Genomic DNA, 90,847 nt, shown 5'->3' on the forward strand with positions numbered 1-90,847 from the left:
CCTGTTTAAAATAATTATTTAAAGCATTACAAAAGATGTGGGTAATGCATAGGCAGCTTGCTGCGGGGAGCGCTTTATTGGTTTAAAAAATCGCGTAAATGAGTCTGGAACGCATGAAGTGTCGGAAGGGATATTATTCCGGATCTACCTATTGTATAAGGCTGACTTTTGAATTCTGAATCATGCAAGTATGCATCAATTTTATCTTTTGCTTGGTCGTTTATTTTATTGGGGTGTGCCTTTTTAGCAGCTTTATAAAGTTTTTCATTTACATCAACGTCTGCCGCAAACAGATTAATGGTAACCAATATGTTGAGATAGGTTAAATTTGCTATTTTCATAAAATAATCCTTTTAAATAGAGGTTTTAAGCTTCTTTGTGTATTATAGCACACAATGTGTTTAAATTATAAATTGTATTTGTCTGCTTGGGTCAATCAAGTTAAGAAACTTTGATATAAGAAAAATATCATTGCACTCATGTGATGAATGTATTATATCTAAAAATATATCAAAAGAAATGTTATTACTTTTAAAAGGAGAAGTGCATATGAAAAGGTATGTGATTGAGCTGCTGGGGACTTTTTTTGTTGTTTTGGCGGTGAGTTTCACCGAAAATCCTCTTGCTATTGGTTTGATGTATTTGGCGATGCTTTATGTAGGTGCACGTATTTCGGGTGCACATTATAATCCGGCAATTACACAATCGATGTGGTTGCGCGGTAAATTTTCAACACATCATATTGCGCCATATTTTGTTGCTCAATTATTGGGTGCGATTGCGGCAATTGCATTGGAATATCATTTGTCAGGTTCATTATTTATACCTGATGTTTCACCGGAAGATAATTTGTGGCTTATTTGTATGCTTGAAGTGCTCTTCACTTTTGTGTTGTGTTATGTTTATTTGGTAACGCGTACTGTACATGCATTCAAAAACAGTCAACTGTATGGCCTGATTTTAGGTTTTACTTTAGTCGGTTTAGCATCAATGGGTGGCCTGTTTAATCCGGCAATTGGTGCAGCTGCATTATTATTGAACAGTATCTTGGGTGGTACAGCGATTCACTTAGGTCACAATTTGCTTGTGTATGTTGTATGTCCATTGGTTGGATCAGCATTGGCAGGATTTGCATTTGATTATTTGGAAGCACCTGCATCCGGGCAATTTGCATCAATTGATTCTGCTGAATAATCCCTTTTAACTTAGTTTTTTTTAGCCTGGAGTAATCCGGGCTTTTTTATTTTATCACTTGATTTGTATTGGCACTTTGAAATAAAAAGGTGTATTCTGAATTAAATATGATATTATATATATAAAATGGAACTAAAGCTATGAAACCTATTGTTTTTTGCATTTTTAAAATATTTCTTTACCATTTTTTTATTTCAATTTTCTATTTTAACAATGTTTTTGAGTTTTAATGAAAGCCAATTCTGTTCTTTTGCGTGAAATCAATCAAGCTCGTGAAGATCTTGAAGCTTTAGAAATAATAAAAGATGCACTGAAGGAAATAAGATAAAAAATAAATTATTGTTTTATTGTACTGCGGTTCTGAGTGGTTAAAGAGGTGTCTTATGACGCGAAAGTTTTTTTTATTTTTGTGTTTTAGTTTGTATATAAATGCAGCAGATGTTTCTGTTAAATCGATTAAAGATATTGCGAGTTTAAAAGAGATGGCATTAATTACATTGGTAAAACCACTTTCAACTGATGAATTGAAGTTTTTCTTTCAGAACAATGTGACGGTCAGACATGTTGCAGATGATTTGTGGCGCGAAAGGCTTAAGGGAAGCGACAAGAGGAAAGAGGTATACGGTTTGATTCAAGATGATGCGCATCTTATGGCGATTTTCATAGCTTCAAATCATTTAGAGCCGACGGTATCTATGCTTACTCAAGTATTACGTGAAAAAAAATATAAGAGTGCAGAGTTACTATTGTCTCAAAATTTAGACCTGTTCCAGGAAGATATCTATGGTGATCGACCATGTAATTATATGAGTCCCGAGTTATTGTTATATCAAAATATAGATTTATTCCAAGAAGATGCCTTCGGTAATCGTCCGTTTTATTATCTGAGTTTTTCGCAAAAATTGTATTATCTTAATCGGTATTTGTTCTCTTTTTTTTGATTTTACTCTGTGCCAAAATAACGATCTCCAAAATCTCCCAGTCCGGGAATAATAAATTTTTTATCATTTAAATGACTGTCAGTTGATGTTGTGATAATCGTAATGTTTGCAAAACTATTTTTTATCTTGTTGATTCCTTCAGGTGCGCTGACCATACTTATATATAATAACGTATCTAGGTTAGCATTCTTTTTTTGTAACATTGTTAAAGTTTCAAATCCGGTTCCTCCGGTTGCAATCATAGGGTCAACAATAATAATTTGATCATCTTTGCTTAGCTTGGGTATGTTTTCATAATACCAATGTGCTTGTGCCGTTTTTTCATCACGTTGCAATCCAACAACACCAATAAACGCATCAGGAAAAAAGTCTAAAAATGGTTCAACCATCGTAATGCCGGAGCGCAAAATCGGCACAAGCACTATGCGTTGTGTAATTGCTAAACCGGTAGTTTTGGCCAATGTTGTTTCGATATCTACTGTTTTCATCTTAATATGATCGAGTGTTTTAAGTGCCAGCAGTTGTGTGAGTTTATATGCAGTTGTTCTGAATGTTTTTCGATTAGTATCTTTATTGCGCAAAATAGATAACAGATAGTTTTGTGCTTGGTTCATTTTGGGTCCCTTTTTTTAAAATTATTGACTCTGTTTGTTTCATCATACCTACACTATTAATAAAAAATAAATAATGGATGAGCATGATACGATTTAAAGATAGAAAACAGGCGGGTCAATTGTTGGCGGATGTATTGCAAAAATATGCGCATAATAAACATGCCATAGTTATTGGGTTGCCACGTGGTGGTGTTGTACCGGCATATGAGATTGCAAAAAGATTAAGATTACCAGTTGATGTTATTGTGCCACGAAAAATTGGTGCACCATTACAACCTGAGTTGGCAGTTGGTGCAGTGACCGAAGATGGGGCGGTATTGTTCAATGAATCGGTAATGCATAAATTTGGACTAAAACCAAATGATGTAAGTGACGTTATACAAAAAGAGCAAAACGAAGCGCAACGGCGTATTGCGTTGTTTCGTAAAAATAAACCACCACTGAATTTAGAAGATAAAATAGTTATTATAGTTGATGATGGTGTTGCAACCGGTGCTACAATGCGTGCTGCGATTGTATCTGCAAAACAGCGTGGTGCAAAAGAAATTGTTTTAGCGTTGCCGGTTGCGCCGATCGATTTTAGAAAAATGGTGCAAGATGAAGTTGATGAAATGGTGATTCTGCAAGAACCGGATTTTTTTCCAGCGGTTGGTTATTTTTATGATAATTTTGCACAAGTTGAAGATGATGAAGTTGTAAAGTTATTAAGTTAGAATCAAATTAAGAGAGCTCAAAATAAAGCTCTCTTAAATATTAATCCGTATTTTCCGATCATAGTGAGTGATTTCACTATGTGAAATCGTATCGAACTATGTTTTACGTTTAACAACTTCTTGTGTAAGTGATACTAATTCATGCGCATATTGTTTAACTGCAAATTCAGATAGTCCCATTAACTCTTCTATTTGTGATGCATTATAAGTGAAGTTTAATGTTTCGCAATAACCACCATCAGCACAGCTATCAGGGTCAAATGTTTGAGAATAATCTTCGTTTTTAATGCGTGGAAAGTATACAACTATTGGACAGGTTGCATTATGTTCATCTTTAAATATGCTCATTATTTGTTTATCTGCAGTTTCAAAATTAATAGGTGGGAACTTTAGTTTTTTTGCTTGCATATATTCTTGCACCCAACGTAATGTTTTGCATCCGGTAATTTCGCCTGATGCATCACAAACAAAAATAATATCAACTTTACGTTCTTCACGTAATAACGGTGGCAGTGGTAGATTAAAATGTATTCCTGCATCAATTAATGTTAATATTTTATCTTTATTAAGTGGGCGTGTAGCTGTTTTGTAGGTGAAGTTTGGCAATGATGATGGCGCCAAGCGTACATCATCTAGTGGCGACTCGATAAGATCATCAATAAGATGGTTGGTAACTTTTTGAATCATAGTTGGCATTTGATCAGTAAATGAAGCAATATCTTCTGAAGTGTGACGAATAACATCTTCAATATCGAGGGCAAATGCAGAACCAAAAATACCCATTAAATATCCCAGTGATTGTTCTGCAGCATAGTTTACGGAGCGTCCATATTTAAATTTGCGTCCATATGCCCATGTTGGAACATATGCTTTTAAATAACTGCTACCGATTTCAAAAGGAGTGAATTCAAGCCATTCATAAGGCTCAATATTTGGTGTGACTGCAGTATAAATTGGTAGTGGAATGCTACCGTCTGAAACGTGTGCATGTGATTCACTCATAGTGACATTTAATCGATTATTACCAGAATCAGTAAGCAATGTGTTTGCTAATGTTGGGCCCATAATATCAATGGTGGATATAAATTGGCCGTGAGCAGCTTTTGAAATTAAATGTTGTCCAAGTGAATGCAGTAGTTTTGGATGTTTTACCGCTTCAAGCCCGCAACTAAGTTTTGATGGTAATGATGTAATATACTTATCAAGTGATTGTTTCGATGCAATCCAAGGAGCCATTGCCCATGTGGATCCTGAAAGTCCTGACATATAGGTAACACAATCGAGTAACCCAATATCTTGTAATCCTTTGAGGAATCCGAAAGCTAATAACATTGCGCGATAACCTCCACCGCTACAACATACTGCAATACGCGGAATCTGATTGTGTGCAATATTTGTGTTCAATAATTTTGAGATGCTATTTTTTACACGAATGAGTCGCTGTTTGGTGAACTGTTTTTCTGCTTTGCATAGTTCATCATTATCTGTAAAGCGAACTATTGCATCTTCGTTTTGATATTGATGTTCCAGGATCCATTCGCTTAATATGGTGTTGGGAATACTAGTAATTGTATGCTTTATGCTGCTTATTTTTGGTTTAATTGTATTGTATAAATCTTTGAGCATTCCTCTTTGATAGTGTCTATATAGATTTTCATTATGAGCAAATGCATGAGCTGTTATGCTTATGCATGACAATAGGAATAAGGTTTTTTTCATTTTGTTCCTTTTTAGGAATTCGGTAAAATATTCTATAAAGAGATGTTTTTCTTTTTATCATCCCCGGCTTGATCGGGGATCCAGGCAAGAATGTTTTTTGATGAAAGTTGTGTGTTCGAGTTGTAAATCAAAATATGCCGATTTGACTGTATTCATTTGTTTATGCATGTTTTTTTGGTCTGGATCCCCGCCTGCGCGGGGATGACAAAGTTGATAAAGCTGTATGATATATCATGAAAAGGTTGAAACATATTATAGAAGATATCATGCATCTTTCATTTTGTTTTTTAACGTATCAATATTAACAATAGTTGTTGGGTTAACATTATGAGCCAATGCGCACCAATAACTTATCCAGTCACCTAAATGTACGAGGTAAAACAAACGCTCGCACCAGCTATTGCCAATCCCTTCAAGTTCAAGTTGCATATATGGCATATTGCCAATGACATCTTTAGTTATTTTTTGACGTGCACGATTGCGTGGGTGCATGTTTTTATCATTCAACCAAATAATTACTGAGCGTTTAAGAAGATCTGGATTTTCTTGCCAAGCGACAATTTCATTGTGATCAAGTTCAGGTAGCACATGTGTGCTTGCAAGCATCTTACTGTTTTCAGCAAATTGGGCTTTCCAGCGCTGTGCAATGCAACCGGTACTGTTTGCTTCACCATAAATGATAGGGGTACATTTTTTAAACAGTTGTGCATAAGCATATGTAGGATTACTTTGGTCTTGCACACTAAAAAATTCTCGGGACATTTTGAGTAGTTTTACTGTTTCTTGCAGATCTTTTTCAATGTCAGTTTCTATGATGCCGATTTTTTTCAGTATATATAATAATGGTACGGTTAAATATCCCAGTCCTGCTCGGGGTTGCATGCCGTTTGGAATTTGAACGAAATCTAGTCTATTTTTTCTTAATTTTTCTTGTAAGGTACCTCCGGTAGTGATGCCAATAATTGATGCGTTTTTTTCTTGTGCGGCATCAAAACAACTGAGAGTTTCTTCCGTATTACCTGAATAACTTAAGCAAATAACTAATGTGTTTTCATTGACCCAATTGGGTAGATCATAATCATTGTGCACCGTGATTGCTATAGGGCTTTGTTTTTGTACTAATGTTTTTGCCATGTGGCCGGCCATACCGGAACCACCCATGCCTGCAAAGATAATATGATCAATATGTTCATATGTATGTCTAAGTTTTATTCTTTTGCTTATGCGGATTGCTTTTTCCATCTGTTCGGAGAAGGTATAAATTGCATTGAACATATTTTGGTCGTCAATGTTTGGTGTGGGACTTTTTACTCGAGGTTTTACCGCTTGTAGATTCATGATAAACAACCCTGTCAATAAGATATATCTTTTCATTGTATTTCTCCTTATTTGTTAGATACTTTTATTTTAAATTTTCCTTCCAGTTCAGTTACCATATCTTTAAATCCGCAAAATAATTCCGTCGAACTTTAATTAAAGAAAGAGTGATTTTCATTTTCGAGTTCCTTTTTTTTGTAACGTATGTTCTTTGCATACAGTTTGTAGTCATACTATGGATTTGATTTTGCTGCAATGAAAAAGATGTGTGTTTTGATTGTAAAAATATTGTTTTTATTCATAATAAAATAGCTTGTTTTAGATTTATTATTTATAGGATTTACCATGAAAAAAATATTATTTTTGTTTATTATGTTGTTATTCACAGGAAATGTGATTTTTAGCATGTCTGAGGAACTAGTTCAAGTCTTAGAGATGAGTTTAGGTTTACATGATAAAAATAAAAATGAAAATATGATTTTACAAGGTCATCTTGCTCTTGAGATACTAGAAAAAGAAACATTAGCCAGTAGTTTGCGAAGGAGAGGTTTCGTGGAGGTAGCTTTAGGGTGTTCTTTAGCTGCTGGAGCAGTATTATGCAATCAGAATGGGTATCATTTCGAAGCTGCGGGGCTAAGTCTTGTAGGATCAACTCTTTTCTTAATAAGTTTATATGATAATGCACAAAGTATGAGATATAGTTTCAGAGTTTCTAAATGTCTTAATGAGTTGGAAGCTTCTATAATGGATGAGATAGTGCCGTCAAAATAAGAAAATAGTTTTTTTGACTTTTATATTTCATGTAACGTGCGATTCATAGCCACATCAATAACATTGATACATTGCTGTTTTTAGCGTATTCTGATAACTAAATTATGCTTATGAAGAATAAATGATACCTAAATTGTTGTTTGTTTTTCATAATTGTTAAAAAGAAGAAAAAATAAAAAACAGATAGGTGTACAATGAAAATTTCTATCGCGTGGGTTTTTGATCATTTAAATGCTGATTATAAAACGGTTGATATTGATCAATTAGTAAAACTGTTTAATCAAAAAGTTGCGGAAATTGAAGGTTATTACACCGTTGAGATTCCTTTAGATAAACTCTTTATTGCACGTGTTGCAGATGTTGCTGCCGAACATGTGCAGTTGCATATCACCCAAACAAATGAAACTATCCAATTGCCAAAGCGTGAACATTTAAAAGTCGGTCAACATTACCTCATAAAAAAAGATGACAAAAAAACATGTTGGGCGATGGCGCATGATTTTGGTGGACAGAAAGATCAAATCTTACCTGAAATTTTTTGCAATGAGCAACAAGCAAGAGGTGATTGGCAGCAATCGATTGAAGCAAAAGATTATATCATTGAAGTTGATAATAAATCGATCACCCATCGTCCTGACATGTGGGGATATCGTGGCATTGCACGCGAATTTGCACTGTTGCTTGATCTGAAACTGAAGCCACTTGACCGGATGATAACTCCTTTGGATATAACTGAATATACACATGAATCGATTGCATCTGATAGTATGCCATTTTCGGTACGCATTGTGCATCCGAAATATATTAAACGTTTTGCTATCAGCTATTTTACCAACATTGAAAATCGTCCTTCATTGCCTTGGATGATCAGCCGTTTGTGTAAAGTGGAAAACAGACCAATTAATACATTAGTTGATATGACCAACTATGTCATGCTCGATATGGGCCAGCCAACTCACGCATTTGATGCACAAAAAATAACAACTCAACATTTTGAACCTCGTTTGGCACATGAAAAAGAAACATTAACGTTGTTGGATGATGACACTATCCAATTGACCAAAGAGGATATCGTCATCACTGATGGTCAGCAACCGATTGCATTGGCCGGTGTCATGGGTGGTAAAGATAGTGAAATCACCATGCGAACTACATCGATGGTTTTGGAGTCAGCAAACTTTGATGCAACTACCATTCGTGAATCAGCTGCACGACACAAAAAAAGAACTGAAGCCTCTGCTCGTTTTGAAAAGACATTAGATCCAAATCAAAATATTGTTGCGATTGAACGATTTGTGAAATTGCTTCAACATGCAAATATACCGTTTGAAGTTGGTGGTGTAGTGAGCGTTGGGCCAAAAACAGAAGCGCTTACTTTGAACATTTCACATGAGTATATTGAGCAACGTTTGGGTACTGAAATTGCATCGGAAAAAGTTGTTGCGATTTTAGATGCATTGGGATGTAAAGTATCTGTTGATAATAATAAACAGATATCTTATCGGGTAACAATACCAACAAGTCGTTGTACAAAAGATATTCAGATAAAAGAGGATATCTTAGAAGAGATCGCGCGTGTTTATGGTTACACAAATATTCCGTTTGTATTGCCATACAAACAAACAAAACCTTCCGATTTAGATGCTTTGTATCGCATGCGTCGCATAAAGCGTTTACTTGCATTTGGTTATGACATGCGAGAAGTATATAATTATAGTTTTTATGATGAAGATTTTTTACGTGAACTTAACTGGAAGCCTACAGATTATATTTCGGTGCAAAGCCCGGTTTCAGAAAATTGGCAACATTTGGTGACTTCATTAATTCCGGGTTTATTGAAAAATGTGTGGCAGAATCATGCTGATCATGAACAATTAAATTTTTTTGAGTCCGGACGTGTATGGCAAAAAATTGATGCAAAAATTATTGAACGTCCGGAATTGGCCGGCATTTTTTATAATCAGAAAAAAATATTTTCATTTTATGATGTTAAAGCTGTGGTGCAACATATAGCGGAAATGATTCATATGCCGCTTACTTATAAAAAAGTTGATAAGCCGGTTGACCCTTGGTTTGCGCCATATCAAACTGCGCATTTAATGTGTGAAGATACTGTTGTCGGGACAGTTGGTGTTATTGATGTTGGATGTACTCATACGTTGTTTGCAGGACATGCAGCAGCATTTGTATTTGATCAATCATTTTTAGGAAATTTCAAACCATCACTTATTAAGTTTAAACCGTTGGCAAAATATCCGGCAGTTGAACGTGACATTAGTATGATGGTACCACTCAAAGTTACAGTTGCAGAAGTTACGCAAGCGATTAAAACATCAAATGATGCAATTGATACGGTTCAATTGGTAGATATGTTCCAAAAAGATGATTGGAAAGATAAGAAATCATTAACGTTTAGTTTTGCAATGCAACATGCCGATAAAACATTAACAACAAAAGAGGCTGATGCATTATATGAACAGGTAATACAATCGGTCAAAAATATTGGAGCGGAAATTCGATGAAACAATCTTCGATAAAACAAGTGTCGGTAAAGCAAGCTTCGTTAAAGCAATCTTCGGTGAAACAAGCTCCTGTGAAACAACTTTCAATAAAAAAAGTGTTAGCATATTTTTTATGGTTTACATCAATTTTTGTTATTGATCGTTTAGCGAAATTTTATGCATTGCGCACCTTTGTCGTTCCGCATGATATTTGTGAACTGTTGCAGTTTAAATTAGTATTCAACCGTGGTATTTCATGGGGCATGTTTCATTCAGAAAATGCATTTTTTTTCACCTTCCTAACATTATTGATTGTGAGTATCATTTGTGTATTGATTGTTTTTACCTATAAGTGTTTACAAGAACAAAAAGCGATATTTGCTCAACTGGCAGTCTTGGCCGGTGCTATTTCAAATGTTATTGATCGTATTGTATATGGTGGTGTTATTGATTTTATTCATGTGCATATTGGCAGTTGGTCTTGGCCAATTTTTAATATTGCAGATGTTGCAATTGTGTTGGGTATCGGTTGGATTTTATGGGAGCATTATAACGAATCATGAATTTAAATTTATTCTTAAGAAATTTGGCAACACAAGGTGCCGTTGGTTATGGCGAAGCGCCGGGTACTATTGCAACATTAATGACGATTCCAATTGTGTGGGTTTTAGGAAGCATGCAATTGAGTGTACAGGTATATGCCATTACATCGCTTGTGATATTTATTGTTGGTTGGTTGTTAGCGCAACATGCATTACCCTATTTTGTTGAATCTGATCCATCACAAATTGTGATTGATGAGATGGTCAGCTTTATTGCACTATTTTGTGGTTTACCGATAACTGTACAAACTATATTTATCGGCTTTGTTGTTTTTCGACTACTTGATATTTATAAGCCATTTGGTATTGCATATCTAGAAAAAATTCCCGGTGTTGCCGGAGTTATGCTCGATGATGCAGCGGCTGCATTGTTGACCTACTTATCTTTGCAGATATTACTATATTTTACTCTTGTATAATAAGATATGATGTTTAATTTTTCACTTTCAACATGTTTTTCTTATACTAAAAATTGCATAACGCAGGGACTGCAAATTATTGCACCGCCGTTTTGTTGCTATTGTAAAGTTACATTAAACAAAAGAAATGCACTGTGTGATGCATGTCTACAAGACATAAAGCCGCTAGTGTCAACAACATTAGAGATTACCAAAAAATATCAGATGCGCGTTTTTTGCGTAGGTGCTTATCAAGAACCATTAAAAGGTTTTATTTTGGCAAAAGGGCGATCAGATAATCTTGCATGTTATTACATGGCACAGTTGATTTATCATCATTCGTTATTCAAACATCTTGAAATTGATTATATCATTCCTATTCCATTGCATTGGCGTCGCTATGCAAAGCGAGGTTATAATCAATCTGCGGAAATTGCTAAATATTTGAGCAAATGGTCGGGTGCTCCAATAATGCATGTGCTCAAGCGGCACAAAGCAACGCCATTTCAATCGCAATGCAGTAAGGAGGAACGGTTTGAAAATGTGCAAGATGTGTTCAATATAACTTTAAATGATGAACAAAAAGTAGCGTTAAAGAACAAACGTTTATTGTTGGTTGACGATGTTATGACAACCGGTGCAACATTAATTTCCGCAGGTAAATTATTGCGTATATTGCAACCGGCTGAAATTAATGCTGTTGTGTTGGCGCGCACTCATGTATAAGTAACGCGAGTTTGATTTAAGCAAGTTTATTCATACCTGCGCAGGCAAGAACGACTAAAAAGAGTTGATGAATTAAGATTATTTTTTTCGCCTAGATTGTCTATTGGTTTTCTTTTGCTTGGCTGATTGAAGATCATATTTTTGAAAGACACTCTGTAAAGAGCTTGCAGGTGAAGGTTGTGTCTTTTGTTCCGGAGTTGGGGAGGCTGGTTGTGTTTCACCTTTTTTTTTTTTGGATTCATCTGTTTGTGAATTGGTTTCTTGTGAAGTAGGAGTCGATTGTAAAGGGCTCGTTAAAGCATCGGCAGCGCTTTGCCCTGTAGCTTCCGGTGTACTTTGTGATTCATTGTTAGTATTTCGTTTTATTTGTACAAGTTCAAAAATTCGGGTGATCGCTTTTGCTTCAGCAATATGCTCTAGTAATCTGCGTTGATTGGTATTAGTTGAAGCATTTTTTATATAGGCATACACATTGTGTGCCACCTCATCGCTATGGCTCTCTTCTATAGTTTTTAAAATGTGATCCTTATGTTCGAGCAATAAATCTTGTTGTTCATTGTTTAAACTAGAAACAAAAAGATATATAAATTTATCGATAGGTTTTTCTTTTTTTTCATGAGCTTTAATGAATTTTATTGGTAGCATCTCTTTTTGAGGTTGTTTTTTGCTTAATATAATGTCGCCGATGAGTGCGGCATGAAGTCCACTTATGTTTTTCCAATGGTTTTCATATATGCGACAAACATCAATTGAAGGATCTGGTTGTAATAAAGTGCAGAGGACAGTCGTTAATGCACAATGGCGTGCCCATACTTGTTCATATACATGTTGAAACTCAGGTTGTTGAAATAAAGCGGCAATTTCATTTCTTTTAGATTTTGCGCCTAGCGTTTTTCCTGTTCTTGCTGCAAGGCAGAGGCGTGCAATGTAGTTTTGATAAATGGCTTTTGATTTTTTAACTTCTTGTTCGGGTGTTAGATATTTTAAACATTCTGTATAGGTAGGAATATTTTTTCCTACCCAACGATTAACTTTTTCCCATGTACAGTCGATGACAATTTTTGGTTGTGTTTCATCTATAATTTCTTCAAGCTCTTTAGAGCTTATTTTATATTCTTCCTGTTTTTCGGGTTTTTCTTCTTTCGATTCATTTTTTTCAAGCTTTTCTTTTTTAAATTCCTTAAAACTTTTCAAGCTCCACTCAAGATAACCAAATTGAGATGAATCAAGTTTAAAAAGCATCGGCTTTTTCGTTTCATTTTGTCTGAAGTGTTCTTCTTCCAAATATGCTTGTGCAGTCAGAGCAAGCAAAGGAGAGAGTGTTGCAATGTTAATTCTGCATAGCTCTTCTGCAAAACGAGGTTTATTCTCCCAAAAATTATGCTGTATATGTTTCCAATCGTAATAAGCTCGTTTACGACATTTTTCTAGTGATTGTCGAAAATCAGAAGATGCAAGTAAGCGTTTAAAAGCTGGATCATCATGTTCTAAGCTTAATGCTAATTCTGTTTGAGTTGTAACTTGATGATATAATTGAGGTGTTCCTCGGGTTTCATCTAAACAGTACAATTCTCCTCGTTGTCCGACAGAGTTCTTCAAACCATTCCACAGACGCCCTGCATAATAGCCAACTGAGCTCAATGCTCCCGGTGAATCTTCGGTGGCTGCACAATGAATCAAGTTATGAGAACAACAAGCTATAAGCGTTACGCTCAATATAATTTTTTTCAAAATAATTTCCTTGCGTTGTTATTTATTTATAACTGAAGCTGATCATAGTGTATGCAACGTTTTAATTGAAATCAACAGCTTTGGTTTTTTGTATGAATCAAAGATTGTAAAATCGGGATTCTTTGGTAGTCTTAACAGGTATAAATTAAAATGAAATTGATCAAAGTATAAAGTTCTTACAAAAATAAAGGGAATACTTTATGGATATAACTTTTAAGAAGCATTTTTGCCTGAGTTTGCTTTTGGCACCATTGGTTTTTTTATCCGGATGTTTGCCGGGTGATGACAAAACTACAGCAGCCGGTTCAAATTCAACAGCAGCAAAGTCACTCGATGATGGTTCAGAAGTGTTATTGACGATTGATGGTCGTCCAGTGATTACACTTAACAGTTTAAATGCGGAATTTGATCGTTTGTTAGAAGAGAGTCCACAATTGGCACAGGTACTGCCATTTATGCCGGATGCAAAAAGTAACTTCTTGCAAGGAATGGTTAATCAAGAGGTTGTAGATTATTATATTTCAAACAAAGGTCTTGATCGTACACCGGAATATGTCCAAGAGTTTGAAAAAACAATGGATCAAGTCAAAAAAATGCTCAACACAAAATATTTTGGTGAAAAGCATCCGGTTAAAGTTTCTGAAGCTGAAGTACGTGCATTCTATGAAGAAAACAAAAACAAACTTCCTGATTTAATGATTTCACAAGGTGGTGTAAAAGCTGAAGGTGTATCATTTAACAAAGAAGATGATGCAAAAGCATTTCTAGCAAAAGCAAAAGAGGGTAAAGCTGATTTTGAAAAAGTTGCGAAAGATGCCGGATTTGCTGATAACTATCGTGATTTCAAAATGGTAAATAATCAAAGCTTGGCAATTGATCCTGCATTGCGCTCTAAATTGGTGAGCTTAAATCGTTTCCCAACAAATGAGTTGGTAAAAGTTGGTGACATGTGGTGGGTGGTTAAAGCGCATAGCAAAGAAGAGCCTAAGTATCGTCCACTTGATGATCAACTCAAACCAAGCCTAGAAGAATATCTTAAGAAACAAAAACAGATGGAACTGTTTGAAAAAGTAATTGACGGTTACAAAAAAGAGTTTAACGTAATTGTTAATGATGAACCGTTGAAACCAAAAGCAGGTGAAAAAGCTGACAATCCATTAGCGCAAATGATGGCTGCTCAAGAAGAGACAGTTGCTGCTAATGAAACACCGGAAAGATCTGCAGTAAAAGAGTTGGCAGATGTTCAACCTGCAACACAAACGGTATAAATATAATTAAAAGATAAGTTATTTATGGATCCTTCTATAGGCTCACGACTGCGCTAAAGCTTCGACGCGCGCGCAGGATGAGTTTTTTGAAGGATCCTTTTTTTTTGAGTGCGATAATTTTAAAAAATGCGGTATACTCCTCTGCAAAGAAGAGTAAGAGACGGGATAAATGCATTTGAATTTTAATTTAAAAGACATGATGTGAAATTAATTCGCTTTATTTTGTCATCCCTGAAGGGGATCCAGCGGTGACCGGCATAATCTTGAAAAAAGACTAGATCAATAATATGTTCAAAAATTAAATTGGCATTATTAGAATGATTTATAAAAAAAATATAGATTTATTTTGGCCAAACCTTTATTGATATTACGCCGGTCACCGCTGGATCCCCTTCAGGGATGACAAAACGAGTGATTATTTCATTTATATTGAATATTATTATACAAGTAAATTTAGATGCGTTTGCTCCGAAATAAGAGGTTTTAAGTTTTTTTTCAATTAAATTTAGATTATAATTGATGGTGTTTATTTTTTAATGTTGTTATTTTGGCCTAGATCCTTTTCGCCTGTCCGCCATAGCCTTGGCGTCGACTGGGAGGATGACAAGAAGTGCCTTGGAGTTTTTAGTTATGAAAAATTTATGTATAGTTTTATTGCAAGGACTGTTCTTTTGTTTATCAGTTCATGCTCGCTATAAAGTTGATGGCATAAAATCGGTGGTTTATGGTGAAACAGAAACGCAAATAATTACTGAATCTGAAGTTGCACGTCCCGGTTTGGATGGGCAGCCAAAAACATTTGATGAGTTGATATTTGAATATTTAGTTTTTTTAGATGCAAAGCGTATTGGTGCGGTGCCTGATGGTGCTGCAATGGAAAAACATTGGGAAGAGGTAAAAAAACAGAATAAACTATCAGAAGATGATATGATGAAATTAGCTTCTCAAGCGGGTTATACATTGCAAGAGGCCAAAGCACAATTGGGTAAGATGTCGGCAATCAGTCAAATGTTTGATTTCAAAGTTCGATCAAGTTTATTTGTTCCAAAGCAAGAAGTTGAATGTTATTACAATGCACATCCGGAAGTTGAGCCGGCTGAATATGAAATTGTTCGTGCATTAGTGCCTTATTCGGATTTGGAACCAAAAAATGAAATGAAAAAACGTCTTTCTCATTTTGCAAAAACCGGAAAAGGTAATGTGCGTCTTGTATGGTCAGAGCCATTTGTGTTGATGCATGATGAAATCGCATCTGATAAACAGTATATTTATACTATGAAAATTGGGCAAACCTCTCAACCATCTGAAACCCTACAGGGCTTTGAGATGTTTAAGTTAGTGAGCAAAAAACCGGAACGTTTAGTGCCATTATCTGAACGTTATAATAAAATTGAAAATGAGCTTAAAAGTCCCAAATTTCAAGAGCTAATGGAAGCATATAAAAAAGAGTTGTATGACAAAGCAACTATTGTTATGTATTAGGCAGGAGATATAATGGTAAAAAAGAAAAAAAAATATATCGAGCCACAATTTATTAATGATAAAAGTGGTAAACCGGTAAAAGTTTATTTAACTTTAGAAGATTATAATGCTTTATTGAATAAGTTTGAAAAATTAACAAAAGTTGTTTATGGAAGTAAATCTAAAAAAATTAATTAATATTTTGCTGACTTTCAATTTCATCTTGAATTGCCAACGTTTTTTCAATCAATTCACGCTTACGTTCAACCAGTTCAGGTTTCGCTGAAAAATAACGATCAAGTAGGGTGGCAATATCCATATCAACTTTCATTGCTCCGCGTCGTTCGCGCACAACAACTTGGCGAATAGGAATAATACCTACCACAAACATAGCTTCAGTGCATAAAGCTTGAATCTCTTTTAGGTCGACATTATCTTTTTTATTTTCAGGAATATGATATAAGATTTTTACGATTGCATCTTTTAGATCATGTTTTTTAATTGCATCGAGCATTTGTTCTGTTTGTGGTTTGTCCGATGTAAGTTTGACTTCAATTTGAATGAATGGTCGTTGTGGCGTTTTAATGAATTCATGTGTTGTTTTGTTTTTTTCATGTATAGTTACGACACAAAATCCTTTATCTTCTTTCCTTTCACCAAAATCTATGCGTTCAGGCGATCCGGCATAGACAACTGAAGGGTATCCATTTTTATTCAGATCTTGGTAACGATGTAGATGACCAAGGCCAACATAATCAAACGGTTCAATTGCAAGCTGTGAAGGCAGCAATACCGGGTCAGTGCCATAAATTGCTCGTTTTTCCGATCCTGAAAAAATACCGGAACTGACCGTTAAATGTCCGGTAAATACTGCAGGAATTGTAGGATCCAACTGTTGAGCAAAATTGTTAATCAATTTGCCGACAGCTTTTGAAATATATTCAGTTAGCTCGATTGCAGATTTGAGTGCATGTTTTTTTGAAACAGAAATTGTGTTACGTGTTGGCCAAGGAATGCCTACAATTTGTACCGGTCCACTTTTTGTTTGTAATACAAATGATTTCGGTTTTGCGATTACATGAAAATGAGTTGTGGGAAATTGACCAAAAATATCAAGACTGTTTGCTTTGCCAAAGCTTAAAGGGTTGTCATGATTTCCTATAACCATAACTAAGGGAATATTTGCTTTGTGTAAGCGCAAGAAACAGCGAGTAAGTAATCGTTGCTGTGTGGGACTTGGATGGGCAGTTTTATATGCGTCACCTGCAAAAAGAAAAAAATCTACCTCTTTTTCGATTGCCACATCAATGCAAAAATTTAATGCACGTTCAAAATCAAGCAGACGGGTATGGATGCCCGTCTTGCTGTCAATTTTACCGTAGTTTTCCATGCCAAAATGGATGTCAGCTATATGAATAAATCGTATCATAAATCGTTTTCAATCGGATCATTAGAAGTTCGCACTGCACCCATAAATTCTGTTCTTTCTTTTTTAGTATCTGTTGTCTTGCAATATGTAGGTTCAGTCTGTTTTTTTTTAAACAATTTTTTTGTGTAACCTATTTTGTTCATTTGGGTTCCACGTTCAATAGCCAGTGTATCACAGGGAATATCTTTTGTAATGGTTGAACCTGCAGCAGTAAAACTATTTTGTTCGATGGTAACAGGTGCTACAATGGTGTTGTTGCTACCAATGAATACATTATCTTTGATAACGGTTTTGTTTTTATTTTTTCCATCAAAATTACAAGTAATAGTGCCGGCACCTATGTTTACTGATGTTCCAATTTCAGTATCACCAATGTAGCTTAAATGTTTTGCTTTTGAATGTGAGCCAATAGTGCTACGTTTTATTTCAACAAAATTGCCAATGATTGCAGAGTCTTCAATTATTGTTTCTTCTTGAATATGTGCAAATGGACCAACTTGACAGTTGTTTCCTACAGTTGCATTTTTTACAATAGTAAACGGCATTATTTCTGTATTATCGCCAACAACGGTCCCTTCAAGGGATGAATATTCATGAATCTTGCAGTTGTTGCCAATTTTACTGCCGTATAAAATATGAACGCCGCATCCTATATAAGTTCCAGCACCAATTTCAACATCTAAGTCTATGTGCACATTATGTGCAACTGAGAAACGTACACCATTTTCCATCCAATGTTTAATAATATTTGAGCGTTGAATCTGTTCAGCTGCCCATAATTCATGTTGATTGTTTACGCCGCGAATATGATCAAACGGTGCGATGGTTGTCGAAACGGTATAGTTGTTTTCACTTGCAATCGCTACCAAGTCGGTAATATGATATTCTGAGCTAACAGCATTTTGTTTTAAGGAAGTACTATGTTCTTCTAAAAAATCTCTTTTAATTAAATAAATGCCTGCATTAATACAGCAATGTTCTGATGTATCTTCATTAAATTCTTTTGCTTCAACAATTTTAATAGCGGAATCAGTTTTGACTACACGCCCATAACTTGTTGTTGGATCTGCATTATGAGCCATGACAAAGCTGATAGCTGCATGAGATTCGATATGTTTTGTATATAATGATTGGATGATTTCAGAAGTTATTAAGGGCATATCTCCATTTAAAACCAATATGTGTTCTTTATTCCATTGTTCTTTTGTGCAAAGGAGAGCATGCCCTGTTCCTTTGCTTTTTGCATCTTGAGTAACAAAGTCTGCTTGTTGTTTATATGTTTTTAATGTTGAGGCTATTAATTCTTTTTGATGCCCAACAACAACTGTTGTTGGAATGTTTAAGGATTTTAATAGCTTTGTGCTAAATACGATCATTGGTTGCCCGCAAATCTCTTCAATTAATTTACTACGTCCGGTTTTTAATCGAGTTGATTTGCCGGCAGCCAATACGATGGCTTGTATATTTTGTTTCATTTTACCGTCCCTTTTTTTTTGGGTTTAGAGGTGCTTGGTGAAAATACGACAAAAGAGTAGCAATTAATGCTTTATAAGTCTAATCAATGTCTACCTAAATGTTACACAAGAATTTTTTTTTATTTAGGTTATACTAAACAAGCTGATTGTCTGTTGGTTTTGCTTTGCAAAACAAGAAAATTGGGTATTATTAAATGAATTAAAATAATAGAGAGATGGCAGAGTGGTCGAATGCGGTCGCCTCGAAAGCGATTATTTCATGCAAATGGAATCGAGGGTTCGAATCCCTCTCTCTCTAAAAAAATGAGTAAGTCGCTAGGAAGTCTAAATATGTCACGTACAACGAAGTTTTTTGTAATTAGTTTTTTGTTTGTTATCGGTAACACGCACGCAACAATTTTTGATAATCGTTTTATTCCATTTTTACAACGACCATATATTGTAGTGCCGGGAAGGTCATCGCATAGTTCGTTTGATGTTTTTTTTGCAACAGCGAGTAAAGCATTTGGAAAATTTGATCGTGAAATCGGTATTCCGGAATTGACTGGGGAATATAATCAACAGTCTGTTGCCCGTTCATTTGTGGCACTTGGTTGCCCTAATCCATTGCCATCAGAATTTCAACGAAAAAAAATTATATGGAATTCAGAAGGAAAGTTAGAAGCTCAAGGATTCGAGTTTTCCTTGCGCAAAAAACTTTTTAAAGAGTATTACCTAGGTTTCTATGGATACTTTATGCGTGTTGATACTACATCAGAATTTTTCTTAAATTTAAACGAATCAGATTTGTCACTTTCATTGCCGCGCGGTGATCGACTATTGTTAGATCGTGTACGGCGTGGCATGAATGTAATGGCGTCTTTGAGAACAGGAGACCATGCATCACAAACCGGGTTTGGTGATTTAGATGTGTATTTTATGTGGCAACGTAACTGGGATTATAAGCTTAAGTTTCGCAGTATTTGGGCGCAAGCAAGTGTTGGAGCACTTTTGCCTGCAGGCCAATCAAAACAAATTGATGAACCCACATCGATACCATTTGGTGGAGATGGATTTTGGGGGGCATATCTTGAAGGACAAGCTGAATTTGAACTAAAAGAAGATTGGAAAGCCGGTGCATTTATGCGAATAAGCAAACGTTTTTCACGCACAAAGCTTGAACGTGTACCATTGAATTGCGAACCGTTTCAATTTAGTCCATTTATTAGTGAAGTCGATGTGAATCCGGGTCCAACATTTGTAGCAATGGGTTGGGCAAATTTTGAGAATATTCACAAAGGTTTGGGCATGCGCGTATTACTTACCATTCGTCGTCACTGGCAAGATTCATGGAACTTACAATGTTGCCCTCCAATGTGTGATATTGATCAATGTTCAATTGAAGAAGAGACAAGTTGGGGTTCTGATTATATTACCTTGAATGTTTTTTATGATTTTGGTAAGACAAAAGTGTGCCGTAGCTTTGAGCCAATTGTCTTTTTTGCATGGGATGTTCCTTCTAATCTGCTTGAAACGGTAAGAGCACTGAAAACCAATAAAATTGTGTTGGGTGTTGAATTTAGTTTTTAATAAAGGGTGAGTAATGAAGGATGGCATGGACAAATTGAAGAAATTTTTTCCTGCAACAAAACTGTTTCAGATTTTTTCAAATGATTTAGCAATTGATTTAGGTACTGCAAATACGGTGGTTTATGTACGCAATAAAGGTATTGTATTAGATGAACCTTCGGTTGTTGCGGTCAAATCAGATTCATATCAAGTATTGGCTGCAGGAAAAGCAGCAAAAGAGATGCTTGGCAAAACTCCTGAGAGCATTGTAGCAAGTCGTCCGTTGCGTGATGGCGTAATTGCTGATTTTAAGTTAGCTGAAAGTATGTTGCGTTATTTCATTCGTGCCGTACACAATGATCGCCGCACATTGGTACGACCACGAATGATTATTGGTGTGCCATCAGGTATTACACAAGTTGAACGACGTGCAGTTGAAGATTCTGCAAAACAAGCGGGTGCGCGTGAAGTGTATACCATTATGGAACCGATGGCAGCAGCAGTTGGTGCAGGGTTACCCATTCAGGAACCTTGTGGCAGTATGATTGTTGATATTGGTGGTGGAACGACTGAAGTTGCCGTTATCACACTCAAAGATGTAGTGTATTGCAAATCAGTGCGTGTTGGCGGTGATGAAATGGATCGTGCAATTGTGCAATATGTAAAGCGTAAATATAATTTGTTAATTGGTGAGCGAACAGCAGAAAAAATTAAAATGAATATTGGTTCTGCATTATTACCAAAAGATTCTGAACAGGAAAGTATGGATGTTAAGGGACGAGATTTAGTAACCGGAGTACCCAAAACTATAACTTTAACAGCACCTGAAGTGAACGAAGCACTACTTGAGACTATTGCAAACATTGTAGAAGGTGTACGTGTTGCGCTTGAAAATACACCACCTGAATTGTCATCAGATTTGGTCGATAGTGGGATTGTCTTGGCAGGTGGAGGTGCGTTATTACGTGGCTTGGCAGATTTGATTGCAAAAGAAACCGGTCTGCCGACTCGTGTTGCTGAGGATCCATTGCTATGCGTAGTTAAAGGTGCAGGTAAAGTTTTGGAAGAACTTGATGCATTTCGTGATGCATTAATGAAATAACTCACCTTACGCAAAATTATTTTTTACTTTTTTCAATAAATGTGAACATTTTTTTAAAAATTTTTTGTATAGCAATGATCATTATAGATGAAAGTAGTTTACCCATTTTGTCATCAAGTTAACAACATACTTGATGACAAAATGGGTAAACTACTTTGTTTTTTCACTTCGATTATTATCACATACTATTTGAAAACTGTGTGATAATAATTTTAAAAAGAGTTTCTTCTAAAATAAGTTATTAAATTTGTGAGTGCGTAAGATGAGTGAAGTAATATATTATTCTTCAACAACTTCATCCATTTCTTCCAGTCTTTTTGCAAATCGATTTATACGGCTCATATCGCTCGGATGATCATTATGTAATAGTTCATAAAGAGATGAAGGCTTTGGATCTATGTGAGCATAGAAAGTGAGGTATTTTATTATTTCTTTTATTTCATCTCTGTGTACTATAGCTTCATCAGCACGTTTTTCCTGATGCCGTCTATTTGCAAAAAAAATGAGTTTGTTTATTTCATTGAGTCCCAGTCCGGATATTACTTTTGTAAACATTCCGTGTTTTATGATTTGATAAAGGGGTTTATATCTAGATAAAAGTAATGTTCCTATGGGGATTGGAAAGCAAGAAGCTATCATTTTTTTAACATCTTTGTTTTTTATATGTGCTGCCTCATGAGCTAGAATAGCTTTTGAGCATGTTAAATAATCTTGATATGTCCACTTTTCGTAGACAGAACAATCCTGAGATTCTTTTGTTAATGTATAATAAGGCCGATTTGTAGGGTCTGTTTTTAGGATATGATCTAGTATCTTGGCTTCTTCTTGAGCAAGAGTGACCTTAGTGCCATTAGTAGCATATTCGCTTGATTTTTCTTTTGTTATATGGACTTTTATTTTTTCAGGCTTTTCGACATTTTCTCTTTCTAGTATTGTGTGGACAAAATCTTTAATAAGAGGTGGTGCAGGATGAGTATTATCTTCTCTCATTGCTATAATGCCACCTACTGCCATTTGACTGGCTAGTGCAAAATGAATGCTGGTGCCTAATTCTGACCATATTCGTTTTGCATGATGCATAGCATATAAAGGAGAAGACAATGTTCCTATTGCGAGACCAAAAAATAGAGTTTTTTTAAAAATATGCATAATGAACCTTCAGGTAATATGTATGTTTTTCTATATATATATAACATTATATAGTATCATGCATGGAAATAATGTTAATCAGTAATTTTTGCGCATAAGTGGATTGCAAAGCTTATCTGATCACTGTACACTGTGTATATTAGCAAAATGGATCTTAAATCAATGTAGGGGTTGGCACACGTGGCTCACGGCAAATTTCAGGATATTTTTCTCAAAAAGAAATATGGTCAACATTTTTTAACTGATCAAAGAGTTGTTGATCATATGATTGATGCTGTTGAAATTAATAATGCGTCGGTTATTGAGATTGGTCCGGGGGGTGGGTTTTTAACTAAATCTATTTTGCAATGTCCCATTGCTCGCCTATGGGCATTTGAAATCGATCCTGATTGGGCAGGATATATTACTGAAACCTATTCATGCAAAGAGTTAACGGTATTTCATGAAAATTTCTTGGATATCGATTTTTCTATGTTTGATGAGCATAAGCCTTGGACGGTGCTTGCCAATTTACCTTATCAAGTTACATTTCCTATTTTACATCGATTTCAACAGCATCGTCATCTGCTCAAAGAGGGTGTTGTGATGGTGCAAGAAGAGGTTGCACAAAAAATAGTCAAAACAAAAGGACGTGGCTATGGTTTTCCATCATTGTTTTTTCAACATTTTTTTGATTGGAAATTGATGGATAAAATTCCACCAACAGCATTTAATCCGCCACCAAAAGTATTTTCTCGTCTTTTATATTTTAAAACAAAACAAAATGTTCCTGAAATTGAAAATGAAGCAGAATTTTGGAAATTTATTAAAATTTGCTTTAAACAGCCACGACGTACATTGCGTAACAACTTAATGCAATCGCATTATGATATGAATAAGCTTTCAGAGGAGCTGCTCAATCAACGTGCACAGCAACTGGATATGAAGGATCTACTCGTTATTTGGCATGATTTGAATAAGTAAGTTACGAAATTAATGTTGCGCTAAATGGGTGTCGCTTTTTCTTTCGGTATTTGCGTTCAGCACGACGGCGCCTTTTGCGTCCTTTATATATTAAATCTCGTTTTTCTTTATCTTGTCTTGCTTTTTCGAGTGATGCTTCGATATGTTCATCATATTCTTCAATATCGTAGCAATCCGGAATACATGGTTTGACCATCTCTTTGAGTTTGTTTATTGTTTGTTTATTGAAAAATTCAACGATGGTTACATCTTTCCATGATTTTTGATTCTTGATAATCATATGCTCATATTCAGGGCGAATATCCATGATGATTGGTTGTTTAGGGTTTGGTGCTTGTGCGCGGCATAAATTTTGATTTATTTGATCAAGAAGATATGGAAGGAAAATCATGAATGGTAGTGGTTCTAAAATAAAATTTTGGCGATAATTCGCAGGGGTCCATCCATAAAACCATAATTCAATATGGCCTGGTGAGGCATCACGGAAACGTTTTGATTTTCCTGAAATGCTTGGAACATCATTTGGGTTAAAGCAGGGCAGTTCAGTACGATGTTTTCCTTGTACTGAACGTGTCATACGCAGTTGAATTTGAGTCAATTTCTCAGGTAACTTAAAATATTTTCGCTCACTAAATCGACGTCGTGAAAAGAAACGTTTTGTGGAGAAAAAATCTAATTTTTGTATGCGATCGCCACGAGAATATATTTGATAAGCACGTTTGAAGATTGGATCTGCAAGTAAAAAATCAGTTTCACATTGAATTGGCGCACCAAGCATAATGAGTTCATCAATCTTTATTGTTTGATCAACATCTTCATTTTGGCGTACGGCACCTAAATTAAGGCATACATTGCCACCATGACTATAGCCAATTACGCGCACTTCAGGATCGATTCCTTGAGCACGAAACTTAGTGACTTCCGCTGTTATGCTTCGATACAGTGGAATTGCATCATAATATCTAATGCGTGTACTGAGAAGTCCGTACCAACCATAGGTATAATAATGATTATCATAATTACAGTGTGGATTGGTTAATTTTTCAATCATATTAAATTGACGCGCAACGAGCCCAGATGCATATCCTTTTTCAATGCGATCAGGATCAACTTTATGTAATCCAATTTCTTGCATAGCTTGATTTTTAAAGAAAAAATCATCTTCGCGCATATACTTTACGGTTTCAGAATATAAGGTTTCTTCAATACGATCGGTAATGAAACGCATAAAATTAGAAAATGAAAGATGCGGCTTGATGCTCATGATGCCATGCACAAAGAAGGTAAGACGAACTTTGTTGTTTGTAGAGATATTGATATTGGGACAACAAACATTTGCAATGGTGCTATGTGTAGAGGTGTACAATGTTGTGCATAAGAAATAGAGAAGATAGTAAATATGTAATTGTTTCACAATGATTCCCCTATAGCCCTTTTTTTTATATCATATCTTTACGTATTCATTTTAAGTATATTGAAAAAATATAAAAATTTCAAATAGGAATCTAAAACTTAAATAAATAGTTGAACTATAGGGAAAACTGTGATTATTTTATTAAACGCTTTTTTTACATAGAACGTTTAATTTTAAGCTTTTAATAATTCTACGTCAAAAATTAATGTAGCGTTAGGTGGAATGACTGCACCTGCTCCACGTTGACCATAGCCAAGTTCTGCCGGAATAATCAAACGACGTTTTTCACCAACTTTCATGCCGACAACACCTTCGTCCCAACCTTTAATGACTTGTCCCATACCTAAAAGGAATTGGAAAGGTTGGTTGCGATCAACACTGCTATCAAATTTTGAGCCCTGTTTACCGTTTTCATCAAGCCAACCGGTGTAATGTACGGTTACCATTGTGCCTTTTTTTGCTACATCAGCATTTTCAGGGGCTTGAGTGAGGATTTCGTATTGTAATCCTGAATTAGTAGTGGTCATATGTCGTGTTGCTCCTTGTTCTTTTTGAGTGACTTGTGGTATGTCGTTTTTTTGTTCTTGCAGGCAACCACTCAACGAACTTAAAAATGTTAGTCCATATAAAATATCTGTCTTTTTCATTATTAATCCTCATTAATTTGTTCATTAATTCTTTTAAAAAGAGCATAACTTAACTCATAAAATGTGCAAGTAATAGTTGTTTATTTAAATAAAAAAATAAATTTAGTACAAAACTCTCGTATTTAATTTTTGCATTGTTTTATGCTGTATGGCAGTAAAATAAATAAACATTTTCAAGTCGGATAGAGGGTATGGCATGTTTTTGTTGCAGCGGTTAGGTGGTTGTATTTCATTATGGTTCAGTTTAATGCGTGTTTCATATCAGATAGTTTATGGTTATTTTCGTTTGCAAAAGTTGCCCCATCCAATGGTTACCATTTTTGGGGGAGCTCGTGCATTACAAACAGATGATTATGCCGAATTGGCTCATGAGTTGGGGCAACGGCTTGCAAAAGCCGGGATTTCAGTCGTGACAGGAGGTGGTTCAGGCATTATGGAAGCAGCGAGTTGTGGTGCGACTAATGAAAAAAATGGTGGTTCATCCATTGGTATTGGTGTAAAGGGTTTGGGCGAAGGTCAAAATCCATGCGTAAAAGAATATTTTATATTGGATTATTTTTTTGCACGTAGATGGTTGTTAACACGTTATTCGGACGGGTTTATTGTTTTTCCCGGTGGCTATGGAACTTTAGATGAGTTGACAGAATTGCTTACTTTGATACGGACAAAAAAATTGCCTGTTTCGCCGATTGTTTTAATTGGTATCGAGTACTGGCAGCCGTTTATGGATTGGCTGAAAAAAGAGGTGTTAGGGCATCGTTTTATTATTGAAGAACATTTAGAAATTTTTGTATTAACTGATGATATACAAGAGGCGTTTGATATTGTGCATGATTTTTGTCGACCGATCATGAGCGAAAAAGATAAAAAGGATAAGAAATGAAAATTTCATGCGTTAAACATGGTAGCTATCTGTTTTTTAACGCGATTAAGCTTGGTTTTCAAATGATGCGTGGTGCATGTATGCTTGCAAAAGTGCGCATGCCGATTATCACCATATTCGGAGGTCAGCAAGCAAAAGAAAATTCTGTATATTATAAACAGGCGTATGAGCTTTCAAAACGTCTCGCAGAGCATTCAATCTCTACAGTTACCGGCGGCGGTCCAGGGATTATGTTTGCAGCAAGTTGTGGCTCCAAAGATGGTAAACAAAATGATGACAAACTGAACACACTTGGCATAGCAGTTCATGGTGTTGATGATGACTTTGAAAATAAATGTAGCCCAGTGTTTTGGGTAAATTATTTCTTTATTCGTAAATGGCTAATGGTTCGTTATTCATTAGGCATTGTAGTATTTCCCGGTGGCGTAGGAACTGTAGATGAACTGTTCGATGTGCTTAATTATATGAAACATAAACGTGTCCCACCGATTCCATTAGTGCTTGTTGGTATTGATTATTGGCAGCCGCTTATTGATTGGATGGAGCATAAAGCAATTGCTCAAGGGTATATGAAAAAATATTATCTTGATTTTTTTATATTGGTAGATACTGCTGATGAAGCATTTGCGATTGTGCATCGTGTATGTGATCAATATAAAGATCATATTGCCAAATAATTTAAAAAAACACCGTTGAGTATCTTGATGTCCGTTATTCTTAATGATTCCTAAAAATTGTTGCATTAAAGATTGTGTGTTATGTTAAATAATGTAATGCGTTGTTTTATATTGTACTCAATTTAAGATTTAACAGATGAGAAAAGGAATAATGTGATTGGATCTGTAGGTACGATATTTATTTTTCTTTTTTTTATCACGCATTGTACTGATAATGCAGATGAATCATTGCTTTTAAATGTTGTGGACAAAATGCGAAGCGATCTGCTTAAGCATCCTCTTGATAAGTTGCCTACTACCCAAAAAAATAAAAATTATGAGGTGAAAGTGTATAATCATTTTGATGTGAAGCTTCACCTTCGTATTGAAGAAGCTTATAGGTTTGCCTACGGATTAGTTGACTTATCATTGGAATTTAAAAACATAGACAAACAGGGTGTGCGATGCAATCATACGGGTATAATGTTGGCATTTTTAAGTTATAACATGATGCTATGTGAAATTCCTGTTTCTCGGAGGTCAAAAAGGAGGTTGTTATCGCTTTTTAAAGTTTATAAAAAACATTTGTCTGATAGTTATGAATTACTTGATCCATACGTAGGGTTTCAGCGTAATGCGTTATCTATTCGAGATTCTAAAAAAATGGAAAATAAAGAAAAGCTCTTTGATCAGTATATGCAGCGTAGGAAAATTACTCATGCTTTACGTGAAAATTTAGCTCAATATAAAACAGAGATGGATAAAGTTAGCGTATTAGTACAAAATAAAAAACCGTTTGAAAGAGGCCGCAGGAAGCATAAAAAATCCAATGAAGAAAAAGTAGATAGGGCTCCTGTATTAATACAAGTTAAGAAAGCAAAAAAAGCAGGTCATACAAAACATAAAGAACCGCGCAAAAAGACAAAAAGTAAAAAGCTTACTAATAAGTACACTAAACGGATATGTGTAACTTCTTAAGGCGTTCTTGTAATTGTTTTGCATTCTTAAATGTAATGCCTATAATTCCGAAAGGTAGGCCGCCACAAATGTTTTTTTCTTTGTCGTCTACAAGAATCATGTTTTTAGTATTATCAGTTTCATTGAGTAATCGTTCATATATTTTAGGGTTGGGTTTACTCGTGTAATGTGTTTCAGGTGTTGCGATAATGATGTAGTTAAACATGTGAAAAAGATCATGGTGACTTGGTTCTAAATCATTAAAAATGAGTTGTCCGATATTAGAAAGGACAGCGAGTTCATATCCTTGTTGCTTGAGATTTTTTACAATCTGAATGGTTTTGGGATTGGGGCGTTGTTTATTGGCAATTTCAATGAGTAATGGCAAAGCATCTTTTATGTCTTTGTAGTGGTGAGCCAGATACATAAAGAATGATTCAGGAACCGGTCGGCGATACATCAATTTGAGAAGGTCCCATATTAAGCAAGGGTTTATTAATGCACGCATTAATTTCCATTTAAGTGGGCTACGTAAAAAAGTCATGAACATTGTGAAGTATTCATGATTGAACAGTACGCCATGTAAATCGAACACGACCATTGTGTTGTCCGGTCCGATAGGAAGTGCATCTTTAATATTTTGTTTATTTGTTCTATATGATTTTATATATGAAAGTCCAAATGTGAATGCAAATGAACAGATCATTGGCGTGAAAATAAATAATAACACGTTTTGCCCCTTTGAATATTGATACCAAAAAAGAGTATATCAGGTTTAGTTTAAAAAGAGTAATAGTTCACGCTTTTATGTATGTAGAAACCGTTTTTTTTAAATAAACCTACTATTTTTAGAAAATAATATGTTAATTTGAAAACAGTCTGTATTGTGCTAAAAAGAGGTAGATATCTAATGAAATTAAAAAATAAAATTATTATTGGTTCTCAAGTTGTTGTAACACTCATAGTTGTGCCTTTTTTGGTATACAGAGGTTTACATTATTTCCGTCCAATACATGACCCGGCGGAATTTAAGGCATCGCGTTTGCTTGTCGAGCGTATGAATCTTTTACAGAGTGAATTAAGTAACTTGCAAAAAGAGGTTGCAACATTTGAGGTTTCTGATGATCCAGAGGTATTGAAACAACGAAGTGAACATTATCAAGAGATTAATCGTATATCAGATCAGCTCCTTGATTTAGAGCATATTTATCAAGAAGAAGAGCTGAAAATGCAACAAAAGCTCAAGAGTGCGCGAGATCATCAGACAAGAAGTTATTATGATTTTGCGTTATTTGTAGGAACGGTTTGGATTATTATCAGTGCATTTGTTCAGGTTGCTTTTTTTAAAATGGGTTTGAATATATTTGGTTTAGCATCAGTGCTCATAGGGACCGTTGGCGTTTTATCTTCTATGCAACAGACGCCTACATTGTCAATGTGGATCTTGATGTTGTTTTTTTCTATATTGGCAATTGCATTTTTAATTACGGGATATCGAATCGCTAATAAATTTGAGAAAAAGGAAGAACTAGATGATAAAGATATTTAAGTATATGCTCCTTGCGTCTATATCAGTTATTTTGGCATTGCAACTCTTTTTTTTGGTAAGAGATATTAGTTTGTATAGGTTAGGTATTCTTTCTCAGCCGGGCACATTGGGCGAGCCAATTAATTTTTTGCTTTTGGTTAAAAATGTGTGCTCAATAGTTTTTTTTATTGGCTTTTTATTGTTAGCATTATCAATGGTCTATGATAATAAAATGTTTGCATTGTTGCGAATGATCGGCAGTTTTGCTTTGTTGATAAGCCTGCTTGGATATATAATTACTTTTCTTTTTTAAAAATATAATCCGGTAAGGTCAGTTCTTCATAGTTATTGATAACCAGATGCGCATCTTTGAGGGTGTCGGGTCTTTTTGCAGTGTTAATACCGATGCAAAACATGCCGGCAGTTTTGGCAGCAGTGATACCCGGTGCTGAATCCTCGATAGCAATACATTCAGATGGATCAATTTCAATATTTTTAGCTGCATGAAGATAGATATCGGGATTAGGCTTTGGGTTTTTCACATGAGAAACACAATATATATGTGATCCAAAGTAATCAGAGAGTTTAAGTGCGTCTTGAGTAACTTTTACTGTGTCTTCATGTGCATTTGTGGCGATTGCCATTTTGAGTTGTAATTTTTGTGCTTTGGCATGAAACTCTATAAATCCTTTGATGAATTGAATGCCGGTTGTGTACATGCTGTTTGCTAAACACATTTTTTCGCGCATTAAGTCTTGTATGTTGTCTTCTATACAGGTTATCTGTTTTATGAGCAGACAGCTGTCGGGTAACGCAAGTCCGGTCAGTTGGCCATAAAGTTCACATGATTGTTGCTCGGTGAGTATGATTTTTTTTTGTTCGATAAGTTTTTTAGTGGCCAGTTTCCATACATGTTCTGTATCTATAATAGTGCCGTCCATGTCAAAAATAATAGCTTTGTATTTCATATTTTTTTTCCTTTGATAAACTATAGATTAAAGGCTTTATATTTAGATTATAACAGGAAAAGGAATAAAATAATGGATAAAAAAACATTGCTTTCAGGTGTTATGCTCGCTTGTATGATAGGTGTAATTTTATTGGCTATGTTTAGTAAATTAAGCCTTATTGTTGGCGTTGATAACTTTTCATTCTCTCTTTCTCATTGCTTATTGCCATTGTTGGGCTCGCTATTCGGTGTGACCGGCTGTTTTGCGCTTTTTTCAAGTTTGTTTGCTGTACGCTTTATATCAGGTGCATTGCATTTTGCTTATTGTGGAGTCCCTACTTTATGTGCTTCTTTGGCTTGGACAAGATATGCTCGCTTATTGAATCTCTTTATTCCTGCAGTTGCGATGATACTATTTGTTGCCCATCCTGTGGGTAGCCAAGCAATGGCTTATGCTTGTTTTTGGTTTATACCGATGATAATTGCGTTATTTAAATTGAATAATAGATTTTTCACCGCTTTGGCAAGTACGTTTTTAGCGCATGCTGTCGGATCAGTAATGCATTTATATGTTGTTAATTCAATGACACCAGCAGCTTGGATGCAATTGATCCCTGTAGTTGCACTTGAACGTTTAATTGCAGCAATGGGTATGTATGTAGTTATTACATCAGCGCATATGCTTCTTAACTTTGTAGTGCATGCAGTGAAAAGCAAACAGTATAAACGTTCTGAGTCAGTATTGCATTAAGGAAGCTCATGCAGCATTTGGCATGCATCATGGATGGTAATCGTAGATTTGCCAAGAAGCATGGGTGGAAACCTTGGGTTGGTCATAAAAAGGGTGTAGATGCAGTTCGTCAGGCAATAGAGTTTTGCATACACAATAAGATCAAATATTTATCACTCTATACTTTTTCTATTGAAAATTTTAAACGATCAGATCAAGAGAAAAATTTTCTTTTTAGTCTGCTCGTCAAAGAGGCTCAATTAAACGTTCAAGAGTTTATTCAAAAAGGAATTCAAGTTCGTTTTATTGGGGATCGTGCTTTTTTTCCACAAGATGTCTTATCTGCTTGTTTGAAAGTTGAACAAGCAACGCAGGCGGGTGCTATCCTACAACTTAATTTTTTGTTTTGTTATGGTGGTCAACAAGAGATTGTTCATGCAACAAAACAGTTGTGTAGAGATGTGCAAAATGGGCAATTGGCAGTAGATGATATCAATGAAAAAACAGTATCGAATGCATTATGGCTTGGTGATATACCGACGCCTGATTTGATTTTTCGCACAGGTGGCGTTCATCGTTTGAGTAATTTTTTACTTTTTCAGTCTGCGTATGCAGAATTTTATTTTTCAGATCGTTTGTGGCCGGAAATTACAACCAAGGAATTACAAGTAGCTTTTGATGTGTTTAATCAACGAATAAGGAATTTTGGATCATGAAAATTGCAATGTTAGGTTCAGGAGCTTGGGGTACGGCATTGGCAACACTCTTGGCGCATAATGGTCATGAGGTTTTAATGTGGTCATATGAATCTGAAGTTGCCAATGATATTAATCAATTTCATGAAAACAAGCGTTATCTACCCGGTGTTGTTTTAGATAAAAAGATTTCAGCTACTTCAGATATTTCTCAAGCAATTTGTGGTGTACGGTGGATTTTTGAAGCTATTCCGGTTAAATTTCTACGAAAAACATTAGAGCAAACCGTCCATTGCTTTTCAAAAGAGCAGGTCTGGGTGATTACCAGTAAAGGTATTGAACAGGATACGCTTATGTTGCCGAGTCAAATTATCGATGATGTTTTTGATTACCAAACAAAACAGGCGGTTGTTGCCGGTCCAAGTTTTGCTCACGATTTAGCACGTAAAGATATCACCGGTGTTGCCGTTGCGGCACAAGATTGTACAATTGCCGATGAACTTCAGGAGTTGATGGCTAATCTTTATTTTCGGCCTTATGTGAATTTAGATATGGTTGGAGTGCAATTGGCTGCAGCATTGAAAAATGTTATCACTTTAGGGGTGGGTATGCTTGATGGTGCAGGATTTGCAGATAATGCAAAAGCATTTATATTCACACGAGGATTGCATGAAATGGTACAACTTGGTATTGCTATGGGCGCGCAAAAAGAAACATTTTATGGTTTGGCCGGTGTAGGTGATTTAGCATTAACTGCAATGGGAAAACGAAGCCGTAATTTGCATGTAGGCAGATCTTTGGGAGCAGGTCAATCGTTAGATCATATTTTAGCAACGACCGGTTACATTCCTGAAGGTATCAATACGGCGCAATCACTACACCAGTTAATGCATAAAAAACAGATTGCCATGCCGGTGTGTGATGGCATATATAAGGTGATTTTTGGTACTATTACTTTGCATGACATGTTAGCTGATTTAATGTCGATTTCATTTGAAGCAAAAAAATGCTGTTCTTAAAATGAAAAACAAAGAAATTATTTTTTGCCGGCAAACTTGATTGAGCTTTCAGGGTTAATTAAGTTAATAATGCCGGATTTTTTTAATCGTTTATACATAGGATCATCTTCATCCATTTCTTGAAGGCGCATTTTTAAGCTTTTACCATTTTTTGTTATTATCGTTGGATCAGCTTTGTGATCTAATAAAATTCTTATCATTGTTTCTATTTTTGCCGGATCGGCATTTTGTTTTTTTATTTTAGATATGACTTTCTCTAGGTTTGTTTCCTTTTTGTTTCGTGGTGAATACCAATTTGGATCAGCATTATATTGCAATGCAAATTTCATGATTTCAGGTTTGTTCCAATCTATGCCATATAAAAGCCACATGTTCGGGTTATCTTGAGCAGTGCTTTGCAAGGTTACGAACTCAAATGGAGTGATATCTTCCAGTGTTGTTATGAATTGTTTAAATGTAGTTTGAGGATCAGCGGCATGTAGTTGCATACAGTTCAGCAGTATTAACATATATATTTTTTTCATAACTTTTCTTTGTTTTTAATAGGTTATACTATTTATGTAATTCTTTATTGTTCAGAATCATAAAGTGTTAATAGGGTGATGTTAATCGGGTGATAATTCCTTCTGGTACATTGAATTTTGGATTTTTTGCGAATTCCAAAGGAGAAGAAAATTGTGACCCTTCTATTTTATATTTGGGATCAGCGCCACGCACGAGGAGATATTCAATCATTAATTTATTTCTGTGTAAAATTGCCAATTTTAAAGGTGCGCCATTGTTTGAGTTAGGATCTGCTCCTTGGCGCAGAAGTCGGTTCATAAGTCTTACATTATTGGCATCAATCGCTTTGAACAATTGGTCATCTAGTGAAATATCGGCTGCTTGTGCGCTAAAAATAGTAAAAATAGCTAATATCGATACTTTCTTCATATATTTTACCTTTTTTTATAGTCTTATACCTATTTTAGCAGTTCTGGATGGCGCATTGCAATGTTTTTTATATAATATCAATTATTTAAAGAATTGTGGTTAGTTTGTAATCAAAGATATAAAATGTATACTTCATATGCATAAACTTGATATATAGCTTTAAGAATGAACGATAAAGTAGAAGGAATATATAGATGAAATGTATAATGAATTTATTATTAATGGTCTCTTTTTCCATTGGCGCAGTGAAACAATGTGAGCAATTAGAAGTTGTTGCATTATTAGGTGAGATGGACGCACTTATCGTTGAAATACATCCTGAGTATGAAAAAAATAATGAATTATATGAGCAGGAAAACAATTTGTTAAAAGGTTTAACTGAAAAACAGCGGCAACAGTATTTTGCTATTCAACGAAAAAGAGCTGAAGCATTAAACAGGAAAGAATAGCTAATCTATTTTTTTAGTTCTTGTTTTAACTGTTGTGCATTTTTAAATAATATACCAATGAAGCCGTTTGCATTTGCTGCATCAACGTTTTCTTGTTTGTCGTCGATAAAAAGTGCGTGTTGTTTATTTTTATTACGTAACGAAGATAACTCGATGAAAAATTGTGCATGCGGTTTTTCCACTGGATTTTCTGATTTAAAATCAACGGTTTTTCCATCTTTTATGACATTTTCATTGAATATGTGAGGGAATTTATTTTTTAAATGTTCATATACTTCGCTGCCGATGTTTGATGCGACATGCATAGTATAGCCTTGATTAGCTAAATCTAAGATTAAATCTTCCATACCATTAATCATAACTTGGCTGTTTGCCATATTGAGTGCAAAATCAGCTAATCGTTGATCTTCTTGCTTTAGACGTTGCATGTATGCACCCCCTGTTGAACCACGTAATGCAAACATATCCTTCAGAAGCGTCCAATTGAACAAATTAGAAAGAAGTGCAATTTTGGGCGCATTATATAATGTTTTTAAGATTTCTGAGCCTTTTTTCTTGATAATCACGTGGTGGATATCCCAAAAGATTTCTGTATTGGCAGGTGTGTATGTTAGTTCAGTTGCATTGATACATGTAAAAGCAATAAGAGCGATTGCGAGTATCTGTTTTTTTAAATTCATAAAATCTCCGATTTTGTTCATGTTTTTATTACTTTATCTTACTTACAGGTACAAATGCCATATGTGTGTAAGTCACGCTTTAACTGTTTGTGATTTTTAAACTGAATTGCTAACAGGCCGCATGTGCGTGCAGATTGAACATTTTCTAATTTATCATCAATGAATAAAATCTGTTTATCGCCATGTGGATTGAGTTTCTTTTTTAATTGTTGAAAATAACGTATATCAGGCTTTTCAATTACATCTTCGGGTAAAAAATCAACGGTCATGCCATGTTGAATGAAATTATTATTAAATAATTCAGGGAATTTTTTTTGTAATTCAGCAAAAAAGAGAGAACCGATATTTGTTGCGGTAAATAGGTGATATCCTTGGCTTGCCATGTTGCGTAGTATATTGACAGTCTTCTTTTTCGGTTTTTTGCAGGTGCATACTTTTTTAATTAAATCAGCAAGTTTGTGTTCATTGTTCTTTTTCAGATGAATATAAAAACCTTCACCAAATTTTTTTCCTCGAGAGCCGTTGTTGTTTTTTCGTTTTTTATATTGACTATACAATTTTTTGAAACGACCCGGTTTTTTAAAAACTAATTTGGCGATACTGCCTTTATTGCGATCAAGAACAACATCATCAAGATCGGTGGCGATAATTAAATTTTGTGGACTGTATGTAGGTTGAGGAGCTGTATAAACAGAAGAAAAGGTAAAAGGGGATAGAATTGCATAAAGAGCAAAGAAACGCATTATATAACCTCGCATGAGTAAAATTTAGATTCCATTTATCTATATTTTACCATAACACTCGCTTATGTCGAATTGTGTATTTGTAAATTAACCACTATGATATGTTTTTTTACGGTTTATCTGCAGGTGTGCAGTAATTTGTTCGGGGTGTGAGATATCAATGATTGCTCCGGCCGTTGGCTGTTGATCAATGACATAATAGGTATATCTATCATTTGGTGTTATATCGGTTTTTATTTTTATATCATATTGTTCAAGTTGTTGTTCAACTTCATTTAATGTTTTATTGGTAAAGTCAGGCCAAATGCATTGTTTTTTAGCTTTTTTGGCAATATAGCATATAACGGTTTTTGTTTTAATTGGACTGTTAGGTGCCGGCCATTGGCAAAAGCAATGATCGATTGGATAGGGATAATTTATTTCATAAAATTTTGGTTTTAATTGTAGCGGCGTTAGATTTTGTTTAATTTGATCGCGTGATAAGCCTATACAATGGGGTGTTGTTTTTAATGCCGGTTTTTCGGTGATTGCAAGATATACTGTTTGGCGTTCTTTAATTGTTTTTTCAGGAGCAGGAATTTGATGAATGACGGTGCTTTGTGGTAGTTCGGTATCCTGCTTTATTAGTGCAATTTGTATGGGTAATTGCGATGCGGAGCATATTTTTGTTGCATCGATGAGATTCTTGCCCATAAGGTTGGGCATGCTCAATGTGCCGGAACGGAACCAGATGTTGAGTATGAAATATACGCTAAAGAAAACAAAGAAGGGTATGAGCCAAAGATAATTGGAAATGCGGGTGTTTTTATTTAGGCTCATAAAAATGCGCTTATATTTTAAATTTGTGTTACTGGTAAACTTGTAAGCCGGATTCTGTTTTCAGCTATTTTTTCAAACAGTTGAATGACAATCATTTATCTATGCGGCATACCCGCGTGTTTAACCGAAATGAACAATCGACACACGCTGCTTTGCCTTGCTCCAGGTGGGGTTTACCCCGCATATGTATTACTACATATGCCTGTGCGCTCTTACCGCACTTTTTCACCCTTACCAAATCATATTTCATATTTGGCGGTTATTTTCTGTGGCACTTTCCATGAGCTTACGCTTCTCCTTAGTTGGATAAAATCCTCCTAAGGCACCTTATTCATTTGGAGTCCGGACTTTCCTCTTATATTTCTACAAGCGATTGTCTTGTTTACCAGCAACACTAATTATCAAAGATATTATCAACATTACCCATATATTAACACAATATTGTCTAATAGTATAGATTATTAGTGATCTTTTGACTCCTAAAATTGGGTATAAAAGTAGGTTTTGCAGGAGTATGAACAGAGCCAAGATTCCATAAGTGATCAAAGGAGCTTTAATGAGATATTTTTTGGCAAAAAAGCTGGCCAGTATGGTAGGAAATATAATGAGATATATAAAGCCGCCATTTGCATATACCATAAATGAGTAGAGGCCTAAGCACAGTAGGGAAATATAACATGATATATCAAATGCTGATTTGGCAAAAAGTTGCAAAATAAAGTAACAGATTAAGCTTAATACTAATGGTGTGTCTAATAAAACAAATGCTGTGTAATCGATAAAAAAAAGTAAAAGTGGCATCAGGATTGAAGGGTTCATGGTCGACTCGTACATTATTGCATGATGATATATTTAGATGCATGTAATGTAGCATGAGTTTTTATATTTTTAAATATAAAAACTTACTTACGGTCCGTAGCGCTTGGTTTTCTGCACTTCTGGAATGGATTCTTTAGTCACTGTTGGAGTAGGTTCATAACCTAACTTGGTTTTTTCTCCATTAGGTTTTCCATTTTCATCAAGGACTTGTGCTTCAAGAACATTGTTATCGTGTACTATTAATTCAATGTTACGATTTTTATCCGATGGATTGAGCAAATGTACGCCTTTTAATTCATTTTCTTTTGTTGGAGCCTTGATTGCCCACAACGCATTTCCTATAGCATAAAGATAATAAATTCTTCCTGGAAATCCTGATAATGTAATGATATTGATCGTTGCACCACGAAAAGTTTTTTGCCATACAGGGATCATCGCGGCTTCAGCGATGCCCTGAGGGTCTTTGATTTCCATATCTTTGCCCGGCATAATGTGCCCTGATATATTTATTGGTTCTCCAAGGGGCATTATGTGAGTACGTTCAAGCGAAACAAAGACATTTCTTTTGGAGTTGTTGGTGATTTTTTGTAGATGAATATTGCTATGTTTTTTTTCAATTGGTGCTTTTAAAGGCATTTTCGGTGCATTTCCGGCATTGATAGAGTAGGTATTTGATAATATAAATGTAGTAATAATTAAATATTTTTTCATAATTAAGCCTCCTATTTTTATTCATAATAGCTTTTTTTGTAGTCATAGTTCAACAAAAAAATAATTGTTTATAAAGTTGGTGACAGCTTTTATTTTTGGTAGGATGTAGCCAAAGCAACTGCAGCATTCAAGATACGTGAAGACTATTTTATGAAGCGACTATGTTATTATTTTATATTTTTTTTTATATGTATTGCCACTATTTTTTCCGCTGCAATCAGTTTTGTTATGCATAATAATATTATCGATTTCTCCGCATTCGAACGTTATAATCCTGGAAAACCAACAATATTGCTCGATTGCCATGGTAATGAGTGGGCTCGTTTTGCATTGGATATACGAAAAGTGGTGCGTATTGAGGATATGCCGCAACATTTAATTCAGGCATTTTTGGCAGCAGAGGACTGGGATTTTTATGATCATTTTGGGTTATCCATTAAAGGCATTGTTCGTTCATTTTTAGTCAATATGTATCATCGACGCGTTGTGCAAGGTGCAAGTACGATTACACAACAGTTGGTGCGATTACTTTTTTTTGATCATCAGCGAACTTTTACGCGTAAAATAAAAGAGCAATTGGTTGCATTGCTTGTGGAAATGAAGTTTAGTAAAGATCAGATTTTAGAAACTTATTTGAATCATGTTTATTTCAGTTGTGGTATTTATGGTGTTGAGGCTGCAGCGCAACGTTTTTGGGGCAAATCTGCGGCAGATGTTACGATCGATGAAGCAGCGATTTTGGCGGGGATAATGCGCTCTCCCGGTATGTTTAGTCCATTACTTAATCCATTGGCAACGCAAAAAAGGCGTAATGTGGTATTGGCAAAAATGTTGCGCCTTGATTTCATTACGCAAAAAGAGTTTGATGATGCAACGTTTAAAATGTTAAAGATTAAAGAAAGTAAACAACGGATTGTAGGTTTGCATGCGCGTGAGCATATTCGTAAGTTTTTGGAGCAATTGATAGGCAAACATGCATTATATACCGGTGGTTATGTTGTGCAAACGACTATTGATTTAGAGGTTCAGCAGAAAGCTGAAAAAGCATTCATTGATCATGTAACACAGATTAGAAAAACAATTAATCCTGCAATTGATGGATCATTACTGACAGTTGATGTTTCAACTGGGCAGATTCGTGCATTAATTGGAGGTGCCGATTTTACAACGTCGAAGTTTAATCGTGCGTTGCAAGCGCGAAGACAGTTAGGCTCAGTGTTTAAACCGTTAATTTTTGCAGTTGCTTTGCAAAATGGTATAAAATTTTCTGATGTTTTGATTGATGAGCCAATTGAAATAAAAGATGAATATGGCACTCTTTGGAGGCCGAATAATTATAATCGGAAGTTTAATGGTCCGATTACTTTAGCTTATGCATTATCGCGATCTAATAATATTGTTTTGATAAAAACATTTTTACGCATTGGAGCTCAAAAGGTAATTGAATTAGCTCAGAAATCGCATTTGACTGGGCCGTTTCATTCTTATGCTTCATTATCGTTAGGTTGTATTGATACTACGTTGCAAGAAGCCGTTGGTATGTTTAATATTTTTGCAAATCATGGCATGTATGTTGAGCCGCACATGATTTCATGGGTTAAAGATTCTTGGGGAAGAAAAATATACAAACATAAAGAGGTATCAGAATCTATAATACCATCACATATTAGTGGTCAGATTTTAAAAGTTTTAGGTTTGGGATTAGACCGTGTGCGTGCATTGATTCCACAAAAATGGACCGATTGCCAAGCTGCAAGCAAAACCGGTACCACCAATGATCATCGCACGTGTTGGTTTGTCGGTTCAACACCGGAATTAACAACCGGAGTGTATATTGGGTGTGATGATAATCAGCCAATGGGCAAAAATGTATATCCGTTGCATACTGCATTTCCAATTTGGATTGGGCTACATCGTGAAATTAGATCACAGAAAACAACATTTTCATATGATCCCAGTTTGCAAGAAATTATTATTGATGAAAAAACAGGCAAGCAACTTGCGGATAATAAACGTAGAGGTGCTATTTCAATTTTTGTTTAATTAAAGATTCTCTTTGGGGTTATTTACAATAAATTTTTTATGGGTTATACATTATAACAACATTTTAAGTAACACTTTAACTTAAGGAGCAGTGCTATGCTTAAGACCCATGTACTGATGTTCCTCGTCGTTTACTTTCTGGCTTTATGCGATCATTCCTTTTGTCATGATCATATCCTACATAAGGGTATACAGATAAAAGAAAATAATGATCAAAAAGGTCTTTTGGTTTAAATATAAAAAGCGCTGCATAGTATTATAATATGCAACGCTTTTTTGTTATAACTCTTTTGATATGTATGGTGCAGTTTCTGATTGCATCGTATTCAACTTCAGTTTATCCATTATATGATGAGATAATGCCTGCTTATTATGTGTCAGTTGTTCTTTTGTAATCGTGGTAAATAGTTCACCATATTCCTCTTGCATAGCAAGTGCATTTGTTACTTGATGATTATTAGTGGGAGTTTGCAGAGGAATGGTAATGCACTGTTTACCAAAAAACAGAATTTCAAATAAAGTTCCCGCTCCTGATCTGCAGATAATAAGATCAGCAGCAGCATAATATATAGCCATTTCATGACTGAAGCTGAATACATGATGGGTAATATTGTGTTGAGTATAAAATGCTTTCCAGTTAAAACTGTCTTGTCTGCCGGTCTGATGAATGATCTGTATCTGTTCATGCAGATGCGGATGTTGCACAATCCATTGTTGCATTAAGTGGTTGATTTCTAATGACCCTTGTGATCCACCCAAAATACAGATTGTTTTACGTTCCGGTGAGAACAAAAGTTTTTGTAGTGCATCTTTTTGACTTATTTGTGCTGATTCACCAAAAAAACGTATTGGATAGGATGTTTTGATACATTTTTTTTGTGGCAGATATGCTTGTGTTTGTTCAAAACAAGTGAATAAATCAATTGACCATGAAGCTAAAAAACGTGTTGCTCTTCCAGGTTCAACATTTAATTCATATAGTTGTACCGGAATTGCTAAAATGCGAGCGCAAATAATAACCGGAATAGCAAGAAAACCTCCGGTGCAAACAATTTTATTTGGACGGTGTTTAATCAAATAAAAGAGTGATTTCATCATGGTTAAAGCCATGTTGAAGCCGGCGGTAAAGATGTTATGCCATTTTTTTAACAGTACATTATTAAGCGGAAGTGGAATGTGCCAGTTAATGTCGGGACTATTGGTGACAATTTCTATATCGAGAATAGTTTCCGTGGTAAAAAAAAGGATGTTGTCTTCAGGGTGTTTTTCTTTATGTTCGCGGGCAAATGTTAGGCATGGAATGATGTGTCCGCCCGATTTGCCTGCTACATAACAGATAGTCTGTTTTTTCTTCATACAACTGATGTCTCTATGCTCCGTATTAAGCGATTAAAAGTTTCTTTGGTTTTGTTTTGTGTGTACATTAATCCTTTTTTTAAAGTAGAAAGGGCTAATGCAGGTTTATTTTGCTTTATATAACATTGTGCTAAATGTTCTATGATCATCGGTTCGTCTGGAATTAATTGTGCTGATTTTTTAAACAGTTCTTCTGCTTGTGCATACTGTTCTTGTTTGAAAAATATCATAGCTTGTGTATCGATATAAAAAGGGTTGCGCGGTTCTTGAGCTAATGCATTATCGATTAATGCTTGTGCGCGTAGAAAATTATTTCCTTGTGTTGCATACCAATAGGCAACAACATTATGCAGTGGTGCAAAGTGATGTTGTAACGTTTCAGCTTGTTTTGCAAGATGTTCCATTTGATCTATCATATCATAATCGTAATAAAGAATTGCCAAATGTGCGAGTATTTTTGCACGCATACCGGTATCAGATGTGAGTTGATATGCTCGTTTATGTTGTGTAGTTGCTTGATTAACTTGTTCTGTACGCGCATAAAGATCAGCCAGATAAAGCGCTACATTCAGATGTTGTGGTTGCTTTGATTGTATAGCACGCAGTTGATCGATTAAATAGTGTTCTTTATGTTCTTGCGTGGCAATGAGATGTGCAAGTTCAAGCCATAGCCCATTATGTGCATCAGATGAAATCCAATGGCAGCATTGATTTAATGCTTGTTCTGTTTGTTGCATTGCGTTTAAAATTTGTGCTTTGAGTACTTTGCCATCATTATCACGTGGCTCTTTGAGTAGACAATCATCAATTTTTTCCAATGCCTGGCGATATTTTTTTTGTTTAAAAAGCAGTAATGCTTGCTCAAAACAACTTAAATTAATAGATGTTTTTTGTCCTTGTGCTTCGGCTATTTTTTGTTTGAACATTAAGCGCAAAAGGTGTTCTTGAATGTGTGGAAGTGGACTTTCGCTTACTTCTAGAAAAGTGGTATATCCTTTGATTGCTTGTTGCATTTTACCCAATTGTTCATGGAGCATCCCAAACATCAGCCAACCTTTGTCAAAACTTGGGTGAATATCAAGGCTTTTTTGCAATTGAATGATAGCCTCTTGTTTGTTATCCATTAACATATAGATCTGTGCTTTCAGAAAGTAAAAAATAAAATTATTTAATCGCTCCGGAGCGTGAGCAAGGTAGTCGTTGATGGTTTGTAATGCATTTTCAGGTTCTTTACGCCGTAGATATACTTGTGCTGCATGAAATGCTAGCTCTTGATTGTCTTTTTGGGTTTCAAGAAGTTTTATGATACGTTCATCAGCTGTAGTTTGCAATCCGGCTTGTTGCAACGATTTAATAAATAAAAGTTGTATTTCTGTGTCGTCTTTGAATGATTCTTCAATGTGTGGCATGAGTGAAATTATTTGTTGGACATTGTTTGTTTGCTGAAATAGATGCAGGAGCCCGCGATACATGTATCCGGGCAGATTGTTTTTGCATAAAAACTTTTTGTACCATCCGAATGCAATTGTTGGTTTTTGATTGAATCCATTGTAATTTGCCCAAAATGAACAATGTAGATCATCAACTTTGAAATCGGTATGTATTATATTGCTCATCAATAATATATACAAAAACATTCTTTTCATTATTAAATCTCCTGTTGACAACGACGCAAAAAATCTTCTATTGCAGCGCTTAGAGCAGGATCCTTTATTTTTTTTAATGCCTGCTTCTCTTTGGGCAAAAGTGGTGGTGCAATAAACTGTTGTTTTTTGCGTACATCTGTCTTTTGTTTTTTTTCTTTTTTTATCCCTACTTTTTTAAAGCGTAAAGAGTTAATACGTGGCGCGTCTAGCTTTTTGTTAATAGTGCGTAGTAAAAGTGGAGAGAGCATATAAAGTTCTTGCATCCAACAGGAATCGGCAACTCCTAATACAAGGCTGTCGTCATTGATTTTTTCAAGATATACTTTGGTGCTCAAATTTCCTAAAATATCAGGCCAATTTTGGAGCAATTTAATTTTCCAATTATCTTGATGTGCGAAAATGTTTTGTACGAGTGATTTCATTGTTTTTGTCATGAATAATAAGTATACGAGAAATTAAAAATAATGTTACTCTATATCAAAAAAAGGGTCTGTATGAAGTATGTGTTCCTCGCTTTTATATCATTGCCTGTGTATGCAATGGATGATGTTACAAGGCTACATGCTGCAGTTGAAGATGTTGTGCGGACAAAGAGTACGTATGCACTGCAAGAAATATTACAATCACATGTTAATCCAAATATTCCTGATGAAAAAGGGCGATATCCGGTAGGAAGCTTAAAAGAAACAATGTTATGGTATACAGACAATAAAATGCCGATTCCTTCGCATTTAAATAAAGCATTGCAATTGCTTTATGATAATGGAGCATTTGAAGTTGAGCAAACATCGGAAAGTGAAGAAGAGACAGATGAAAAAGATACTGATTGTATATGGTCTGAAAGTGACGATGAGGTAATATCTGATGAAGATATTTGAACAGTTGCCCCATACAGCGGATATAAAAATTCGGGTTTTTGGCAGCACAAAAAAAGAGTTATTTAAGCATGCATTGATCGGTATGTTTCAAGTTATTGGGCCGTATGCAAAAGGATGTACAAAAGAAGGTGATTTTCTTGTTTGTCCGAATCTTCCAAAGAAACATGCAATTGATATTGATTCTCCTGATACTGAAAGTTTACTTGTTGATTTTTTATCCGATGCGCTATGGTTTTCAGATGTGTATAATGAAGCCTATTTGAGTGCGGATATTCATGAACTTTCAGATACGCATATTAAAGCCGCCATATATGGAGTTGAGGTTATCGGTTTTGATGTGGTAGAAATGAAAGCGGTAACGTATCACGATTTGTATATCAAGCAAATTGATGATATATGGCAAGCAGAAATTGTATTTGATATTTAGGTTAAGGATGTATGTTGTGAGTAAATCGATACGTTGGCAAGATTTAATAAAAATTTCTGATTATTGTTATGAAGTTCCACAATCATTTCGTGATGACATGCGTGTTTCGGCACGTGCATTTATAACTGAGGATATGTTCAAAGATGTTTCAGGCGATAGATCTCTTGAGCAGTTGATCAATGTTGCAACATTACCCGGTATACAAAAAGCTGCATTTGCAATGCCGGACATGCATCAAGGCTATGGATTTCCAATCGGTGGTGTTGCTGCAATGGCAATTGATGAAGGTGGTGTGATTTCACCCGGTGGCATTGGTTATGATATCAATTGTGGTGTGCGCTTAATGGTTGCCGATGCAACGTATGGTGAAGTTAAGCCGTACTTAGAGCAGATTGCTACCGAACTGTTCAATGCAGTTCCATCCGGAGTTGGTCGCGGCGGGAGATTGAAACTTGATATGCATGAATTGGATGAAGTTTTGCGTTATGGTGCAAAACATATGGTCAAAAAAGGATTTGGTACGCAAGAAGATTTAGATCATTGCCAAGAGGGTGGCTGCATGGAAGTTGCGCGGCCTGATTTGGTGACTGATCGTGCAAAGCAACGTGGTGCAGATCAGTTGGGTACATTGGGGTCAGGTAATCATTTTCTTGAAGTGCAAAAAGTTGATGAGATTTATGATGAAGAAGCTGCCCAAGTGTTTGGTTTACAAAAAGGGTTATTAACGGTAATGATTCATTGTGGATCACGTGGTCTGGGGCATCAAACATGCACTGATTATGTGCGCATTATGAACAAAGCAATGCCAAAATGGGGTTATCAATTGCCCGATCGAGAATTAGTGTGTGCACCATTTTTGTCTCAAGAAGCTCAAGATTATTATTATGCAATGGCAGCAGCGGCAAATTTTGCATGGGCAAATCGTCATATGATTGGAGTTTGGGTACGGGAAGCATTTAACAATGTAGTTACCAATGTGAATTTGACAACTGTGTATGATGTTTCACATAATATTGGCAGTGTTGAAACGCATAATATTAATGGTAAAGAAAAGCGCCTTATTATGCATCGTAAGGGTGCAACGCGTTCATTTGGTCCGGGGCATCCTGAAGTTCCTAAGCGCTATCGTGATGTTGGTCAACCGGTGTTGATTCCGGGAACCATGGGCACAAGTTCATATGTTTTGGCAGGTACCAAAGAAGGGATGGATGTTGCATTCGGTTCATGTTGTCATGGTGCAGGCAGACGTTTATCACGTACTGCAGCAAAAAAAATGGTCCGTGGACCTGCATTGCGCAAAGAGCTTGAAGATCATAATATTATTGTTCGTTGCGATTCGGATAAAGGTTTGGCCGAGGAGGCACCAATTGCCTATAAAGATGTAGATTCGGTGGTTAATGTCGTACAAAATGCAAAAATTGCACGTAAAGTTGCACGATTAGTGCCGGTTGCCGTTATTAAAGGTGGATGAATTTAAAAAGGGCTACACATCATGCAGCCCTTTTTAAATTGAAGATCTTGCTTGGTTGCTTATTTTTTATCTGCTTCTAGTAGCTGTCTGTGACGATTGTAAGTGCATCGATCATGTTCTTTTGTGCCTGGTCGGTAGTTTCTTTTACATTCATCCGAAGCTTGCTTTCCTAAAACCTGAAATCTTTGTGCTCGGCGTATAGCTTCAGGATTATCCCCTGAAACTTTATAGGCAAAGATTCCTGCTGAACTCATAAGAACCAATGTGCATATCATTTTTAGAAATTTCATAACGATCTCCTTTTGTTATGATTAATTTAATAAACATATTGCGTTTATCTACCGCAACATGATTTTTTATTATTGTTGTTTTGGCCAACATTTTTTTGAGTATTATAATTTGACTGAGTATTGTTTTGTGCTTGAGCATTATTTGCTTTTACTTTTTCAACGCATTCATCATATTCTTTTGTTCCCGGTTCAAATCCATGCAATACCGAGCATGTTGAATGTGGATCACTGGTTTGGGTTACGGCATAAAGAGCACCTGAGCTGATAATGCTTAATGCGATTATGGTAAGCTTTAATTTCATACTATTTTTCCTTTAATTGTTAAAACTTATACTTTTATTATTTCATATCTGTACTTTAATTATATATGTTATGTAGCCAATTCGGCAATAGTTTGTTGTGGCATTTGGGGTGACTAGGTAATAAATTACCAGAAAATTGATATTATTTACCTAATAAATCAGGGAGATTTTCTTGGATTTGGGCAGTTTTTTAGGGATAAAATAGCAAAAAAAGCTGATATCAGATGGTTTCTTCATGAATTTCTATATTTTGCTGAATAAGCCATATTTTCCATTTATGAGGAATTGTCTGTTTTGAGCTTACTTGGTATATGCAATTACAATCATGTACTTGATTGTAATGTTCAACTAACGCTTGTTGCTCAATGAACTGTTTTTTCAATTTACTTGAGCTTTGGTGCCAGGTAATATTTTTGCATTCAACCATATGCTCATCAGTTTGTATATCGATTTCACGCGAAAGAGTTCCGTCCGTGAGGATTTTGTTGAAATGCTTTATTGTTTCATTTTCTTCATATAGCGAAATTGCTCGTTCAATTTCATATGCATGTCCTTTTATCATGATTTCATTATGTGTATCAGTTACTAAGCGTAATGTTTCTATGTATCCGGGTGTATTTAAAAAAAGTGTTGCCGATAGCATGAGCATTGATCGATAAGAATGTAGATGTGCAGAAAGTTTTTCTAAAGATGAAAGTGTTTCGGTTAGTGCATCATCGGACTTGCTTTGTTCTGTTTTTTTAAATTGAGAGAAGGTTCCGGCAGTAGTTTTTTTAGAAATATTTTTTTTGAGAATGGCATGTGTCGTACGTAATATTTTTGGTAAATTACATTCGGCAGCTTGGGCTGTGAAAAATACGATAAACAGTAAACTGTGTTTCATTGTTACTCCTTTTGTTGAGTTAACATAGTTTTAGTTTATTTTACGTATGGATGTAAAGTTTTTTAGGTGTTTTGAGTATATGGAGAGTGTAAGTGTCAGACAGTTTGGGACCATTTTTGGTACACTTAAATAGTGGCTGGTTACAGGTGAAAAGGTTAAAAAATGGAATCAATTAAGATTATTCCTGTATGCTTTTATAAAGAAGATTCAGGTAATGAGCCTGTTCGAGAATGGTTATATGAACTTACTGCAGATGATAGAAAAAACATTGGGAAAGATATTAGAATAATACAGATAGATTGGCCTACAGGAGCTCCTTTAGTGAAGCCTTTAGGTGGAAGATTAGGAGTCGATTAGATAATCGCATTGCACGTATAATATTTGTATTTGAAGAAGGCACAATGATTTTGCTTCATGGATTTATAAAAAAAGCCAAAAGACACCAAAAAATGATTTAGATCTTGCTCGTAAAAGAGCTAAAAAATTATAGCGGAGAAGACGTGAAAAAAAACAAACATATAGGCTCTAGTTTTGAGAATTTTCTTGAACAAGAAGGAATTATGCAAGAGGTTAATGCTGTTGCTGTCAAAGCAGTAATTGCTCATCACTTGCAAGAATACATGGTGAAAGAGCATATTACTCAAACAGTGATGGCAAAACGATTAGGTACAAGTAGAACTGGATTGAAAAGACTTCTTGATCCTACAAACAGCTCAATAACTCTTTTAACACTTAATCGAGCAGCCGATGTTTTAGGTAAAAAAATTGAGATAAACTTGGTAGACTCAATCTCAAAAAAATGATTTGTAGTTTTACTTACCTAAATTACCAAATTTCTTATTTTGTGCACGCCTGATCATTTCAGCTTTAAACGCTTCCCGGTCTTTTTTTGGATCGGGTAATGTTTGATGAGCAATTGAGGGTCGTGTTTCAGATAATTTTTGCTGTTGGATCTGTTTTTGGGCACGTTCATTTTCTGTAATGATTTGTTCAATTTCTGTATGATTCATACCTGTTTGTGCAAGCATAGTGCGTAAATCAGCTTGAGGATCGGCTGCATATAAAAAAGTTGCATGAAGTGAAAATAAAAAGATAAAAAAGGGTTGTTTCATCAATATTTTTTTCTTGAAATTAATTATGTACATGAAATTGCACAAAGAGGTTTTTCCAAAAAAGCTTGCTGCTTCCCGGCATTGGTGGTTTGAGGAGTCCATTTTTGAGTACATTAATACGTTGCATGATAATAGTATGGTTGTCATTATTTTCAATCGCTTGTTTGTATTTGTTCATCCAAAAAGCAAGTAGTTGATCAATAAGGTCTATGCTTTGTTGCTCATTGATACTATTTTTTTGAATATACTGTAAAAAAATAAGTGGATCAGGAGGGGCGGTTGATGTGAAATTGTTAAACAGTTGTTGCAATTGGCCGGAAAATGTATCTTTTGTGAATGTATGGATAATACAGCGTGATTTGATAGTGGGTAAAATATATTCTGTGCGTTCAGCACATAAAATAAAATGATAGCCTTTGGGTGGTTCTTCAATTGATTTGAGTAAACTATTGGCGCATTGTTTGCTCAAAAAATCAGCTTTTTGCAAAATAAAAAAACATTCATCATTGTCAGGTAGTGAAAAAGATAAGCGTTCATGAATTACTTTAATGTCATCGAGGGTATACTGTTTTTCCGGATTAATCCAGATAACGGCATGATGTTGTTGTTCGCGTATTTGCTTGCATGAGATGCATACACCGCATCCCTCGTCTGTACAAAATCGTTTTTGCAGATAAGGAATGATCTCTATAATTAAATTATCGTGTGTACCGGTCCACAGTTGTGCCGGTGGTAATGTGTCTTTTTTCATACAAAGAAAGCCATGGGGTTAAAGCAGATAACGCTTCTTGCAATATTGTTTGTTTATCATATATTCCATTAACTATTATAACATCTTTACGATTATTAAAAAGAGTACAAAAGCCATTATGAACATGCTGCATAAACTGTTCATGTTCTTTTTCAAAAGTGGTTAATGTTTCATTGCGTATGATTAAACGCTCGCGTGCAATTTTTGGATCAGTATTGACAAAAATAGTAACATCGGGGGTGTAATTGCACATTGCCCAGGCATTTACTGTATTAATAAAATCGATATCGATACCACGTGCAACTCCTTGATATACAACCGAAGAATCTGCCATACGATCTGAAATAACAATTTTATTTTGTTGTAATGCGGGAATCACTTTTTCATTAAAATGCTGTGCACGATCTGCTGCAAATAATAAAAATTCTGCTTTTGCACAAATAGGTACATTTTGATTTTGCACAATAGACCGAATGCTTTTGCCCAGCCCTGAGTCACCAGGCTCTTTTGTGAGTAAAACAGAATATTGTCTTTCTAACTGCGTGCATAAAAGTTTGGCAAGCGTACTTTTGCCTGATCCGTCAATGCCTTCAATTGATATTAATAAACCATTAGTTTTCATTTTTTTGCCTTGCAATAAATCATCTGTTGAATAAAAATGAGTATAACATGTTATGTTAGTATATAAGAAAATAAAATTTTTGCTTCAAGCAAAGGTAAAAGATTATGAATAATATAATAAATGATGTATCTTCGGCAGAACGTATGCGTTTTGATAAGCTTATAGATTCAATTACAAAAAATGGCAAATTGATGACATTGGGTCACTTATTAGAATGGTCAGCGAAAAAATATGGTGATCGCATTGCGCTCATATGTCGTGATGAGCAAATTAGTTTTAATCATCTGTTTGCGCGTGCCTGCATGTTTAGTGAATTATTGCGTCAAAAAGGAATTAAGTCGGGCGATAGTGTATTGGTATGGCTTGAAAACTCAATTGAATTTTATATTGCCTATTTTGGTGCTTTGCAAATAGGTGCAATTGTTGCACCGCTGAATGTATATTTAACTGAACGTGAATTGACGCATATAATCAAAGATGCAGATGCACAGATAATGGTGACGTCTCAATCATTTTTAGAACGTTTAGGGGATCAACAAATTCAAGTTCCTATATTGCTCAAAGAGGATGCAATTAAATTAGATAAACCTATTACAACCGATAAATGTGTTATTACTGATAAAGATCCTGATGTATTAACGTTATTATTATATACTTCGGGTACAACAGGATTGCCAAAGGGAGTAATGCTCAGTTCTCGTAATGTATTAACAAATGCGATGCAAGCAATTGCGCGCCAAGAGTTTAAACGTTGTAAAGTATTGTGTGTATTGCCATTGTTTCATAGTTTTGCACAAAATGCATGTATTTGGACGCCGTTGCTTTATGGTTGTACCGTGATTGTGGTTCCTAAAGTTGATCGACGTTTAATACTTGAAGGTTTGGCAAAAAAACCGTCAGTATTTTTGGGAGTTCCAGCTTTATATGGACTGTTATGTTTAATGAAAACAGCACCCCTTGCCGGTATTGAACTGTTTGTTTGTGGTGGTGATGCATTGCCGGATAAAATTCGTTCTGCATTCGGCTTAATCTATAATCGTAAGATTTGCAACGGTTACGGTTTAACTGAAACTTCACCATTAATTTCTATTGATTTAGATGATATGACAGAACCGACTAATTGTGTCGGCACGCCATGTATCAACGTGCAAGTGCAGATTCGTGATGAGCAAGGCAATGTGTTAACTCAAGGGCAAGTAGGTCAATTATGGGTAACAGGCCCCAACATAATGCTTGGTTATCACAATGCGCAAGAAGCAACCGATAAAGTATTGAAAAATGGCTGGTTCGATACCGGAGATCTTGCATATATTAATCGACGTGGCAAAATTGTTATTGCCGGACGGGAAAAAGATTTGATTATTCATAAAGGCTTTAATATTTATCCGCAAGAAATTGAAAATGTGTTATTGAGTCATGCTGATGTAATTCGAGCTGCAGTGATTGGTAAAAAAGAAAATGCAGTAGGTGAAATTCCTATTGCGGTTGTGCAAGTAAGGACTGAAAGTTCTACATTGATATCGGAATTGAAAAAGCGCTGTAAGGAGCAGTTGGCAGCGTATAAAATTCCAAAAGATATTATCGTGGTCAAAAGAGATCCACCATTGACGGCAACGGGTAAAATAAATAAGAAAAAGCTCAAACAGCAGTTATTTACCGATGAAGAAAATTAAACTTATTCATGTGACTTCCAGTTTGCAAATGGGCGGTGCAGAACGAACGCTATTTAATATTGTAAAGCATTTACGCGATCAGTTTGATCAAACCGTTATCTATTTTAATGATGGTCCATTTGTGCAAGAGTTACAAGATTTGGGCATTTCCGTTATGCACATAAAAGGGTTTGCTTTTCGTTATGATCCATTCTTTTTTTGGCGTTTGTATAAAACATTGAAACAGCAAAATCCTGATGTTATACACACGCTGTTATGGGCAGCAAATGTGTCGGTACGTATTTGTGCAAAGTTGCTTGGAATACCATTTGTTACCGTTTATCATAATAATGTGGAGCAAGACGGTGGTATCCGTTCATTTATTGATACGATTACCTTGCGCTTTGGCAAAAAACAGATTGCTGTTTCAGAGCAAGTTGCGCAATCACTCAAAAAAAGAACAACTTGGTTGCCGGCATCAAACATTGAAGTTATCACTAATGGCATTGAAGTTCCTCAATTAAGACGAGTTATAAAAAGAAACGAACTTGGTATTGATGATAATGCATTTGTTATTGGTGCGGTTGGAAGGTTTGTGCCGGTTAAACAGTTTGATTTTTTATTGCGTTCGAGTGCAAATGTAATGAAGGTGCACAAGCATGTTTATTTACTTTTGGTTGGGACGGGTATTTTAGAACAAGAGTTGCGTAGTCTGGCTTGTCAGTTAGATATTTCGGATAAGGTTATATTTGTGGTGGGCAAGTCTGCAATCGATTATTATCCATTGTTTGATTGTTTTGTTCAAAGTTCTGATAAAGAAGGAATATCTATTGCATTGCTTGAGGCAATGCATTTTTCATTGCCATGTATAGTTATGGGTCATTTTTATGTTCATCCGGTTATTACTCATGGCTTTGATGGTTTTGTGTGTCCTGTTGGTAATGGTTCGATTTTGGAAGAATATGTTAAGGTGATCATTGAACAACAGAAGCATATTTTGGCTACTATTGGCGATCAGGCAAAAAAGACGATTTGTAATCAATTTGAAGTTAAAATAATGATTCATAAATACGCAATATTGTTTAAAGATTTATGTAAGAAAAATACAAAGTGAATTATGATTTGTATCTCCAATAGTGCCTTCTACTCGGATCAAAAAACTGATGGCAAAAGTTTGCTTTTTAAAAGAATATTGTGTACCATTATAACATCAATTAACTTAGATAACCTCCATTTCCCCTATCCATGACGTTCTGTCAGGATGGGGGTAACTTTTATTTAGTACATGAAAAAACAGAAACAACGTTTATATCCTCATGTTCAGCATGGGCGTTTTTATAATTATCCAAACGAAAATCCTGAAGGTTTTTTTTTCAGGTCTTTTTATATTTACTTAAAATCATATATTAATCGTTTTTTTTATCATCCGAATACTTCCGAATGGCAAATGCAATTGAAGCCTATTGTTCGTAGTGCAAAGCCGGTTATTACTTGGATTGGACATTCGACATTCTTAATTCAGATGAATGGCATTAATATTTTAACGGATCCAATTTTTGGTGATGCTACTTCTCTGTTTCCTCGTATATTGCAACCGGGTATAACGCTTGCTCAATTGCCGCCTATCGATTATGTTGTTATATCGCATAATCATTTGGATCATATGGATGAGCCGGCATTAACGGTATTGAAAGAGCGCAATCCGTATTGTCGTTATTTAGTTCCTTTGGGCGACAAAGCTTGGTTTGACAAGCGTGCATTTACTCATGTACGTGAATATACGTGGTGGCAACAGGACAGTTTTGTGTTATCAGATATTGTTACCGATAGAGTTACTTTTACTTTTTTACCGGCGTTTCATTGGTCTCAACGAGGTATGTTTGATAAGAACAGATCATTATGGGGTAGTTGGATGATTGAGATTGGCGGAAAAAAAATCTATTTTGGTGGTGATACTGCATATGCAAAACATTTCAAATCTATTGGTGTTGAATTTGGTCAGATTGATTGTGCAATTTTGCCAATTGGTCCATGTGAACCACATAAGTGGATGAAATATTCACATGCAAATGCGTATGAAGCTTTTCAAGCTTTTAAAGATTTGAATGCTCATCATTTTATTCCTATGCATTGGGGTACTTACTATTTTGGTACTGATACATTTGATATGCCTATAAAGTTGCTTAATCATGCTTGGCAATCAGCAATCACTAACAAACAGGTTTCCCAAGAACAGTTGCACATTTTACGTGCAGGCCAACGTATTGATTTACCACTGGCTTCAGATATGCCAATTATTGAATTACCAAAAGAAATTCAGCGTTAATTGTTAACTGAGTAATGCTGTGAACATTTTTAATATCTAATGCTGTCGAATGAAAGCATATTCCATAATCAGGATGTAATTTAATCAATGTTTGGTCAAGCTTCAAACAATTTTCATTGTCCATTTTGTCATCCCTGAAGGGGATCCAGCGGTGACTGGTATAATCTCGACATTAACTGGGCTAAAAAAGTTTGTTCGTTTAGAAAATGATTGGTTTCCAATTGAATATATACAAAATAAGCGTAATGTAACCATTTGTTTTTAAATTTTACTTTATAATATTTTTAGATAATGCACACCATTGATTAAGACTTTATTGACACTAAGCCGGTTACCGCTGGATCCCCTTCAGGGATGACAAGATGGACAAATTGCTTTGTTTTTTGTGCTTGGATTATTACATTTTGTTTAAGAATTGTTTGAACATATTTGATGACAAAATAGAGAATTATTTCATCTATAATAATCATTACTATACAAAAAATGTTTAAAAACTGTTCACACATATTTAACTGAGTAATGTGTATAGAGACAATCCAATTGTTGCCAAACCACATCCAATAGCAGCTAATCCATAATACATAGCTTTTTTACGAGAAGTATCTTCAATTGATTTGCATTCAGCTTTGTTTTTGTTATGTAATAATAATGGCAATGGGTGGCTTGAATTCGGTACATCCCAAATAATATTTCTAAAGTGATCATCTATTTGTTCAGCAAAGCTATGATTACTATAACTGTATCCTGCAGTTGCTAAAGTTCCGAGTGCAGATAAGCCAAGCGCAATGTTAAGTTTATTTACAGCATGCATGGATGAGATTGGAATTAAGCAGATAAAGCTTAGAATTATTTTTTTATTCATAGTTATTATTACTTCCATTTTAGATTTGCTTTAATGTATAATATTACGTTTTCTTAGTAAGCATTCGATGGAATGAGCAATAATACGTGCACTTGCACTAGTATAGCCACCTGACAACACCATTGTGATTGGAATATCATGCTGTTTCGCTTGTTCAAAAACATAATCGTCACGTTCGATAATCGCATCTTCTGAGATGTCCATACGTCCTAGTGGATCTTCTTTATAGATATCAGTTCCTGCATTATAGATAATAAAATTTGGTTGTTCATTCTTTATAATTTCTGGAAGCTTTTCTTTTAATTTATTTAGATATTCAGTGTCTGATGGAACGCGTGGGCCTAAATGCCATTCTGATTCAAATACAACAGGATAAGTGATATGTTTCTGATTTCTTCCATGAGGATAATTTTTTCTATACATATCAAAAGTTTTAATGCGATCATCATCTTTGCAGCCTTCTTCGTGACCATTTCCTTGATGTGCATCTAAATCAATAATTAATACTTTCCAGTCAGGGTGATTATCAAGGATTTTTTTTGCAGCAAGTTGTATATCACCATAAAAACAAAAACCACCGCCATGATCAGTTTCTGCATGGTGGTAGCCACCAGATAGATTTATTGCCCATCCATTATCAAGAGCTAACTCAGTTGCACGAATAGTACCACCTGTTGCTAAACGCATAGGGCGTAATAAGTATCGCTGCAATAGCCAATTGGGTATGAACTTTAATGGGTATATCTCGGCAATACGAGCAACTGTTGTGGAATCATTTAAAGAATCTAAATAACGTGCTGTATGTACAGATTCAAGGTCAGATCGTGTAACCTCTTGGGGTTTATAAAATTGGCCTGGATGAATGCCTAAGCGTGTAAGTGCTTTGTGTATTTTAGAATATTTACAACTATCAAAAGGATGCAGTTTTTCTATACCAAAGAAACTGACATCATACTTTTGATGATAAACAATAGGAATTTTTTTGGTTTCAGTTTTTTCTCGTGCTTTTTGTTTCCATACCTTTGTATGCATAGCTAATGGTGATAATATGAGGCTTATACCTATCAAAAATAAGATTTTTTTCATTGCGATATCCTTTATGAGAAAATTTCTCGAATTGTATATTTAGATTATATTTTTTTACATATTTCGTCAAAAGCCCTAAGTCTAGAAATGCCAATTCAATAGGATTTTAGATGTAACTATGTGTAAAGCATTGATCTATATAATTCTATTTGAATATAATTTTATTATAAAGAAAGTATTAATCAAAGAATGATTATGCATCAATGATTTATGGGGAATTTATATTCATGAAAAAAAAGTTATGCCTGGTTTTGTGTTTAATGATGCATAATGTGCATGGTTATATTTATCAAGCGGTTGTTATGCGTAAATGGCAGCCTGATTTTAATCGATTTCATTATTTTATTGGCTTGGGTGATCTACATGATAAAAAACATCCATCAAATGGTGAGCATGTACAAAAGCTTGAACAACTATTGGCTAATACACAAAAAGATGATTTAAAGTTATTTACTGAAGATTTAAGTGCTGCCAATAGTGATGGTCATTATGTGGTTAAAGGTTATTTGATTAATTCTCGTGGTGGTATTCTTGGCGGATTGACCGACAAGTGTCGCACCTTTGGTATTGATGTCGACAATCTGGAATATCGTTATGCGAGAGTTTGTGCATTAGGGCCGGTGTTGAATAATCGAGATAAAAATATATTTGATCTTGCATCTACGTGTAAAATAAATATTGGTGATTTTACCAATGAAATTTATGATGAATTGGATCGTATTGCATTGTTTCAAGATGGTGCACAGTGCAATGGTTGGTATAAAAAAAATATGCAAAACATTAAACGAAAAATGCGTGATTTAGATTGGCCATCTTGCCAAAATGCACATATTGCTGAATATTTATCTTGCATGAACAAGCCTCTTGTGCCTTTTATTAATCATTTGCTTACTTTTGATGCAAGTATTTTGGATATGAAGATGGTACATGAGATCACACAGCATACAGATAAAGAGCGCATTTGTGCAATTGCAGGTGGTTCACATATTGATCGCGCAAGTAAGGTATTGAAAAAAATAGGTTATAGTTCTGTTTTTCAAGCAAAACCTACATTTCAAAGAGTTTCAAACATTGATGTAGGTAATGTGCAAAATATGCAATCAAAACCTCAGCCTATCTCATTGGATCTATTGCAGAAATTTTTCTAAAAAATGAGAAAAGCCCCAAGAACTGGGGCCCCTCAAAAGGATGAGATAATTTTTGTTAACCCCAAAGGGCTCTTTTCATGCGCCCAAAAAATCCAATATTTTCTTCTTTTGGTGTTGCATCTTCAACTATTGTGGGCTTTTGTTTTTGAGGAAGTTCTAGATCTGCAGGTGCAGGTTTATTTTGTAATTCTGCTAATGATCTACGATTTTCATTTACACCTTTAAGGATCGTTCCCATATCTTGTCTGATTTCTTTGCGTGTAGCTTTGCCTTCAGTTTGAATCAGTTGCATAAGATATTCTTTTACATTTCTTAAAAGTGAACGAGTGGTTCTGCCTTCGTATCGCACATTGTACATTAAGTTATGATAGATGCTGTATATGGTATAAACAGTGAACGTTCCGCCTGCAATCAACAAAATCGGTTTCTTGTTTTCCCATGCCCATGAGCCGGCATCACCAAGTGAACTAATGTCATATAGCGATGTTCTGCTTTGAGGGATGAGATTAGTTTTTTGTGTAAATAAAGCAAATTGTGCTGAAAGCTTTGTGATTTCTTTGCCTTGTGTTTCCACAGCTTGAACTAACTGATCTAGTGGCATATCTGTTGTATGAGATAGATTGACTATGCATGAAGAAAATAATAAAAATAAGACTGATTTTTTAATAACCATAATATAACCTTCCATCTGTTTTATACGTTCCATTTATCACGTATAATTTAATTATTACATAATCAATGAAAAAGTCAATTGCTGCTCATCATTAGATGTCGAAGGTGCCGCACTATTTATTTCTATTTGAAAACGTTTTGATCGGTAATAGTTGAAAAAAGCGTGTTTACATGTTATGTTTGCTGCCCGTACATATTTCCATTTTTTTACCAAATTCTAGGGAGAGAGGCATGAAAAACAGTATGCGTAATCTGCTCAAAGAGGATCGACTTTTTTCTGCTAACAATGATTTTAAGGCTAATGCTCATGTGAAAGATCGATCGTTATTTCTTCTTGCCGAACAAGATTACCTAGAATATTGGCAACAGGAGGCTGAAAATCTTCATTGGTTTAATAAATGGGATCAAGCAGTTAAATGGAGTCCTCCTTATACACAATGGTTTGTTAATGGTAAAACAAATGTTTCATATAATTGCCTTGATAGACATATGCCACAGCTCAAAGATAAAGTTGCTTTTTTTTGGCGAGGTGAATCAGAAAGCGATGAGTTATCATATACCTATGGAGATATGTATGAACGAGTACAAGAATGTGCAAATGGACTCAAAAAATTGGGTATAAAAAAGGGTGATCGTGTTGCCATTTACATGCCGATGATTGTTGAAGCGGTTATTGCGATGCAAGCATGTGCGCGTATTGGTGCGATTAGTACTGTGGTTTTTGCCGGATTTTCATCTCAAGCTTTAGCCGATCGTATTAATGATGCACAATGTTCATTAGTTATTACGGCAAATGGTGCATCGCGCAAAGGAAAAGAAATATTACTAAAAAATCAGGTTGATGATGCATTGCAAGAATGTGCAACCGTTGAACATGTAATGGTTTTTACTCACACACAAGCTGAATGTTCAATACAATCTGATCGAGATGTCTGGTATCATGAATTGGTTTCTGATGTTGAAAAAGTTTGTCCTGCTGAATTGATGGATGCGGAAGATCCACTGTTTATTTTATATACATCCGGCACGACAGGAAAACCAAAAGGTATCGTGCATACAACCGGTGGTTATATGGTCGGTGCCTATACGACAACAAAATATGTTTTTGATGTACAAGATGAGGATGTCTTTTGGTGTACCGCAGATGTCGGCTGGATTACCGGACATACCTATGTTGCTTATGGTCCAATGCTTAATGGTTTGTCTCAAGTTATGTATGAAGGTGCGCCACATTATCCGCACAAAGGAATTTTTTGGCAGATCATTCAAGAATATAAGGTTTCAATTTTTTATACAGCTCCGACAGCAATTCGTATGTTTAGCAAATGGGGAGCTGATATATTAAAGCGGTATGATTTGAGTTCATTGCGTTTATTGGGTTCTGTTGGTGAGCCACTCAATCCTGAAGCTTGGATGTGGTATTATGAACATGTTGGTAACAGTAATTGTTCAATTGTTGATACATGGTGGCAAACGGAAACCGGTTCGATTATGATCACCAATTTGCCTGGTATTGATGATCAAAAACCTGGCTATGCGGGAAAACCTTTGCCTGGGATTTCTGTAATTTTATTAGATGAATTTGGCAATGAAATATCAGATGGTTCAGGATTGCTTGCTATAACAAAACCGTGGCCATCTATGATGCGAGGTTTGTGGGCAGATAATGATCGCTATATAAGTAGTTACTTTAAAGCGCCAACATTCGATACCTATTATTGTGGTGATGCAGCAGCAAAAGATGAGCATGGTAATTATATGATCATTGGTCGAGTTGATGATGTTATAAATGTAAGTGGTCATCGTATTGGCACTATGGAAATTGAATCTGCAATGGTTGATCATGAAGCTGTAGCTGAAGTTGCAGTTGTGCCAAAGCCGCATGAAATTAAAGGTGAAGCAATTATTGCATTTGTGATATTAAAAGAACACATTATTCCTGATGAACAGTTAAAAAATGCATTACAACAACATGTAGTTAAAAAAATTGGTGCCATTGCTCGCCCTGATCAAATTGTGTTTACTCATGATGTGCCCAAAACACGTTCGGGTAAGATTATGCGGCGGTTATTACGTGAAATGGTGCATGACATACCATTGGGTGATATGACTACATTGGCAAATCAAGAAGTAGTTTGCGCTCTTAAAGATCATTATATATTACAGGGATAGATAGCTGGAAAAGATGATTATATGCCAGTTTCAGGCTGGACAATTAATGTTTCCTATATATACTTATGATGTTATATGTTTTTTAATATTAATTTCAGGAAGAAAAGTATGTATATAATTATAATGTTACTTTGTTGTTGTGGATCGCCTTTTTTGAATGCTTCAGATCATTATGAATTGTCAGGTGGTCAAATGACCATTGCAGGGCTTAAAAAAGCTCATACTGCTGTAACAGTGACTAGATCTGTTACTGAAAGTGATATTGAATGTATTTTTCAAGATTCCGCTGATTTTATTTCAAAAGATAATAGAGTAATACCTAATGAAAATGTAGTTTCATTTTTAGTTCAATGGTTTAATTTTCCGGCGCAAGAAGATGATCGAAAAGAAATTTTTCGTTTGAATGAAAACAAAGATTCTGTAGCTCAGAGTGAAATGCAACAATATTTCGATGTATTATTGGTTAAGTATGAGTCTTTATTACCTGATTGGAAATAAGTTAGTCCATAAAAAAAATGTTTAACAAAGATAATAAGCCGCTACTGATATTCAGTAGTGGCTTGTTGTTTTTTTATTGTATAGAGATCGTTATTTTTTTCATCTTTAGCGTATACATGTTTTGACAGGTAAGCTCTACCTGAATCGCCGAATATCATAATGCCAAGATCGTTATCAGTAAAATATTTACGCGCATAATCTAATCCTGCCCATGCAACTGCTGCGCTACTTGGGCCAACAAGTATGCCATATTCATGAGCAAGTTGTTTCAATAAAGGCAAAGCCTCTTCATCTTTTATTAATATAATTTCATCTACAATAGTTTCATCAAAGACAGGTGAGATAAAATCCATGCCCATGCCATCAACATTATATGGTTTAGGTTTGCCGTTTGTTGCGCGATAGGAATTGATTGAATCCATTGCCAATACTTTAATATTTTGGTTTTGTTCTTTCAAGAAACGTCCTGCACCTGATACCGTTCCGCCGGTGCCCGATGCTGCAAAATAATGAGTTACACTGCCTTCAGTTTGTCGCCAAATTTCAGGACCAAGTAAAGTATAATGTGCTTGCGCATTTGCGATATTAAAATATTGATTAGGCATGAATGAGTTAGGAGTTTGTTTGTGCAGTTGTGCAGCTTTACTGTGATAGCTGTTTGGATCTTCAAGGCAATCGGTATTGGGACAGATTTCAACCTGTGCGCCAAAAGCTTTGAGTGTTTCCAGTTTTTCTGTGCTAATTTTTTCTGAAACACAAATGATAACATGGTATCCTTTTGCGGCGCCAATCATCGCTGTTGCAATTCCTTGATTACCGGACGATGCATCGATTATCGTGCCACCAGGTTTAATTTTGCCCTGTTTTTCGGCCTGTTCGATCATGAAGAGTGCTGAGCGATCTTTTACGCTTCCACCGGGATTGAGATATTCTAATTTTGCAAATAGTCTACCGCGTGGTACTTCAATTTGAACAAGCGGTGTGTTTCCTATGGCATGAAAAATTTTTTTGAACATGATATGCATTCCCCTCGTTTTTTTTCAATTATGGAACATGCGGTGATATAAATCAACATGTTGTGCAATCATTTGTTCATTTTTAAAATCAGAAAGATCATCTTTGCATGCACTTAATTTTTGATAGGTGTCTTTTGTTTTGGTTAATTTGAGCATCCCATCAGCAAGTTTTTCCCAATTTTGTTGTTTGTATAACAAACCATTTTGACCATCTATAATAATATCTGCAATGCCGCCGGTGTTATAACTCAGTACCGGTAACTTTAGTAAACGTGCTTCGACAATTGCGCATGGTAAACCCTCCCACAATGAGCTGAGTACAAATGCATGCCAATTGAGCATAAAGGGTGCTACTTTCTCTTGCCAGCCATGCAGTGTAATAACATTAGTTAATGTGTGCTGTGCAATCCATTGTTCAATTTCATTGCGTAATATGCCATCGCCTATAATTTCCAGTCGGGTATGTTTATTTTTTTTGTGTACTTGTTCGAATGCTTTGAGTAGGTCAAATATATTTTTTTGTTTTTTAAAACATGCAATGGTGCCAAAAATGAATCGGTGTTTTTCGTCTGGAAAGTCGGTGCAGAGGCGAGCCGGCACATAAAATTGTTGCCAATCGATTGCGGCACGAATAATAGAATGTTTTTTTGCAAAATTGTGTAAACTTTGCATGCCGGTTTTTACATCTTGTGATGAAACGCACACAAAATGTGTTGTGATGAAACTGGTTAACCATTCGACGATTTTTATTGTAAAGCGAACAAAAGCTGGCTGATGATTATGAAATGCAAATCCATGAATAGTGTGTACTCTTTTTTTTATACCCGCAAAAAATGCAGCCCATCTGCCAAGTAAGCCGGCTTTTGTACTATGGGTATGTACAATTAAGTTAGGATATTTTTTTTTGAGAGTATGCAATTTTTTTATTAATACAAAGAAGCAATAGAGTTCTTTGAGTATGCCGGTTGCTTTTATTTCACGTGTGAGTTCATCAAGTAAAAAAATATCAGAATCTTGTTTAACAATATGTGTGAGAGTGCCCTCTTTTCCTGAAATTAACATACTATGTATGTCATGTGTGCGAACACCATTAAGTAATGCTAAGCATACCTTTTGTGCACCACCGAGTTCCAATTTGGTTATGATATAAACAACATGTAATGTTTTGTGCTTCATTGTTCTTTCTTTTTTAGGTCAGGAGTATTAATGATATTGCAATCAAAAAGGTATAAATTGCACAAGTATCAATTAATCCTTGCGCAAACATACTTACTTTTGAAATAGAACTATATAGTTCTGGTTTTAATGCAATTTGATGACAGGCTGCCGATGCTGTTTTGCCTGATGCAATACCGGGACCTAAAGTCCCAACGCCCATGCAAAATGCTGCACCAATGAATGCAATTCCGGAAAGCATTGTTGGTGTTGATGGAAGAATGATTAGCATAAGTGAAACCAAGAGTGCAAAGATCATTGGGGTTTCAATAATAGCTTGGCTAATAAAAGTAAAAGACATTAAATTATTATATGCATTGCGGTTAATGCCTAATCCGCGACATGCATGTTTTGCAAACACTGCTAAACCGATAGCAGGTCCGATACTGCCCAAACCGATACATAAGCCGGAGGCAACTAAGGTTAATGCTTCAGGTATGGTTGAGATATTGGCAGCTTGTGTACGAATAAAAATGGCAATGATAAAACCAAAAATGATTGGTGTTTGAATAATCGATTGTGTGATGAGCATAAAGCGCAAAATTTTATCTGCAAAGAATGGTTGGCGTGCAATTGCCATACATGCTTCGCGTGCTGGAAATGACGAAGCAAGTCCGATGACAAGTCCGGATAGGCAAATAGCCAATGCAATACCAACTTCTGCGATGCTTGTGGGTAATGTTTGCGATGCCCCTTTGCTGCCAAGCAATAAATAAAATGCAATAGTAACGCCCATGATTGCAGAAGTTTCGATGAGCGCGGTGCCTAAAATAGCAACACGTGCAATATCATTTTGTGCGCTTGGTTGTATGTCGATAGCTTTTAATGCAGCACGACTTGTTAAGCCTTCTCCTAGGCCAACACCTATAGAATTTACACCAACAGTTAATGCAATGGTGCCGTAATGTAAAAAATCACCAATATGTTCTGTCATGGTATACCTTCTTGTTCTTCAGGGAATTCATGCGTAATTGCGGTTGATAAATAGGTGAGCGTAAGCATTGCAAATACAAATGCTTGAATAACTCCTTCAAAAATACCAAAAAAGAGGATAATAAGTAGATTTATGCCGGTAAATGAACCTAAAGCTTCTAACCATGGAGCGCCATAAATTATGCGAAAGTAGATTGCCGCAATGGTGGAGCCACCAAAAATATTACCAAATAAACGGAATGACATGGATATAATAGTTGCGAGTTTACCAATAACATTAAGAGGAAGCATTAAGAAAAAGGGTGCAAAAAATTCTTTAATATAAGTTAAAAGTCCATGAGCTTTTATTGCGTATATTTGTACATATAAGAATGAGATAATGCCAAGTGCTAAGGTGGTATTGAGGTCTCGAGTTGGCTCTTCAGTTCCCGGTATAATTGAGATGCAGTTGCACAACACAATGTATATAAATAAGGATGCAACAAATGCGAAATGTTTTAATGAAAAAAAGCCGAGTGTTTGATCGACCATATCTTTGAATGTCACAATAAATGACATAACAACATAGCGTAATATATCATCAGGATCGCGTTTAATAATTGAACGGATGCATATGCCGGTAACAAAAATTATGGCAAGCACAATCCATGTATTAATTACTGTCGTGCGACTGATGTTAAAAAAAGCATTAGTATAACCAAATTGTGCAAGTGGTTGCCAATAATGCGTATCGAATAAATCAAAGCCTTCCATGGGATATGGCCTTTTTGTGTAAAATGAACGTCCAGAATCCAGTAATAAAACATACCATGGTAAGTATAAAATGAATTTGATCGGTTATCAATAGATAATAACATATCCCGGAAAACAAGCCGATGCGAATTAATGTTGGTATTAAAAAAGTTTGTATAACAGAATTATAGTGTTGTTCAGAAAAAAAAACTCTTCTTCGTTGTGTAACGAAGAAGAGTCCATATAAATAACCGATTAGTAAACCAAAGATGTAATGTAACATGTTGTTTATAACTTTTTAGTTCCTTTGTTTTGCCAGTACTCTGCAAGCAATGATGAAGAACCTGCAACAACCACAAGGCCATTACGTTCATCAACAGAACTTTGAGCAAGTTCAAATGCTTCTTTAAAGTTTTTAGCTGAGCGTGCTTTGATTTTCATGCTTTTAATGTCATTGGTTACTTTTTCAACATTCCATGATGCTGTGTTCATATCACCAGGTGCAGGTTTTACTGGGCATATAATGATATTTCCAGATGTTTTTTTGAAGAAGTAACGAAGCAATTTAAGGAATTCATCAAGCTCTAAGTCGGCGTTATTGCAGCCGATGATTAGGCTTAAGCCTTTAAGCGGACGTTTGTAATGCAACAAGCGAATGCCAAGAAGCAGATTTTTAAATGCATCAAGGTTGTTTGCATTATCAAGTAATACGCTTGGTTTTTCTTTATCAAGCAGTTGGAATCGGCATGGCAATGAGTTTTCAGTTTCACTCCAGAATTGCTCGATGGTTTTTTTAGGATTCAATTCAGCTTGGCGTTTCGCTTCTAATGTAGGGCGTCCACGTTGACCTTTTTGCTTTGCAAGAAGTGAATCAGTTTTTATTTTTTCTTGAGATGCAAAGTTATTGATGAAGATTTCACCAATTCTTTCTGCTAATGCAGCGCAACGGCCATGAAGTTGTTCAAACGGATAACTTAAGGTAGCCAGTTTACGAATAGGCATAGCCCAAGTTCCACCTTTGCTTTCTGCAATTTCAAGCATAGTTTGTAAATTTAATTTACTTTGATCAGCTGAAATTACATGAGTATCTTTTTGCACAGTATGCAATATGCTTTTAAGAACCAATTTATTTTCTTCAGAATCAGGTTCTGTATTCATTGCGATACGTGTGATAGCAGAAATTTTAGGTGAGCAGATACCGGTAGTATAAAGAGGATCACCTTCATTTACTTCGCATAGAGCAACGTCAACTTTGTTTTTATAGAAATAGAGTAAAGCTGTCATGGTTAAAATATCCAAGGAATCAGCTTTAAGATTTTCAGCTTCTGCGCTATTTATAACTTCATTTGCTAAGTCAGTAAATGCTTTATTTGCAATAAAATCATTGTTGATGCAAAAACGTTCATTGTAAGTTAGAACATGTGGTGCATAGAACATGCCCACTTTTAAACCTTCATCATCAAGAAGTTGAGCGGTAAAGTTCATAGTTAAACTTTTTCCATTGCTTCCTGAGACAAAAATAGTATTAAGTTTTTTTGCAATAGAGCCAAGAGCTAAATCAAGCTTTTTAAGGCAAGAGACATGGTTGTCTTCTTTTTTAGACCAATTTTTGTCTAAAAATTCAATAAGCTCATTATAGCTTCTTTGTTTACCTACAGGTACAGCTCCTTTTGGCGACTGCTTGTTAATGTTTTTCATGGTATCTCCAACAAATGCTTTGTCTAATAAGCACCTTGAGTAATAAAATTATCTATTTGTATAAATTGATGTTTTACCCCCAGTTTCTTACTGAGTATAAACATATGCTACATATTTAAATATATACCACTGGCCAAAATTGTCAAACAATCAATAATTACTGCTTTGTGGGATCTTTTTTTACAAAAGAATAATGCTATAATAGTAAGGAATGGCTTTATGATAGTATAAAACAAGGGGTGTTTTAGATGACAACGCCCATTTAAAGGAGTTCTTTGGTTTATGGAATCAGAATTAAAGTGGTATATTCCTGCAGACTGTCTTTTACTTAAAAAGGCTGTTGAACAGGGGGATCTTTTTATTGGATCAACTGATACGGTATTGGGTTTAATGGGGGCAGTTTCGCCTGATACAATTAAAGAAATTGACAGTTTGAAACAAAGGAAAGAGAAGCCGTATCTTGTTCTAGTTGACTCAATTGAGAAAGTTTCAAAAATAGCATATGTAAAACCGCAGATAAAAAAGGGGCTTGAAGAGCTTTGGCCGGCTCCGGTTACCGTTATTTTACCTAAAAGCAAACTGGCGCCTTCATTTGTGGGCTCAGAACAGACGGTGGCAGTTCGAATTCCAAATCATTTAGGTTTATGTAGTATTATTAAAGATTTGCCTTATGGGCTACTTTCAACAAGTGCCAATATAAGTGGTGAGCCGGTGCCATATTCTTTCAGTGACGTATCGGATAGTATAAAAGAAGCGTTGAGATTTTATATTGAAGATGGACAAAAAGATATGAAGGCCTCTACCATAATTGATTTAACCGGTGATACATTAAAGGTCATTCGTGAGGGAACTTATCCTATAGAAAAAATCGAAGCAATTTTTACAGATGTTTAGAAATAATTCATCATGTTTAAATATCTCTATTACATATAAATGGTTCATTGAATATTTGATTCTTCATATTTGTTTGCTTTTAATGTTACCCTTAATACAAAAAGGGGGTTTTGATGAAAAAAGGTTTCACACTTATTGAGTTAATGATTGTTGTGGCAATTATAGCATTTCTTGCTATGGTTTCGATTCCAAGTTTTAAAAAGTTTTTAGCAAAAGCAAAGCGCACTGAAGCACATATGAATTTAAGCTCTTTAGCAACAGCAGAAAAAATTTATTGGGCAGAGCATGGTGCTTATTCAAATGATTTGCAGGCAATCGGTTGGGAGCCTGAGGGCGAAATTCTTTATACCTATGGATTTCCCGGATCAGAAGGCAAAAATTATGTGACCGGTAAATTAGGGGCTTCATCTTCGCATCTATCTGCAGCAAAAGCAAGTACAGAAGGGTTTGTTGTTGTGGCTGCAGGTGATATTGATGGAGATGGTGAAGTTGATGTAATTTCTATTGATCAGAACAAAAAAATAGCTATCATCAAAGATGATTTGGCAAACTAGTATTGCAAGTGGCTTATAATTTGTTCAATAGCATCATGCCATAAAACATAACTCATAGCACCTAACGCCAAAAATGGGCCAAATGGAATTTTGACTTGTAGGTTTTTTCCGGCGATAAAAATATAGGCAATGCTGGTAATTGTACCGATCCAAGAGCCTATAAGTAAGGTAATAAAAATACCTTGTAAGCCAACAAATGCACCAATTAATGCAAGAAGGTCAAAGTCGCCTTCACCCATGCCTTGTTTTTTGGTAATTACATAAAAAACGTGAGCGACAAGAAATAGGGTCAAGTAACCAACAACAGAGCCTATAACGCTTTCTTGTAAAGTTAAAGGTAGCATATCCAAATAACTGAGTGCATATGCACAGGGAATTAACCATAGTGTGGAGACTCGGCTAATAAGCATGTATTCAAGATCAGTGCGAATAATAACAATCAATGCAGAAAAAAAGAATGCATAGGCTGGAAAATAAGTTGGTTCAAAGTAGTATAACAATGTAAATGAAGCTGCAGTTAACAGCTCAATGAATGGGTATAGGAATGAGATAGGCTTTTTGCAGTTGCGGCATTTTGCTCGTAATAAAAGCCAAGAAAGTACAGGTATGTTGTCATACCATACAATAGTTTTTTTACAATGTGGGCAAAATGATCTGGGAGCAACAATGCTTTTGTTGTGCATGAGGCGATATGCTACTACATTCAAGAATGAACCCCAAATGAATGATAATATTACTAAAAATAGTAAAGAATCAATCACCGTCTTCTTGCTCATCAGTTTTTAATTGATCAAGTAGTGCATCTATTTGCAAATGTTTTTCAAAAGGAGCATCGTACTTGAACACCAATTGTGGTGTATATCGAGCATTAATTGATTGTGCAAGAGCTTTGCGCATTGAAGGTTTGTATAAAATTAAAAAGGGCAAAGTTTTTTCAAAATGTTCAACACCTTGTGTGGAGAAAAAAAAGAGTGTGCACATCGATTTATCTTTTGATAACTTTACTCGGTTAAGAGTGATATCTTTTAATCGATCATCATCCATGGTAATGCGTAAATAGAAATTTGATAGTTCACGCAAAAGCAAAGATTCTTTTTGCGCACGTTTAATGTCGGCTAAACTTTTTGCCATGAAATGCCCTTTAAGACAAAACTTTTTTATATGTATTCAACTATATTGTTAGAGTTACTGCTTTGTATAACTAATCGTTATATATACAGTGTTGAACAGATAAAAAAGTTATTTTTTATAGTAATTTTAGGTATGCTCGGCGCATAAGATTATTTTTGATAGCACGAACCAAGCGTTTGCGACGTTTTTGTGTTTGAGGCTCAAAATAGACAAGACGCTTCATATCTCGCACTACACCTTCACGTTCAATCATTTTTTTTAATTTACGAAGGGCTTTATCAACATTAGTTGTTACTTGAACTTCGATGTTTGGCTTTTTCTTAGACATATTGGTTTAAACCTTACCTTTCAGTATAATGAACATGGATATCACTTTTAAGATATTTTATTTGATTTACATGATTTTGTCTAGTATTTCGGAATATTTCATCTAATTAACTTAATCATGATGGTACTGTGACTTTATAGAGTAATTATTATCTTTTAAGTGTTTAAACAGCTTATAATAGATTAATAGAACACATTTAGTGAGAACATGAGCGTTGTGCTTCTAAAACTAAATTGTTGCATAAACGGTGCTTGCCATAAAAAGCCAAGTGAAATATGTGGAGAAATATCATAGTTGAATGCAATGTTTCCCAGTTGATTTTTCCAGGTTGAGATTTCCTCTAATGTTTCAGGTTTAAAGCATGGATCACAGCAGTTTAGGCATATTTTATCATCTTGGTGTTGTACGATCACGTATTGGAAATAAAATGAAAGATGCTCAAGGAATTGGTATGCCCCTAATTTTGCAGCAAAATGCCAGTTCCATCCCGGTGAAATATGCACATCAGTGGTGAATGGGAAAATAGTTTGTTGACATTCATTATTAGGCACCCTAAAGCAACAAAAATCTCTTGGGAAGAAATGTGTAGCACCAATTTCACATCCAACCTCTACTGTTTCAACAAAATCAAAATTTATGCCGGCGGTTCCGCTGATTGAATGATGATCATTGTTCCCATGAGATAAAGCAAATAGTTGGTTTGGATCACGTTCTTTGCCAATAGCAACAGTACCACTTAACATAGCAAACGGCATAACATATAAATCAGGCCAATGGTCAATAATAGTATTTCCTTCATATGCATGTCGCCAGAAAAGATTGAAACGTAAATCTTCTACGGTGGTTAAATGATAACTACTGATATCAAGACATATTTCATCGGAAATGATTTTGAGTTTGTCCATGAGATATTTATCAACATTTTCTTTGGTCAATGCAGGGTTGCATCGATCAAAAGGATTTTCATCGCTAAAGTCTGAGCAATTGGTTAAATTGTTCACGCATGATACTGTATTGCAAATGTCAGAAACACCACCTTGAATATTGAGGCCAACATCTCCCATAATATGAAGATTTAGATCCCAACGAAAACCTCGCTTGCGGTATTTGCTGTCGACAGAAAAAAAACCAAACTGTTCGCATGGATCAACCGGTTGATCACAGATTGGTGGTGTTATGGTTGGGTATAAAGCTTGTTGTGCTTCAAGTAAAACAGGAGGTAAGGTATCGCCTGCCGGAGTGCAACCAAATAGTAAAGGTAGCATGCTCCAACGTCCTTTGATGTCTCCTAAAGGAATGAATTCTTTGAAGTTGTCGCGTGCGGTATCAGCGTTTTGACCAAATGGTGAGAGTGACAAATAAAATGATTGAGGGACATAGCGTTGTCTTTCAATGCCATCTTTATCAATAAAACGTTCTCTTTTATACAAAAAAGTGTATGGATCTAATGTGGTATATATAGGAAATGGATCGTTGCGCGAGTTCATTGTTGGAACTGCGGATAGTGGAGCAAAAAATGAGAACGCAAAAATAGATAAAAGTATATGCTTATAGCTTCTTGATATCATTACTATCCTTTCTATGGATTTTTATTTCATTTTCTACTCATACCATCATTTTGGGTAGTGCGTCAATTTAAATAAGTTCGCACACAATTCCTTCAAGAGCGAAAGCAAAGATTGCCGTTGCTGTTATGATGCCTAAAACTGTTTTGATGTTTCGTTGACTTTGCCACTCTTCTTTTAATGTCAATAATGTCACCATAGACATAACAAATGCAAAGACGATAAATAAAGCTGTTAAATAAAAAAACAGATTTAAGTTATGTAGTGTGGTATAGCTGAACAAAATACAGATGCCGACAAATAGTACAGTCGTCTTTGTACTTACCCATCCTCGTGAAATAATGTTTTTTGTAATATTGTTTTGAGTCTTTTTTACAATGATTTGAAGTAAGCTTCCTGAGGCCCAAATCATGGAATGAATAGTGCCAATTATTGCAGCTAAAATGGAGAAATCAATGAATTTTACTATCCAAGTATAATTTGGAAACAGTTGAATTAATATTTCAGAAATTTTCATATCCGGATGAGTGAAGTAACTGAGTGGTGTAGAGATGATTATTGAACCAATAAATGTGGTATAAATAATGCCTACCAAAATAATTGAATAGGTTAATGCGCGAGGCACATTTTTGGCAGGATCTCGAACAATATTAAACAGAGATGTTGCGCATTCAAAGCCAAAGAAACCAAAGATAACAACACGAGTTGCCTTCATTGCGTTGCCAAATCCATAAGGAGCGAATGGAACCAGATTGCTCCATGAGGCTTTTGTTAAACAAAGAATTGTCGTAATGATCAGAGGGAACACAGTACAAAAGATTAATATATGTTGGCCTAGTTCAGACATTTTTACACCAAACATGTTGAGTGCAACTAAGGCGCAGAGGGTGGCTAGTCCTAAGGTGTTGGCGCTATAATTAGGAAAAAAAGTTTGTAAGTAAGTTCCTGATAATCGGCATAATAATCCCATCGCGATCAACAGACCAATGAAATATGCACTTACCGCAAGCATGCCACCAATATGTCCGCTCCATTGTTTAGCGTAGGTGTAAAAGGAGCCTTCTTGTGGAAAAAGATAGGCGAGTCGGGCTATAGAAACAGCCATAAACCAAATTGATGCTACAACAAATAAGAATGCTAGTATGCCGGCAGGTCCAACATGTGAGGCGATCACTGCGGGTGCAGTGAAGATGCCCGCTCCGATCATAGCGTTTAAGCCAATTATAGTTGCGGTAGCGACACCGATTTTTGAAGGTGTATGTGCCTTATTCATTGGGGTTTTCCTTTTGTACAAATGTAATACAACAATGTATACTTAAAATTACAATATTTTAGTATATCGGATTTTTTTTTTATTGAAAAAGTTTGTGCACATTTACTGCACAATAAGGAAAAGCATATGAAATTTGGTTCGTATTATCAAGCCAAAGTTGAGCCGCCTCAAGCGTGGTTTTTTGTAGGAGTCATGCGTAGTTTTGAACATCTTGCATTCGATCGTACATTAGATAAAGAGCAAAGTGTGTTTGAATTTTTTGTGCCCCAAGATACGGAGGTACATTTTTTAGATTTGATGAGTTATTTTGAAAAAGAAAAAATTGTTTCAGGTTTGAGCAAGAAAGATAATCGTCTTAAAGATCCTAATGAAATTATTTAATGTGAACATATTTTTCAAAATTACCATAAAAAATATTTAGTTTGTTTTTAAATTGTTCATCAAAAATGAGATTTTCAAATTCTTTTTTTATATTGAATTGTTGTATATTCGTACGTAACTTTTTTTGACCCTCATTGGATAAAAACAAATTGATCGAGTTAACGTTAGGTTTTTCTTTTAGGTAATTTTGTAATATAGTGTGCCATTCTTTTATAATCTGTTTATCAATGCCAAAATCTTTTTCCTCTTGGTAAACAGTGTTAAAATAGCTGCTTATTTCTTTCCAGCTATCTATTTTTTGATACAGCGCATTATCTTCAGCTGTTTTCATAACAAGTGGAAAAAAAATTTTATAGATCTCGCTATGCGAAGTTTTTCTCTGATAAAAACATGGTTCAAAATGTTGCATGCGAATATTATCCACTAAATTATGAAACAACATACCGGCACGAAATGATGACTTCTCTTTAATAATGTCATTCCATGTTACCGGTTCAATGTGTGTTAATTTACGATCAAGTTTGGCAAGATAACGAATATCAGGAAAGCTGGTACCGACAATGAAAGCTTGTTTGTCTATAGTTGGTGGTAAAAGATGTAATACTGAAAGAGCTAATACGATATGTGTTACCGGCGCAGCTGTATGTAATGTACAAAAAGATGAAATAGCAATGAGATAAAAGGTTAAGGACTTCATTTTTTTCCCGCAATATTAATATTTTTTGATGATGTAAGTATATCAAAATAAAAAAAGATGCTCGAAAATTGAACATCTTTTTTTATTCAAATTTTAGTTATCAAGAGAAGGGAGCGATCCTTTATAAGGATTATAGTCATAGGTGTCAGCATTCCAACTTTTCGCTTGTTCTTTTTTATTTGAAAGCCTAAAGTATTCATTCCACTCTTTTTCTGTTTTATTGGGGTTGCTTTGCAATTGTTCAAGTCTTACTTGTTCTTGTTCTGTTAATGATTCAGGTGGTGTGATTGTCAATGCATTAATGCTACCGCTTGCTAAAGCGGTTATTAATAGAATAAATAGTGCTTTTTTCATAATTAATCTCCATAAGTACATATAATTACATATCTAATTTTATGTTATCAGTTGTAGTAGGATAAAATCAAGGGTTTTGTTTTATCGGGTTATTTCAATTAGATGGGCTTTTGAAGTAAGGGCCAATAATGAGCTTCTTTAATAAAAAAAATTTTAAAAAGAGTTGGATTAATCCATTTAGGATGATATCAAATTTTTCAAACGTTTTTGACTTTCTTGTGCACCTAAAACTGCAAGCATATCATGAATTGAAGGTCCTTGGATTGAACCCATAAGGCCAACACGAATAAATGAGAACATGTTTTTAATTGAAATGCCATGTTCTTTTGCTTTTTGTTTTGCCAAGTTAGTAAACGTTTTATCATCAGTAGTTTTATCAAGTAGCTCAGAAACGATTGCACTTAATTGTGCTTTGTTTTCAAATTTTGCTAAAAGTTCAGGATTGTATGTTGGTTGTTCAAAGTAAAAGCGAACAGCATCCACTGAATCTTTGAGTGTATTAAAATCGGTTTTTAAAATCTGTAAGATGTTGCTTAATTTTTCAATGTCCATATCAGCAACTTGTGGATATGCAGTTTTTAAAAAAGGTAAACAGCCTTCTGTTAATGTCATGGGGTCAATACGATCGATCCATTTATTGTTGATCCATTTTAATTTTTCAACATCATATTTAACTTGACCGGTTGCATTTATCTTATCAAAGTCAATTGCTTGTGTCAGTTCATCAATTGACATGATTTCATCTTTAAACGATCCGCCACCAATGATGGCCAAATAATTGAGCAATGCTTCAGGCAGGAATCCTGCATCTTTTAAATCGCGTAATGAAAAACCGAAATCACGTTTTGAAAGTTTTTTACCTTCAATGTTACACAAGATTGGTAAATGCCAAAAGGTTGGTAATGGTGCATTTAGTGCATTATAAAGAGCTGCTTGTCCTGCAGTGTTGGTCAGATGATCTTCTCCACGTACTACGGTTGTCATTTTCATGAGCATGTCATCAACAAAATTTGCAAACATAAAAGTAAAACTTCCATCACTACGTGAAAGAGGGAAATCGGAAAAGTTTTTCAGATCAAAAGTTATTTGTCCATGGGCTAAATCATTGATGTTTATTTTTTTTTCATGATCTAATTTAAAGCGCCAAATGAATGGCGTGTTTGCATTTAATTTTTCTTGAATTTCGTCGGTAGATAGATGTAAGCATGCTCGGTCATAGCGTGGAGGTTTTTTTAGAGCAATTTGACGAGCACGTCGTTTATCAAGTTCTTCATTAGTGCAAAAGCAGCGATATACCAACTCTGAATCGATTAATTGTTGTAATGTTTTTTTGTATAGATCTGTACGTTCTGATTGGAAATAAGGAGCGTAAGGTCCACTTTTTTCCGGACCTTCATCATATGACATGCCAAGCCAGGTTAAATCTTCGATAATTTTTTTTGCACCTTTGTCAAAATTACGAGAAGGATCGGTGTCTTCAATGCGCAACACAAATGTGCCATTTTTTTGTTTAGCAAAAAGGAAATTCATAAGTGCGGTGCGAATGTTACCCAAATGCATCATGCCGGTAGGAGATGGTGCAAAACGTACGCGTTCTATTTTGTTTTTCATTTAAAAAGTCCTGTTTAAAGATTCTATATTTTTAAGATTAACGATTCTAGTTTTTTGTGCAAATAAAGGATAATCAGTATAGTATTCTGTTCAGTCTTGTTTTATCCGATTTTTTACGGTATATAATGTATCAAAAGGATATGTAATGAAGGAGAGAGGTAATGTATAAATGTCTCAAAATAACCTTTACAGCGCAACTGCCTAAAGGTTATTTACAGAAAACAGTGCAAAAAAGTGCACGAGATCTTGCAGTTGAGGGAGTAGCTCAATTGTTGGTGGATGACTTTGTTAAAATTATTGTATGTGGTCCGATGGAAAAGGTAGATGATTTTTTAGATAATCTTTACGATGAAATCAATTCAATTGAACTTGAAGAGTTGCAAGTTGAACCTTTTTTAAAAGATCGTGATTTTCGCGGTGTATTTCGGGTACTTGAGTAACAAATCAACCTTGTTTTGTACAAATCTACTTTGCTAAAAATTCAAAATGTATGAGATCCAAAGGACCTTGTGACGATTTGTCCATGAAGTGGAGTTAATTGCTTTTTGACTATAAAATAGTCGTTGATAAATGACAGGTTAAATCAAATAGATCTTTATGGTATAATTGTTTTTACGTTCGCATAAGGACGTACATATATAATTCTGCTCAAGGTCAACGGTGTGTTTGCAAAATCGGTTTATCGTTTTGTCATTTTTTTTCTGGGTTTATTGTGTGGATTTTTGCATGCTCAAAACGCATCATTGAGCATTTCCATTTATCCGGAAGATGACAGTATTGCATCTGTTGAACAACAAATTAAAGATCTGTTTCCGAGTTCCTTGTCGGTTAATCATATAGCGTATAATGCAGATGTTTGTTTGCAAAAGGCGGAGTTTGATTATTTAGTTGATATCAAAGATGGTGATTGTATCAGTTCAGACACGTTATTTAAATCAGTTGTTTATTTAATAAAAAAACAGAAATTTGAAACAATAGTTATTACTGCAACACCAGTTGGTGATACTTATGATGTTTTTTTTGATTTAACCGCTTTTTGGACATTTAGAAAATTAAAGTTTAAAGGAATTTTTGTCGGTAAAGAGCATTACCGGCAATTTTATTTAATGGAATGTGGCGAGCGATTTGATAAAAAAAAACATGCTGATTCCATACAAAAAATAAAAGAATCATTAAAAAAAGATGGTTATTTTAAAGCTTTAGTTAGATCTCATTTTAAGTATGATAACAAGACAAAAGAGGTTGTCGTAAGCTTAGACCTAAAAAAGGGGCCACGTTTTTTTATTGGATCTATTGATGTAAAAATACAAACAACATTGCTTGATGATCATGGAAAAATGCAGTTGGATCGCGTTATATGCAAAACATTTGGACAGCGACTAATCAAAAATTATTATATACGTGATGTAATAAATGCTGAAACTCAAGAGCTCAAACATATGTTGGCAAAGTCCGGATATTTACATGTTGATATCGAACTGGATGAGAAGTTGAGCTATAGTAATCGACGTGTTGACTTGCGCTTTACTATTCATTTGCATTATAAAAAGAGGTTCTTTTTTTCAGGTAATCGATTTTTCTCACAAGAGCAATTATTAGAGACTATTTTAGTTTTTGGTCGCTCAACTTCATTATTGCCCGCTTCAATATTATCAGAAGAGTTGATAAAAGCGTATCATCAAAAAGGTTTTTGGTCTGCCAAAGTGGATCCACAAGAGGTTGATGATGCATATCATTTTTTAATTGTTGAAGGAAGGCGTGCGTGTATTAATGAAATTGAATTGCGGAATCTTAATTCCTTTGAGGAAAAATTTTTAATCAAAAAGTTTTTTTTACCTGTTGTGCGTAAACGTTTTTATGATAATACAGAAATTGAACGTTCAATTGATGGGTTAATGGCTTATTTATTAAAACAAGGATTTTGGCAAGCAACTTTGTTGCGTGAACGTTTTGAGCCGATTGATGAAAAACAGGCAACCTACAAAATGGTTTTGATTTTTGATGAAGGTAAGCGAAGTTTTTTGAAAAAAGTGACCATAGAAAATTTTAAACCATTTCAAACTCAAGGTCCATTTAAAAAAATTGTACAGCAACAGGAACCGATTCCGTTTGATGTAAATCTTATAGATCAACAACGACAGTGGTTGATACAGGAATTGCAAAAAAAAGGATACTATCAACCGAAAATAAAACCGGAATGTATCAACGAAGATGGTGAAATTAGTTTAAATTGGTGTGTTGATGTGCAAAATGCAAAAGTGCAATTTGACAAAACAGTATTGCTTGGCAGTAGTACATTTCCGTTTGAATTTGTGCAGCGTGAGCTTGATTATAGAATTGGTGACGCATGGCATTCTGATACGTTACGACATTCTATAAGTCGACTAAAAAAGATGGAGATTTTTGAATCGATACATCTTTTTCCTGACAAAGATATTAGCGGGCCTGAAAAAATAATGCTGCTTAAGTTACAAAAAGATGATCCATATGAAATTAAAATGCGTACCGGGCTTGGCCTGCAGCATGTCACCAAAACATTAACGACCGGCGGTATGACCTATCGTGTTGGTGGTAGTTTTATTTATAAAAATCCGTTTAATGCTGGAGACCAGTTTCGTATTGATGCAGATTTCACTCGTGCAATTCGTTTGGTTAATGCACAATATCGTAGGCCATGGATTTTCGGTGTACCGGTGAATGCGCTATTTCAAGGTTATACCAATCGTTTTGAATATCCTGGCTTTATTGGCAGTCAAAAGAATTTATATACCGTTATTCAGCAAGGTTTTTTGGCAAATTTTAATACCGTACGCAACAATATTGATGCAGCAGTGAGTACCGGTTTTGAAGTCGTTGATACTTTTATTGATGAATCTACCGTTGATGATTTTGTGTTTGCACAAAAAGTTGCACGTGCAATAAATTTTTGTCCGGAACTGCTTGATAAAAATATTCCTTTTTTTCAAATTCAACCAACAGTAATGTTGTATTTTTTAGATAATACTATAAATCCTACACGGGGTTCATTTTCGGTATTTTCGGCAAAAGGGATGTTCCCCATTTCAAAGTTGCTACCAGGTGATTTTTTTATTCGTGTTTTGGTAGAGCAGTCATTTTTTATTCCATTTTTACCTCTTGTTTTTGCAATTCGTGCTCGTGTGGGGCATATTTTTCATCAAACGTTTAACACCATTATCCCCATTGAGCGTTTTTATTTAGGTGGTGCAAACTCTATTCGTAGTTATGAGACAGATCAATGTCCACCGCTGGGCGTTGTTGTGTGTGATAATGAAGATAAAGAACTTTTTGTACCGCAAGGTGGTCGTTCTCTTGCAAATCTAAATTTGGAAATGCGTTTTCCTTTATATAACCAATTAGGTGGCGTTATTTTTGGTGACATTGGTGCATTGAGTACTAATAAACTTACCGATATAAGAGCTGATGACATGCTTTCCGGTATCGGTTTTGGCTTGCGTTATAATACACCGATTGGACCATTACGTTTTGATTTTGCGTGGCGTGGCAACAAACATGATGGCGTTGGTCGTCCATATGCATGGTTCTTGTCTTTTGGTAATGCGTTTATATAATTGTATCTAATATTTTATAAAAAAGTTGTGAAAAGGGTATTCAATGAAGAAGTTGCTCATGAAAAATTATTATTATTGCTCTGTTTTATTTTTTAACTATATGGCGTTGCAGCATCTGCATTGTTGATTGAGCAAATGGATGAAGGGCGATTTCATGAATATTGCGAAAAATATAAAGGATGTTTGTTCAGTTGAAAAATAATATATATTATTGCTAAAAGAATAAAAAAGATATACATTACAATAATATTAAAGAACATCATAATTGGGTGAGGGGTTTCAATGTCACATCAACATCAACAAAAAAGTAATAAAAACCATACACACGAACATACTGTTTGGCAGGAACTTGTTTGCCATTTTCCTTATGCAGTTTTTTCTGTTGCATTTGCATTAACACTGGTAAGTTTTATCCCCATGACTGGCTCTGGCGTACATGAACAATCACATGCATTGTTTCATAGTTTCCACTTTATGCATATCGTATTTGCAGCCACAGGCACTATGATTACATTTTTGCGTTATTCACGTAATGTAATGTTAGGCCTTGTGGTCAGTTTTTTCTCTCCCGCATTTTTTTGTATATTGTCTGATGCTATTTTACCTTATTATGGCGGCTTGATGCTTGGAGTAAAAATGCATTGGCATATTTGCTTTATTACTGAGTTGCATAATGTATTGCCATTTTTATTTGTGGGTATGCTCACAGGCATTGCATTAAATTATCATGGTTCAAGTCAACAAGGTTTCTATAGTGTCTTTTCTCACTTTGTTCACATTTTTGTGAGTTCTATTGCTTCAACATTTTATTTGATCTCTCATGGATTCACTAATTGGAACGAGAGCATAGGCTTTGTGTTTCTGTTTTTAGTTGTTGCTGTTGTTGTTCCGTGTACATTTTCTGATGTTATTGTTCCTATGTTGTTTGCACGCGCAAATAATTAGATAAAAAAAGGCGTATGCAATCATGCGTAAAATTGAACTTAAAAATATTGTAAAATCATATAATGATGAACTTATCTTAGATAATTTAAATTTACAGATTCCTAGTGGGACTTTTTTTGCATTGCTTGGTCCTAGTGGTAGTGGTAAAACAACGTTATTACGTTTGATTGCAGGGTTTGAAAAACCGGATTCAGGCCAAGTTATTGTTGGTGGCAAAGATATCACTGATTTGCCTGCACATGAGAGAAAAATAAATACGGTATTTCAGCAATATGCACTTTTCCCTCATTTGAATGTATTTGATAACGTTGCTTATGGTTTGAGAATTAAAAAAAATCCTGAAGATAAAATAAAGCAAAAAGTACACAGGGTTCTCAAGGCTGTGCATTTAGAAAAACAGATGTATCGCTCAATTAATCAACTTTCAGGCGGTCAGAAACAACGTGTTGCATTAGCGCGTGCAGTAGTGAACGAACCGGATGTGTTATTGTTTGATGAACCTTTGGCTGCACTAGATCCAAAATTGCGTGAAGCTATGATGGTTGAGTTAATGGAATTGCAAGAGAACTTAAAGACAACTTTTGTGTATGTAACGCATGATCAAACTGAAGCACTTACTGTCGCTGATACTATGGCGATTATGAATCAAGATGGTGAGATTGAACAGGTTGGTACACCACAAGAAATTTATGAATTTCCCGCTTCATCTTTTGTTGCTCGTTTTGTTGGTACTACAAATATTTTTCCGGGCACATTGTATATAGAAAATGATACAGACGCACATATTGATGTTCCTTATTTAGGAAAATTTGCTGTTTTGGTTCCCAAAGAAGCGCCATGGGCTTGTAATGAGTGCAATGTGCTTTTGAGTTTACGTCCGGAAAAGATACGTATAAGTAGAAAGCCTTTAGAAGATTTTTCAAATCAGGTAGAGGGAATTGTTGCGTCGATAATTTATTATGGTCGTTCGACACAATATAATATATTACTTAATAATGATATGATTATGCATGTGTTCGATCAGAATGAAAAACATTTTCCTACTGATGATATTGATTATGATGATAGGGTGTATCTTTATTGGCAAAAAGAAAATGCGGTGTTATTGAAAAAATGAAAAAGAATATAAAAGCTGCCATTGAGCAGGAGTTACCATTTTTTTTTTCCCAGCCGGCATTAATCTGGCAGATTCTCTTTTTTTATTTGCCGATTTTGTTTGTTGTTTTTATTAGTTTCAAAACTAATGATAGCGGTTTATTGGAAGGCTTTACTCTTCAGAACTACATTTCTTTTTTTTCACCCGCTTTTTTATATATTTTAGTCCGTTCATTTTTTTTGGCCTTTTTCAGTTCAATATTGTGTTTATTGATTGGTTATCCGGTTGCATTTTATATTGCACGTAAAGCGGATCGTTGGAAAAACTTAATGCTCTTTTTTTTGATGTTGCCATTTTGGACAAATATGTTGGTGCAGCTGTATGCATGGTTTGCAGTATTGGAAAACAAAGGCCTATTGAATATGTTATTGCTTCACTTGGGTATAATTAGTGAACCGCTTACATTATTAAATAATACATTTGCCGTTTATTTGGTAATGGTTTATTATTATCTTCCGTTTATGATCATTCCTATTTATGCAATTCTTGAAAAATTAGATGAAGCATATATCGAAGCTTCGCGAGACTTAGGCGCAAACAACGTACAAACGTTTTATCATGTAATTTTACCATTATCAATGTCGGGAGTGATGACCGGATTCTTTTTGGTATTTGTCCCTGCATTTGGAGAGTTTGTTATTCCCGGTTTAGTGGGTGGTAATAAATATATGTATGTAGGAACTCTCATTAGCTATTATTATTTGGTTGCCCGTAATGAGCCGTTAGGTGCTGCATTTACCGTTGCTAGTTGTATGGCTTTGGTTCTTGTTGCCTTTTTGGCTTACCGCTTTTTTGCTCGTTTTATAATAGGTGAAAGGAAATTATGATTAAGCGAAAACTTTATCTACTTTTGCCGTTGTTTGTATGCGGTGTATATCTGTTTTTATATATTCCTATGTTTATTTTAGTGTTAATGTCATTTAATGCTTCGGCACATTTTCACGTATGGGGTGGTTTTTCATTACAATGGTATCGGCAACTTCTGGAGTCGGTTGAAGTATGGAATGCATTACAAAATTCATTAATCGTAGCAATGAGTGCAGTCGCTTTGAGCTTATCAATGGGTACTTTATTAGTTTTTTATACTAAAGACCGTATGAAAAAAATGAATTTGCTTTTTTATGGTACCTTAGCGGCGCCCGAAATTGTGCTTGCTGTCGGATTACTTAGTTTATTAGTTTACTTTATGATTCCATTAGGGCTTACGAGTTTAATTGTGGGGCATACCTTGATTGGTCTAGGTTATGTTGTGCCAATGTTATACGCACGTATGCAAGAGATGGATAATTCATTAATTGAAGCGGCAATGGATTTGGGAGCAACGCAAACGTATGCTCTGTACTCTGTAGTATTACCTTTTTTAATGCCAAGTTTAATTGGTGCCGGTTTATTAGTCTTTATCATTTCTTTTGATGATTTTGTGGTTGCGTTTTTTTGTGCCGGAGCTTCGGCGCAAACATTACCATTGTATATTTTTTCAGTCATTCGTTCCGGTGCAACGCCAATGATTAATGCGCTTTCGACACTGTTACTTTGTGTAAGTAGTTTACTTGTGTTGCTTTTTTCTTTATTTACTTTGAGAAAAACAGGGATACAATCATGAAAAGTATTAAATCTATACATTCATGTATTCGCTTATTAATGATTTTGTTTTGGGTTGCATTGATTTTATTATTTTTACAGTTTCCTAAATATACTCATCTGTTCAGTTCAAAAAAAACCTTATATGTTGCGACATGGCCTTTACTTATTGATGCTCAATATATTCATGCGTTTGAAAAAGAGACCGGTATTAAATTAGAAATCAGTTATTTTGAGCGCAGTGAAGAATTGTATAGCAAGCTTAAGGCAACCAGGGGCCATGGATATGATATTATTTTTCCTTCTGATTATACAGTTGATCTGCTTATAAAAGAAGATTTGCTAAAAAAAATAGATAAATCAAAATTGAATTTTTGGGATCGATTGGATCCTCACCTACTTGGTAATTATTTTGATCCTAACAATGATTATTCAATTCCATTTTTTTGGGGAGTATATGGTATTGGATTTAATAAAAAAATATATGGAGATAATCCAACTAAAACATGGGGGTTGTTATTTGACCCGACTTCACAAAATGTTGTTATGTCAGACAATCCACGAGAAATGGCATTAATGGCAACGCAGTATTTATATGGTGATCTGGATGCTCTCAGAAAAGCATCTGTGCAAAAAGAGGTGATCAATTTGTTGATTAATCAAAAAAAGTCTGTAGATATTTATACTGATGAACGCGTCGATGAGTTACTGAGTTCAGAAAATAGCTACTTAGCGTTTGGTTTGAGTACCGATATTTCACGAGCTGCCCGAAGAAATTCGAATATTGACTTTTTTATTCCTGACGAAGGAAGTTTCTTAATTATTGATAGTATTGCGATTGCAAAGCATAGTAAAAATGAAGCGCTTGCTTATGCATTTATTAACTATCTGTATCAAGAAGAAGTTATTAATTATCATATTGATTTATATAATATGTGTTCTCCTCTTTTGAATAGTAACGAGTCTGACTATTGCCCTAGTGATGAGTCTTTTTCGAAATTATCATTTCTTACCGATGTTATTAATGAAGACGAATTGAATGATATTTGGATTAACTTCCTTGCAAAATAGTTCAGTTTGGTGTATTAAAAAAAATAACGAATAAACTGCTTGCGTGAAATGCAAAATTGGTGTTAGGATTATTTTTTGATAATGTAGTAGTAATCGGTATGTTTTTTATATAAATATAAAAAAAATAAAAAGAAGGGGCATAAGTAATGAGATAAAATATTGACTTTGTGCTTCAAAAGATCTAATAATATGCTTCAAGGGTATTATTGAAGTAAATTGTCAATACAATTCAATTAAGCTTAAGGAGATTGTTTTAAAAATTTCTCTTAACGCATATTTAAGAAAGAGAGTAACTTTCAACAATAATAAAAAAAAGGATGAGCTTATGAGAAAAAGCTTTCTGGCTAACAGCCTAAGGTTGTTTAGCTTTCTTTTGCTACTTTCAACCGGAATTACACGAGCTGTCGTTTGGCCGGCCGGTGGAACAATTACAACTGATGTAACTGATGAAGATGTTTTTTTGGATGGTCCAGGTGCAATAACATTGCAAGGTGGTATTTCCATTAATGCCGTTTCGACTGATATAAATATCACTATGAGTGGTGATGTAATTATTCAAGGTCAATCTCCTGCGGGAAATTCTCGTTTATACTTTAACGCAACTGGTAGTCGTACTATTAACGTACTTATGGATCATAATGTTACTTTCCGTGGTTCAGATTCGGGAGCGATGGATCCTAAAGATTTGTTGGTTGTAGTACAAGGTTTAGGTCAAGTTATTTTCCAAATGGAAGGTGGCACTAAGCTTCTCCTTGCTCGCAATGGTGTTGGCGGTGGAAGTGTACAAATGTATCTGTTAATGGAAGATCCTGCTGGTGATGTTGTGCCAGAACTTATTTTCCAAAGAGATCCAACTGAACCTTCGGCTAACGAGAATATTGAAGTTGAGTTAGAAATAGGTTGTATTTTAAGTTACCTTGCTGAAACGGCGCAACCAAATGCTACCGAAAAAGGTACTATTCGATTTAAAGCACAAAATCTTTCCGGTACCGGTCGCAGTATTTTAACATTGCAAGATCAAAGTGCGTTTATTATTCGTGGTCGTTTGTTAACTGGTATACCAAGTTCGGAGTTTACTTTAGGTGATATTGATCCATCAACTCCTGCTGGTTTAGAATCACGATGTGAAGTTCATGATGATGCAAGTCTTGTTGTGCAAAACTTTAACGATAGTATTTGTCAGTTTATTTGGGATCCGTGGTGCAATTTACAGGTTCGTCAAATGCCGCCATTTGGTAATTTTACCGGGCAACAGTTTGGATTTATTCTAGGCTCATTTGGAGTTCTTGATATTGGTACTGATACCTATCTTGATTATATAGGTTTGACTGGACTTACATGTGTATTAACCTGTACTGATCAGACGCTTCCATCAATTCCTGGTGTGCCAAATGGCCAGCAAGACCAATGGATGAAACAGCGTAGTGGATCAGCGTTGTTCACTGACGCTCAGCCTGATGATGCATTCACACCTCCATTAATCAATATTCAAGAAACAGCGGCAATTTACTTCCGTTCAGGTGTTAATAATGAAGGTGTTGTCGAGCATCCATTAGGAAGCGCTAATGAATTTACTATCAGTTCCACAGCTCGTACTCCAGGTGCAGGTATCCCTGTATTTGATATTGAGGGTGTACTTAATATTCAAGGTGCAAATAGTGGTTGTATTCAAAATAGTAAATTTGAGCTGTTATCATTAGAAGTTGATCCAACAGGTGGAACATTATTTGAGCCTGGCGTGGGACCTGCGATTTTCCCACTACGTACATTTGCAACTCAATCAGTAACTGATCGTTGCACTGGTGTGACAACAACCTCATTTGTTTCTTATAATAATGCGAATTTCTTCAATAATGGTCGTGTGAATCTATTTGATGTTACATGGGATCATACTGATGAAAATCATCATGTGTTTGAGAAAAATGATACAACATCTGAACCTGCATATATTGGTGGTGAAACTTGGGCGATAAAACGCATAAACCAAGATGATCCATACTGTTTGCCAAAACCAAAATGGGCATTTATTAACTCACGCTTTAATGTGCACACAAGTGTCGCATTAACCGGTGTTGATTTATTAGTACCAAATGGATTTGCATTAGATGAAGATGAAACATGTGTTGCAAATAAATCTAAGTTTGTATTCTATCAAAATGGTAAAGCAATTGATAACGGTACAGGTCGTCAAATGGTGCTTGGAACTTTTGTTGGTTCAACAGCATGTGATGGTTGTACGGTAATTTGTAAAGATTCACAATTGGATGTAATGCAAACACAAGAATGTGATGGTGAACCAACTGTTGACAGTTGTGATCCTTCACAAGGGTTGCGTCATTCATTGTGTTTAGAGTCAGCTCCGAATAATAGTAATGTAGTTCAGGATATTCCTGCACCTGAAGTGATTGAGAACCAATTCTCAATTCAAACTATTTATCTTGGTAATACCAGTAATATTTCAGTTGGTACTGATGGTACTGAAGCAACTTCAATGGATCCAAACTTGCAAACACAAGAAATGTTCCCATTGACAACTTGTCCTGAATTGTTAATTGCTGGTAATTTCTATTCATTTGAAACACGTGGTGGCTCAAATGGATTACCTGAAACAAGTAATGTTACCGGTCAAGGTGGTATTTTTGTTGATATGAATGGTACTTTCTCTATTGGAAGTGAAGTTTGTAGATATCGTGCAAACATGGGTGCGATGGTAACACAAAGTAGAAATGGTATCGTTGATTTACCTAAGAATCAGGTGTTCTTCGATTCACGTGTTGGTGTTGCAAATTGGAACTTAGATCTTAGCGATTCTGCTCAACGTATAATTGTACCTGCAAATCGTTGCTTGTCTGATTACACATTGAACTGGTTATTTACAACTAAAGACTATGATGTGTTCTGTCCTTACATTGTTGATTGTTTAAATACTTGCACATGTCCTGATGTCGTTCAGATGAATGTGGATGGTATTCCAACAGTTCAAGGTACGGTTCAACAGTTCCAAATAGCAGGTTCACGTCTTGGTGATCCGGCACACTTGAAAGTTGATGGTGGAACAATTGGTGAATTAGTAATGCTCACCGGTTGGAATTCTGCTGAAGCTCCAGTTGCTGTGTTAGTCCTTGAAAATAAAGCAACTGTTGGTCTAGGTACTGCACATCGCAATGTTGATTCGGTATGTGCTGAAATTCAACTTGGTGTAAACGGTGTCAACTTGATTCTTAACGGTGATGAAGCACAAGTTAATGTTAATGAAGATCTTATTATTAACAACGTATGTGCAATCTTGCCTGGTCCAAACATTGCAGATGAACCTGCAGTATTGAGATTCAGCTCAGATTGTTGTAATACAATTCGTGTTACTAAAGATGGTGTTCTTGACCTTCGTGCATTTAGCGACAATCAAGTGATTGAGTTCGCCGGTAATGTTCGCGTTGTGTTCGAACCGGGTGCGCGTGTTATTTTAGATACCGGTAATGCATTCGCTGAAGGTCCAGTTTTACGTTGGGCTGAAAATGCAACATGTGAATTTAATCCGGTTGTTAATACGAACAACTTATTTGATGGTGATACATTAGCAAACACTGATAATGTGCGTGTAAGATTTGTAGGGCGCGGTGTGCTTGAGTTCACTGATTGCTCACGTAGTGATCTTCCACGAGATGCATTCGTTGGTATTGAATCACTTCCTGAGTGTGGTGCATTTGGTGCAGATGTTAGATTGAGAATAACTGATAGCGCTGCATTCTACATCGGTGATGTTGATTGCAAAACCTATGGTGGTGCATTACAAGTTGGTAATGTAGAATCCGGTCTTTCACCTGTAGTTACCTTTAGCTTGATCTTAGATGGTCCTAAAGCTAAATTCGAAGTTGGTCCTCAAGGATTCTTAGGAACAGGTGTTGGTATTGTTGAAAAAGGTCACACTGGTCATGATACATGGCGTGTTGCTCCAACTGCAAACTTGCAAAGAGTAAGCTTTGACTTGCAAAACGGTGTATTCCGTCATCCGCAAGTATATGCAGGTGATGATGTGCGCTCTGCATTGATGGCTATCTCTAATTCTATTGATGGAAATAGCCTTGGTGGACAAGGTGTTGTTTATGACTTCTTCTGTGATCCAATTCCAGATGTAGATAAGTTTAGTGGTCCATTACTTTCAAAAACATCTATATTAGGTGGTGGTAACTTTGTTGCAACCTTTACAACCGCAGGAACTATTTTCCCAATTGTACAGGATGTGAATGGTCGTCAAGTTGATGATACACATCTTGCCGGTTTGTTAACATCTAAGCCACTTATTCAAGAAGCTACTTTTGAAGGTGAAGACGCTACAATAACTCATAATTTCCTTCGTGTTCAAGATATTCAAGACTTCACTCCAGTTAATGGTCGTGGTGTTGCAGCTCCAAGTTGTAATCGTAATGAAGTTCGTGTTGCATATGTTGATCGCGGTGACCTTATAGGTTTCGATGGATTCATTGCACGTGCTGATCTAAGATTGATTACTGGACGCGCGGCGCTGACATCTATTCAAGAACATACTCTTGAACTGGGTGCTATTGGATTAAGTTTAACAACAGGTTTTGATGATATCCCTCGTCCAATTGTTAATGCATTAGAGTTAGGTGCCTAAAAAAAGTGAGGTGGGCAAAATTGCCCACCTCAAAAAAATGAACGTGAAGAAGTTAATTCTTAAAAAAAGGTGAACTATGAACAAAAGACTCTTAACCATTGCGGGTCTATTGAGCGTAAGCGTTAGCTCGCTTTTCGCTGCAACAAGTTACTTCAGAACTCCACTGAGTTTCTTGCAAAAACCAAGAACTACTGTGCATTATCCATTGCCTCCAATTGATGAGTGTGATGATTGGATTGTAGATGCTTTCGGCCTTTACTACCAACGTAATGCATGTGATGCATTTGGACGTGATCCAGATTGTGTATCAGATGATTGCTCTAATCCATGTGATAGTAATGATAAAACAACAACTCATACAGTGCCATTGTCACAACTATGGTTTGGTAAATCAAGCTTTGCAGTTGAAGATGGTTTTCTTGAAGGAACTATAGAAGTTCCAACAGGAAACCCATTTGTAAAATTTGCACGATTAAACCCTCAATTTGATTATAATGAACGTGGTGCAGCTCTTGGCATTACCTTGAATCGTTATAACTTAGGTTGTGACAATTCATGGTTTGTTTCAGGTCGAGTTGCATTGCCAATTAAAGTAATTGAAGTTAATCAACGTCGTGCATGTGATTGTGAAGAAATTGTAGAAGATTTTGCAAACGCAGTTGTTACTGTTCAGCAGCAGTTTAATGGACAAGCCGATGATGGTCCTCCATCAACTTCAAATGGTAATGATTCACGTACAGTTAAAGCATATCGTTTAGATTTATTGAGCACATTGAAGCAAGATAATGGCGACCCTATGGTTGAATATGGTACAGGATCTACCAACACAAAAGTTGCTGGGCAAGACATTACTGTTAATGTAAATCAAGTGTTGCAAGGAAGTGCGGGTACTTATGCTCCTATGTATGTTTATAAACAAAGTAGTGGAAAAGTTCCTTTTGCTCCTGGTGATTTGAATAGAAATACGTCATATGTTACAGCTCCCGGTCAAGATTTGATGATTGGTGAACCTCCAAAAGGAATATTAACAGCAGATGGTGGTTCAGTTTCAAATCCTGCAGCTGCTCTTAATGATGGCGAGTGGGCTTCATTTAATGGTGTTCCAAATGCAGTTGGTAGTCAACCAAATTATGCTGGTGGTTTGGGTGCAAGTGATGCAGCGCAAAGACAGTTGTTTTTGGTCCCTGTAAGTTCATCAAGTAGTGTTACTTTTGAGCCGATCGGTTTAACTGTACAAAATACTATCGATCGTGTACTTGAAGATCTTGAGTTATTAAATACAGGTGCTGTAAGTTATCTTGCAAGCAAAGGTGTTGATTTTGGAAGATCTGATTGTTCAACCGGTGCCGGTGATACATTCATCGACATTTGGGGTGGTAAAATGACTGAATGTTGGTTTGCCGATGGTCTGATTGGATTCCGTTTGCCAACAGGTACAAACTATGATGATCCACATCGCATCTACCAACAAACAACCGGTAACAATGGTCACTTTGCAACAAAACTTGGTGTTGAAGGTGGTTATAAACCATGTGATTGGTTGGGTATGAAGCTTGAGTTCTTCTGGAGACACAATTTTAATCGTGTTGAAAAACGTGCAGCAGCATTTAAAGGCGCTGAAATTAGAAATATTGGTCCTTGTATTGATGCCCGTGTAAATTGGGATGATTTCCAATTGTATACTGACTTCACTTTCTTTAGCCAACGTTGCCCGGACTTAGGTTGGGATTTTGGTTATGAATTCTATGCAAAAACAAAAGATGATGTTTGTTTCTGCGCAACTGAAGCAGAAGACTGGAATGGTCAACTTCAACAACTTGATCGACGCGTTCTGGAGAGAGATACAAATACGCAAGCACATAAAGTTCGTGCTGAAATATTCAATCAATGGGGATGCTTCCAATTATTCTTTGGTGGTTCATACATCATTGCAGGTAAAAATGTAATGAAAGAAACTCAATGGCATCTCGGTATGAAAACGTATTTTTAATCTCAAAAGGAGATGTTTTTAATGTTAGGAAAATATATGATAAAACAGAAGTTGACAAGGCAGTTGATTGCCCTTGGCATGCTGTTGGGTAATGTCTCGACATTACTTGATGCACGCATGGCGGATTCAAGAGCTGGGTCGAAAGAGCGCGTTACACGCGCTCCTCACAGAGCTTACCAAGGAATCCAGGGTAGAACTTCAAATGTGAAAATGCGTGGGCCAAGATCAGATGATCAGACTCGTGCTCCGCGTCAGAATCCTGCCGCAGGTCCAAATTCAATTGTTACACCATTTAATTGTGGTGAACTTGCTGAAATTCAAAAATGTGTGTGTCAATTGAAAAATATTGTCGAATCACAATTTGAAGTATTGTGTTCAAAAATAGAAGCAATTTCATTTAGTGGCTTAGATGAAATTGTGGCCGAACTTGAAGTTTTGATTAGTGTATTAGAGACGCTTGATGTTTCTGCATTAATTTCATTAACGGATAGTATTGAAATATTAACGAGTGTTGTTGAGGTTGTAGGATCTCAAACTGGTATTATTCTTACTAAGGTATGTGATATTGATTCTGTTGTAGATTCAATTGACAGTACTGTTGATTCAATCGAAACAGTACTTGATAATACATTCAGTAAAGTATGTACTATCGAATCTATTGTTGAAGATATTTCAATTCAAGGTGGTAGCAATACTGATGTTATTGTGAGTGCCATTGAAGATGTTCAAACAATTGTTGATCTAATATTTAGTAAAGCATGTGATATTGAATCAAAAGTATGCGCAGTCGACAGTAAAATCGATAATCTAGATGTTGGTGGCAGCGCAATTGATGCGATCAACAGCACAGTTGAGAATATCAGCAGTGTTTCAGATGAAATCTTGCAAAAGTCTTGTACAACAGAAAGTTATGTTGTTGTAATCGACAGTAAGCTTGATAATCTGGTTGTTGGTGGAAGTTGCAGTGGTATTGATGCAGTAAACAGTACTGTTGAGAATATCAGCAGTGTTTCAGATGAAATCTTGCAAAAGTCTTGTACAACAG

92 protein-coding genes, 1 tRNA gene and 1 other RNA gene are annotated in these 90,847 nt (G+C 35.5%); 50 read left to right on the plus strand and 44 right to left on the minus strand.

Annotation, left to right across the window (positions count from 1 at the left end; translation table 11 throughout):
* Positions 1 to 74: 74 nt before the first annotated feature.
* Entirely contained in the window at positions 75 to 341 is a 267-nt protein-coding gene (locus WD055_03385) for a hypothetical protein (protein MEX0849247.1), read from the minus strand.
* 208 nt (positions 342 to 549) lie between these two features.
* Between WD055_03385 and WD055_03390 the strand changes: the two genes are divergently transcribed.
* On the plus strand, positions 550 to 1,194 hold the full coding sequence (locus WD055_03390) for an aquaporin (GenBank protein ID MEX0849248.1): 645 nt from the start codon (positions 550 to 552) through the stop codon (positions 1,192 to 1,194).
* A 383-nt stretch (positions 1,195 to 1,577) separates the two neighbouring features.
* Positions 1,578 to 2,135 (plus strand): hypothetical protein, encoded by a 558-nt coding sequence (locus WD055_03395; GenBank protein ID MEX0849249.1) that lies wholly within the window; start codon positions 1,578 to 1,580, stop codon positions 2,133 to 2,135.
* Positions 2,136 to 2,137: 2 nt separating this feature from the next.
* Here WD055_03395 and upp read toward each other — a convergent pair whose 3' ends face one another.
* Positions 2,138 to 2,749: a uracil phosphoribosyltransferase gene (upp, locus tag WD055_03400; protein MEX0849250.1), complete on the minus strand. Its 612-nt coding sequence runs from the start codon at positions 2,747 to 2,749 to the stop codon at positions 2,138 to 2,140.
* An 83-nt stretch (positions 2,750 to 2,832) separates the two neighbouring features.
* Between upp and WD055_03405 the strand changes: the two genes are divergently transcribed.
* Complete coding sequence (locus WD055_03405) at positions 2,833 to 3,462, plus strand: phosphoribosyltransferase (GenBank protein ID MEX0849251.1); 630 nt, start codon at positions 2,833 to 2,835, stop codon at positions 3,460 to 3,462.
* 96 nt (positions 3,463 to 3,558) lie between these two features.
* Here the strand turns inward: WD055_03405 and WD055_03410 are convergent, their stop codons facing one another.
* Positions 3,559 to 5,181 carry a hypothetical protein gene (locus WD055_03410; protein ID MEX0849252.1) on the minus strand — a complete coding sequence of 541 codons (1,623 nt, stop codon included), beginning with the start codon at positions 5,179 to 5,181 and terminating at the stop codon, positions 3,559 to 3,561.
* Between the two features lie 264 nt (positions 5,182 to 5,445).
* Positions 5,446 to 6,555 (minus strand): bifunctional phosphoglucose/phosphomannose isomerase, encoded by a 1,110-nt coding sequence (locus WD055_03415; protein ID MEX0849253.1) that lies wholly within the window; start codon positions 6,553 to 6,555, stop codon positions 5,446 to 5,448.
* A 288-nt stretch (positions 6,556 to 6,843) separates the two neighbouring features.
* Here WD055_03415 and WD055_03420 point away from each other — a divergent pair, with 288 nt between their 5' ends.
* From WD055_03420 to WD055_03440, 5 genes are all read left to right on the plus strand, one after another.
* The gene (locus tag WD055_03420) at positions 6,844 to 7,269 is read left to right on the plus strand and encodes a hypothetical protein (GenBank protein ID MEX0849254.1); all 426 of its coding nucleotides are present in this window, start codon (positions 6,844 to 6,846) and stop codon (positions 7,267 to 7,269) included.
* Positions 7,270 to 7,463: 194 nt separating this feature from the next.
* Positions 7,464 to 9,791, plus strand: coding sequence for a phenylalanine--tRNA ligase subunit beta (gene pheT, locus WD055_03425; GenBank protein ID MEX0849255.1), 2,328 nt, complete (start codon positions 7,464 to 7,466; stop codon positions 9,789 to 9,791).
* Complete coding sequence (lspA, locus tag WD055_03430) at positions 9,788 to 10,333, plus strand: signal peptidase II (protein ID MEX0849256.1); 546 nt, start codon at positions 9,788 to 9,790, stop codon at positions 10,331 to 10,333. Before pheT ends, lspA begins: the two co-directional genes overlap by 4 nt.
* A complete protein-coding gene (locus WD055_03435; protein ID MEX0849257.1) occupies positions 10,330 to 10,791 on the plus strand; it encodes a phosphatidylglycerophosphatase A in 462 nt (153 codons plus the stop codon). Before lspA ends, WD055_03435 begins: the two co-directional genes overlap by 4 nt.
* Before the next feature lie 9 nt (positions 10,792 to 10,800).
* Positions 10,801 to 11,496: a phosphoribosyltransferase family protein gene (locus WD055_03440; protein ID MEX0849258.1), complete on the plus strand. Its 696-nt coding sequence runs from the start codon at positions 10,801 to 10,803 to the stop codon at positions 11,494 to 11,496.
* A 78-nt stretch (positions 11,497 to 11,574) separates the two neighbouring features.
* Here the strand turns inward: WD055_03440 and WD055_03445 are convergent, their stop codons facing one another.
* Entirely contained in the window at positions 11,575 to 13,227 is a 1,653-nt protein-coding gene (locus tag WD055_03445; GenBank protein MEX0849259.1) for a hypothetical protein, read from the minus strand.
* Between the two features lie 200 nt (positions 13,228 to 13,427).
* Here WD055_03445 and WD055_03450 point away from each other — a divergent pair, with 200 nt between their 5' ends.
* The 3 genes from WD055_03450 to WD055_03460 all read left to right on the plus strand — a co-directional run bounded on the left by WD055_03450 (position 13,428) and on the right by WD055_03460 (position 16,154).
* Positions 13,428 to 14,495 (plus strand): peptidyl-prolyl cis-trans isomerase, encoded by a 1,068-nt coding sequence (locus WD055_03450; protein ID MEX0849260.1) that lies wholly within the window; start codon positions 13,428 to 13,430, stop codon positions 14,493 to 14,495.
* Between the two features lie 630 nt (positions 14,496 to 15,125).
* On the plus strand, positions 15,126 to 15,977 hold the full coding sequence (locus WD055_03455; GenBank protein ID MEX0849261.1) for a hypothetical protein: 852 nt from the start codon (positions 15,126 to 15,128) through the stop codon (positions 15,975 to 15,977).
* 12 nt (positions 15,978 to 15,989) lie between these two features.
* Positions 15,990 to 16,154, plus strand: a complete 165-nt coding sequence (locus WD055_03460; GenBank protein ID MEX0849262.1) for a hypothetical protein — start codon at positions 15,990 to 15,992, stop codon at positions 16,152 to 16,154.
* On the opposite strand, the gene WD055_03465 is transcribed toward WD055_03460, so the two are convergent.
* Positions 16,147 to 17,385, minus strand: a complete 1,239-nt coding sequence (locus WD055_03465) for an exonuclease SbcCD subunit D (protein MEX0849263.1) — start codon at positions 17,383 to 17,385, stop codon at positions 16,147 to 16,149. The two genes, WD055_03460 and WD055_03465, sit on opposite strands and share 8 nt — an antisense overlap.
* Positions 17,382 to 18,860: a bifunctional UDP-N-acetylglucosamine diphosphorylase/glucosamine-1-phosphate N-acetyltransferase GlmU gene (gene glmU, locus WD055_03470; protein ID MEX0849264.1), complete on the minus strand. Its 1,479-nt coding sequence runs from the start codon at positions 18,858 to 18,860 to the stop codon at positions 17,382 to 17,384. Before glmU ends, WD055_03465 begins: the two co-directional genes overlap by 4 nt.
* A gap of 209 nt (positions 18,861 to 19,069) precedes the next feature.
* Here glmU and WD055_03475 point away from each other — a divergent pair.
* From WD055_03475 to WD055_03485, 3 genes are all read left to right on the plus strand, one after another.
* Positions 19,070 to 19,158 (plus strand) — tRNA-Ser (locus WD055_03475).
* 32 nt (positions 19,159 to 19,190) lie between these two features.
* The gene (locus WD055_03480) at positions 19,191 to 20,429 is read left to right on the plus strand and encodes a hypothetical protein (GenBank protein ID MEX0849265.1); all 1,239 of its coding nucleotides are present in this window, start codon (positions 19,191 to 19,193) and stop codon (positions 20,427 to 20,429) included.
* A 13-nt stretch (positions 20,430 to 20,442) separates the two neighbouring features.
* A complete protein-coding gene (locus WD055_03485) occupies positions 20,443 to 21,510 on the plus strand; it encodes a rod shape-determining protein (GenBank protein ID MEX0849266.1) in 1,068 nt (355 codons plus the stop codon).
* A gap of 279 nt (positions 21,511 to 21,789) precedes the next feature.
* On the opposite strand, the gene WD055_03490 is transcribed toward WD055_03485, so the two are convergent.
* Positions 21,790 to 22,659, minus strand: a complete 870-nt coding sequence (locus WD055_03490) for a M48 family metalloprotease (GenBank protein MEX0849267.1) — start codon at positions 22,657 to 22,659, stop codon at positions 21,790 to 21,792.
* A gap of 180 nt (positions 22,660 to 22,839) precedes the next feature.
* Here WD055_03490 and rsmA point away from each other — a divergent pair, with 180 nt between their 5' ends.
* A complete protein-coding gene (gene rsmA / locus WD055_03495) occupies positions 22,840 to 23,622 on the plus strand; it encodes a 16S rRNA (adenine(1518)-N(6)/adenine(1519)-N(6))-dimethyltransferase RsmA (GenBank protein ID MEX0849268.1) in 783 nt (260 codons plus the stop codon).
* A gap of 1 nt (position 23,623) precedes the next feature.
* Here rsmA and WD055_03500 read toward each other — a convergent pair whose 3' ends face one another.
* Together WD055_03500 and WD055_03505 are read right to left on the minus strand one after the other, a co-directional pair.
* Positions 23,624 to 25,036 carry a hypothetical protein gene (locus WD055_03500; protein ID MEX0849269.1) on the minus strand — a complete coding sequence of 471 codons (1,413 nt, stop codon included), beginning with the start codon at positions 25,034 to 25,036 and terminating at the stop codon, positions 23,624 to 23,626.
* A gap of 173 nt (positions 25,037 to 25,209) precedes the next feature.
* Positions 25,210 to 25,563 (minus strand): FKBP-type peptidyl-prolyl cis-trans isomerase, encoded by a 354-nt coding sequence (locus WD055_03505; protein MEX0849270.1) that lies wholly within the window; start codon positions 25,561 to 25,563, stop codon positions 25,210 to 25,212.
* Positions 25,564 to 25,879: 316 nt separating this feature from the next.
* Between WD055_03505 and WD055_03510 the strand changes: the two genes are divergently transcribed.
* From WD055_03510 to WD055_03520, 3 genes are all read left to right on the plus strand, one after another.
* Positions 25,880 to 26,566, plus strand: coding sequence for a TIGR00730 family Rossman fold protein (locus tag WD055_03510; GenBank protein ID MEX0849271.1), 687 nt, complete (start codon positions 25,880 to 25,882; stop codon positions 26,564 to 26,566).
* Positions 26,563 to 27,243: an LOG family protein gene (locus WD055_03515; GenBank protein MEX0849272.1), complete on the plus strand. Its 681-nt coding sequence runs from the start codon at positions 26,563 to 26,565 to the stop codon at positions 27,241 to 27,243. The genes WD055_03510 and WD055_03515 overlap by 4 nt, the downstream gene beginning before the upstream one ends.
* A 153-nt stretch (positions 27,244 to 27,396) precedes the next feature.
* Positions 27,397 to 28,200, plus strand: coding sequence for a hypothetical protein (locus tag WD055_03520; protein ID MEX0849273.1), 804 nt, complete (start codon positions 27,397 to 27,399; stop codon positions 28,198 to 28,200).
* Here the strand turns inward: WD055_03520 and WD055_03525 are convergent.
* Positions 28,175 to 28,909, minus strand: a complete 735-nt coding sequence (locus tag WD055_03525) for an HAD family hydrolase (protein ID MEX0849274.1) — start codon at positions 28,907 to 28,909, stop codon at positions 28,175 to 28,177. The genes WD055_03520 and WD055_03525 overlap by 26 nt on opposite strands.
* Positions 28,910 to 29,089: 180 nt before the next feature.
* Here WD055_03525 and WD055_03530 point away from each other — a divergent pair, with 180 nt between their 5' ends.
* Positions 29,090 to 29,728 (plus strand): hypothetical protein, encoded by a 639-nt coding sequence (locus tag WD055_03530; GenBank protein MEX0849275.1) that lies wholly within the window; start codon positions 29,090 to 29,092, stop codon positions 29,726 to 29,728.
* Positions 29,712 to 30,020, plus strand: coding sequence for a hypothetical protein (locus WD055_03535; GenBank protein ID MEX0849276.1), 309 nt, complete (start codon positions 29,712 to 29,714; stop codon positions 30,018 to 30,020). Before WD055_03530 ends, WD055_03535 begins: the two co-directional genes overlap by 17 nt.
* On the opposite strand, the gene WD055_03540 is transcribed toward WD055_03535, so the two are convergent.
* The gene (locus tag WD055_03540) at positions 30,004 to 30,675 is read right to left on the minus strand and encodes an HAD family phosphatase (GenBank protein ID MEX0849277.1); all 672 of its coding nucleotides are present in this window, start codon (positions 30,673 to 30,675) and stop codon (positions 30,004 to 30,006) included. The two genes, WD055_03535 and WD055_03540, sit on opposite strands and share 17 nt — an antisense overlap.
* A gap of 72 nt (positions 30,676 to 30,747) precedes the next feature.
* Here WD055_03540 and WD055_03545 point away from each other — a divergent pair, with 72 nt between their 5' ends.
* From WD055_03545 to WD055_03555, 3 genes are read left to right on the plus strand one after another with little or no spacing between them, the layout of a single operon-like run.
* Positions 30,748 to 31,407, plus strand: a complete 660-nt coding sequence (locus WD055_03545; protein ID MEX0849278.1) for a hypothetical protein — start codon at positions 30,748 to 30,750, stop codon at positions 31,405 to 31,407.
* Positions 31,408 to 31,415: 8 nt separating this feature from the next.
* Entirely contained in the window at positions 31,416 to 32,102 is a 687-nt protein-coding gene (uppS, locus tag WD055_03550; GenBank protein ID MEX0849279.1) for a polyprenyl diphosphate synthase, read from the plus strand.
* Positions 32,099 to 33,100 carry an NAD(P)H-dependent glycerol-3-phosphate dehydrogenase gene (locus tag WD055_03555; protein ID MEX0849280.1) on the plus strand — a complete coding sequence of 334 codons (1,002 nt, stop codon included), beginning with the start codon at positions 32,099 to 32,101 and terminating at the stop codon, positions 33,098 to 33,100. The genes uppS and WD055_03555 overlap by 4 nt, the downstream gene beginning before the upstream one ends.
* Positions 33,101 to 33,117: 17 nt before the next feature.
* On the opposite strand, the gene WD055_03560 is transcribed toward WD055_03555, so the two are convergent.
* Both WD055_03560 and WD055_03565 read right to left on the minus strand, forming a co-directional pair.
* Positions 33,118 to 33,624, minus strand: coding sequence for a hypothetical protein (locus tag WD055_03560; GenBank protein ID MEX0849281.1), 507 nt, complete (start codon positions 33,622 to 33,624; stop codon positions 33,118 to 33,120).
* Positions 33,625 to 33,691: 67 nt separating this feature from the next.
* Complete coding sequence (locus WD055_03565) at positions 33,692 to 34,033, minus strand: hypothetical protein (protein ID MEX0849282.1); 342 nt, start codon at positions 34,031 to 34,033, stop codon at positions 33,692 to 33,694.
* Between the two features lie 194 nt (positions 34,034 to 34,227).
* Here WD055_03565 and WD055_03570 point away from each other — a divergent pair, with 194 nt between their 5' ends.
* Positions 34,228 to 34,482 (plus strand): hypothetical protein, encoded by a 255-nt coding sequence (locus WD055_03570; protein ID MEX0849283.1) that lies wholly within the window; start codon positions 34,228 to 34,230, stop codon positions 34,480 to 34,482.
* Positions 34,483 to 34,487: 5 nt separating this feature from the next.
* On the opposite strand, the gene WD055_03575 is transcribed toward WD055_03570, so the two are convergent.
* The 5 genes from WD055_03575 to WD055_03595 form a co-directional block, all read right to left on the minus strand.
* Positions 34,488 to 35,183: an HAD hydrolase-like protein gene (locus WD055_03575; protein ID MEX0849284.1), complete on the minus strand. Its 696-nt coding sequence runs from the start codon at positions 35,181 to 35,183 to the stop codon at positions 34,488 to 34,490.
* Positions 35,184 to 35,200: 17 nt separating this feature from the next.
* Positions 35,201 to 35,920 carry a hypothetical protein gene (locus WD055_03580; protein MEX0849285.1) on the minus strand — a complete coding sequence of 240 codons (720 nt, stop codon included), beginning with the start codon at positions 35,918 to 35,920 and terminating at the stop codon, positions 35,201 to 35,203.
* Between the two features lie 72 nt (positions 35,921 to 35,992).
* A complete protein-coding gene (locus WD055_03585) occupies positions 35,993 to 36,724 on the minus strand; it encodes a hypothetical protein (GenBank protein MEX0849286.1) in 732 nt (243 codons plus the stop codon).
* Positions 36,725 to 36,751: 27 nt separating this feature from the next.
* Positions 36,752 to 37,113: RNase P RNA component class A (gene rnpB, locus WD055_03590), an RNA gene on the minus strand.
* 517 nt (positions 37,114 to 37,630) lie between these two features.
* A complete protein-coding gene (locus tag WD055_03595) occupies positions 37,631 to 38,254 on the minus strand; it encodes a hypothetical protein (GenBank protein MEX0849287.1) in 624 nt (207 codons plus the stop codon).
* Positions 38,255 to 38,404: 150 nt separating this feature from the next.
* Here WD055_03595 and WD055_03600 point away from each other — a divergent pair, with 150 nt between their 5' ends.
* Positions 38,405 to 40,297, plus strand: coding sequence for a PBP1A family penicillin-binding protein (locus WD055_03600; GenBank protein MEX0849288.1), 1,893 nt, complete (start codon positions 38,405 to 38,407; stop codon positions 40,295 to 40,297).
* A gap of 279 nt (positions 40,298 to 40,576) precedes the next feature.
* Here WD055_03600 and WD055_03605 read toward each other — a convergent pair whose 3' ends face one another.
* From WD055_03605 to WD055_03615, 3 genes are read right to left on the minus strand one after another with little or no spacing between them, the layout of a single operon-like run.
* On the minus strand, positions 40,577 to 41,653 hold the full coding sequence (locus tag WD055_03605; protein ID MEX0849289.1) for a UDP-N-acetylglucosamine--N-acetylmuramyl-(pentapeptide) pyrophosphoryl-undecaprenol N-acetylglucosamine transferase: 1,077 nt from the start codon (positions 41,651 to 41,653) through the stop codon (positions 40,577 to 40,579).
* Positions 41,650 to 43,299 (minus strand): tetratricopeptide repeat protein, encoded by a 1,650-nt coding sequence (locus tag WD055_03610; GenBank protein ID MEX0849290.1) that lies wholly within the window; start codon positions 43,297 to 43,299, stop codon positions 41,650 to 41,652. Before WD055_03610 ends, WD055_03605 begins: the two co-directional genes overlap by 4 nt.
* Before the next feature lie 2 nt (positions 43,300 to 43,301).
* On the minus strand, positions 43,302 to 43,721 hold the full coding sequence (locus tag WD055_03615; GenBank protein MEX0849291.1) for a DUF721 domain-containing protein: 420 nt from the start codon (positions 43,719 to 43,721) through the stop codon (positions 43,302 to 43,304).
* Positions 43,722 to 43,793: 72 nt separating this feature from the next.
* Here WD055_03615 and WD055_03620 point away from each other — a divergent pair, with 72 nt between their 5' ends.
* Genes WD055_03620 through WD055_03630 form a run of 3 tightly spaced genes read left to right on the plus strand, consistent with a single transcriptional unit; the run spans position 43,794 to position 46,075 of the window.
* Positions 43,794 to 44,177: a hypothetical protein gene (locus WD055_03620; GenBank protein MEX0849292.1), complete on the plus strand. Its 384-nt coding sequence runs from the start codon at positions 43,794 to 43,796 to the stop codon at positions 44,175 to 44,177.
* Positions 44,164 to 44,604, plus strand: coding sequence for an archease (locus WD055_03625; protein ID MEX0849293.1), 441 nt, complete (start codon positions 44,164 to 44,166; stop codon positions 44,602 to 44,604). Before WD055_03620 ends, WD055_03625 begins: the two co-directional genes overlap by 14 nt.
* Before the next feature lie 7 nt (positions 44,605 to 44,611).
* Entirely contained in the window at positions 44,612 to 46,075 is a 1,464-nt protein-coding gene (locus WD055_03630; protein MEX0849294.1) for an RtcB family protein, read from the plus strand.
* Between the two features lie 59 nt (positions 46,076 to 46,134).
* On the opposite strand, the gene WD055_03635 is transcribed toward WD055_03630, so the two are convergent.
* From WD055_03635 to WD055_03645, 3 genes are all read right to left on the minus strand, one after another.
* Entirely contained in the window at positions 46,135 to 46,365 is a 231-nt protein-coding gene (locus WD055_03635; GenBank protein MEX0849295.1) for a hypothetical protein, read from the minus strand.
* A 44-nt stretch (positions 46,366 to 46,409) separates the two neighbouring features.
* Positions 46,410 to 46,667, minus strand: coding sequence for a hypothetical protein (locus WD055_03640; GenBank protein ID MEX0849296.1), 258 nt, complete (start codon positions 46,665 to 46,667; stop codon positions 46,410 to 46,412).
* Between the two features lie 220 nt (positions 46,668 to 46,887).
* Positions 46,888 to 47,550 carry a hypothetical protein gene (locus tag WD055_03645; GenBank protein MEX0849297.1) on the minus strand — a complete coding sequence of 221 codons (663 nt, stop codon included), beginning with the start codon at positions 47,548 to 47,550 and terminating at the stop codon, positions 46,888 to 46,890.
* 162 nt (positions 47,551 to 47,712) lie between these two features.
* Between WD055_03645 and WD055_03650 the strand changes: the two genes are divergently transcribed.
* The 3 genes from WD055_03650 to WD055_03660 all read left to right on the plus strand — a co-directional run bounded on the left by WD055_03650 (position 47,713) and on the right by WD055_03660 (position 48,353).
* Positions 47,713 to 47,907 (plus strand): hypothetical protein, encoded by a 195-nt coding sequence (locus tag WD055_03650; protein ID MEX0849298.1) that lies wholly within the window; start codon positions 47,713 to 47,715, stop codon positions 47,905 to 47,907.
* On the plus strand, positions 47,850 to 48,008 hold the full coding sequence (locus WD055_03655) for a type II toxin-antitoxin system RelE/ParE family toxin (protein MEX0849299.1): 159 nt from the start codon (positions 47,850 to 47,852) through the stop codon (positions 48,006 to 48,008). Before WD055_03650 ends, WD055_03655 begins: the two co-directional genes overlap by 58 nt.
* 102 nt (positions 48,009 to 48,110) lie before the next feature.
* Positions 48,111 to 48,353 carry a helix-turn-helix domain-containing protein gene (locus tag WD055_03660; protein MEX0849300.1) on the plus strand — a complete coding sequence of 81 codons (243 nt, stop codon included), beginning with the start codon at positions 48,111 to 48,113 and terminating at the stop codon, positions 48,351 to 48,353.
* 9 nt (positions 48,354 to 48,362) lie between these two features.
* Here WD055_03660 and WD055_03665 read toward each other — a convergent pair whose 3' ends face one another.
* From WD055_03665 to tmk, 3 genes are read right to left on the minus strand one after another with little or no spacing between them, the layout of a single operon-like run.
* Positions 48,363 to 48,662 (minus strand): hypothetical protein, encoded by a 300-nt coding sequence (locus WD055_03665; protein ID MEX0849301.1) that lies wholly within the window; start codon positions 48,660 to 48,662, stop codon positions 48,363 to 48,365.
* A gap of 19 nt (positions 48,663 to 48,681) precedes the next feature.
* Entirely contained in the window at positions 48,682 to 49,413 is a 732-nt protein-coding gene (locus WD055_03670) for a hypothetical protein (protein MEX0849302.1), read from the minus strand.
* Complete coding sequence (tmk, locus tag WD055_03675; GenBank protein MEX0849303.1) at positions 49,361 to 50,035, minus strand: dTMP kinase; 675 nt, start codon at positions 50,033 to 50,035, stop codon at positions 49,361 to 49,363. Before tmk ends, WD055_03670 begins: the two co-directional genes overlap by 53 nt.
* A 104-nt stretch (positions 50,036 to 50,139) precedes the next feature.
* Between tmk and WD055_03680 the strand changes: the two genes are divergently transcribed.
* From WD055_03680 to WD055_03690, 3 genes are all read left to right on the plus strand, one after another.
* On the plus strand, positions 50,140 to 51,708 hold the full coding sequence (locus tag WD055_03680) for an AMP-binding protein (protein ID MEX0849304.1): 1,569 nt from the start codon (positions 50,140 to 50,142) through the stop codon (positions 51,706 to 51,708).
* A complete protein-coding gene (locus WD055_03685; GenBank protein ID MEX0849305.1) occupies positions 51,695 to 52,801 on the plus strand; it encodes a glycosyltransferase in 1,107 nt (368 codons plus the stop codon). The genes WD055_03680 and WD055_03685 overlap by 14 nt, the downstream gene beginning before the upstream one ends.
* A gap of 171 nt (positions 52,802 to 52,972) precedes the next feature.
* A complete protein-coding gene (locus WD055_03690) occupies positions 52,973 to 54,013 on the plus strand; it encodes an MBL fold metallo-hydrolase (GenBank protein ID MEX0849306.1) in 1,041 nt (346 codons plus the stop codon).
* Between the two features lie 508 nt (positions 54,014 to 54,521).
* Here the strand turns inward: WD055_03690 and WD055_03695 are convergent.
* Both WD055_03695 and WD055_03700 read right to left on the minus strand, forming a co-directional pair.
* Complete coding sequence (locus WD055_03695) at positions 54,522 to 54,875, minus strand: hypothetical protein (protein ID MEX0849307.1); 354 nt, start codon at positions 54,873 to 54,875, stop codon at positions 54,522 to 54,524.
* Positions 54,876 to 54,905: 30 nt separating this feature from the next.
* The gene (locus tag WD055_03700; GenBank protein ID MEX0849308.1) at positions 54,906 to 55,961 is read right to left on the minus strand and encodes a histone deacetylase; all 1,056 of its coding nucleotides are present in this window, start codon (positions 55,959 to 55,961) and stop codon (positions 54,906 to 54,908) included.
* Positions 55,962 to 56,188: 227 nt separating this feature from the next.
* On the opposite strand from WD055_03700, the gene WD055_03705 reads away from it, so the two are divergent.
* Complete coding sequence (locus WD055_03705) at positions 56,189 to 57,109, plus strand: hypothetical protein (protein MEX0849309.1); 921 nt, start codon at positions 56,189 to 56,191, stop codon at positions 57,107 to 57,109.
* Between the two features lie 55 nt (positions 57,110 to 57,164).
* On the opposite strand, the gene WD055_03710 is transcribed toward WD055_03705, so the two are convergent.
* The gene (locus WD055_03710) at positions 57,165 to 57,815 is read right to left on the minus strand and encodes a hypothetical protein (GenBank protein MEX0849310.1); all 651 of its coding nucleotides are present in this window, start codon (positions 57,813 to 57,815) and stop codon (positions 57,165 to 57,167) included.
* A 197-nt stretch (positions 57,816 to 58,012) separates the two neighbouring features.
* Here WD055_03710 and acs point away from each other — a divergent pair, with 197 nt between their 5' ends.
* Both acs and WD055_03720 read left to right on the plus strand, forming a co-directional pair.
* Positions 58,013 to 59,953: an acetate--CoA ligase gene (acs, locus tag WD055_03715; GenBank protein MEX0849311.1), complete on the plus strand. Its 1,941-nt coding sequence runs from the start codon at positions 58,013 to 58,015 to the stop codon at positions 59,951 to 59,953.
* A 108-nt stretch (positions 59,954 to 60,061) separates the two neighbouring features.
* Complete coding sequence (locus WD055_03720; GenBank protein ID MEX0849312.1) at positions 60,062 to 60,451, plus strand: hypothetical protein; 390 nt, start codon at positions 60,062 to 60,064, stop codon at positions 60,449 to 60,451.
* 41 nt (positions 60,452 to 60,492) lie between these two features.
* On the opposite strand, the gene WD055_03725 is transcribed toward WD055_03720, so the two are convergent.
* From WD055_03725 to WD055_03745, 5 genes are all read right to left on the minus strand, one after another.
* On the minus strand, positions 60,493 to 61,467 hold the full coding sequence (locus WD055_03725) for a cysteine synthase family protein (GenBank protein MEX0849313.1): 975 nt from the start codon (positions 61,465 to 61,467) through the stop codon (positions 60,493 to 60,495).
* 24 nt (positions 61,468 to 61,491) lie between these two features.
* The gene (locus WD055_03730) at positions 61,492 to 62,643 is read right to left on the minus strand and encodes a glycosyltransferase (GenBank protein MEX0849314.1); all 1,152 of its coding nucleotides are present in this window, start codon (positions 62,641 to 62,643) and stop codon (positions 61,492 to 61,494) included.
* A 13-nt stretch (positions 62,644 to 62,656) separates the two neighbouring features.
* Positions 62,657 to 63,616, minus strand: coding sequence for a hypothetical protein (locus WD055_03735; protein MEX0849315.1), 960 nt, complete (start codon positions 63,614 to 63,616; stop codon positions 62,657 to 62,659).
* The gene (locus tag WD055_03740; GenBank protein ID MEX0849316.1) at positions 63,613 to 64,368 is read right to left on the minus strand and encodes a FoF1 ATP synthase subunit a; all 756 of its coding nucleotides are present in this window, start codon (positions 64,366 to 64,368) and stop codon (positions 63,613 to 63,615) included. Before WD055_03740 ends, WD055_03735 begins: the two co-directional genes overlap by 4 nt.
* Before the next feature lie 267 nt (positions 64,369 to 64,635).
* Complete coding sequence (locus WD055_03745; GenBank protein MEX0849317.1) at positions 64,636 to 66,045, minus strand: hypothetical protein; 1,410 nt, start codon at positions 66,043 to 66,045, stop codon at positions 64,636 to 64,638.
* A gap of 282 nt (positions 66,046 to 66,327) precedes the next feature.
* On the opposite strand from WD055_03745, the gene WD055_03750 reads away from it, so the two are divergent.
* Both WD055_03750 and WD055_03755 read left to right on the plus strand, forming a co-directional pair.
* Entirely contained in the window at positions 66,328 to 66,939 is a 612-nt protein-coding gene (locus tag WD055_03750; GenBank protein ID MEX0849318.1) for an L-threonylcarbamoyladenylate synthase, read from the plus strand.
* Between the two features lie 113 nt (positions 66,940 to 67,052).
* Positions 67,053 to 67,493, plus strand: a complete 441-nt coding sequence (locus WD055_03755; protein ID MEX0849319.1) for a prepilin-type N-terminal cleavage/methylation domain-containing protein — start codon at positions 67,053 to 67,055, stop codon at positions 67,491 to 67,493.
* Here the strand turns inward: WD055_03755 and WD055_03760 are convergent.
* From WD055_03760 to WD055_03780, 5 genes are all read right to left on the minus strand, one after another.
* Positions 67,490 to 68,269: a prepilin peptidase gene (locus WD055_03760; protein ID MEX0849320.1), complete on the minus strand. Its 780-nt coding sequence runs from the start codon at positions 68,267 to 68,269 to the stop codon at positions 67,490 to 67,492. The two genes, WD055_03755 and WD055_03760, sit on opposite strands and share 4 nt — an antisense overlap.
* Positions 68,247 to 68,624, minus strand: a complete 378-nt coding sequence (locus tag WD055_03765; protein ID MEX0849321.1) for a ribosome-binding factor A — start codon at positions 68,622 to 68,624, stop codon at positions 68,247 to 68,249. Before WD055_03765 ends, WD055_03760 begins: the two co-directional genes overlap by 23 nt.
* Positions 68,625 to 68,739: 115 nt before the next feature.
* On the minus strand, positions 68,740 to 68,952 hold the full coding sequence (rpsU, locus tag WD055_03770) for a 30S ribosomal protein S21 (protein MEX0849322.1): 213 nt from the start codon (positions 68,950 to 68,952) through the stop codon (positions 68,740 to 68,742).
* A gap of 182 nt (positions 68,953 to 69,134) precedes the next feature.
* Entirely contained in the window at positions 69,135 to 70,520 is a 1,386-nt protein-coding gene (locus WD055_03775; GenBank protein MEX0849323.1) for a hypothetical protein, read from the minus strand.
* Positions 70,521 to 70,587: 67 nt separating this feature from the next.
* Positions 70,588 to 71,790: an amino acid permease gene (locus WD055_03780; GenBank protein ID MEX0849324.1), complete on the minus strand. Its 1,203-nt coding sequence runs from the start codon at positions 71,788 to 71,790 to the stop codon at positions 70,588 to 70,590.
* A 126-nt stretch (positions 71,791 to 71,916) separates the two neighbouring features.
* Here WD055_03780 and WD055_03785 point away from each other — a divergent pair, with 126 nt between their 5' ends.
* Positions 71,917 to 72,171 (plus strand): hypothetical protein, encoded by a 255-nt coding sequence (locus tag WD055_03785; GenBank protein ID MEX0849325.1) that lies wholly within the window; start codon positions 71,917 to 71,919, stop codon positions 72,169 to 72,171.
* Here WD055_03785 and WD055_03790 read toward each other — a convergent pair.
* From WD055_03790 to gltX, 3 genes are all read right to left on the minus strand, one after another.
* A complete protein-coding gene (locus WD055_03790; GenBank protein ID MEX0849326.1) occupies positions 72,164 to 72,868 on the minus strand; it encodes a hypothetical protein in 705 nt (234 codons plus the stop codon). The genes WD055_03785 and WD055_03790 overlap by 8 nt on opposite strands.
* Before the next feature lie 93 nt (positions 72,869 to 72,961).
* On the minus strand, positions 72,962 to 73,222 hold the full coding sequence (locus WD055_03795) for a hypothetical protein (GenBank protein MEX0849327.1): 261 nt from the start codon (positions 73,220 to 73,222) through the stop codon (positions 72,962 to 72,964).
* Between the two features lie 177 nt (positions 73,223 to 73,399).
* Positions 73,400 to 74,833 (minus strand): glutamate--tRNA ligase, encoded by a 1,434-nt coding sequence (gene gltX, locus WD055_03800; protein ID MEX0849328.1) that lies wholly within the window; start codon positions 74,831 to 74,833, stop codon positions 73,400 to 73,402.
* 161 nt (positions 74,834 to 74,994) lie between these two features.
* Between gltX and WD055_03805 the strand changes: the two genes are divergently transcribed.
* From WD055_03805 to WD055_03850, 10 genes are all read left to right on the plus strand, one after another.
* Positions 74,995 to 75,273: an acylphosphatase gene (locus WD055_03805; protein MEX0849329.1), complete on the plus strand. Its 279-nt coding sequence runs from the start codon at positions 74,995 to 74,997 to the stop codon at positions 75,271 to 75,273.
* A gap of 222 nt (positions 75,274 to 75,495) precedes the next feature.
* A complete protein-coding gene (locus WD055_03810; GenBank protein ID MEX0849330.1) occupies positions 75,496 to 78,423 on the plus strand; it encodes a BamA/TamA family outer membrane protein in 2,928 nt (975 codons plus the stop codon).
* A 282-nt stretch (positions 78,424 to 78,705) separates the two neighbouring features.
* The gene (locus tag WD055_03815) at positions 78,706 to 79,368 is read left to right on the plus strand and encodes a hypothetical protein (GenBank protein MEX0849331.1); all 663 of its coding nucleotides are present in this window, start codon (positions 78,706 to 78,708) and stop codon (positions 79,366 to 79,368) included.
* A 22-nt stretch (positions 79,369 to 79,390) separates the two neighbouring features.
* A complete protein-coding gene (locus WD055_03820; GenBank protein MEX0849332.1) occupies positions 79,391 to 80,485 on the plus strand; it encodes an ABC transporter ATP-binding protein in 1,095 nt (364 codons plus the stop codon).
* On the plus strand, positions 80,482 to 81,351 hold the full coding sequence (locus tag WD055_03825) for an ABC transporter permease (GenBank protein MEX0849333.1): 870 nt from the start codon (positions 80,482 to 80,484) through the stop codon (positions 81,349 to 81,351). The genes WD055_03820 and WD055_03825 overlap by 4 nt, the downstream gene beginning before the upstream one ends.
* Positions 81,348 to 82,127 (plus strand): ABC transporter permease, encoded by a 780-nt coding sequence (locus WD055_03830; GenBank protein ID MEX0849334.1) that lies wholly within the window; start codon positions 81,348 to 81,350, stop codon positions 82,125 to 82,127. The genes WD055_03825 and WD055_03830 overlap by 4 nt, the downstream gene beginning before the upstream one ends.
* A complete protein-coding gene (locus tag WD055_03835) occupies positions 82,124 to 83,176 on the plus strand; it encodes a spermidine/putrescine ABC transporter substrate-binding protein (protein MEX0849335.1) in 1,053 nt (350 codons plus the stop codon). The genes WD055_03830 and WD055_03835 overlap by 4 nt, the downstream gene beginning before the upstream one ends.
* A gap of 325 nt (positions 83,177 to 83,501) precedes the next feature.
* Positions 83,502 to 87,812 carry a hypothetical protein gene (locus tag WD055_03840; GenBank protein MEX0849336.1) on the plus strand — a complete coding sequence of 1,437 codons (4,311 nt, stop codon included), beginning with the start codon at positions 83,502 to 83,504 and terminating at the stop codon, positions 87,810 to 87,812.
* 76 nt (positions 87,813 to 87,888) lie between these two features.
* The gene (locus tag WD055_03845) at positions 87,889 to 89,802 is read left to right on the plus strand and encodes a hypothetical protein (protein MEX0849337.1); all 1,914 of its coding nucleotides are present in this window, start codon (positions 87,889 to 87,891) and stop codon (positions 89,800 to 89,802) included.
* A gap of 36 nt (positions 89,803 to 89,838) precedes the next feature.
* Positions 89,839 to 90,847, plus strand: a 1,009-nt coding sequence (locus WD055_03850; protein ID MEX0849338.1) for a hypothetical protein, incomplete at its 3' end; no start/stop codon positions are given.

It is taken from the genome of Candidatus Dependentiae bacterium (genome assembly GCA_040878395.1).
Taxonomy (GTDB): domain Bacteria; phylum Babelota; class Babeliae; order Babelales; family Vermiphilaceae; genus JAKBEL01.

Excerpts from the sequence above, each read along its gene's own strand:
- WD055_03435 (MEX0849257.1), top strand. The coding sequence starts at position 10,330 with ATGAATTTAAATTTATTCTTAAGAAATTTGGCAACACAAGGTGCCGTT.
- WD055_03535 (MEX0849276.1), top strand. The coding sequence starts at position 29,712 with ATGATAAAGATATTTAAGTATATGCTCCTTGCGTCTATATCAGTTATT.
- WD055_03385 (MEX0849247.1), bottom strand. The coding sequence starts at position 341 with ATGAAAATAGCAAATTTAACCTATCTCAACATATTGGTTACCATTAAT.
- WD055_03440 (MEX0849258.1), top strand. The coding sequence starts at position 10,801 with ATGTTTAATTTTTCACTTTCAACATGTTTTTCTTATACTAAAAATTGC.
- WD055_03620 (MEX0849292.1), top strand. The coding sequence starts at position 43,794 with ATGAAGTATGTGTTCCTCGCTTTTATATCATTGCCTGTGTATGCAATG.
- WD055_03555 (MEX0849280.1), top strand. The coding sequence starts at position 32,099 with ATGAAAATTGCAATGTTAGGTTCAGGAGCTTGGGGTACGGCATTGGCA.
- gltX (MEX0849328.1), bottom strand. The coding sequence starts at position 74,833 with ATGAAAAACAAAATAGAACGCGTACGTTTTGCACCATCTCCTACCGGC.
- WD055_03610 (MEX0849290.1), bottom strand. The coding sequence starts at position 43,299 with ATGAAAAGAATGTTTTTGTATATATTATTGATGAGCAATATAATACAT.
- WD055_03645 (MEX0849297.1), bottom strand. The coding sequence starts at position 47,550 with ATGAAACACAGTTTACTGTTTATCGTATTTTTCACAGCCCAAGCTGCC.
- WD055_03510 (MEX0849271.1), top strand. The coding sequence starts at position 25,880 with ATGTTTTTGTTGCAGCGGTTAGGTGGTTGTATTTCATTATGGTTCAGT.
- WD055_03640 (MEX0849296.1), bottom strand. The coding sequence starts at position 46,667 with ATGAAATTAAAGCTTACCATAATCGCATTAAGCATTATCAGCTCAGGT.
- WD055_03635 (MEX0849295.1), bottom strand. The coding sequence starts at position 46,365 with ATGAAATTTCTAAAAATGATATGCACATTGGTTCTTATGAGTTCAGCA.
- WD055_03820 (MEX0849332.1), top strand. The coding sequence starts at position 79,391 with ATGCGTAAAATTGAACTTAAAAATATTGTAAAATCATATAATGATGAA.
- rpsU (MEX0849322.1), bottom strand. The coding sequence starts at position 68,952 with ATGTCTAAGAAAAAGCCAAACATCGAAGTTCAAGTAACAACTAATGTT.
- WD055_03395 (MEX0849249.1), top strand. The coding sequence starts at position 1,578 with ATGACGCGAAAGTTTTTTTTATTTTTGTGTTTTAGTTTGTATATAAAT.
- WD055_03765 (MEX0849321.1), bottom strand. The coding sequence starts at position 68,624 with ATGGCAAAAAGTTTAGCCGACATTAAACGTGCGCAAAAAGAATCTTTG.
- WD055_03570 (MEX0849283.1), top strand. The coding sequence starts at position 34,228 with ATGAAATGTATAATGAATTTATTATTAATGGTCTCTTTTTCCATTGGC.
- WD055_03725 (MEX0849313.1), bottom strand. The coding sequence starts at position 61,467 with ATGTTCAAAAAAATTTTTCATGCCATAGGAAACACACCGCTTGTTCAA.
- WD055_03790 (MEX0849326.1), bottom strand. The coding sequence starts at position 72,868 with ATGAAGTCCTTAACCTTTTATCTCATTGCTATTTCATCTTTTTGTACA.
- WD055_03530 (MEX0849275.1), top strand. The coding sequence starts at position 29,090 with ATGAAATTAAAAAATAAAATTATTATTGGTTCTCAAGTTGTTGTAACA.
- WD055_03505 (MEX0849270.1), bottom strand. The coding sequence starts at position 25,563 with ATGACCACTACTAATTCAGGATTACAATACGAAATCCTCACTCAAGCC.
- WD055_03580 (MEX0849285.1), bottom strand. The coding sequence starts at position 35,920 with ATGCGAGGTTATATAATGCGTTTCTTTGCTCTTTATGCAATTCTATCC.
- WD055_03595 (MEX0849287.1), bottom strand. The coding sequence starts at position 38,254 with ATGAAAAAATATTTAATTATTACTACATTTATATTATCAAATACCTAC.
- WD055_03775 (MEX0849323.1), bottom strand. The coding sequence starts at position 70,520 with ATGATATCAAGAAGCTATAAGCATATACTTTTATCTATTTTTGCGTTC.
- WD055_03665 (MEX0849301.1), bottom strand. The coding sequence starts at position 48,662 with ATGAAACAACCCTTTTTTATCTTTTTATTTTCACTTCATGCAACTTTT.
- WD055_03825 (MEX0849333.1), top strand. The coding sequence starts at position 80,482 with ATGAAAAAGAATATAAAAGCTGCCATTGAGCAGGAGTTACCATTTTTT.
- WD055_03545 (MEX0849278.1), top strand. The coding sequence starts at position 30,748 with ATGGATAAAAAAACATTGCTTTCAGGTGTTATGCTCGCTTGTATGATA.
- WD055_03585 (MEX0849286.1), bottom strand. The coding sequence starts at position 36,724 with ATGAGCCTAAATAAAAACACCCGCATTTCCAATTATCTTTGGCTCATA.
- WD055_03485 (MEX0849266.1), top strand. The coding sequence starts at position 20,443 with ATGAAGGATGGCATGGACAAATTGAAGAAATTTTTTCCTGCAACAAAA.
- WD055_03780 (MEX0849324.1), bottom strand. The coding sequence starts at position 71,790 with ATGAATAAGGCACATACACCTTCAAAAATCGGTGTCGCTACCGCAACT.
- WD055_03755 (MEX0849319.1), top strand. The coding sequence starts at position 67,053 with ATGAAAAAAGGTTTCACACTTATTGAGTTAATGATTGTTGTGGCAATT.
- WD055_03390 (MEX0849248.1), top strand. The coding sequence starts at position 550 with ATGAAAAGGTATGTGATTGAGCTGCTGGGGACTTTTTTTGTTGTTTTG.
- WD055_03785 (MEX0849325.1), top strand. The coding sequence starts at position 71,917 with ATGAAATTTGGTTCGTATTATCAAGCCAAAGTTGAGCCGCCTCAAGCG.
- WD055_03720 (MEX0849312.1), top strand. The coding sequence starts at position 60,062 with ATGTATATAATTATAATGTTACTTTGTTGTTGTGGATCGCCTTTTTTG.
- WD055_03795 (MEX0849327.1), bottom strand. The coding sequence starts at position 73,222 with ATGAAAAAAGCACTATTTATTCTATTAATAACCGCTTTAGCAAGCGGT.
- WD055_03805 (MEX0849329.1), top strand. The coding sequence starts at position 74,995 with ATGTATAAATGTCTCAAAATAACCTTTACAGCGCAACTGCCTAAAGGT.
- acs (MEX0849311.1), top strand. The coding sequence starts at position 58,013 with ATGAAAAACAGTATGCGTAATCTGCTCAAAGAGGATCGACTTTTTTCT.
- WD055_03410 (MEX0849252.1), bottom strand. The coding sequence starts at position 5,181 with ATGAAAAAAACCTTATTCCTATTGTCATGCATAAGCATAACAGCTCAT.
- WD055_03670 (MEX0849302.1), bottom strand. The coding sequence starts at position 49,413 with ATGAAAAAAGACACATTACCACCGGCACAACTGTGGACCGGTACACAC.
- WD055_03630 (MEX0849294.1), top strand. The coding sequence starts at position 44,612 with ATGTATGTTGTGAGTAAATCGATACGTTGGCAAGATTTAATAAAAATT.
- WD055_03460 (MEX0849262.1), top strand. The coding sequence starts at position 15,990 with ATGGTAAAAAAGAAAAAAAAATATATCGAGCCACAATTTATTAATGAT.
- WD055_03845 (MEX0849337.1), top strand. The coding sequence starts at position 87,889 with ATGAACAAAAGACTCTTAACCATTGCGGGTCTATTGAGCGTAAGCGTT.
- WD055_03660 (MEX0849300.1), top strand. The coding sequence starts at position 48,111 with ATGCAAGAGGTTAATGCTGTTGCTGTCAAAGCAGTAATTGCTCATCAC.
- lspA (MEX0849256.1), top strand. The coding sequence starts at position 9,788 with ATGAAACAATCTTCGATAAAACAAGTGTCGGTAAAGCAAGCTTCGTTA.
- WD055_03695 (MEX0849307.1), bottom strand. The coding sequence starts at position 54,875 with ATGAATAAAAAAATAATTCTAAGCTTTATCTGCTTAATTCCAATCTCA.
- WD055_03680 (MEX0849304.1), top strand. The coding sequence starts at position 50,140 with ATGAATAATATAATAAATGATGTATCTTCGGCAGAACGTATGCGTTTT.
- WD055_03700 (MEX0849308.1), bottom strand. The coding sequence starts at position 55,961 with ATGAAAAAAATCTTATTTTTGATAGGTATAAGCCTCATATTATCACCA.
- WD055_03405 (MEX0849251.1), top strand. The coding sequence starts at position 2,833 with ATGATACGATTTAAAGATAGAAAACAGGCGGGTCAATTGTTGGCGGAT.
- WD055_03560 (MEX0849281.1), bottom strand. The coding sequence starts at position 33,624 with ATGAAAAAAATATATATGTTAATACTGCTGAACTGTATGCAACTACAT.
- WD055_03835 (MEX0849335.1), top strand. The coding sequence starts at position 82,124 with ATGAAAAGTATTAAATCTATACATTCATGTATTCGCTTATTAATGATT.
- WD055_03730 (MEX0849314.1), bottom strand. The coding sequence starts at position 62,643 with ATGAAGCACAAAACATTACATGTTGTTTATATCATAACCAAATTGGAA.
- WD055_03840 (MEX0849336.1), top strand. The coding sequence starts at position 83,502 with ATGAGAAAAAGCTTTCTGGCTAACAGCCTAAGGTTGTTTAGCTTTCTT.
- WD055_03830 (MEX0849334.1), top strand. The coding sequence starts at position 81,348 with ATGATTAAGCGAAAACTTTATCTACTTTTGCCGTTGTTTGTATGCGGT.
- WD055_03565 (MEX0849282.1), bottom strand. The coding sequence starts at position 34,033 with ATGAAGAAAGTATCGATATTAGCTATTTTTACTATTTTTAGCGCACAA.
- WD055_03600 (MEX0849288.1), top strand. The coding sequence starts at position 38,405 with ATGAAGCGACTATGTTATTATTTTATATTTTTTTTTATATGTATTGCC.
- WD055_03420 (MEX0849254.1), top strand. The coding sequence starts at position 6,844 with ATGAAAAAAATATTATTTTTGTTTATTATGTTGTTATTCACAGGAAAT.
- WD055_03690 (MEX0849306.1), top strand. The coding sequence starts at position 52,973 with ATGAAAAAACAGAAACAACGTTTATATCCTCATGTTCAGCATGGGCGT.
- WD055_03605 (MEX0849289.1), bottom strand. The coding sequence starts at position 41,653 with ATGAAGAAAAAACAGACTATCTGTTATGTAGCAGGCAAATCGGGCGGA.
- WD055_03625 (MEX0849293.1), top strand. The coding sequence starts at position 44,164 with ATGAAGATATTTGAACAGTTGCCCCATACAGCGGATATAAAAATTCGG.
- WD055_03760 (MEX0849320.1), bottom strand. The coding sequence starts at position 68,269 with ATGAGCAAGAAGACGGTGATTGATTCTTTACTATTTTTAGTAATATTA.
- WD055_03515 (MEX0849272.1), top strand. The coding sequence starts at position 26,563 with ATGAAAATTTCATGCGTTAAACATGGTAGCTATCTGTTTTTTAACGCG.
- WD055_03740 (MEX0849316.1), bottom strand. The coding sequence starts at position 64,368 with ATGGAAGGCTTTGATTTATTCGATACGCATTATTGGCAACCACTTGCA.
- WD055_03615 (MEX0849291.1), bottom strand. The coding sequence starts at position 43,721 with ATGAAATCACTCGTACAAAACATTTTCGCACATCAAGATAATTGGAAA.
- WD055_03465 (MEX0849263.1), bottom strand. The coding sequence starts at position 17,385 with ATGATACGATTTATTCATATAGCTGACATCCATTTTGGCATGGAAAAC.
- WD055_03480 (MEX0849265.1), top strand. The coding sequence starts at position 19,191 with ATGTCACGTACAACGAAGTTTTTTGTAATTAGTTTTTTGTTTGTTATC.
- WD055_03685 (MEX0849305.1), top strand. The coding sequence starts at position 51,695 with ATGAAGAAAATTAAACTTATTCATGTGACTTCCAGTTTGCAAATGGGC.
- WD055_03650 (MEX0849298.1), top strand. The coding sequence starts at position 47,713 with ATGGAATCAATTAAGATTATTCCTGTATGCTTTTATAAAGAAGATTCA.
- WD055_03575 (MEX0849284.1), bottom strand. The coding sequence starts at position 35,183 with ATGAACAAAATCGGAGATTTTATGAATTTAAAAAAACAGATACTCGCA.
- WD055_03705 (MEX0849309.1), top strand. The coding sequence starts at position 56,189 with ATGAAAAAAAAGTTATGCCTGGTTTTGTGTTTAATGATGCATAATGTG.
- WD055_03815 (MEX0849331.1), top strand. The coding sequence starts at position 78,706 with ATGTCACATCAACATCAACAAAAAAGTAATAAAAACCATACACACGAA.
- WD055_03745 (MEX0849317.1), bottom strand. The coding sequence starts at position 66,045 with ATGAAAAACATTAACAAGCAGTCGCCAAAAGGAGCTGTACCTGTAGGT.
- WD055_03735 (MEX0849315.1), bottom strand. The coding sequence starts at position 63,616 with ATGACAGAACATATTGGTGATTTTTTACATTACGGCACCATTGCATTA.
- glmU (MEX0849264.1), bottom strand. The coding sequence starts at position 18,860 with ATGAAACAAAATATACAAGCCATCGTATTGGCTGCCGGCAAATCAACT.
- upp (MEX0849250.1), bottom strand. The coding sequence starts at position 2,749 with ATGAACCAAGCACAAAACTATCTGTTATCTATTTTGCGCAATAAAGAT.
- WD055_03455 (MEX0849261.1), top strand. The coding sequence starts at position 15,126 with ATGAAAAATTTATGTATAGTTTTATTGCAAGGACTGTTCTTTTGTTTA.
- WD055_03415 (MEX0849253.1), bottom strand. The coding sequence starts at position 6,555 with ATGAAAAGATATATCTTATTGACAGGGTTGTTTATCATGAATCTACAA.
- WD055_03710 (MEX0849310.1), bottom strand. The coding sequence starts at position 57,815 with ATGGAACGTATAAAACAGATGGAAGGTTATATTATGGTTATTAAAAAA.
- pheT (MEX0849255.1), top strand. The coding sequence starts at position 7,464 with ATGAAAATTTCTATCGCGTGGGTTTTTGATCATTTAAATGCTGATTAT.
- WD055_03450 (MEX0849260.1), top strand. The coding sequence starts at position 13,428 with ATGGATATAACTTTTAAGAAGCATTTTTGCCTGAGTTTGCTTTTGGCA.
- tmk (MEX0849303.1), bottom strand. The coding sequence starts at position 50,035 with ATGAAAACTAATGGTTTATTAATATCAATTGAAGGCATTGACGGATCA.
- WD055_03490 (MEX0849267.1), bottom strand. The coding sequence starts at position 22,659 with ATGCATATTTTTAAAAAAACTCTATTTTTTGGTCTCGCAATAGGAACA.
- WD055_03540 (MEX0849277.1), bottom strand. The coding sequence starts at position 30,675 with ATGAAATACAAAGCTATTATTTTTGACATGGACGGCACTATTATAGAT.
- uppS (MEX0849279.1), top strand. The coding sequence starts at position 31,416 with ATGCAGCATTTGGCATGCATCATGGATGGTAATCGTAGATTTGCCAAG.
- WD055_03750 (MEX0849318.1), top strand. The coding sequence starts at position 66,328 with ATGGAATCAGAATTAAAGTGGTATATTCCTGCAGACTGTCTTTTACTT.